The organism is Sinomonas terricola (assembly GCF_034931225.1).
Taxonomy (GTDB): Bacteria; Actinomycetota; Actinomycetes; order Actinomycetales; family Micrococcaceae; genus Sinomonas; species Sinomonas terricola.
Genome location: NZ_JAYGGQ010000006.1, coordinates 1 through 112,118 on the forward strand (window position 1 = coordinate 1; position 112,118 = coordinate 112,118).

Here is a 112,118-nt window from a genome sequence, read left to right on the forward strand (position 1 = left end):
TCGCCCAACGCATGGCCATGTCTCGCCCAACGCATGGCCATGTCTCGCCCAACGCATGGCCATGTCTCGCCCAACGCATGGCCATGTCTCGCCCAACGCGTGGCCGAATCTCGGGGCTCAGCGGATCGCCGAGATCCGCGTCGCGTCCCGGCCCGCGATGAGCGAGTTCATCTCGAACGTGCCCTCGTACGTGTAGACGGCCTCGGCGTCCGCGAAGATCTTGGCCATCCGATAGTCGGTGACGATCCCGTTGCCGCCGAGAATCCCCCGGCCGAGCGACACGGTCTCGCGCGCCCGCGCCGTCGCCCATGCCTTCGCGAGGGCGACGCGCGGCATCGTCGCCTCGCCCGACTCCTGGAGCCGGGCGAGCTGCGCGAGCATGGCCATCGACGCGGTCGCGTTCCCTAGCATGTGCGTGAGCTGGCCCTGCACAAGCTGGAACGACGCAATGGGCCGCCCGAACTGCTCGCGCTCGACGGCGTACTTCCGCGCGACGTCGAACGCCGCGAGCTGGAGCCCGACGGCCTGCCACGCGACGAGGAGGCGCGAGCTCAGGAGCATCGTGCGGGCTTCGTCGAAGGACGAGATGCCCGGGAGCCGGTCCGCTTCGGCGACCCGCACGCCGTCGAACGCGAGAACCGCGTTCTGGACGGTGCGCAGCGCGATCTTGTGCTCGATCCTCGTGCGGGTGAGCCCCGGCGAGTCACCGGCGACGATGAAGCAGCGCACCGCCCCCGGCGTCGCGCCGTCGCCCGGCGCTGCCTCCCGCGCCCACACGAGGATGTGGTCCGCGAAGGTGCCGTTTCCAATCCAGCGCTTCGCGCCGTCGAGCACCCAGACAGCGTCAGCGCCGTGACCCTCGCGGCGCGCCGTGAGGGCGAGCCCGCCCGCGACATCGGAGCCGTGCTCGGGCTCGGTGAGCGCGAACGCGCCGGTCGTGCGCAGGGCCGCGGCGTCCGCGAGGTAGCGCTCGCGCTGCTGAGGCGTGCCGAACTCATGGACGCCCTCGACGAAGAGGCCGTGGTGGACCATGAAGAACGTCGCGATGGACGTGTCGGCGCGCGTGAGCTCCGCGATGACGAGCCCGTGGAAGAGCCGCGAGTAGGCGGGCCGGCCGGGCAGCATGCGGTGCGGCGCCGAGAGCTGGAGGGCGCCGAGCTTGGGCAGGAGGCCGAAGGGGAATTCTTCGCGGTCCCACCAGCCCTGCGCGTTCGGGGCGACCTCTGCCGCGAGGAACTCCCGCAGCTCGGCGAGCTTGGCCCGCTCGCGCGCGTCGAGGAGGGCTTCGACGTCGTAATAGTCGGCGCTGGGCAGCTCCGCGTCGGCACCGGTCATCGCGGCGCCATCCGGATCGCGCCGTCGAGCCGGATCGTCTCGCCGTTGAGCATCGCGTTGTCCACGATGTGGGCCACGAGGTTCGCGTATTCGGCGGGCCTGCCGAGCCGCGCGGGGTGCGGGACCTGCTTGCCGAGTGATTCCTGGGCCTCGGCGGGCAAGCCTGCCAGCATCGGAGTCTCGAACACGCCGGGCGCGATCGTCACGACGCGGACGAGCGAGCGGGCGAGCTCGCGCGCAATCGGCAGGGTCATGGCGTGCACGGCGCCCTTCGACGCCGCGTACGCCGGCTGGCCGATCTGCCCGTCGAACGCCGCGACGGACGCCGTGTTGACGATCACCCCGCGCTCCGGGCCGCCGAGCTCCGTGCTCACCGGCTCAGTCTGCACGATCGCGGCCGCGGCGAGCCGGAGCACGTTGAACGTCCCGATGAGGTTGACGCGGACCACCCGCTCGAACTCCTCGAGCGGCAGCACGCCGTCGCGCCCAAGCACCTTGCCCGGCGTCGCAATGCCCGCGCAGTTCACGACCACGCGCAGCGGCGCGAGCTGGGAAGCGAGGGCGACGGCGGCACTCACCTGCGCCTCGTCCGTCACGTCCGCGGGCGCAAACACGGCGGGGGCACCTCCGGGCCGAGCCGTGAGCTCCGTGACAAGGCGGGGACCCGCCTCCGCGCCGAGGCCCCCGGGGAGATCGACGACGACGACGGCGGCGCCGCCCGCGTGCAGCCGCCGCGCCGTGGCGGCCCCCAACCCTGACGCGCCGCCGGTGACGAGCGCCGTCGCGCCTCTGAGCTCCATCGCACCCTCCAGAACCAGTTAATGACGACTAACTGAGGCCATCCTAGCGGCTCGCGTGACGCCCGTCACCGACCGACTCTCACCGCGTCCGCGACCGCTACGGTGAAACCATGACCGCCGATGAGCCCTCCGACCGGGCAGCCCGCGCCGACTGGGCGGCCCGCGCCGACGCTGCGGCAAAGGCCGTAACGGGCCAGTTCGGCCACCGGCTCCTCGGCATCCCCGGCACGTGGCTCGCGGGGGTCGAGCTCCCGCGCGCGCGGCCCCAGCTCCCGTGGAGCGAGTGGCACTACTGGTGGCAGGCCCACGTGCTCGACTGCCTCGTCGACGCCGCCATCCGCGAGCGCGCCACGCTCCCGCACGCGTCGGGCGCCGAGCCGCCGTCGTTCGCGCTCGCCCGCCGGCTGGTCCACACCATCCGGCTACGGAACTTCGGCGCTTTCGGGAACCTGTTCTTCGACGACATGGCGTGGCTCGCCCTCGCCGCGGGGCGGGTCGACGCGCTCTCGCGCGACGTCCGCGGTGCGGGGTTCGGAGCGGCGCGGCGGGCGTCGGACGCGCTGTGCCGGCGGCTCTCGGGCGGCGACACGCGAGAGCTCGGCGGCGGGATGTGGTGGAGCGCGAAGCGGGACTACAAGAACACGGCGGCGACCGGGCCGGCCGCACTCTGCTTCGCGCGTCGGGCGAAAGACGGCGACCGACGCCGGGCCCAAGCCCTCGTCGACTGGCTCTACGCGGCCCTGTTCGACCCCGCGCAGGGCCTCTTCCTCGACGGGATCCATGCGCACCGCGGCAACCGCCGCCAAGGAAAGCCCGATGAGACCGCGAGCCTCAACCGAGACGTCTGGACCTACAACCAGGGCCCCGTCCTCGGCGCCCTCCTCGAACTCGGCGACGACGACCCGGACAGCGCACTCCAAGCGCAGGGCAATCTCGCGCGGGCCGCCCAGCTCATCGATGCCATCGACCGCGGCCTCGCACAAGACGGCATCCTCCGATCCGACGGAGCCGCCGGGGATCCGGCGCTGTTCCGCGGGATCCTCACGCGGTACCTCGCCCTTGCTGCGCGCGACCGCCGCCTGCCCGAGGACGCCCGCGGCGTCGCGCGGAGGCTCGTCCTCGCGACGGCAGACGCCGCGTGGACCGCATCCGCATGGCGCGAGAGCAGCATCCTCTCGGCCCGGCTCTCCGCCTGGATGACCCTCGAGGCGGCGTGGAGCGCGTCACAGACCCCACCCCGAAGCAATTAGGTAACATCAAAATGGCGTAATTGATGTGATTTACATCACAATTGAGCCGGAATCGACGCATGGTTAGGTGTGGCTAACCTACAGTCGTTCTCGGAGGCCACGCGCCAGCGTCACCGCACGCACTGGCCTCCCTCGACGTCGAAAGCCTCATCGCACCCTCGGGCCAACCATGTTTGGCCCCCGAATGCCACGAAAGGACCTTCCCATGAAGATCCGCTCCCGGGCCCTCGCCGGTGTCGCGCTCGCCGCGGTCGCCGCCCTCGGCCTCTCCGCATGCGGCAGCAGCACCCCGTCAGGCTCGTCGACGTCCTCCGGCGCCTCCGGCGCGAGCGGCGGCGCAAACGACACGATCACGGTCTACAACGCCCAGCACGAAGAACTCACGCAGGCGTGGGTGGACGCGTTCACGAAGGCGACCGGCATCAAGGTCAACCTCCGCAACGGCGAGGACCCCGAGATGGCCCAGCAGATCATCCAAGAGGGCAAGAACTCCCCCGCGGACGTCTTCCTCACCGAGAACTCGCCCGCGATGACCGCCGTCGAGAACGCGGGCCTGTTCGGCGACCCCGGCGCCGACGCCACGAAGAACGTCCCGAATGCGTACCGCCCGTCGTCGAACAAGTGGGTGGGCATCGCGGCCCGGTCGACGGTCTTCGCATACAACAAGGACAAGCTCAAGGAGAGCGACCTCCCGAAGTCGATCCTCGACCTCGCGAAGCCCGAGTGGAAGGGCCGCTGGGCCGCATCGCCGTCGGGCGCCGACTTCCAGGCGATCGTCTCGGCCATGCTCGAGCTCAAGGGCGAGAGTGCCACGCTTGACTGGCTCAAGGCCATGAAGGACAACTCGAAGGCCTACAAGGGCAACAGCACCGCGATGAAGGCCGTCAACGCCGGCGAGATCGACGCTGCCGTGATCTACCACTACTACTGGTTCGGGGACCAGGCGAAGACGGGCGAGAACTCGAACAAGGTTGGCCTGTACTACTTCAAGAACCAGGATCCGGGCGCGTTCGTCTCAGTCTCGGGCGGCGGTGTGCTCGCCTCGAGCAAGCACCAGACGGCGGCCCAGAAGTTCCTCGCGTTCGTCACGGGCCCTGAGGGCCAGAAGGTCCTCCAGACCGGCTCCTCGTTCGAATACCCGGTCGGCTCTGACGTCGCCGCGAACCCGAAGCTCACCCCGCTCGCGGATCTCCAGGCTCCGGCCGTGGACCCGGCGAAGCTCAACTCGCAGAAGGTCACCGACCTCATGACCCAGGCGGGGTTGCTCTAGGCCTTGCTGAAGTCGTTCCAGGCCAACGCCACGTCAGCGCGCGGAACAGCCCCGGCGGGCGGAAGCACTCGCTTCCGCCCGCTGAGGGCTGTCTGGAACCCGCGGGGAATGGCCCGCGGGCGGCTCGGATGGCTCGCGCAGTGGCCGGTCATCGTGCTGAGCCTGCTCGTCGGCGCGCTCTCGCTCGTTCCGCTCGGCTTCGTCGTCGCCATGACGATCGCGACCGGGTGGAACACCGCCCTCGCCCTCGTCGTGCGCCCGCGGGTGCTTGAGCTGCTCGGGAACACGGTGTGGCTCGTGCTCCTCACGGTGCCGCTGTGCCTCGTGCTCGGCGTCGGCGGGGCGTGGCTCGTGGAACGCACCACTCTCAGAGCCCACCGCGTGTGGGCCGTCCTCCTCGCGGCACCGCTCGCGATCCCCGCCTTCGTCAACTCGTACGCGTGGGTCTCGGCGATCCCGTCGATGGAGGGGCTCGGCTCCGGCGTCCTCATCGCGACGCTCTCGTACTACCCGCTCGTCTACATCCCGGCAGCGGCGACCCTCTCGCGCCTCGACCCCGCGATCGAGCAGTCGGCTGCATCGCTCGGCCTCGGCCCCGTGCGCGTCTTCTTCCGGGTTGTGCTCCCCCAGCTGCGCATCGCGATCGCGGGCGGAGCGCTCCTCGTGGGCCTGCACCTCCTGGCCGAATACGGCGCGTTCGCGATGATCCGCTTCGACACGTTCACGACGGCGATCATGGAGCAGTACCGCTCGACGTTCAACGGCTCCGCGGGCAACATGCTCGCGAGCGTCCTCGTGCTTCTGTGCCTCATCATGCTCGTCATCGAGTCGCGGGCGCGCGGCAACCACCGGTATGCGAAGCTCGGCTCGGGTGCCCAGGCCGCGCCGAGCAGGTTCCGCCTCGGCGCGTGGGAGGTCCCGGCCCACCTCGGGCTCCTCGGCGTCGCCGCCCTCGCGCTCGGCGTCCCGGTCTGGATCATCTCCCGCTGGTTCGTGGCCGGCGGTGCCGAGATCTGGGCCGAAGACTCCCTCTCGACCCTCGCGACGGCCCTCGGCCAGAGCCTCTGGCTCGGCCTGCTCGGGGCCCTCGCGACGACGGCCGCGGCGTTCCCCCTCGCGTGGCTCGCGGTGCGCTTCCCCGGATGGCTCAGCAAGTCGCTCGAGCTTGCGAACTACGTCACGAGCTCGATGCCCGGAATCGTCCTCGCCCTCGCGTTCGTCACGGTCGCGCTCCGCTCGGTCCCGGTCCTGTACCAGACCACGCCGCTCCTCGTCCTCGCCTACGTCCTCCTCTTCCTCCCCCGCGCGCTCGTGAGCCTCCGTGCGGGCCTCGCGCAGGCCCCCCACGAGCTCGAGGAGGCAGCGCAGGCCCTCGGCCGCCCGCCCCTCGCGGCGTTCCTCCGTGTGACCCTGCGCCTCGCGGCCCCCGCGGCGGCGGGCGGTGCGGCGCTCGTGTTCCTCGCCGTCGTCAACGAGCTCACGGCCACGCTCCTGCTCTCGCCGACCGGGACCATGACGCTCGCGACCAAGTTCTGGAGCCTCTCGAGCGGCATCGACTACGCGGGTGCCGCCCCGTACGCGCTCCTCATGATCCTGCTCTCCGCACCCATGACCTATCTTTTGTTCCAGCAGTCCAAGAAGGCAGCCGGCCAGTGACCGAACAGAGCCCCACCCCCACGTCCGCGTCGCGGCTCCCCGAGCCGCGCGTCGCACGGTCCATCGCCGACACCGCGGATCATCACCTCGAGATCGAGGACGTCACGAAGACGTTCGGCCGCGGCACGGGCCGGCGTGAACCGAACCAGGTGCTCAAGGGCATCAACCTCCATGTCGCGCGGGGAGGGACGACGGCGATCGTCGGCCCGTCGGGGTCCGGCAAGACGACGCTCCTGCGGGTCATCGCGGGGTTCGAGGCTCCCGACACGGGGCGGATCGTGCTCGACGGGCAGACCGTCGCGGGTGAGGCCTGGGTTCCCGCGCATCGTCGGAGCATCGGCTACGTCGCGCAGGACGGCGGCCTGTTCCCGCACCTCTCGGTCGGGCAGAACGTCGCGTTCGGGCTGGACCGGGCGGCCTTCGGCGGACGGTATCGGAGCCGCCGGGCCGCCGCGGCCCGCGTCGAAGAGCTGCTCGAGATGGTCTCCCTCGACGGCTCGTACACGAAGCGGCGCCCGCACGAGCTCTCGGGCGGGCAGCAGCAGCGCATCGCACTCGCCCGGGCCATGGCCCGGGAGCCCGAGGTCATGCTCCTCGATGAGCCGTTCTCCGCGCTCGACGCGGGGCTCCGGGTCGCGACCCGCCGCGCCGTCGCGTCGGTGCTCGCGAAGGCCGGCGTGACCACGATCCTCGTGACCCACGATCAGGCCGAGGCGCTCAGCTTCGCCGACCAGGTCGCCGTCATGCGCGGCGGCAAGCTCGCGCAGATCGGCAACCCGTTCGTCGTCTACACGCGCCCCGCGGACCGCGCAACGGCGGAATTCCTGGGCGACGCCGTCATCCTCGACGCCTGGCTCGAAGGGAGCCTCGCGATGTGCTCGCTCGGCCCGGTCCCCGTCCGGCACCCCACGACGCAGGGCCATGTGCAGATCATGCTGCGCCCCGAGCAGATCCGGGTCGCGAGCGAATCGCCGATCCACGGGACCGTGTTGGACTGGGACTACTTCGGCCCCGAGTCGTCGGTGCGGATCAAGCTCGCCGAGCGGGTCGGGCCCTTCGATCCCCGCGTCCCCGGCGGCGGCGAGATCATCACGATCCGCCACTGGAACGCCGCGATGGCGCGCCGCGGAATGGACCTCGCGCTCAAGGTCACGGGCGAGGGCGTCGCGTTCCCTGTGGGCGAGCCGTCTTCGAAGCCGAGCACGCTCGCTGAGTAGGCTTGCGGCCATGCTCGTCACCAGCTCCGCGCTCACCCGGTTCCGACTCGCGCCCAATCCGGGGCCCATGAGCCTCGACGGGACGAACTCCTACGTGATCGCGGCACGTGGGCGGAGCCCGCAAAGCACTGCCGTCGTCGTCGACCCCGGCCCGCTCGAGGCGACCCACCTCGGGGAGCTCGCCGCTGCGGGGAACGTCGAGCTCGTCCTCCTCACGCACCACCATCACGACCACACCGAAGGCGCCGCCGAGTTCCACCGGCTCACGGGCGCGCCCGTCCGCGCGCTCGATCCCGCTCTCTGCATCGCGGCCCCCGCCGTCGCGGACGGCGAGGTCATCGAGGCGGCGGGCGTGCGGATCGAGGTGCTCGCGACGCCGGGGCACACCGCGGACTCGATCTCGCTACACCTGCCGGACGACGGCGACGGCGGCTCGGTCCTCACGGGGGACACGATCCTCGGGCGCGGCACGACCGTCATCGTGTACCCGGACGGGCGGCTCGGGGACTACCTTGCGTCGATGCGCCGCTTCGAGGAGCTCGCGCGCGCGGCCGCAGGCCCCGTGACGGTGCTCCCGGCGCACGGTCCCGTCCTGCCGGATCTCGCGGCGGTGGCCAAGGCGTACATCGCGCACCGCGAGGAGCGGCTCGACCAGATCCGCGACGCGCTCGCGCGCCTCGGCCCGGACGCCCCCGTCGGCGCGGTGACGGACCTCGTGTACGCCGACGTCGACGCCTCCGTGCGCGGGGCGGCCGAGGCCTCTGTCTCGGCCCAGCTCGACTATCTGCGCGGCTGGGCCTGAGCGCTCACCAGAGCGAGAAGCGCTTGAACTCCCCCGTCGCGGGGCCGATGCTCGCCTCGACGGCATCGACGCGCCCGGGCGTCTCGCCCGACTGAAGCCAGCGCAGGAGCTGCTCGACGCCTTCGAGGTCGCCCTCCGCGACGATCTCGACCGCGCCGTCGAGCCGGTTGCCCGCGCTCCCGACGAGCCCGAGGCGGGCGGCCTCGCCGCGCGTCCAATAGCGGAAGCCGACGCCCTGCACCATGCCCTTCACGGTCGCATGGAGTCTCGCCTCGGGAACGTGCTCGGACATCGGTCGGCCTTCCTCGCGGCTACGGCTTCTTCTTCTGCGGGTAGATCGTCTCGTGGCGGGCGAGCATCTCCACGAACTCGGCGATCTTGCGGGCCCGCGTCTCGGGCTTCTTGGCCGCCTGCGTGCGGTAGATCAGGGAGTACCGGTTCACGGACGTGAGCACGTCGAACATGGCCTGCGCCTCGGGGTCAGCCGCGATGGCGTCGGCGAGGTCGCCCGGGACCTCGGCAGTCGCCTGGCCCGCGTACGCCGCCTCCCAGCGCCCGTCTGACTTGGCGGAGTCGACGACGGCGCGGCCCGGGTCCGTCATGAGCCCCGCCGCCTCGAGCCGTTCGATGTTCTCGACGTTGCGCTGCGACCACTTGCTCTTCGGCCCGCGCGGGGTGAAGCGCGTCACGTAGCTGCCCTCGTCGCGCCGCCCGATCTGGCCGTCGACCCATCCGAAGCACAGCGCGTGGTCGAGGGCCTGCTCAAAGGTGAGCTCCGTGACCGAGCCGCCCTTCTTGTGCTGCACGAGCCACACGCCGCGGCTCGTCGCATGGTTCTCGGCAAGCCACGCGCGCCACGCGTGCTCGTCGGCCACGAGCAGCTCGGGAAGGTCTGGGGCCATGCGCTTAGGCTACCGCCCGCTCATCACCCGCTCACGGACCGCTCACCGGGATTACACTCGAATCCGACCACCGCTGCCCAAGGAGGCCCCTGTGCTCCGCGCCAGGCCGATCGTCACGACTCCCCGCGTCCCCGAGATGCGGCGCCTGCTCGAGGCCCTCGGACTCGTCCTGACCGACCAGGGCGAGGACGCCCATGGGCCGTGGCTCGTGCTCGACGCCGGGCACGGCCGCGTCGCCCTCAGAGAGGCGCACGAGCCCCGGCACTCAGTCGCGTTCGCCGTCGAGGTCCGGGATGCCGAGACTTTCGCGCGCCGGACCGTGGAAGACGGCGGCGCCGCTGCCTTCGTGGACGACGATGGGCCGCCCTTTGGCGTGGAGGGCGCGGACGGGCCGTTCGTGCGCGTCGAGGGGCCTGACGGCTTCTCGTTCCGCGCCGACGCAACGCCCCACGGCGCGACGTGCGCCGACGCCGATCCGCGCGTCGCCGTCCGCATGGCGTGGCTCACCCCTGATGTCGCGGGCGCGGCGGCGACCCTTGCGGCCATCGGCGCCCGGCCGCGCGGAGGAGCTGCCAGCGGCCACGCCGAGTTCCTCGCGAAGAACGGCGGGGTGCTCGTCGCGATCCGGGCCGAGGCTGCGGCGAGCGGCGGGCTGGCCTTCGAGTACGACGGCGACCTCGCACCCCTCGCCGATCGGCTCGCCGCGACCGGGGCCCGAGTGAGCGCGACGTCGCGCGGCCTCACCGTCACGGCGCCCGACGGCAGCAGCATCGCAGTGGTCGCTACGCAAGAGCCCCATGCGGTAGAACAGTAATCATGGCAGTGCGCACACCCGACCCGTATCCCGGCTGGCTCTCCCCCGAGGACCTCTACGAAGCCCGGAATCGCCTGCCGATGCTCTACGTCGAGGCCGTCCCGGTGCGCCTCGACCCCCTCGGGTACGTCAACGAGGTCGGGCTGCTCCTCCAGGCCGACGACGAGGGCAACATGGTGCGCAGCCTCGTCTCGGGCCGCGTCCTGTACAAGGAGACGATCCGCGCCGCGCTCCTGCGCCACCTCGAGAAGGATCTCGGGCCCCTCGCCCTGCCGCAGCTGCCGGTCAGCCCCGTGCCGTTCACGGTGGTCGAGTACTTCCCGTCGCCCTCGCAGACCGGGTTCACGGACGAGCGGCAGCACGCCGTCGCCCTCGCCTACGTCATCCCGGTCACGGGCGAATGCCAGCCGCGTCAGGACGCCCTCGAGCTCTCGTGGATGTCCCCAGCCGACGTTCTCAGCGAGAGTGTCCAGGCCGAGTTCGCGGGCGGCCGCGGGGAGCTCGTGCGGCAGGCGCTCGCGTTCGCGGGCGTTGCCGCGTCGTAACCAGAGAGAACGGAGCCACCATGGCCGTACGAGTTGACCTCAACATCTCGCTCGACGGATTCGCGACGACCGCGGATCAGACGCCCGAGAACCCGATGGGGGAAGACTGGTCTCGCCTGGTCGCCGCCTACATCGCCACACGCACCTTCCGCGAACGGGTCCTGCACGATGCCTCGGGCGAAGGCACGACCGGGGTAGACGACAGCTATGCGAAGGCGTACTTCGCGGAGGTCGGCGCGGAGATCATGGGTGCGGGGATGTTCGGCCTGCACAGCTTTCCGGACGATCCGGACTGGCGAGGCTGGTGGGGTGACGAGCCGCCCTTCCGGACCCCGGTGTTCGTGCTCACACACACCGCGCCGCGGCCGCCCATCGAGATGGCTGGCGGCACGACGTTCCACTTCCTGTCCGCGACCCCGGAGGAGGCGCTCGATCGCGCTCTCGAAGCCGCTGACGGCAAGGACGTCCGCATCGGCGGCGGGGCCACCGTCGCGCGCGATTTCCTCAAGGCCGGCCTCGTGGACCAGCTCCACGTGGCCATCGCGCCGATCCTGCTCGGGGGCGGCATACGGCTCTGGGACGACCTGCGTGGCCTCGAGTCAGGCTACTCGGTGACCACGGAGGTCGCCGAGAGCGGCATCACGCACGTGACTTTCAGGCGATGACTCCGTGGCGCGCCTCGGCCCGGCCGTTACCGTCCCTTTATAGACTGGGCCGCGGACCGACAGCTACGTGAAGGGTTCCGCGATGCAGTACAGCCCAGAACTCCAGCCCTTGGGGCACACCGCCCACGCGCCCGACCACGTGCGCGAGATCGAGGCAGCCGAGCTGAGCCCCGGGCACCGGCTGCTGCTGCCCGGCGGCGAGACCATGGCGCAGATCCTCGAGGTCGATGAGGTCCTCGATGACTACGGCCGCCCCGCGCTCTACTTCGTCGCGCTCGACAACAGCACGAACCTCCGCGTTGCGCACGGCACGAGCGTGAGCATCGCGGCCCCGAGGCCAAGCCGCCCCGCCGACCTCCTCTTCGCGGGCCCCACGGCGAACGACGTCGCCCCAGGCGAGGCCGGCGCGCAGGACGCCCCCGATTTCGCCTTCGCCGAGCACGGCGCGCCCGAACACGACATGTACGACGCCGACGACGTCACTCCCAGCGAAGGCGCGGAGCCGTCGTGGGACGAGCTCGTACCGCAAGCCCCAAGAGTTCCAGAGGTCCCCGAGCGCAAAGCGACGACGATCACGCTCGACACGGGGGACGTCGTCGTCGTTCCGGGGAAGGCGCGCGCCGACCTGACAGCGCCCGCGGCCGCGCTCCGCCTCATCCCGCGGCCCGAGGGGAATCCCGAAGACCTCATCCGGCACATCGATGCCGTCCACCCGGGCCGGAACACCGTCCATCAGCTCTCGGAGCGGCTCGCAAAGGGCATCAACGTCAAGTCGGGGGCCTGCCTCCAGGACCTGCGCGACCTGGCCTACGAGCTGTTCGTCGGGCAGAACGACGCCGAGAACGCGCTCAAGGTCGCCGACCTCCTCGCGGTCGTCCCGTTCGACGGGAACCCGGGGCGCTGGTCCTCGGTCGAGTCTGGGCTCTCGCTCGCGGCGCATCTGGCCCGCGAGCGCGGGGACGGGGAGCGAGCGGCCGCGTATTCGGAGCTTCTCAGGGCGCCCGAGACGGCGGAGACCGACCCCTTCCGCGCCCAGATGGCCGCACGCGTGCGGCAGCGCACGCTCAACGAGCCCAACCTCTACGACAAGGAAGTCACGCGGGCCGCAGAGGCCGGCGACGACAAGGAGGAGCGCAGCTGGCGCGTCCTGCGCCTCGCGGCCCTCCTCCACCTCCGCGCACATGGCGGCTCCGAGGCGTTCGACGACGCCGAGCTCGACCGCCGCATTCGGATCGAGCTCGACGCCGTCAAGCACTGATCGGGCACGTCAGGCCACTGGGGTCGCACCCCCGGGCCCCGCGAGCCCCTGAGCCTTTTCGAGCTGCGCGACCTTGGGGTCGGTCTCGTCGGCGCCGTAGTCGGAGACGCGCGTCTTGTCCTCGCCCTGCGGCACCTTGAGCGCGCGGAACACAAGCGTCAGGACGACGGCGACCACCAGATTGATGGCGAACGCCGTGACCGCGATGTACACCGTGAAGTCCGTCCCCGGGATCGGCGAGAGCGGCCCGGCGAAGTGGGCCTTCGTGGTCGGGTTGACGACGTTGTACGCGGAGACCGTTCCGAAGATGATGCCCGCGGCCCAGCCGATGAGCAGCGCCCAGCGGTCGAACCAACGCGTGTACAGGCCGGCGACGACTGCGGGGAACGTCTGGAGGATCCAGATGCCGCCGAGGAGCTGGAGGTTGATCGCCGTCGTCTGGTCCATCGCGATGACGAAGATGAGCGCGCCGACCTTGACGAGGAGGGAGACGATCTTCGAGATGTTCGCCTCGGTCTTCGGATCGGCGTCCGGGCGGAAGAAGTCGCGGTAGATGTTGCGCGTGAACATGTTCGCCGCGGCGATGGACATGATGGCGGCGGGCACGAGCGCGCCGATCGCGATGGCCGCGAGCGCGATCCCCGCGAACCACGAGGGGAACGCGTCGAGGAACAGCTGCGGGACCACGAGCTGCGGGTTGGTGGAGCCGTCGAGGTCGATCGGCTTCGTGCCGGCCTTGATCGCGGCGAAGCCGAGCAGCGCGAGGAAGCCCAGCATGAGCGAGTACAGGGGCAGGATCGCGGCGTTGCGCCGGATCGTGTTGCGCCCCTTCGACGCGAGCACGCCCGTGATGGAGTGCGGGTACATGAACAGGGCCATGGCCGAGCCGAGGGCGAGCGTCCAGTAGGCCGAGTAGTTGGTGGGGCTCAGGATGAACACTCCGGGGGCCTTGCCTGTGGCCGGGCTCGGAGTCGTGAGCTTGGCCTGGGCCGCGTTGAAGATCGTGTCCCAGCCGCCGAACTTGATGGGCAGGTAGATGACCGCGACGATGATCGCGAGATAGATCAGGATGTCCTTCACGAACGCGATCATCGCGGGCGCGCGGAGGCCCGACGTGTACGTGTACGCGGCGAGGACGACGAACGCGAGGATGAGCGGGAGGTCGGTCAGGAGCGGATTGCTCGAGCTGCCGAGCCCGAGCACCGTGAGGACGGCCTTGATGCCCACGAGCTGGAGCGCGATGTACGGCATCGTCGCGACGATCCCGGTGAGCGCGACGGCGAGCGAGAGCCACCGGCTGCCGTAGCGCCCGCCCACGAAATCGGCGGCCGTCACGTAGCCGTGGCGGTGGGACACCGACCACAGGCGGCTCATGATGATGAAGATGATCGGGTATAGGACGATCGTGTACGGCACGGCGAAGAAGCCGCTCACGGCGCCCGTGGCGTACATCGCCGCGGGGACCGCGACGAACGTGTAGGCCGTGTAGAGGTCGCCGCCGAGCAGGAACCACGTGATCCACGTTCCGAAGCCGCGGCCGCCGAGGCCCCATTCGTCGAGGCTGTGGAGCCCCACGGCGTCCTTCGAACGCCGCCAGCGAGAAGCCATGAAGCCCATGACCGCGACGACCGCGAACAGCACGATCACGATGACGAGCGCGATCCAGTTGATCTCCCGGGTCATGCCGGCTCACCCCCATTCGCCTCGTCGCCAGTCCCGCCCGCGCTGTGCCGGCCCGTGCGCGGACCGCCAGTTATCTCCCGCGCCGCGTCTCGCGCTGCTTTCCGCCGTCGTCTGTCCTCCGACACCGTGAGCCAATACGCGACGGTGCTCAGGATCGCGGAGATCGGCACCCAGAGCAGCTGGTACCAGTAGAAGAACGGCATCCCGCCGAACCGTGGGGCATCGAACGAATAGATCTGCGGGACGAGCGGGAGCACGATCGCGGCCGCAAGCAGGATTCCGGCCAGGACGTACGGGAGCGGCCGGGCAGGCCCGCGGGTCGGGGTGTCACGGGTTGGTGTGTCGGACATGAGACCTCCTTGTCAGCCCGTCAGGCCGCCGATTTCCGGCACCCGAGTTAGGCGCCAGACAAAGGCGGCCGTGCGGAGGCACCTATATGCCCCGTGGCTTTTGTACCGCAGTTTGACTCGGTCCGGAAGGCTTGGCCCGCAAAGTGCTACGCGAGGGCCTCGAGCGCGCCCTCGAGCTGCTTGAAGAGAACGGCGGGCCCATTGGGATTCGGCAGCTGGGTGTTGATGAGGATCGCGACCGTCATGCCCGTCTTCGGGCTGTACATCGTGAGCGACTCATAGCCGAGGCCCGTGCCCGTGTGGCCCCACCAGCCGTCGATCTCGCCGGCCGCGAGCCCGTAGGCGTCGTAGTCGGGGCTCCCCGGGTCGTCTGCCTGCGGATTCGAGATGGCCGTGAGGCGGGCTTGCTGAAGCGCGGCGGGGAGGAGTTCGCCCGAGCCGAGGGCTCGGCCCCAGCGCAGCAGGTCGCCGATGTTCCCGAAGAAGCCGCCCGAGGCCCCATACAGGGACGGGCTCACCTGCGCGAGGCTCTCGAGGCCCACGCTGCTGTCGAGCTCATACGGCGTCGCGACGAGCTGGGACGGGTCGCTCGCGCCGGGATCGTTCGATCCCGCGTAGGCGACCGACTGCAGGCCGAGCGGCGCAAGGATCCGCGACTGGACCTCGCGGTCCCACGGGCTCCCGGTGACGGCCTCGACGACCTTGCCGAGGAGCACGAAGTTCGTGTTGCTGTACTCGTACTGGCTGCCTGGGGAGAAGTCGAGGGGCTGCGCGAGGGCGTAGCCGAGGAGCTCATCGTCCGTGAACGCGCCTGTGTAGCTCGTGTTGAGCTGGTCCGAGAAGCCCTGCGTCCCGGAGAACTCGGGCACGCCCGTGCGCATCTCGAGGGCCATCCTGACCGTGATCGCGCCGCCTCCCCGGACTGACTCGAGGTCGGGGACGTAGCGGGAGATCGGGTCATCGAGGGCGAGCTTCCCCTCGTTCGCGAGTTCGAGGACCACGGTCCCCACGAAGCTCTTCGTGATGCTCCGATAGGCCGAGCGGGTATCCGCCGACCACGGGACGCCCTGCGCCGCGTCGCCGAGCGTCGCGAGGTAGTCGGTTCCCGCGCCGCCCCCTGCGCCGCCCGTCGAGACGGCCACCGCGAGGCCCGCCGCCCCCTGGTCAGCCAGGAATTGCGACACGATGGCCTTGGCCTGCGGGGGCAGTTCCTGCCACGACGGCGCTGGCGCAGCCGCTGGCGCTGCCGCCGTCGGCGTGACCGTCGGCGTGGGACTGGCTGTCGGAGCGGGAACAGCGGTCGGCGACGGCTTCGCAGGGACCGGGGTCACCGCCGAGGGCGGCGGCGTCGGGCCGCGCCCTACCGAGGACGCGCGGACAGCCCCGGCCCCGAGCGACGTGAAGCCGATCGTCCCGAGAGTCACCACGAGCGCTGCGCCCACGGCAAGGAGGGTGAGGCGCCGCCGTCGTACGCGCACCGAGCGCCCGAGGAGCCGCTCAAGCGGAAGCCGCCTCCGGCGCCGCTGCGCACCGCCCCCAAACCCCATCCTGCCCTCCTGCTGTCCCCACGAGCCTAGATGGCGACGCTGTGTCTGAACTGTGCGGCACACTTGTATCGTGCCTGCCGACCATCCTCGCCAATCCGAGTTCTCTTTCCGTGTCACCACGCGCTTGAGCGGCGCCTCGAAGGCGAGCGACGACGGCGTCCCCGCCCTGGGCAGGACAGGCACCATCACGACTCCGCACGGAGAGATCCAGACTCCCGCGTTCATCGCCGTGGGCACAAAGGCGACAGTCAAGGCGGTACTCCCCGAGTCGGTGCGCGCTCTCGGCGCCCAGGCCGTCCTCGCGAACGCGTACCACCTGTACCTTCAGCCGGGCCCCGAGATCCTCGACGAGGCGGGCGGGCTCGGGAGGTTCATGAACTGGCCCGGCCCTACGTTCACGGACTCAGGCGGGTTCCAGGTGATGAGCCTCGGCTCGGGCTTCAAGAAGGTCATCGAGATGAGCGTCGCTGCAGGCTCCGACCATGCGGGGAAGGACGACGCCGTCGCCCCTGGCAAGGAGCGTCTCGCGCACATCGACGAGGACGGCGTGTGGTTCACGAGCCACCTCAACGGGGACAGGCACCGGTTCTCCCCCGAGATCTCGATGAACGTCCAGCACAGGATCGGCGCGGACATCATGTTCGCGTTCGACGAGCTCACAACGCTCCAGAACTCCCGCGGCTACCAGGAGGAGTCGCTCGAACGCACGCGCCGCTGGGCCGAGCGCTGCGTGGCCGAGCATTTCCGGCTCACCGACGAGCGTGCGGGCAAGCCGTATCAGGCCCTGTTCGGCGTCATCCAGGGCGCCCAGTACGAGGATCTGCGCCGCAAGGCGTGCCGGGACCTAGCGTCCATGCCGTTCGACGGCTTCGGGATCGGCGGGGCGCTCGAGAAGGAGAATCTCGGCACGATCGTGGGCTGGTGCTCCGAGGAGCTCCCCGAGGACAAGCCCCGGCACCTGCTCGGCATCTCCGAGCCGGACGACATCTTCGCCGCGATCGAGGCCGGCGCCGACACGTTCGACTGTGTCTCGCCGACGCGCGTCGCCCGCAACTCCGCGTTCTACACGGCCGAGGGCCGCTTCAACCTCTCGGGCGCAAAATACCGTCGGGATTGGGGGCCCCTCCAGGACGGGTGTGACTGCTACACGTGCCAGAACTACTCCCGCGCGTACATCCGGCACCTCTACAAGGCGAAGGAGCTCCTCTCCCACACGCTCATCTCGATCCACAACGAGCGCTTCGTCGTGCGGATGGTCGACGACGTGCGGCACGCCATCGAGGACGGCACCTTCTGGGAGTTCAAGGCCGAGACGCTCGGGCGGTACTACGCCCGGTCCCGTTCGGCGGTCTGACCCTCGAACGCCGCGCCGAACTCCTCGTCGAGCGGGGTCTTCTTCTTGTTGGGGAGGAAGAAGATGTACACGACGAGCGAGAGCGCGATCGTGATCGTCACGTACGTGAACAGCCACTCCTTGTGCCCCGAGCTCGCGAGCCATTCCCCGATGAACGGCACGGTTCCGCCGAAGAGGGAGTTCGCGACGGCGTAGCCGAGGCCGACGCCGAGCGCGCGCACCGAAGACGGGAAGAGCTCGGCCTTCACGAGCGCGCTGATCGACGTGTAGTTCACGACGATGACGAGGCCCGCGAGCATGAGCATGAAGGCCAGCACGGGGTCTTTCACGCCCGCGAGCGTCGACATGATGGGCCACGTGAAGACGGCGCCGAGGACGCCGAACGCGATGAGCTGGGGCCGGCGTCCAATCTTGTCCGACAGAAGGCCGAACACGGGCTGGAGGAGCATGAACACGAAGAGTGCCCAGAAGTTGATGACCGAGGTCTGCGTCTTCGGGATGTGGGAGACGCTCGTCATGAAGCTCAAGATGTAGGTCGTGTAGAGGTAGAACGCGCACGTCCCGCCCATCGTGAGGAAGACGACGACGAGGAACGCCTTCCAGTGCTTGGTGAAGAGGAGCTTGAGCGACCCGGGCTCGGCGACGTGAGTGTGGGCCTCGGCCGAGCGGACCTGGTCTTTCGAGATGGTCTCGTCCATCGAGCGACGGAGCCACAGGACGACGAGCGAGGCGACGGCGCCGACCGCGAACGGGATGCGCCAGCCCCACGATTTGAGGTCGCCTTCGCTCAAGACGCCTTGGAGGAGGACCAGGGTGAGCAGCGCGAGGACCTGGCCGCCGACGAGGGTCACGTACTGGAAGCTTGAGAAGAAGCCGCGCCGCTTTGCGATCGCGACCTCGCTCATGTAGGTCGCGCTCGTGCCGTATTCGCCGCCCACGGAGAAGCCCTGGAGGAGGCGGGATCCGTACATCAGGACGGTCGACCACACGCCGATCTGGGCGATTCCGGGGAGGATGGCGACGAGGAGCGAGCCGAGGCCCATGAGGGTCACGCTGACGGTCAGCGCCGCACGGCGGCCGCGGCGGTCCGCGAAGCGGCCGAAGAACCAGCTCCCCACAGGCCGCATGAGGAACGTGAGGGCGAAGGTCAGATAGGCGTCGATCTGGGCCTGGACGGGATCTTTGGCGTTGAAGAAATACGTCGCGAAGTAGGAAGAGAAGGCAGCGTAGACGTAGAGGTCGTACCACTCGATGAGGTTTCCGGCCGAGCCTTTGAGCGTGTTCGCGATCGCACGGCGCGTGTGGGCGGCCGTGCTCGGGAGGGTTGTCGTCATGGTGCGCGAGACCTTTCCGCCGCGGCGCGCCGCTGCGCCCCGGCCGCGGGCCACGATACTGGCTGTGGCCCGCGCCGCGGGGGTTTCGGTCATATTGGTCACGCGACCGGTCGGCATCGACTCGGCGTTACGCTGCCGCTGAAGTGCCCCGCCCCAGGCGGGCACTTAGTCGTGGATCGTCAGCGTGCCGGCGAGGTCGAGGTCGGCGCCAGTGCCGTGCGCCCCGGCGTGTGCGAGGAGGGCGGCACCGAGTGCGGCGCTCCAGAAGGTCCGGGCTTCGACGTCGACGGGCCGCCCAAGGCTCCAGCCCCGGCTGTCGACGATCTGGCTCACGAAGCGCTCGGATTGACGGAAGAGCAGTTGGAGGTGCTGGTCGACCACCGGGGCCAGCTCGGCTCTCGCAATGCCGGTCGCGAGCGCTCCCGCCACCGCTGGGAGCGAGGGCAGGGCAAGGACCGCCCGGGAGATGTTTCGTCGGAAGCTCTCTGCGTCGTGGGCCTGGCGACCGATCCGCTCGATCCGCCGCGTGTCGTGCAGCAGGCCGAGGAAGGCGGCGTGCACGAGGAGCGAGTCCTTGGATCCGAAGTAGTAGGTGATCTGGTTGGGGAAGACGCCCGCGGCCTCGGCGATCTCCGCGACGCTCAGCTGGGCTCCGTGCCGCTCCTTGCCGAGCCGCGCCGTGGTCTCGATGAGTCGCCTCCGGGTCGCGCGACCGCGTTCGAGCGCCGAGGTCTGGGGTGCGGGTTCGGTTCGCTTCTGAGCCACGCCCTAATTGTATGTGATACAAAAGTCTAGATAGTTGTATGGCATACAAGAAAGGTGGTCAGGGCATGCAATGGAATGACGTCGTCGTGACAGGACTTGGCGCGATCACGCCGCTCGGAGGAGACGTCGGATCGACCTGGGAGTCGCTGCTGGCCGGCGAGTCCGGCATCCGGGCCCTGGTTCTCCCCGGGCATGAGGACGGCGGGCTCGCCGATGTCGTGGCCGGAGCAATGGCCATCGACCCAGCCGAACGGCTGTCCCCGGTGCAGGCCAGGCGCCTGGACCGCTCGCAGCAGGCCGCACTCGTCGCGGCGGCCGAGGCCTGGGCCGATGCCGGCTCCCCGGAGGTCGACCCGGAGCGGCTCGCCTCCGCGATCGGCACGGGAATCGGCGGCGTACAGACCCTGCTGAAGGAGGACGACGTACTCGAGCTGTCGGGTGTCCGGCGTGTCTCGCCGCGAACCGTCCCGATGCTCATGCCGAACGCCGCTGCCGCGCTGATCAGCATCGCCTACGGTGCGCGCGCCGGCGTGTACACACCCGTCTCGGCCTGCTCCTCCGGTGCCGAGGCGATCGCGCTCGGGGCACGGCTCATCCGCGCCGGCGAGGCGGACGTGGTCATCGCTGGCGGAACGGAGGCTGCGATCAGCCCGATCACGGTCGCGGGCTTCAAGCAGACCCAGGCGCTCTCGCGGCACACCGCCGAGCCGGCCTCAGCGTCACGGCCGTTCGCCGCGGACCGCAGCGGATTCGTGCTCGCAGAAGGTGCCGCGGTCTTGGTGCTCGAGAGCGCGGAACACGCCGCCGCGCGCGGCGCACGGGTCCACGCGGTGCTCGCGGGAGCCGGCATCGCGGCCGACGCGCACCACATCACCGCCCCGGCGCCCGATGGCAGCGGTCAGATTTCGGCCATGCGGAAAGCGCTCGCGCAGGCTGGGCTCGCCCCCGACCAGATCAGCCACATCAATGCCCATGCCACCGGGACTCCGCTGGGAGACGCTGCCGAGGCCCGTGCAATCAGGGAGATCTTCGGCAGCGCGACCGTGACAGCGCCCAAGGCCGCGCTCGGCCATCTCTTCGGGGCTGCCGGGGCGATCGAGGCCCTCATCGCCGTCCTCAGCGTGAAGCACGGCGTCGTTCCGCCGACCCGTAACCTCAGCGCGGCCGACGTCGATCCAGACATCGACCTCGACGTCGCCACTCAGCGGCGGGACGTCCCTCAGCAGGCTGTACTCACCAATTCCTTCGGCTTCGGCGGCCAGAACGTCTCCCTCGTCGTCGCCGCGAGCCACGGCCGGACGACGGCGTAGCTCGGCGAGCCGATCGAGGCAAAGCGGGGCTTGGGGCGCGTTTCCTCGGAACGGGAAGCGGTCTGTTGTTCATCCACCGCACGCGGTTGCCCCGCAGCTGCGGGCCGGACGCGCGGAAATGTCGGACCAGCATGCGAGCGTCGTGGCATGGAACGCGACACCGAGACTTCCGAGGCCTGCCCCATCGACGCGCTCTTCGACTTGGCATCAAGCTCGCCGCGCATTTTGGGGTTCGAGGGGCTGCACCGCGCACATCAAATCGATCAGATCGCCATCCGAGCCGGCCTGCGGCTTCCGCGCGAACTCAGCCTCGAAGAACTCTATGCCCCGGACGCGGGCGGAGATCGCGCCCGGGACGAAGGCCCTGCTGACCCGTGCTTCTGCCCCCTTCCGATGAGCTCAGATCTCGCGCCGGTGAGCCACCTCCGAGAGATCCTCTGCGAAGCGCTCTTCGACGACTTCGGACGTCCCCTCGACGTCGACCGCGACCAGGGGCATCGACTGAACCGCGCGAGAGACGGCCTGACCCAGGCCGCCCTGGACTATGGGCTTTCGCCTGCTCTCACGGCACTAGGCCTCGTCGTCCAGACGACGAGGGAAGACGTCACTGGCCGCGTGGCGTCGAAGCTCATCCCTGCCGCGATGGGCCTCCTCGCCGACGGTCTCATGACGCGAGTGCGCCGCTGCGCTGAACCGTGGTGCCGAGCCCCCTTCTTCGATCACTCCCGCAACGCGAGGGCGCAGTTCTGCTCGCAGCTGTGTGCGGCGCGCGTGCGGAAGCGCCGGGAGCGCGCCGCGGCGTAGCCGGGGCCTCAGGCCCCCGCGTGAGCCTCGAGGAACGCGTAGACCTCAGTCTCGTCGACGCCCGGGAAAGCTCCGGGAGGCATCGCGGCCAGCAGATGGGAGTGGGCGCGGGCGGAGGGCCACGCGCTGCCGGCCCAGTGCTGGCTCAGCTCGGCTGGCGGGCGGCGGCAGCACGCGGGATCGGGGCAGCGGGAGGTTGCGCGCGCCGTCGTCTCTCGCCCGCGGAACCATTTGACGTGCTGGTACGGCACGCCGACGCTCAGGGAGAACTCGCCGCTCGCGCTCCGCTCAGTCCGAGCGGTGCACCAGAAGGTGCCGTTGATCGTGTCGGTGTACTGGCTGTAAGAGCTGAACTTGTCCGGGACATCGAACACGGCGCGGCTCGTCCACGCCTTGCACGCGGGCTGGCCTTCGATCGCGCCGGTGTGGTCCATGGGGAAGTTGACGCCGTCGTTCTCGTAGGCCTTGTAGATGATGCCGCTCTGGTGCGTCTTCTGGAAGTGCGTCGTGATGCCGAGATGCTGCGTCGCGAGGTTCGTGAAACGGTGCGCGGCGGTCTCGTAGCTCACGGCAAAGGCGTCGCGGAGATCCTCGACCGAGATCTCCTTGCGGGCCTTGGCCTGCTGAAGGAACTCGACGGTCGTGTGCTCGGGCAGAAGGAGGGCGGCCGCGAAGTAGTTCGTCGCGACGCGCTGGGAGAGAAAGTCGCCGTAGCTGCCGGGCGTCTCGTGTCCCAAGACGTAATGGCCGAGCGCCTGCAGGAGCACCGAGCGGGGGTCGTGGTCAGAGCGCTGATTGTGGGTGAGATAGATGCGCCGGTTCTTCAGATCGGTCACGGACCGCGTCGAATGCGGCAGATCCCCCACGTGGTGGAGCGTGAAGCCGAGATGGGTGGCGATGTCGGAGATGAGGTGCTGGCTCAGCGGGCCGCCCGCGTAGCCGACCGCCTGGAGCACCTTCAGCGCCTCCGCCTCGTACTCGGGGAAGTAGTTGCCCCGCTCGCGCATCATGCGGCGCAGCTCGCCGTTCGCGCGGCGTGCCTCCTCCGGCGTTGCGATCTGCTCGTTGAGCTTGCGCTCGAGCTCGCGCAGGAGCCCGAGCTGGGACTCGAGCACGTCGAGCGGCGTGCGGGCGCTGATGCGGATCTTCGGCAGATTGAGGGACTCGTAGAGCGGGCTGCGCTGGTACCGCTCAAGCTCGATCTCGAGGGCCGCCCGTCGGCTCGGCGGCTCGGCCCCGAGCAGGGCGTCGATGCCCACCCCCAGCGCGCCGGCGAGCTGCTGGAGCAGGCCGAGCTTGGGCTCGCGCTTGCCGTTCTCGATGAGGCTCAGCTGGCTCGCGGCCGCTCCGACGGCGGCACCGAGCTCGTCAAGGGTGAGGCCCGCCGATTTGCGCAGGTGGCGGACGCGGCGGCCAAGGCTGATGACGTCGACGCCGGCGCCCGGGGCTTTCTCGGCTCGGCGGGCGGCGGCGGTCGGCTCGGCGGGCAGGGCCCAGGAAGACGCAGGCGACATTTCTTGAGGATACGTGAAGAACTGCATTTCTTTCCAGCACTTTCATCTCCCCACCGGGTTGCAGACACGGAAAAGTTGATGTCACGAAGAAGTTCCCGTTCATGAGGTTCAGGTCGAAGGAGACAACGATGAACGCAGCAGCCGAAGCCCTCAAGCTTGAGTGGTCCGCCGACCCCCGCTGGGACGGGATCACGCGCGACTATTCTGCCGAGGACGTCGTCAAGCTCCGCGGTCGCGTCACCGAGGAGCAGACGCTCGCCCGCCGCGGCGCGGAGAAGCTGTGGAAGGCCGTGACGGAGGGCCGCGAGAACGGCACCGGCTACATCAACGCCCTCGGGGCCCTCACCGGCAACCAGGCCGTGCAGCAGGTCAAGGCCGGCCTCAAGGCCATCTACCTCTCCGGCTGGCAGGTCGCCGCGGACGCCAACCTCTCGGGCCATACCTACCCCGACCAGTCCCTGTACCCCGCGAACTCGGTCCCCGCCGTCGTGCGTCGAATCAACAACGCGCTGCTCCGTGCGGACCAGATCGAGTTCTCGGAGGGCAAGCAGTCCGTCGAGGATTGGCTGGTCCCGATCGTCGCGGACGCCGAGGCCGGCTTCGGCGGCCCGCTCAACGCGTACGAACTCATGAAGTCGATGATCCAGGCGGGCGCCGCGGGCGTTCACTGGGAGGACCAGCTCGCCTCGGAGAAGAAGTGCGGCCATCTCGGCGGCAAGGTGCTCATCCCGACGCAGCAGCACATCCGTACTCTCAACGCTGCTCGGCTCGCCGCCGACGTCGCCGGCGTGCCGAGCGTCATCATCGCTCGTACGGACGCCGAGGCGGCCACGCTCATCACGTCCGACGTCGACGAGCGGGACCAGGAGTTCATCCTCACCGAGGATGGAAAGCCCGTGCGGACGCCGGAGGGCTTCTACAAGGTGCGCAACGGCGTCGAGCCCTGCATCGCCCGCGCCAAGGCGTACGCGCCGTACTCGGACCTCATCTGGATGGAGACCGGCACGCCGGACCTCGCCCTCGCGCGGAAGTTCGCGGAAGCCGTCAAGGCAGAGTTCCCGGACCAGATGCTCGCGTACAACTGTTCGCCGTCGTTCAACTGGAAGAAGCACCTCGACGACGCCACGATTGCGAAGTTCCAGCGCGAGCTCGGCGCGATGGGCTTCAAGTTCCAGTTCATCACCCTCGCGGGCTTCCACGCCCTCAACTACTCGATGTTCGACCTTGCCCACGGCTACGCCCGCAACGGCATGAGCGCGTACGTCGAGCTCCAGGAGCGCGAATTCGCCTCCGAGGACCGCGGCTACACCGCGACCAAGCACCAGCGCGAAGTGGGCACCGGCTACTTCGATCTGGTCTCCACGGCGCTGAACCCGAACGCCAGCACCCTTGCCCTGGTGGGATCCACCGAAGAGGGCCAATTCCACTGAGCTACATGGATCACCCAGGAGACCTCACATGAACACCTTTTCGCGCTCTGATGGATTCACCATCAACGGCATCACGCTCACCGCTCAGCCTCTCGCCCGCCAGCACGAGGTCCTCACGTCCGGCGCCCTCGAGTTCGTCGCCAAGCTGCACCGGGCCACCGCCGGCCGTCGTCAGGAGCTGCTCGAGGCGCGGCACGAGCGCCGCGCCTCCATCCGCAAGGGCCAGGATCCCCGGTTCCTGCCCGAGTCCGCTCACATCCGCAACGATCCCTCATGGCGCGTGGCCCCTCCAGCTCCCGGGCTCGAGGATCGGCGCGTCGAGATCACGGGCCCCGTCGAGCGCAAGATGACCATCAACGCGCTCAACTCGGGCGCCAAGGTCTGGCTCGCGGATTTCGAGGATTCCCTCACGCCGTCATGGCGCAACGTGATCCAGGGGCAGATCAACCTCATCGATGCGCTCACGGATCGCATCGACTTCGTCTCCCCCGAGGGCAAGGAGTACCGGCTCCGCCCCGCCGAGGAGCGGCCGACCGTCGTCGTCCGTCCCCGCGCATGGCACCTGCCGGAGAAGAACATGCTCGTCGACGGCAAGCCGATCGCTGGCGGCATCGTGGACTTCGGCCTGTTCTTCTACCACAACGCGCAGCGGCTTATCGCGCAGGGCAAGGGCCCGTACTTCTACCTCCCAAAGGTCGAGAGCCACCTCGAAGCGCGCCTGTGGAACGACGTCTTCGTGCTCGCCCAGGACCTCCTCGGCATCCCTCAGGGCACCATCCGCGCCACGGTCCTGATCGAGACCATCACGGCCGCGTTCGAGATGGAGGAGATCCTCTACGAGCTCCGCGAGCACGCGGCCGGGCTCAACGCGGGCCGCTGGGACTACATCTTCTCGATCATCAAGAACTTCCGGACCCGAGGCCCGCGCTTCGTGCTCCCGGACCGCGGCCAGGTGACCATGACGCAGCCGTTCATGCGCGCGTACACCGAGCAGCTGGTCCGCGCGTGCCACCGGCGCGGCGCGATGGCGATCGGCGGCATGGCCGCCTTCGTGCCGAACCGCAAGGACCCCGAGGCAAACGCGATCGCGTTCGAGAAGGTCCGCGCCGACAAGACGCGCGAAGCGAACGATGGCTTCGACGGCTCGTGGGTCGCGCACCCGGACCTCGTGCCGGTGGCCCGCGAGGTGTTCGACTCGGTGCTCGGCCAGAAGCCCAACCAGCTCGACCGCCTCCGCGAGGACGTGACCCCGGACGACCGCGCCCTCATCGACGTCGCCTCGTGCGCGGGGACCATCACGGAGGCCGGCATCCGCAACAACATCGAGGTCGGCGTCCGCTACATCGAGGCGTGGCTCCGCGGGAGCGGCGCCGTCGCGATCCACAACCTCATGGAGGACGCCGCGACGGCGGAGATCTCCCGCTCGCAGATCTGGCAGTGGATCCACTCGCACGCGATCACCGACCACGGCGAAGTGATCACGCGCGAGTGGGTCAAGGAGCTCTTCGAGGAGGAGTTCGCGAAGCTCGAGCGCTTCGATGGCGACCGATTCCGCGACGCCCACGAGATCTTCGAGGAAATCGCCCTCGCGCCCGAGTTCCCCACCTTCCTGACCCTCCCCGCCTACGCGCGCTACCTGTGCGAGACGGCGGGCAGGGAGGACGAGTACGAGGCGGGCCTGCCGGAGCCCGAGCGCGCCATGTCCGCGGCGTAGCCCCGGGGAAGAGCTTCCCGACGCCGGCAGCGGAATCGCAACACGCGCCCCGAAGGCCGGGGGCCGGCGATCGGGACCAGAGTTGAGGGGTCGGACTGCGTAGTGGTGCTGCGCGGTCCGGCCCCTTGACGTCCCACCCGCCCTAATCCCCTACGAGCATGCGCCCCACGATGAGGCGCATGATCTCGTTCGTGCCCTCGAGGATCTGGTGCACGCGAAGGTCCCGCGCGATCTTCTCGACGCCGTACTCGTGCAGGTACCCGTAGCCGCCATGGAGCTGAATCGCGAGGTTGGCGACCTCGAACCCTGCATCCGTGGCCACGCGCTTCGCCATCGCGCACAGGCGCACCGCGTCCGGGGACTTCCGGTCGAGCGCGTCGGCGGCGCGCATGAGGAGGCTGCGCGCGGCCTCGAGCTTCATGTCCATATCGGCCAGATCGAACAGGAGCGCCTCTTTGTCGGCGAGGCGTCCGCCGAACGCGGTGCGCTCCTTGAGGTACGCGACCGTCTTGTCGAGCGCAGCCTGGCCGCCGCCGATCGAGCACGCGCCGATATTGATGCGCCCGCCGTTGAGGCCCTTCATCGCGATGGCGAACCCCGCGCCCTCCTCCCCGAGGCGGCTCGAAACCGGAACGCGGACGTTTCGGAGGACGACTTGGCCCGTGGGCTGCGCGTTCCAGCCCATCTTCTTCTCGTTGCTCCCGAAGGAGAGGCCGGGGGCGTCCCCCGGGACAAGGAACGCCGTGATGCCGCGGCTTCCGCCCTCGGCCGTGCGCGCCATGACGATGTACAGCGACGAATAGCCCGCCCCCGAGATGAACTGCTTGACCCCGTTGAGGACGTAGTGGTCGCCGTCGAGCGTCGCCCTTGAGGTGAGCGCTGCAGCGTCCGATCCCGCGCCCGGCTCCGTGAGGCAATAGCTTCCGAGCGCCTCCATGGAGGCGAGCCGCGGAACCCATTCCCCGCGCTGGGCCTCGGTGCCGAACGAGTCGACCATCCACACGATCATGTTGTGGATCGAGATGTACGCGGCGATGGTCGGATCCGCCTTGCCGAGCTCCTCGAAGATGAGGGCGGAGTCGGCCCGCAGGAGCCCGGCGCCGCCGTAGTCCTCCGAGACGTACATCCCGCCGAGCCCGAGCTCTCCCGCCTCGCGCAGGACGTCGACGGGGAAGTGCTTCTCGGCGTCCCAGGCCAGGGCGTGGGGGGTCAGCCGCTCCGCCGCGAAATCCCGCACCGTGTCAACGAGGGCCCGCTGGTCCTCCGTGAGTTCGAACGTCACGTTGACAGTCTGTCCCGGGAGGGGCTGCAGGAACAGGGGGAATATCGGCGGGGCGCCAAGAACTTGAAGCTTTTATGAACATCGACATCTGGTCCGATATCGCCTGCCCGTGGTGCTACATCGGGAAGCGCCGCTTCGAGAAGGCCCTCGCGGACTTCCCCCACAAGGACCAGGTGACGGTCACGTGGCACAGCTTCCAGCTCGATCCGAGCCTCCCCGAGCACTACGACGGCACCGAGCTCGACTACCTCAGCAAGCGCAAGGGCATGCGGCCGGACCAGGTCTCGCAGATGTTCGACCACGTTGCCCAGGTCGCCGCCGGCGAAGGCCTCGCATATGACTTCGGCAGCGTCGTCGTCGCCAATTCCTTCCCAGGCCACGAGCTCATCCACCTCGCCAAGGCTGCCGACGCCGGCACGGCAGGGAACAGCACAGCCGACGCCGTCAAGGAGGCGCTGCTTTCGGCTCACTTCGAGCGCGGTCTCGACATCGGGAGCCGCGAGGTTCTGCTCGCGGTCGGGACGGCGGCCGGGCTCGCCGAAGCGCAGATCACCGAAGCGCTCGACGCCGGGACCTACCGCGACGCGGTGCGCGCGGACATCCGCCAGGCCAAGATGCTCGGCATCCAGGGCGTGCCGTTCTTCGTGATCGACGACAAGTACGGCGTCTCCGGCGCGCAGTCGGCTGAGCTGTTCGCGCGGGCGCTTGAGACGGCGTGGCGCGAGTCGAATCCGCTCGTCATGGTGGGCGCGGATGGCCACCCGGCAGACGACGACGGCGACCTCACCGGAGAGGTGTGCGGCCCCGACGGCTGCTGACGCCCACGCCGTCCGGCACCTGAAACGCTGCCGCTCTGCTGCCCCCTCGTCAAGGGCGGCAGCTCATTCGGCGCCTGCTGCCCGCTCGTCAACGGCGGCAGCTCATGAGGCCCCGCCGCTCCCCCGGGCGAGTCGGATTTCGAGCAAGGCGTCCGCGGTCTGCTCAACCTTCTCGGGCGCGCCCGCGGTGCTGAAATGCTCGGCGGCTTCGTGCAGGAGTTCAAGGGCTTGCTCCTCGCGGCCCAGGGCGTTGAGGGCGCGGCCCCAGCACAGCGCGACGTCGCCGGCGGCGTCGTGGCTCAGGAGGTCTTTCTCGGCGTAGATCTCCTCGAGCCGCTCGGCGGCTTCCGACGCGTGACCGCTGAGATAGAGCCAGCGGGCCCGGAGGAAGGCGACTTCGAGCAGTTCGGCCCGCGAGCCGCCGGCGATCGAGAACGCGAGTTCGGTGCGCTCTATTGCCACGAGCGTCTCGGGCTCCACGATGCCGCCCGAGAGCCGCACCGACGCGGTGGCCTTGTTGAACCGCGCCCACATCGCCATGTCATTGGCCGGCGAGAGCAGCTTCGCGGCGCGCTCGTGATGTTCGATTCCCTGCTCGTAGTCGCCGCGCATGAAGGCGACGTTGCCGATCACCCATTCGACCTCGCCTGAGAGATGGCTCATCGCCGCTTCCTCGACGAGGACGCCGAGGGCGCCGCAGCACTCCCATGCCTCATCGACGCGCCCGGCATCGGCAAGCGCACCGATCAGGGCGCGAAGGGCGTCGACGTGGATCGACGCGCCTCCCGGCAGCGTGGCCGCCAGGCGGACGGCCTCGCGGGCGTGACGGACGGCGTCGCTGAGCTCCCCGAGCCGGTGGCACACCATGGCGAGCATCCGGCGCGCGCGCACGGCCAGATCGTCGGAGGGCGGCGCCGCCGAATGCTCCAAGAGCCTTTCGAGGATGGGGCGGCACTCGGCGTTCAGCCCTTCCTTGAAGAGGCATTCGGCTTGGAGGAAGGTCATCGTCCACCAGGCACTGTGATCCTTGCCTTCGAGGGCCAATCGTGCGGCCGCGGCTGCGTAGTCGGCGGCCTCCGCATAGTCGTGCATGTCCCACGCCTGCCTCGCGTGGAGGGCGGCGAGCACCTGCGCTCCGTGCTGGTCCGGCGAGCCATCCTCCGCCGCCCCGGCAGCCCCGGGTGCGATGCCCAGGCGGCGGGCCAGCGCGTCGATGATCTCCGCGGTCGGTTCACGGCGTCCCGATTCAAGAAGGGCAATGTAGCTTGGCGCGTAGTCGCCGCCGCCGAGGCTCTCCTCGGTGAGCCCCCGCGCAAGGCGCTCGGCACGTAGCCAGCTGCCGAAGAAGACCCCCATGCTCCCTCCCCGCAGATTGGCCCGCACCACTGGACGATCCGACGTCTTCCTGCCCGCCGCGCGCGGTCGGGACCGCATAGCTGCACTGCGGTGTCGTCCACGTTAGACGACACCATATCGCGCATGCCAGATCCGGACTCGCGTCCGCTGCGCGACCTCTCCGCGCGGGGAGCCTGCGAGAGCGAGGTGAGCGGCGCCGTCGGTCGCGGCGAGGGCCACAGGCCAGGCCGAGGATGAACTCAACGGCCAGGCCTGCGGCCCCGACGGATGCTGATGTCAGCGGCTGAGCCGCGCTGAGGACGTCGCGTCAGGCCGCCTGCCGCTGCCGACGGACAAAGGCGAGCGTTCCCACGGCCGCGACGGCGAGCGCGAGCGCACCAGTGCCGACCCAGATCAGGAGGAGCGGCAGCGTGGCCGTGGCCGTGGTCAAGCTGGCTGGGACAGCGTTCGCTGCCGAATCCGGCGGCACGACGGTGGTCGCCGCGGTGCCGACGTTGCCGGAACTGACTCCGGTCGCCGTGACCTCCTGGGTGCCGGCGGCGTCGGAGGGAAGTTTCATCGTGACGTTCAGCGAACCGTCGTCGGCGGCCTGCTTCTCGGTGCTCGCGACATCGGCCATCACGGCGCCAAGCGTCACGTGGTGGCCCCCTCCCACAGTCCGATCGCCAACCGTGATCGTCACCTGCTCGCCGGGACGGAATGAGCTGGGACCGAAGATGATGATGATCGTGCCGCCCGGAATCGGCAGTCCGCTGATCGTGATGCTGCCGTGCGGGACATAGCCGCCGTGGCCGTGGTCCTCGCCGCGCCCACGGTCTCCGCCCTGCCCATGGCCATCGTCCTGCCCGCGGTCGGCGATTGGCAGAGGTCCGGCGGCGCTGGCGGCCGAGGGCTGCACCCCCAAGAGGGCGACGACGGCGATGGTCAGGATGGCAAAAGACTTCTTCAACATGCTTGTCCCCATTTCAGGCGATGACAGGAAGCCCAGGCAGGATCAACCTAGCCGACTTAACTGGCATCGGAAAGGGGGAAAAATTAAGTTGTCACAAAGTTTACAAGCTTGTCAGAATCCGGCTGGCTCCCGCGGTGTGTACGCGTCCTCGAGCTCGGCGGCCTCGGCGTCGTCGAGAGTCAGGCCGAGCGCCGCGACGGCGTCCTCGAGGTGCGAGGCCTTCGTGGCCCCGACGATCGGTGCCGTCACGACGGGGTTCCGCAGCACCCAGGCCAGCGCCACCTGAGCGCGCGGGACACCGCGGCGCTCGGCGACCCGGCCGACGGCGTCGACGATCGCCTTGTCGCTCTCGTGGTAGAGCGCGCGGCCGAACGCGTCGCCCTCGGTGCGCGCCGTCGTCGTCCCCCAGTCTCGCGTCAGGCGGCCGCGCGCCAAAGGGCTCCACGGAATGACGCCGACACCCTCGTCCGCGCACAGCGGGTACATCTCGCGCTCTTCCTCGCGATTGAGGAGGTTGTAGTGATCCTGCATCGAGACGAACGGAGTCCAGCCGTTCGCCCGCGCGAGGTGCTGCGCCTTCGAGAACTGCCACGCCCACATCGACGACGCGCCGATGTACCGCGCCTTGCCGGCCTTGACGACGTCATGCAGGGCCTCGAGCGTCTCCTCGATCGGCGTGTGCGGGTCCCAGCGGTGGATCTGGTAGAGGTCCACGTAGTCGGTGCCTAGGCGGCGGAGGCTCGCGTCGATCTCGGTCATGATCGCCTTGCGGGAGAGGCCGCCGCCGTTCGGGCCCTCGTGCATGCGGCCGTGGACCTTCGTCGCGAGCACCACCCAGTCGCGGTCTGCGAAGTCCTTGAGCGCACGGCCGACGATCTCCTCGCTCGTGCCGTCCGAGTAGACATTCGCGGTGTCGAAGAAGTTGATGCCCCCCTCGATCGCCTGTTTGATGAGCGGGCGGCTCTCCTCCTCCGGGAGGCTCCAGGGGTGATTGCCCCGCTGCGGGTCGCCGAAGCTCATGCAGCCTACGGCGAGGCGCGAGACTTCGAGGCCGGTTCGTCCGAGTCGCGTGTACTGCACAGTTCCGAACGTTACCAGCGCAGGAGCGCGGCCGCCGCCTCGCCGCCGTCGAGCGCCCCGAGCGGGAACAGGACGGTGTCCGCGCGCGTGAGGACGGCCGCCCGCAGGAGCGCTGGGGCCGCCGCCGCGGGACCGAGCACGGGTACGCCAAGCGATTCGGACTCGTCCTGCGCGACCCACGGCTCGGCGTCGAGCGCGAGCAGCGTCCGCCCCTCGGCGGCCTCGGGGCTCAGGAGAAGCGTCTCGACCCGCGCCTCTTGCAGCGCGCGCACCGTCTCGGCCCACCCGCCCGCGGCGTAGCTGCCGAGGCCGGCGACGAGCCGTTCGAGTGTCTCCCGCTGCCGCCGCGCCGCGACACCGGCGACGAGGGCGTCCACTTCTTGCTCGAAGCGCGCCCGGTCCGCGCCCGCGACTGCATTGATGCCCACGGTCTGGACGAGCCCCGCCGCACGTTCGCTCAGCGCGTCCTGCACCTTGAGCCGCGCGCGCTCGTCCCCCGCGAGGACCACGAGCTGCACTCCGCCGTCCTCGACAAGCCGGTTCACCTCGGCCGCAACCTCGGCGCCGTTGCGGCGCCAGATCTCCTCGGTGCGGTGCTGGTACTTGCCCTGCGAGTAGCCGCCGAGCGGCACCTTCGTGAGCGTGTCCGTCTCCCCGTGCAGCTCACGCCGGTCCGCGGGCCCGAAGGCCGAAGCGCGGTGCCGCCTGATCTCGGCGTCGGCCCGCTCGGCCTCGACGACGAGATAGTCGACGTCGGCGCCCCGCACCGTCGCGAGCGGGATGAGGTTCGCGATGGGCCCGGCCTCCGCGACGAGCGCCCTCGGAATGCCCGGCACGAGCTCGTTGACCACGACCTCCCCCGCCCGGATGAGGACGAAACGGGAGACTGGCCCGCCGATGCCTTCGGCGGGCCAGTCAAGCCTCTCGGCCGCGCGGACGTCGTCCTGGCTCGCGCCAGCCTGCCCGAGGGCTCGGGACACGTTCTGGCCGAGCACATCGGTCGCCTCGAGGGCCGTGACCGTCCCCGTGCTCACTTCCGCGTGGACGGTGCACCACGGGCCGGGATCGCGCAGCAGTTCCGCAAGGTCTGCGAGCGCCCGCACGATCAGCTGCCTGCTTTCTCCACGACGAAGTCGCCGCCCGGGAAGACCACGGATTCGTGGCCATCGTCGAAGCGGACGAGGTAGGGCGGATCGCCGTTGGCTCCCTTGACTTCGAGGATCTCACCGTGCCGGTCCTGGGACTCGACAGTCCGGCCCCGGATGACGATCCGGTCTCCCTGCACTGCGTTCATGGCGGATCACCTCCTAGCCTTGAGACTACGTAGCCGCGACTCCCCGGGGAAGGGCCGAAGCAGCCCTTGCGCGGGGGCGTCCGCCGTCGAGAGGAGTGCTTCATGGACAGCGAGAACAAGCCTCGGCCGTCCGAGTTCTGGGACGGTTTCTACCGCGAGCGAGAGCGGGTGTGGAGCGGCAAGCCGAATGCCTCGCTCGTGCGAGAGGTCGGAGCGCTCGCTCCCGGCCGCGCGCTCGAGCTCGGGTGCGGCGAGGGGGCGGACGCGATCTGGCTCGCCCAGCGCGGGTGGACAGTCACGGGCATCGACATCTCCGCCGTCGCCCTCGGCCGCGCCGCGCAGCACGCGGAAGATGCCGGTGTCGCCGACCGCGTGACGTGGCTCCACCGGGACCTCGCCGAGTGGGACCCCGAGGCCGAATATGAGCTCGTGTCCGCCCAGTTCCTGCATTCGCCCGTCGAGCTCCCGCGCGCACGGATCCTCCGCTCGGCGGCCGCCGCGGTGGCGCCCGGCGGCCTCCTGTTCGTCGTCGGGCATGCCGCCTTCCCGCCGTGGCACAGCAACGAGGAGGCCCACGGAGAGGGCGCCGAGCTGCCGACGGCGGAGGAGCTCGCGGTCTCGCTCGGGCTGCGGGCGGACGAGTGGTCCATCGAGGCGACGACGGCGGAGGGCCGGGAGGCCGTGGGGCCGGAGGGGGAGCGGGTGGTCCTCACGGACGCGGTGCTCAAGGCGCGGCGGGTGTGAGGCGAAGCCCCACGACGGGCCGACTACGGACCTGTGCCGCTCGCCCTCTTGAGTGCCGCTTCACCGCTAATGGGCCGCTGCCCGCGGCACAATAGCGGGGAAGCGGCACAGCTCCTGAAGAGAAGAATGGACAGCGTCATGAGAGAGAACGAACTCGTCGCGCTCGCCGGCGCGCTCGCGTCGCGGGGCAAGCGGTCGATCCTCGGCATCACGGGCGCCCCTGGGGCTGGCAAGTCCACGCTCGGCGAGCGCATCGTGAGCGAGCTCGGGCCGGGGCGAGCGGTCCTCGTGCCCATGGACGGCTTCCACCTCGCGAACAGCGTCCTGCTCGCGCGCGGGCTGCGGCACGTCAAGGGCGCGATCGAAACGTTCGACGACGCCGGGTATGCAAGCCTGCTCGAACGCCTGCTCGCCCAGAAGGCCGGCGAGGTCGTCTACGCCCCGCACTTCGACCGCGGGCTCGAGGAGCCCATCGCCGGGAGCATCCCCGTGCTGCCGGATATCCCGCTCGTCGTGACCGAGGGGAACTACCTCCTCGCCGAGTCCGGGGCATGGCCTCGCGCGCGGGCGTGTCTCACGGAGTGCTGGTTCCTCGAGATCGATCGGCCGCTGCGGCACACGCGGCTCATCGACCGACACGTCGCTTTCGGCAAGACCCGCGAGGCCGCGACGGCGTGGGCGCTCGGAACAGACGAGGCCAACGCGGCGCTCATCGAGGCGATGTCCCACAGGGCGGACAGGGTGGTCCGTATTCACGTCGACTGAGTCAGCAGCTGGCGCGGGTGGAGCCGCGGCGCACTCGCGTCTGCTGCACGCTCGCGGTCTGACAGCCCCCGCTCACCCCGCCGCGACGAGCGCCGCGAGCGCGGCCTCGATCCCGGCGGGCGAGAGGACGTGCTGCGAGACGAGCTGGCTCGCGCCCATGACGGCGGCCCGCTCCCCCGCGCGGGAAAGGACGATGCGGAGGTTCGTCGTCGCGAGCGGGGGCGAACGGTGGTAGACGACCTCGCGGACGCCCGCCATGACGTGCTCGCCGGCGGCCGCCATGGAGCCCCCGATGACAATGACGCTCGGGTTGAGGAGATTGACGCACGTCGCGAGGACTTCGCCGATGTCCCGCCCGGCCTGCCGGAGGGCCTGGATCGCCGAGATGTTGCCGTGCGAGGCGAGCTCGATGACGTCCCGCCCGCTGCCGGCCGCCACGCCGTTCGCGGCGAGCGAGCGGGCGACGGCGGCACCCGACGCGAGCGCTTCGAGGCACCCGATGTTCCCGCACCGGCACACGATCCCCTCGCCCCGCGCCACGCGGACGTGGCCCAGGTCCCCGGCCGTGCCGTCGGCACCGCGCTGAAGTTCTCCGCTGCTGATGATCCCGGCCCCGATTCCGGTCGCGACCTTGATGAAGAGGAGATCGTCGACGCCGGGCCAGAAGCCCGCGCGCTCGCCGAGGGCCATGATGTTGACGTCGTTGTCGACGAGGACTGGCACGAGAAGCGAGCGCTGGACGAAGCCTACGACGTCGAAGCCGTCCCAGCCGGGCATGATCGGGGGCTTCACGGGACGCCCTGTCGCGTGTTCGACGGGCCCGGGGAGGCCGATGCCAACCCCCGCGAGCAGCCTGTCCGGCCGGTGTGCCTCGGCGAGGAGCCGCTTTCCCGCGGCGACGACGTGGCTGAGCACCGCCTCGGGCCCGGCCGTGACCGGCAGGCCCGCGCGCTCCTCCGCGAGGACGTCGCCGTTGAGGTCGGTCAGGGCGACGCGCACGTGGCTCGCCCCGACGTCGGCTGCGAGGACCGTGCGCGCTTGGGCGTGGAAGGCGAAGCGAGACGGCGGGCGTCCACCGCTCGATGCGGCCTCGCCGACCGAGACGACGAGGCCAGAGTTGAGGAGCAGGTCGACTTTCCCGGCCACGGTCGAGCGCGCGAGCCCGGTCGTGACGGCGAGCTGGGCGCGGGTCCAGGGCTTCCCGTCGCGCAGGAGCTGGAAGAGGTCTCCGGCCCGCGAGACGGCGGCAGATACGGGCTCGCCGGGGGCGGCCTCGACGGCGGCTCGAGCCGCCGCACGTGGGTCATCTGCCATGCACGAAAGTCTCCCACACGGGCTTAATCGAATCCATAGATCAAAAGCCAAGCACGAAGTTAGCAACTTTTGCTTGCTTCTCGTCAAAAGTCCCTCTACGCTCCTAGTGAAACAGCTCACATCGAGCGCGAATGACCCCGACCGAGCCACAGACCACCCCGCGCCACAGAACCCACCGACGTCCAAGCCCGCCCGCCCACCCGAAGGAGCAACGATGCCCCCCACGAGTCACGCCGAGGAGCGCTCGTCGATCATCGGCGTCGGCTTCCTCGGCGCGGGCCCCGTGACGCAGGCCATCCACCTTCCGAGCCTCGCCCGGCTCACGGATCTCTTCGACGTCGCGCATGTCATGGACGTCGATGGCGACGTCGCCGCGGAGGTCGCCCGTCGCGTGGATGCCCGCCACTCGACCTCCCTCGAGGAACTGCTCGCCGACCCGCGCGTCGACGTCGTCGCGATCTGCAGCCCCCACAAGTTCCATGCGTCGCAGGTCATCGCCGCATGCCGGGCAGGCAAGAAAGCCGTCCTGTGCGAGAAGCCGTTAGCGGTCTCGGGCGAAGAGGCCACCGAGATCGCTGCTGTCTCCGCCGAGACGGGCGTGCCGATCATCGTGGGCGCGATGCACACCTTCGATCCGGGCTGGCTCGCTGCCGAGCGGCTCATGGGGTCCCTGCCCGAGACCGCGCACACGCTGCGTTCCTCGATCGTGCTGCCGCCGAACGCGCGGTTCGAAGACTTCGCCACGGAGGTCATCGCGCGGCCGAGCTTCCCGAAGCCAGATTTCAGCGATCCCGCCGTTGTCGCCGCGACGCTCGAGGGCGGCATCCTCGGCCTCGCAATCCACGATCTCCCGCTCGTGCGCAGGTTCGTGCCGCGCTTCGACGACCTTGAGATGCTGCGCGCAGAGGTTGTCGAGCCGTTCGGCTACGTCTTCCTCCTTCGCACGGGCGGACGCACGATCGAGCTGACTGCCGCGATGAACGCGACCTGGAAACCCGAGTGGACGTTCGAGGCTATCGGCCCGGACTCCCAGCTCACGGTGACCTTCACGCCGTCGTACGTGCAGGCGGGCAGCGCGATCGCGGAGTTCACGGCCTCGGGTGCCACGAGCGTCGCAGGCCCGTTCGGGCACAACGGCTACGAGGGCGAATGGCGGCGCATCGCCGGGATCGTCCGTGGAACCGATGACGCCCCGGACGCCGCCACGCTCATCGACGACCTCCGCTTCGCCCTCGCGATCGTCGACGGCGCCCGTTCGCGCGTTCTGGGGGTAGCCGCATGACCGCGTACACAGTGGACCCGAGCCAGGCGGAAGGCCTCGCGGAGATCGCCGCGTCGCTGCCGCTTTCCCTTGGACCGACGGGTGACCGCGCACCGCAGCTCGTCGCCGTCGAGGGCTCGTCCGGGTGGGAACAGCGCGCCCGGGAAGCAGCCGACGGCGGGGCGCTCGCCGTCGTCGTCGGCTCGCCTTCGCTCGATGAGACCGCGGGCGACGACGCCGCGCGGCTCGACGGGGATCATGCGGCGCGCGTCGTGCTCGCGTGGGACTTCGCCGCCAACCCCGGCGTCCTCGCCGCCGCAGCCCTCCTCGACGGCACCGGCACCCACCCGCGCGAACGCGCCCGCCTCGCCGAGGCCGTCGTGCGGGTGCCGCCCGGCACGGACCTCGACGCCGCACTGCTCGACGCGCTCGTCGCGGTCGGCCGCGTGGCCGGCGAACCCGCATCCGTGCGTTCGCTGCACCGGAGCGCGAGCAGCTGGCACCTCGCCGGGGAAGCCCGCTCGGGAGCCCCGCTCGCCCTCTCACTTCTCGTCACGAACGCCGCACCCGCAAGCCTGCGGCTGCGGATCCTGACCGACGACGGCGGGCTCACCGCCGTCGTGCCCAGTCCGGAGACGGCCGCCCCAGCGGAAGTCCGGATCATCGGGCGGGATGGCGAACGCCTCCTCCCGACCCTCTGGGAAACGTCCCGCCGCGCAAGCTGGCGGCGGGCAGTCGCGATCGCCGCCGGAGGCACCCTCTCCGCCGACGTCGCCGAGCTCCACCGCATCATCCACCTGATACCCGCCCGCTTGGGCTGAGTCAGACCGCTCCATCACCGTTCAAGACCCTCAACGACGAAGGACCAACCATGACCTCTTCGCGTACGACCTTCTCGCGCCAGCAGTTCTCCCGCAGGGGCTTCCTCGGCCTTGCAGCAGCCGCTGCGGCCGTGCCCGCCCTCGCTGCCTGCGGCGGCGGCTCCGCCTCAAAGAGCGGCGGCGGAGACGCCATCAAATTCTGGGACATGCCGTGGGGCACGCCGGCCTACAACGATGCCGCGAAGAAGATCGTCGAGGGCTACGCGCCGTCGGGCTCCAACCTCAAGGCGAGCTACCAGATCATCCAGTGGAACAACTTCTACCAGACGTTCTCCTCGGCGATCGCGTCCAAGACCGGCCCCGCCGTCTCGACGGGTGGCGGCTTCCAGGCGTTCCAGTTCGAGCAGCAGGGCGCGATCGCGTACGCAGACGGCGTCATCGACGCGCTCAAGAAGAACGGCCAGTACGACGATTTCCTCCCGGGCGTGCTCGACCCGTTCAAGTCGGACAAGGGCTACATCGCCGTCCCGTGGCAGCTCGACATGCGCGTCATGTGGTACCGCAAGTCGCTCTTCGACAAGGCCGGCGTCGCGGTTCCGACCGACTGGAAGGGGATCCTCGAGGCCGGCAAGGCCCTCAAGAAGATCGGCGCAGGCGGCTTTGTGACCGGCGCGGGCGCGGGCAACTTCATGGGCAACCACCTCGTGGTCCAGACGATGGTCAACAACGGCGGTGGCGTGTGGGACGAGAACGGCCAGATCGACGTCCTCAACGACCGCAACGTCGAGGCCATCGAGTTCCTGTACGAGCTCTACTCGAACGGCATCGTCGATCCAGCCGCGGTGAGCTACACGCAGGACAACCATGACGCCCAGTGGAAGGACAAGTCGAAGGGCGCCTACGGTCTGCACGTGGCCGGCCTCACGAACCGCGTCGGCGACACCTCGGGTGACCTGCAGGTCGCCCCCGTCGTGTCCGGCCCGCATGGCGACAAGGGCACGCTCGTGTTCCCGAACAACATCATGATGTACAAGAACACCCCGTCGCAGGAGTCCTCCGAGGCGTTCCTCGTCGCGTACCTCGGCCAGATCAAGCAGCTCTGGCAGCAGAAGCTGATGAACTCGCTCCCGGTCTTCAAGTCGATCACAGATCTGCCCGAGTTCACGTCGGACCCGAACAACGTCAAGGTCGTCAAGGAGTGGCAGCCGATCGCGAAGACGTTCGCAGCCCGCGGGAAGAAGCTGTCCGCGAACACGGCCGTGCTCGACGGCGGACAGGCCCTCACGCAGTTCGCCCAGACGGTCCTCTCCGGCAAGGGCGACGCGAAGACCGCGCTCAAGGCCCTCGAAGACGGCCTCAAGTCCGTCGTCAAGTCCTAGCCGGAGGTCCTCCCGTGACCGCATCGACTGACACGGGGCTCGCCCGAGCCCGCCGGGGCCTTGCCCCCAGCGGGCCGGGCCGCCCGGCCCCCAACCGCGCGAGCAAGCTCTCCTCGCAGACCACCAGGACCTACTTCTGGCTCATCCTGCCCTCGGTCCTGCTCCTGCTGCTCATCAACGGCTACCCCCTTATCTACGCCGCCATCCAGGCCACCCACAACGGCTCCCTCATCGACGCCGGCGACTTCGTCGGCTTCGCGAACTTCACCGACGTCCTGGGCTCGGCCGCGTTCTGGAAGGCCGTCCAGTTCACGATCGTCTTCACGATCGTGGGCGTCTTCGGGTCGTGGGCGGTCGGCCTCGGCCTCGCGCTCCTGCTGCGCACCAAGATCCCGGCCGGTGGCACGTTCAAAGTCCTCCTGCTCCTGCCCTGGGTCGTGCCGATCGTCGTGTCCTCGACGTCGTGGAACTGGCTCGTTGCCTCCCCGGGGAGTCCCACGAGCGCCCTGTTCAAGGCATTCGGCCTCGGAACGCCGCTGTTCCTGGCCGACCCCACGCTCGCCGCCGTCACGGTATGCCTCTTCAAGGTGTGGGTCAGCTTCCCGTTCATGATGATGATGTCCGCCGGCGCCCTCACGTCGGTCGACAACACCGTCTACGAGGCGGCGAGCATGGACGGCGCCACCCGCTGGCAGCAGTTCACGGGCATCACCCTGCCCCTCACGGCCCGCTCGACCTATATCTCGTGGATCCTCATGACGATCTTCTGCGTCAACGACTTCCCCACGATCTACCTCCTCACCGGCGGCGGGCCGGTGGATGCCACGACGTCGCTCGTCGTCTACGCGTACCGCAAGGTCTTCCAGGACTTCCAGACCGGCCCCGGCGTCGCCATCGCGTTCCTCATGACCCTCACCCTCGTGGTCATCTCCGCCGCCCTGTACCGCCAGATCCGAAAGTCGAGCGTCGAATGAGCACCGTCCTGCACACCCACCCCGCTCCCGCTGCGCCCTCCGTTGGCACCGGCCGCAAGCGGCGACTCGTCTCCGAAGCCGATCTCCGCGGGCGCTGGTGGCGCTTCGCCCTCATCCTCGCGGTCACCGCCATCGTGCTCGTGCCGATCTTCGCCGTCGTCGTCCTCGCCTTCACGCCAGGCGCGGCCAGCACCACGACGGGACTGACCTTCGAGAACTTCGCGGGCGTCTTCGACAAGACCCTCGCCTCGACGTGGCTCGGCAACAGCCTCATGGTCACGCTCGCGACCGTCGTGGTCTCAGTCGCGGTCGCCGCACCCGCGGGGTACGTCCTCTCCCGCGGCCGTTCCAAGGCCGTCTCGAGCTACTCGCTCCTGCTGTTCGTCATGCAGTCGCTGCCGATCATCACGTCCGTGGTGCCGCTCTTCATCCTCTTCGCGAACCTCGGCCTCGCGGACAACCTGCTCGGCATCACGATCGTCTACGTCGCCTCGACCATGGCCGTCGCAACCTGGATGATGGCCGCCTACTTCGATTCCATCCCGGCCAGCCTCGAAGAGGCCTCGTGGATCGACGGTTGCTCCGTCTTCGGCTCCTTCACGAAGGTCGTGCTGCGCAACAGCCTTCCCGGCGTCCTCTCGACCGCGATCTTCGCCTTCCTGCTCGCGTGGAACGACTACCTCGTCGCCATCGTGTTCCTGCGCTCCAACGAGGTCTTCACCCTCCCCGTGGGCGTGCAGTCCTTCTTCCAGCAGAACGCGACCGACTGGGGGTCCGTCATGGCCCTCGCCGTCGTCATGATGCTCCCGCCCATCATCGTCTTCGCCGGCCTCAACAAGTACTTCAGCGTCGGCGGCATCGGAGGCTCCCTCGCCGGCCGCTGACCTAATCTGAACCCACCCCTTGACTAACCCACCCCGCCGCCCAGAAAGGAAGCTGTACCCCATGGCCTATTCAGTCCAGCTCTACACCGTCCGCGACGCGATCGAGGCGGACCTGCCGGGGACGATCGCCCGGCTCGCCGAGATCGGCTTCACGCAGGTCGAGCCCTACAACTTCGCGGCCCGCGCCGACGAGCTCGCGCAGGCCTTCGCCGAGAACGGCGTCACGGCCCCGACCGGCCACGCACCCCTCCTCTCGGCGGACCAGGACGAGATCTTCGCCGCCGCGAAGCGCCTCGGCATCGGCACCGTGATCGACCCCTTCGTCCCCGCCGAGCAGTGGCAGGACGCGGCTTCGGTGCGGGGCATCGCCGCGCGCCTCAACGACGCCGCGAAGAAGGCCACCGAATACGGCCTCCGCGTCGGCTACCACAACCACTACTGGGAGATCACGTCGAAGATCGAGGGCACCACGGCGCTCGAGTTCTTCGCCTCCCTCCTCGACCCCGAGCTCGTGCTCGAGGTCGACACCTACTGGGTCGCCATGGGCGGCGAGGACCCGGCCGCGCTGCTCGAACGGCTCGGCGAGCGGGTCATCGCGATCCACATCAAGGACGGGCCGGTCCGTGATCTCGGCAGCATCTCCCTCGAAGAGCTCGACTACGACGCGCTCAAGGCAACCCAGCTTCCCGCAGGGCAGGGCGAGGTTGACGTGTGGGGCGTCATCGCTACGGCAAAGTCGCTCGAGGTCGGCGTCGTCGAGTTCGACGGCTACGCTGGCGACATCTTCGACGGCGTCGCGGGCTCGCTGCGCTACCTCGAGGCTGGCGCTCCGGCAGTTCAGGGGGCTGCGCGATGAGCGGGCCCGTCGGCGTCGCCGTCATCGGCGCGGGCAACATCAGCAAGCAGTACCTCGACAACCTCACGGTCTTCCCGGACCTCAAGGTCCACGTCATCGCGGACCTCTTCCCCGAGGCCGCCAAGGCGCGCGCCGAGGAGTACGGGATCGCCGAGCACGGAACCCCGGAGCTCGCGCTCAACCACCCGGACGTGGACATCATCGTGAACCTCACGATTCCCGCGGCGCACGTCGAGGTCGCCACCGCCGCGGTGCGCGCGGGGAAGCACGTGTGGAGCGAGAAGCCGTTCTCGCTCGACCGGGAAAGCGGGCTTGCGCTCCTGAAGGAGGCGGGCGACGCCGGCATCCGGCTCGGGTGCGCACCGGACACCTTCCTGGGCGCGGGCCTGCAGACGGCCCGGCGGGTCATCGAGCGCGGAGACATCGGCGTGCCGCTCACCGCGCAGACCGTGTTCCAGGTGCCGGGGCCGGACCGCTGGCACCCGAACCCCGCCTTCCTGTTCCAGCGCGGCGCCGGCCCGCTCTTCGACATGGGCCCGTACTACCTCACGGGCCTCGTCCAGACCTTCGGCAGCGTACGCCGCGTCGCGGCCCTCGGCTCGAAGGCCCGCACGACCCGCGTGATCGGCTCGGGCCCCAAGGCCGGCGAGGAGTTCGAGGTCGAGGTGCCCACGCACGTGAGTGCCATGGCCCAGTTCGAGTCGGGCGCGTCCTCGCACAGCGTGTTCAGCTTCGACTCCCCGCGGATGCGCATGGGGTTCTTCGAGATCACCGGCACGGAGGCAACGCTTTCTATTCCGGACCCGAACATGTTCGACGGCGAGCTGCAGATCTGCCGCACGGGCGAGGCCGACTGGACCGCGATCCCGACGACCGGACCCGCCAACGGTCGAGGGATGGGCGTGCTCGACATGGCGCGCTCGATCCGCGCCGGCGAGCCGCACCGCGCGACGGGACAGCTCGCATACCACGTCCTCGACGCGATGGCCTCGATCGCCGAGTCCATCGACTCAGGCGCGTTCGTCGACGTCGCGAGCTCGGCGCCGTCGTCCGACCCCGTCCCTGAGGACTGGGCACCCGAGGAAGCGACGCTCAACGGGGTGCCCGCATGAGCGGTGCGCACGAGCAGAAGGCGCCGCTCGGCGTCGCGGCGATCGGGTACGCGTTCATGGGCAAGGCCCATTCGCAGGCGTGGCGGAACGTCGCTGCGTACTTCGACGTCCCGGCCGTCGAGCAGCGCGTGCTCGTGGGCCGGGACTCCGAGCAGGTCGCCGAGGCCGCGGCCCGGTACGGGTGGGCGGAGTCCGCGACGGACTGGCGCGAAGTCATCGCGCGGGACGACGTGCAGATCGTGGACATCTGCGCGCCCGGCTGGCTGCACGCGGAGATCGCGATCGCGGCGCTCGAGGCGGGCAAGCACGTGCTCGTCGAGAAGCCGCTCGCGAACTCAATGGCCGAATCCGAGCGCATGGTCGCTGCTGCGCAGGCCGCCCGCGCCCGCGGAGTGCAGTCGATGGTCGGGTTCAACTACCGGCGCGTGCCCGCCCTCGCGTTCGCGAAGCAGCTCATCGCGGACGGGAGGCTCGGCGCCGTCCGCGAGGTCCGCGCGTCGTACCTGCAGGACTGGCTCGCGGACGAAGACTCGCCCATGACGTGGCGGCTCCGCAAGGAGACCGCCGGGTCCGGCGCGCTCGGGGACATCGCCTCGCACGCGATCGACCAGGTCCAGTTCCTGCTCGGCGACACCGTGACCGAGGTTTCGGGGCGGCTGCACACCTTCGTGGGGCAGCGCCCGGGGCCGTCGGGCGTCGAGGACGTCACGGTTGACGACGCCGCGTGGGCCACGCTCTCCCTCGCCGGGGGCGCGGTGGCCTCGGTCGAGGTCTCGCGGGTGGCCCTGGGCCGGAAGAACTCGCTGCGGATCGAGGTGTACGGCTCGGCCGGGGCGCTCACGTTCGACCTCGAGCGGCTCAACGAACTCGAGTTCCTCGACGGGGCCGTTCCCGTGGCCGAGCAGGGCTTCCGCCGGATCGTCGTGACCGAGCCCGAACACCCGTACGTGGGCGCGTGGTGGCCGCAGGGCCACGTGATCGGCTGGGAGCACACGTTCACCCACCAGATCCGCGACTTCCTCCTTGCGATCCGCGACGGTGCTGCGCCGTCGCCGTCGTTCGAGGAGGGCCTGCAGGTTCAGCGGGTGCTCGCCGCCGTCGAGGAATCCGCCGCCGCGAAGTCCACGATCGTGCAGCTCTAACCAAACCCCACCGGAACTGTCGGGTTTTCGTGGATGCCGAGCTCTCGCACCCACGAAAACCCGACAATTGCCGAATCCGAAAGGAACACTGATGCCTCGCCCTTTCACCCTGTTCACCGGCCAGTGGGCCGACCTGACTCTCGAGGAGGTGGCCCGCTACGCTGCCGAGTGGGGGTACGACGGGCTCGAGATCGCCGTCTCCGGGGAGCACCTGGACGCCTGGCGCTGGGACGACGAGGCCTACATCGCCGAGCGCCTCGGCATCCTCGAACGCTACGGGCTGAAGGTCTGGGCGATCTCGAACCACCTCAAGGGCCAGGCCGTGTGCGACGACCCGATCGATTTCCGCCACCAGGCCATCGTCGGCTCCAGGGTATGGGGCGACGGCGAGCCCGAGGGCGTCCGGACCCGCGCCGCGGAGGAGCTGAAGAACACCGCCCGCCTGGCACGCGCCCTTGGCGTGGACACCGTGGTCGGGTTCACCGGCTCGAAGATCTGGCAATACGTCGCGATGTTCCCGCCCGTGCCCGCCGAGGTCATCGAGGCCGGGTACCGGGACTTCGCCGAGCGGTGGAACCCGATCCTGGACGTCTTCGACGAATGCGAGGTCCGCTTCGCCCACGAGGTCCACCCCTCCGAGATCGCCTACGACTACTGGTCCACCAAGCGCGCCCTCGACGCGATCGGGAACCGCCCAGCCTTCGGGCTGAACTGGGACCCGTCCCACATGATGTGGCAGGGCATCGACCCCGTGGGGTTCATCACCGACTTCGCCGAGCGGATCTACCACGTGGACTGCAAGGACACCCGGATGCGCATGGGCAACGGCCGCGCCGGGATCCTCTCCTCCCACCTGCCCTGGGGCGACCCGCACCGCGGCTGGGACTTCGTCTCCGCCGGGCGCGGGGACGTGCCCTGGGAGGACTCGTTCCGGGCCCTGACCGCGATCGGCTACGACGGCCCGATCAGCATCGAATGGGAGGACGCGGGCATGGACCGCCTCACCGGCGCCCCCCAGGCCCTGGCGGCGCTGAAGAAGTTCGACTTCGCCCCCTCCACCGCCTCCTTCGACGCCGCCTTCAGCAACCAAGGCTGAGGACCCGCGGCCCGAGAAACGGACAAGACCCACCGATGCGAGCGTTTGGTGACACCTTGACCTAAAATGTGGGTATGCCCCGCATCCAGGCTGAGTCGAATGCCGCCCAGCGCGCCCTCACCCAGCGCCGTATCCTCGACGCGTTCGGCGAGCTCCTCTTCACGCGTGGCCTGCCCGGCCTCACGATGACCGACGTCGCGCGGCAGGCAGGCATCGGCCGCACCGCGGTCTACAACTACTACGCCGACCTCGAAGAGCTGCTCATCGGCTACGCCCTGGACGAGACCGGCCGCTTCCTTACCGAGCTCAAGGACCAGCTCGCCGCGGCCGAGAACCCCGTGGAAAAGCTCGCGATCTACGTACGGGCGCAGGTCGAGGACCTCTCGCGGCGCCACCTCCCGCCGGGGCCTGCGATGCGCGCGGTGCTTTCGCCGTCGTCGTTCGCGAAGCTCGGGGACCACGTCGGCGAGCTCAACACGGTGCTCCGCAGCATCCTGCGCGAGTGCATGGACGAGGGCTACATCCCCCAGGCCGATCTCGAGGAGCTCGCCCAGCTCGTCCTCGGCTCGCTCGCCGCGAGCGCGAACCGCGGGCAGAGGGACGGCGAGGCAGACGCGGCGCGGGAGCCGGAACCGGCCCATCCGGATCGGCACACGGATGCGACGGTGCGGTTCATCCAGCTCGGCGTCGGCGCGCGGTTCGACGGCGAGCGGCGGCCCGTGAGGGCCTGACCGCTACTTCCCCGGGGTGGCCGTGGGGCTCGCGGACGCGAGCGAACACACGAGCGGGCCGGGTGTCTGGTCCACGAGCCCCGGGTCCCGAAGCTCCTTGAAGGCAGGCAGCAGCACGAGGTCGACAGTCGCGTCTCCGCGCCCATCCTGCATGAAGACGCTGCCCGGGACGTTGCGCTGGAGCGTGAACGCGCCGCTTTCCCCCGCCGGGCCCGCGACGATGATGGCCGCCGCCGATCCCGCCGCCTTCGAATTGTCAACACCGCCCACGGTGAATTTCCTCTGGGTCAGGGCGTCCCCAACGTCTTTCGCGAGGCCCTCTTTGCCGGTCGCGTTGAGGACGCGGACGCGCACCGCGTCCGGCCCGGAGTAATCGAAGGGCCCAATGGGGCAGGTCGCCGTGGGCGACGGCGCTGAGCCCGGCTGCGGGATCTTGAGATAGCCGCCCAGCACGGCGAAGGCACCGCCCGCGCCGACGACGACGAGCGCGACGAGCAGGATCAGGAAAATCCCGTGCCGGACGCGCCGGAACGTCCACGAGCCTCGCGCGCCGTCGTCCGCCTGGAACTGCGCGCGAAGCTCCTCGCCGTCGATGACGTGATGCCCGTGGTACTCGGAAGGGTCCTTGGGCTGGCGGCTCATGGTCGCAACCCCGGCTCAGGAATCGAGATCCAAGACGCGCGCGTGGATCGCCGTGCGCTGGTGGAGGGCGGTGCGGAGCGCGCGGTGCAGGCCGTCCTCGAGGTAGAGGACGCCCTTGTACTGCACGACGTGCGGGAAGAGATCGCCGAAGAAGGTCGAGTCCTCGGCGAGAAGCGCCTCGAGGTCGAGCGTCCGCTTCGTGGTGACGAGCTCGTCGAGCCGCACGGGGCGCGGCGGGAGGGCAGCCCAGTCCTTGGGCGTATGGTACCCATGGTCCGGATAGGGGCGCCCCTCCCCCACTGCTTTGAAGATCACGCGACCAGCGTAGACAACCGCGCGGCGAGCCGTCATTCCGCCCCGGGGCGTCCTGCGGATTGTGGCCGAACGGTTACCGAGACCCCCGGCCTGACAGAATAGGCGCATGGAGACCCGACCCCCGTTTGCCCTGCTCCTCGACGTCGACGGCCCCATCGCGAGCCCCGTCACGCGCGCGGTGAGGCCCGAGATCATCACGCTGCTCCTCGAGCTGGGGGCGTCCGGGATTCCGGTCGTCTTCAACACGGGCCGCTCGGACGCGTTCATCGCGCAGCAGGTCATGGAGCCGATGATCGCCGCCGGGATGCCAGACGGGCTGCGGATCCACGCGATCTGCGAGAAGGGCGCCACGTGGTTCACGTTCACGGGGGCGGGAGCGGGTCCAGTGCACGTGGACCGGGAGCTGGCCGTTCCGGGCGAGTTCTCGGACGCGATCCGGGCTCTCGTCTCGAGCGAGTACGCCGACCACATGTTCTTCGACGAGACGAAGCGCGCCATGGTCTCCGTCGAGCAGCACATCGAGGTTTCGAACGACGTATATCGGGGGCTCCAGGAGGATTTCGATGCCGAGGCGATGTCCGTCATGACCCGCCTCGGGCTCGGCGCGGTCCGCCTCGACCACCACGTGCCGGGGCAGGACGACACGGTGGACTACCGCATCGACCCGACCATCATCTCGACGGACATCGAGTCCGTCCGGCTCGGCAAGGACCTCGGCGCGAGCCGCGCGTGCGAGCTCCTGCGGCACGATGGCATCGTGCCGCAGGCCTGGTTCACGATGGGCGATTCGCGCACCGACTACGCGATGGCGGACTGGCTGCACCACAACGACCACGAGGTCTCGCACGTCGACGTCCGGCCCGAGGACGGCGTCCCGGAGAAGCCCTACGAGATCCTCACGGCCGGGTACCTCGGGCTCGGCCCCGAGGTGATTCACGACGACGCCGGGCTCGCCTTCCTGCGCGAGTGGCGGAAGGCGTCGCTCGCCCCGCGCTGACCCGCACAGCTCACGCGCGGCCCGCGGGGTTCGCATGCGCCCAGCGCTGCCGCGCCGTGTTGAGGCCATGCTGCACGGGCACGTGCGCGGTGGCCTTCGCGAGCCCAAAGGCGGGCATGCCGTTGTAGACCGCCTCGACGCCAGCAGCCGGGACGGAATATGTCTCGTGCCACACTCCGACGTCGCCCGTTCCGGCGACGGTCTTCATGAAGTCGCGCCAGGGCGCGAGATGCGGTGCATCGCGGTCGGCCGCGAAGCGCATGAGGTGCTCGGGACTGCGCCAATAGCTCACGAGGATCGTTGTGCGCCCGAGCCACTGGTGGAAGCCGAGCATCCCCGACTCGGGGGTGCTGGCAAGGTAGCGGAGCATGCGCGGCATCGCCGCGGCGACGCGCATGACGGTGCCGAGCTTCCACCAGCGATTGGCCCGCATGCCGATGAGGAACACCGTCACATCGCCCTCGGGCTGGGCGGTGAAGCGGCCGGGAAAGGCTTCGAGCGCCATGGGATTCTCCCTCGTGGGTGGCCGGCGAGTTTTGAAACGCCGTTATGTAACGACGTTACGATAGACTGGACCGCATGGCAAGACCTGTTGTGCACGACGATTCCGTGCGAACCCGGCTCCTCGACGTCACCCTCGAACTCGTGGACCGCGAGGGCCCCGCGCGCGTGACGCTCCGCGAGGTCGCATCCGCCGCGGGAACGTCGACGACGGCGGTCTACTCGCTCTTCGGAGGCAAGGCCGAACTGCTCCAGGCCGTCGTCGACGGCGGCTTCGCCTCGTTCGCGCAGTCGCAACGAGAAGCGGCCGACGGCGGCCTCCGCACCTTGGGCTCGGCCTACCGGGATTGGGCGCTCGGGCACCCGGCGCTGTATCGGCTCATGTTCGGCTCGTCCGCGCGCCCGGTCGGGAGCGTCGCGCCGTCGGCCACCGTAGGGGAAGCCGCGATGGCACCGCTCCGCGACGCCGTCGCCGCCGGGCAGCGGACGGGCGAGCTGCGGGCCGCGCCCGTCGAGGTCGCCGTCTTCGCGATCTGGGGCCAGGTCCACGGGCTCGTGAGCCTCGAGCTCGCGTGCGTCGAGCCCGGCGCGGACTGGGCCGGAATCTACGCCGAGGCGCTCGAGGCCGTGGCACGCGCCTGGGCGCCGTAGCCGATCCGCGCCCGGCTCAATGCCCCGTCGTCGAGGAACTCGTGGGTGAGGGCGACGGGCTCGTCGACGTCGACTGGGTTGCCGTCGGCGTGGGGGTGGGCGCGGGAGTCGGTGTGGGGGTGGGCGACGACGACAAGAGGGTGCTCGAGCTAGCCGTCGGTGTAGGCGTCGGCGTTGGGGAATCACTTGGCGACGGCGTGGGAGACGGCGACGTCGGCGTCGGGCTCGGCGTGGGCGAGCTGGACGGCGATGGCGTCGGCGTGGGGGGCGGGCTGCTCGGGGCCGAGGGCGGAGGCGTCGGGGCGGGGGCCGGAGCCGGCGCCTTCCGGACCGTCTCGCCGGGCGCGGGCTCGCTGACCAAACCGGGAATGTCCCAGTTCTGTCCGGACGGGGCCTTGCCGTCGGACGGCGTGTAGTCGGTGAGGGTCAGATCCGTCACGGGGTTGCGCTGGGCGATCGGAATGAAGCTCCACTGCATCGGGTCCTTGTAGACGCCGTTGAGGATCGTCTCGAAATGCAGGTGGCAGCCCGTCGAATCCCCCGTGGAGCCCACGAGCCCGACCACCTGGCCAACAGCCACGGTGTCTCCGACCTTGACGGCCGCATCCAGCATGTGGTTGTACGTCGTGACGAGCCCGTTGCCGTGGTCGATCTCCACACGGTTCCCGCCACCCCACGGATGCCAGCCAGCGGCCCGTACCACGCCGGCGTCGGCCGCATAGACGCGAGTGCCGCACGCGGCCGCGAAATCCTGGCCCCAGTGGAACTCGCCAGGCTGCCCGGTGAGGGGATCGATGCGGTAGCCGAAGGGCGACGACGGCACGAGGCTTTCGAGCGGCGCGTACAGCTTGCCCTGGGGCGGGCGAGGAAGGTCGGTCGACGCCGTCAGCACGACACCCGAGTGCGTGCCCGCCGGAATCGAGCTGACGTCGGCGTGCTCGAAGACGATGACGGCGTTCGGATCGGCCCTCACAGAGTCGGTGCCGACTCCCGCGTCGGCAAACGCCGGAGCGACGCTGACAGCGAGCGAACTCACCGCTGCCACGGCTGCAAACAAGAATCGGTGCCATCTGGGCCGGGCGGCCCGGGCAAGGCCCTCCCTTATGCGCTCCACGGGCATCCCCCAGTTTGGTTCGTGTGCGACGTTACGCACCGTACCATTGTTGGCCGACGGGCGTCGATGCGGGGAGGCCCCCGGGGAGAACTCCCGGGGACCACACAGGCGCCGCACAGCCGCACCAACACTGGGCCGGACGCCCGACCGCAGTTCTCTTCTCGCACACAAGTCCTCTTGAGGGGGACTCGGAGGCGAGACGGGGACTGTGCAAAAGGAGAGTGTGCAAGTCGAATCAGGCGAGTCCGCGACGCGCCAGAAGCAGAACGCCCCCGATCCGAGGACCGAGGGCGTTCACAACGCGGAGGATGGGGGATTTGAACCCCCGAGGGCGTGAACCCAACACGCGTTCCAGGCGTGCGCCATAGGCCGCTAGGCGAATCCTCCATTGCCCGCCGGAGCTGGCCGCGGGGTCTGAACAACCCCGGCCCAAGCTCGTGCAGAGCAGACTCTAGGATACCCGAGGTTCGCGGAAGCTCCGAATCGGGAGGGCGGCGTCAGCCGCCTCGAGCAGCCGGGAGCCTGAGCGCGAAGCTCGCGCCTCCCTCGGGGGCCCGGCCCGCGGTCAGCTCCGCGCCGAGCCGGGCGGCGAGCCGGTGCGCGATCGAGAGCCCGAGGCCCGTGCCGACCTTGCGCTCCCCGTGATATCGGGCGCGCAGGGCGCCGCGGTCGAAGGCGCGGGCAAGGTCTTCGTCGCTCAGCCCAGGCCCGCCGTCGCGCACTTCGAGGACGACGGCGCTACCCTCCTCGCGCCCGGCCAGCACCACGGGCGCGCCCGCGGGAGTGATCCGGAGCGCGTTCTCGACGAGCCCGTCGAGGAGCTGCCTCAGCCTGCGCGCGTCGGTCACGACAGGCAGCGGCCCCGCCACGTCAGCGCGCACCACGACCCCCGAGGGCTCCCAAACGCCCCGCCACGCCTCGACGACGACGGGGAGGAGCCCCGCGGCGTCAAACGGTTGGGCGTCCACGCGGAAATCGTCGGCCTCGAGGCGGGCGAGCTCGAGCAGGTCCCGCACGAAGTGGTCGAGCCGCTCGGTCTCGGCACTCAGGGTCCGCCCGACGCGCGGCACGTCCTCACCCGGAATCACGCCGTCTGCGAGCGCCTCGGCGTAACCGTGCAACGCCGTAAGCGGAGTGCGGAGTTCGTGGGAGATGGAGAGGAGGAACTCGCGCTGACGCCCTTCACTCGTCGCAAGCGAGGCGTCGAGGGCTTCGAGCGCATGCGAGACCTCGCGCACTTCGGTGGGCCCGCCGCCGTCGACCGCGACGCCCCGCTCGCCGCCCGCGAGCCGGCGAGCCGCCCGCGAAACCCGCACGAGCGGCCTCGCCACCCAGCGCGCCACGAGCGCGCCTCCCCCGACAGCAAACGCGAACCCAAGCGCGAGAGCCCACAAGAGCCGGGCCACGAGCGCCCCGGAGGCCTGATTGACGGCGGAGACCGGCTCGACGAGCACGAGCCCGCCACCGGCCGCGAGGGGCCGCGCCTCGACGACAACGGGCGTCCCGCTGACCGTCTCGGTCTGCGAGAACGGCTGCCCCGAGAGGACCTTCTTGACCACGGCTTGGCTCACGAGGCGCCGCCCCGCGCCGGAAACCGTCCCGTCGGGCTGGACGAGCGCGATCCTGCCCTCCTCCCCGAACGCGAGTTCGCGGAGCGATGCGAGGTCCGTCACCGACCCCGAGACGCTGAGCGCCTGGGCCTCGCGGGCGAGGCTCAGGCGAGCCTGGTCGACGGTGGCGGCGCGGATGAGCTGCGCCCCGACGAGGCCCGTGATGAGCGTCGCAATGGCTGCGACGGCGGCCGTCACGAGGGTCACGCGCGCGTAGAGGGAGCGGAACCACGCCATCATCGGGGATCCGATGCGGCGCTGTAGCCGACGCCGCGCGTCGTCCGGATCGGGCTCGCGTCGCCGAGCTTCGCGCGGAGCTGGGCGACGTGGACATCCACCGTGCGCCCGCCCGCATAGTCGGCCTGGCCCCACACCGCGGCGAGGAGCTGCTCGCGGCTGAAGACCCGGCCCGGCTGGGACATGAGGTGGGCAAGGAGGTCGAACTCCATCGCGGTGAGCTGCACCGCCCCGCCGTCGGCCTCGGCCGCGCGTCGCCCGAGGTCGAGCCGCACTCGCCCCACGCTCAGCACGCGCGGCGACTGGGGCCCCGCCGCGCGCCGGAGCACGCTCCTGACGCGGGCCACGAGCTCGCGCGGCGAGAAGGGCTTGGTGAGGTAGTCGTCGGCGCCGAGTTCGAGGCCGAGGACGCGGTCCACCTCGTCGTCGCGTGCGGTGACGAAGATCACGGGGGTCCAGTCGTCCGCCTCGCGGAGGCGGCGGCAGATCTCGACGCCGTCGAGGCCCGGGAGCCCAACGTCGAGGACGATCGCAACCGGCCGGAGCTGCCGGATCCGTGCGAGCGCCGCGGCGCCGTCGCGCTCAACGTGCACGCCGAAGCCCGCGCGGGAAAGATACAGGCGCTCGAGATCGGCGATCGCCTGTTCGTCCTCGACCACGAGCACGAGTCCGCGCCCCTCGCCCGAGTTCTCCACGGCACCATTCAAGCGCACGACGCCGAGACTCGCCTGCGGTTCCCGGGCACTCCTTACATTCCCCGAACATTGGCCGAACACAGCCCTTGCCGGGCGCTGCCAGCATCGAAGGGACCCGATGAAGCATCGGGCAGGAGGCTTACGAAAGGACAGGCCATGGACCCGAAGTTCCCGACGACGGCGGGGATCCCCACCCAGCGCAGCCGCACCGCGCGGCGCTGGGCGGCGGGAATCGCGTCAACCCTCGCGGCCACGCTCCTCGCGGGAGGCGGCATCGCCGTCGCCCTGCAGGCCCAGGGCGCAGCCCAGGGAACGCAGCAGGCAGCGGCCGACACAGGAGCGGACGAATCGCTCGACAGCCTCACGTCACTCGACTCGCTTGCCGCCGACATCACGGACGACGGCGTGCAGGCGCCCGCCGTCGCCGAGCCCGCGGCGCTCGTGGTGCCGGCCGCCGGGACGACGCCGTCGCCCTCGTCCTCCGTGCCCGCCAAGCACCCGGCGCGTGCCGCACTGCGGCGCGTCCTCGCCGTCATCATCCGCCAGGACGGCCAGCCCACGTACGGCCAGCATGCACAGACGGCGGCGCGGGCACTCATCAACCGCTACCCCGCAGCGTTCCGGCGTCTCCCCGAGCAGCTCCGCCAGGATCTCTGGACGCTCGCGGGCGCGCCCGCGGACCAGACGGTCGCCGACGCCCACACCGTGCGGGACCGCGCCCTCGACGGCACGTATGGCGCGGCCGTGCAGAAGCTCGCCGAGGCCATGAAGAACGCGCCCGCGAAGCCGAAGCCGACCTCCCCCGCGCCGAGTGCGACACCGGGGGCAACGTCCGGAAGCTGACCTCGCCTGGCGGTGGCCGGTTCGAGGCTGCCGCCAAAAACGGCTAGTATGGAACCCAGCCCCTCATGTGGCGTCATCCTGCTGAACTCCCCCAGGACCGGAAGGTAGCAAGGGTAGGTGGGCTCTGGCGGGTGCATGAGGGGCCTTTCCGTACCTGTGGATAACCGGGTCTCAGTGTCGGCGCCGATTGGTAGGGTTTTCTCTGTGAGTTCTCCGACTGCCCTGTATCGCCGGTATCGGCCGGACACGTTCCAGGACGTGATCGGGCAGGAGCACGTCACCGAGCCGCTCATGACCGCGCTCCGCAAGGACCGCGTCAACCACGCCTACCTCTTCTCCGGCCCCCGCGGGTGCGGCAAGACGACGTCGGCCCGCATCCTCGCCCGCTGCCTCAACTGCGAAAAGGGCCCGACGCCGGAGCCGTGCGGCGTGTGCCCGAGCTGCGTCGAGCTCGCGCGCGGCGGGTCCGGCTCGCTCGACGTCATCGAGATCGACGCCGCGAGCCACGGAGGCGTGGACGACGCGCGGGACCTCCGCGAGCGCGCGACGTTCGCCCCTGTGCGGGACCGCTACAAGATCTTCATCATCGACGAGGCCCACATGGTCACGTCGGCCGGCTTCAACGCGCTCCTCAAGATCGTCGAGGAGCCGCCGGAGCACATCAAGTTCATCTTTGCGACGACCGAGCCGGACAAGGTCATCGGCACGATCCGCTCCCGGACGCACCACTACCCGTTCCGCCTCGTGCCGCCCGAGCCGCTCATGGCGTATCTCGAGCAGCTGTGCGCGGCCGAGCATGTGCCCGTGCAGCCCGGCGTGCTGTCCCTCGTGGTGCGCGCCGGTGGCGGGTCCGTACGCGACTCGCTCTCGGTGCTGGACCAGCTCATGGCCGGCGCGGGGACCGGCGGGATCGACTACGAGCTCGCCGTCGCCCTTCTCGGGTACACGCACGCCGCGCTGCTCGACGACGTCGTGGACGCCGTCGCGGCGGCCGATTCGGGCACGGTGTTCCGGGCCGTGGACCGCGTCATCCAGACTGGGCACGACCCGCGGCGGTTCGTCGAGGACCTGCTCGAGCGGTTCCGCGACCTCATCATCGTGCGCGCGCTGCCCGACGCCGCGGAGTCGATCCTGCGGGGCGTGCCCGCGGACCAGCTCGCCCGCATGCGCGCGCAGGCGCAGTCCATCGGTGCGGCCGAGCTCTCCCGCGCGGCCGACGTCACGAGCGCTGCCTTCAACGAGATGACTGGGGCGACGTCGCCGCGACTTCATCTCGAGCTCCTGTGCGCGCGGCTCATGCTTCCCGCGGCCGACGGCGACCACGGCCTGGCCGCGCGGCTCGACCGCCTCGAGCGGCGGCTCTCGTTCGAAGGCGGGGCGCCCGGGCCCGTCGCTGTGGTCCCCGAGCCGGCGGCTGCACCCACCGTCGCCACCGCAGCCCCGGCGCCGTCGGCCGCTCGGGCTTCCGTGGCTCTCTCCCCCGGCGCGCCCTCCGTCCTCGAGCCGGCGGCTCGGGTCGAGGCTCAGCCCACGGCGGCCCTCGCGGATCAGCCCGCCGCAGCGCAACCCGCAACTGCGCAGCCCGCCGTGGCTGAATCCGCGGCTCAGCCCGCCGCCGCTCAGCCCGCGGCTGTCCCGGCGAAATCCACCTCCGCCACGCCCGCCACGGCCCCGGCCGCTGATGTCCCGCCTCCGGGCGCCTCGACAAGCGGCGGCTCCGGCAGTGTCGAAATGTTCCGCCGGGCGTGGCCCGAGATCCTCGAGAACCTCACGGCCATCAAACGCCTCACGTGGATCCTCGTCAGCCAGAACGCCACGGTCGCTGGATTCGACGGCCGCACGCTCACGCTCGCGTTCGCGAACTCCGGTTCGGCCGGTTCCTTCACGCGCGGCGACCACTCCGACAACGTCCGTCAGGCGATCCACAAGGTGCTCGGCGTCGAGGTCCAGATCGACGCCACGACCGGCGGCAACGGCCCCTCGCCATCCGCCGCGCCCGCGACCCCGAGAGGGGCTGAGCGCAGCCCAAAAGCCCCGGCTGATCCGCCGCCGAGCCCTCGCGCGCCTGAAACCGCCGCGGCAGACCGCTCGGCAGCCGAGGGCGTCGCTTCAGCCGACTACGCGACCGAACAGACGGGGGCCCCGGCACAGCCCGGCATTTCCGCCGTCGCCAACGTCCCCAGCGCGCCACGGGACCACGGCATCGGCTCCGCGACGCCGGAACCTGCCGCGCAGCCGTCGGCCCCGTCCGCAGCAGACGTCGCGTGGGGCCTAGCCCCCGCACCTGCCCCTGCGCCCGAGCAGGGCTCACCGGAGCAGGCTCGCCCTGCGAAGGCCCAGCCCCAGACCGCGCCCGCCGAGACCCCGGCCGCGCCAGTCCGGCCCACGGCTGCCTCCTCAGCTCAGGCCACGGCCGCCGCGCCAGTCCGGCACAGCCAGTCGGGCTTTGCCGAGCAGATGCCGACGCCCAGCTCCGGACCCGCTGTCCAGCCAAGTCCGCCGTCGTCGGCTCAGACTGAGCAGCCTCAATCGGCTGCCGACTCGTCGTCGGCTCCCGCGGCTTCCGAGCCGACGACCTCGGGGCCAACTCCCGCCCCCGAAGCTCGAGAATCCCGGCCTGCCCCGGCGACGACAACGTCGGTCCCACGCTCCGACGACCCTTACGCGGACATCCCGTACGCGGACGACGAGCCTCCGGCCGAGTGGGACGAGCCGCTCCCCGAAGACGAAGGCTGGCGTCGGCCGTCGGCAGGCGGTCGACCGTCGATACCAAGTGCCGCCTCCGCGGAGACACGGGCTACTCCAGCTCCCGTGGCGGCTCCGGTGCCGTTGGGGCAGACACCACGGTCCGGGGGCAGGGCGACCGCAGGAGACACGTCCAGCGCGAGCGCACGCGGGGGCGAAGCGCGGGGAACTGGATCGGCCGAGTCCGGCCAGGACCCTTGGTCGTATGCGCGCGAGTCGGCGCCAGGGGTTTGGACTGTCGGAGCGGAATCGAACGTCGGATCGGCGCCATCTGCTCCCGCGCAGCCAGCGGAGGCGGGCCCCGCTGAGGCCCAGACCCCGCGCGAGGCCGCATCGCCGTCGTACGCTCCGGCCGCCGCCCAGCCGCCCGCGCAGCCCTCCCGCCCCGCGCCGGGCCCGGCAGCCCAAGAGCGCCCGTCGCCGCAGCCGCCGGCCAACGGCGGCAGGCCCCTGAGCATGTACCAGCGTCTCTCGCAGAAGGCGGCGCAGGATCGCGAGAACGACGTCGTGGTGCAGGCACCGCGCGGTCCCGCGCCGAGCCAGCCCGTCGTCGAGGACATTCCGAGCGCCGACGACGAGACGATCGAAGCGTCGGGAGTCTTCGGACGCGCGGCCGTCGAACGGATCCTCGGTGGGAAGCTCATCGAGGAGCGCGCGCACGACGGCACCGTGATCCCGCCGCGCTGACGGATCGTTGACGACGGCGCGGCGCACGCGCACGCGGTGAGGGCGCCGCAAGCGGTAGCGTAGTGGGGTGTATGAAGGCGCAGTCCAGGATCTGATCGACGAGCTCGGAAGGCTCCCCGGCATCGGACCGAAATCCGCTCAGCGGCTCGCCTTCCATATCCTCGAAGCCGACGCCGACGACATGAAGCGGCTCGTCGCCGCGATCACGACGGTGAAAGAGCGCGTCAAGTTCTGCCAGATCTGCGGCAACGTGTCCGAGCAGGAAACGTGTTCAATTTGCCGCGATACCCGGCGCGATCCGAGTGTCATTTGCGTTGTCGAAGAATCCAAGGACGTGATCGCCGTCGAGCGCACGCGCGCGTTCCGGGGCCGCTATCACGTGCTCGGCGGAGCCATCAATCCGATCGCCGGAATCGGCCCGGATCAGCTGCGCATCCGCGAACTGCTCGCACGGCTCAATGACGACGCCGTCACCGAGATCATCATCGCGACGAATCCGAACCTCGAGGGCGAGGCGACGTCGACGTATCTCGCGCGCATGCTCCAGAGCATCGGCATCAAGGTCACGCGCCTCGCGTCCGGGCTCCCTGTGGGCGGCGACCTCGAGTACGCGGACGAAATCACCCTCGGACGCGCCTTCGAGGGACGCCGCAGCGCGATCGGGTAGTCCCGATGGCACCAGCCCGGAAGTACCCCACCATTCGGACTTCGTCCGCCGCCGAAGCGCGGGGCGAAGCCCGAAAGGCGAGGCATATCGGAGCGAACGCGCATTCTCGTCACAAATCGCGTCGGCACTCAGCGCATTTGTGACGCCCGCGCAGTAGCATCAATTTAATTTCGGTCCCGGCGTTGACGAATTGCGCCAGATAGGCCACGATTGTTTGACGGGGACCTTCGCACCAGCGGGGCTCGAGCAGTCGAGAACACCCCGCACTATGGTCGGGGGGCCATGATGAAACTGCGAATTCTCGCGTCAGCCCCAATTGCCATTGGAATGCTGCTGTCCACCGTGGTGCCTGCGCAGGCGGCAGACGACAACCAATCCACGCGAGCAGCGCTCGAGCGAGTCACGAAACACGCACAAAGCGCCGCGACGAAAGTACTGTCCGACGTCGCATCGATTCCGACGACCGAATCCGGAACCCATGCCGTGGACGGCTCTGCAAACGGAGTCAAGGTCAAGATTCCTGCCAATGCCAGTGATTCCGTCTCCCTTGAGTCCAGCATGCATGGTGGTGGGCCGGGTTCCATTGGGATCTCGAACGCTGGCGGTGGGACTATCCCAACTGGCTTGGAGCGGCCGGGATCCACAAATGCAACTGGGGTTCTTAGGGTTAACTACCAATGAAACGACCAATATTTATCGGTCTGATCACGGCACTCATCGTCATCCATGCAGCCATCATCGGCGCGGCGATCTACGCAATTGCTTATGTGACGTTCCACGACTCGCGACAAGATCTCCCTTTGTCCAATTTTGTACCGAATCCGTCTAATCCCGGAGCCTCAGATTATGCTTTCGAGGGGCTCCGGGACGCCACCGGGACACTGTGCGGTCCAGGGAAGATCAACTGCAGTGAGGCCTACCGCGGTGAACGGCTGACGCTCCTTCGCTTCGACTCGAAGAACAAGGCCCAGAACTACGCCGTCTCGCTGGGCGAGGACGGCCACCAATCGGACTGGATCGTGGCCGATTTCTCCCGGGCGCCCCTCAGTGATTTCGACCGGCTCATGGTTCGCCAGTCGCTCGACGGAACGTGGTCAACTTCGCCCGATTAAGCCGACGTCGCCCCCTTGGGCCGCATTTGAAGAGGAGGCACAATGAAGCGCCCCATACTCGTCACTTGGATGACCACGCTGGCGCTGATCCACGTCGGCCTTATCAGCTACATGATTTTCGAGTCGTTCAATGACCCGTACGAGGACGTGAGGCTATCGGCATTTGTCCCGCGTTCCTCGGACGGAGCATCGGACTGGGGTTACGCCTTTCACGGTCTCCACAACGAGACCTCAGCTCTGTGCGGACCGCCAACTGGCTGCAAGGAAGGCTACAGCGGGGACCGGCTGACGCTGCTCCGGTTTGAATACAAGGACAAGGCTCGAGCCTATGCCGGGTCGCTGGGCAGCGATGGGTATCAGTCGGGCTGGATCGTGGCCGACTTCTCCCGGGCGCCGCTCGATGAATACTATCGCCGCGTCGTCAGGAGGAGGTCGAAAGGACGGTGCGGTTCTCGAATGACTAAGGTCATCCGACCAGCGTTGTGATGACGGACCGTTACGTGCCTGCCGCGAGCAGGAGCATGCTTGGAGGCATGAGCACACCACGCACATCCGTGCCGGTTCTCGACCTCGCCACCGCGAGGGACGCGAACGGCCACTTCACCTCCGAGTTCCTCGATGCCCTCCGCGACGCCGCCCACAATGTCGGCTTCTTCCAGGTCACGGGCTACGGAGGGCGGCCCGGCCAGGACCAAGAACTCCTCGACACCGTCGCCGAGTTCTTCCGCCTCCCGCTCGAAGACCGCCTCGCCCTAGACAACCGAACCTCAGCCCAGTTCCGCGGCTACACGCGTCTCGGCAAGGAAATCACGCAGGGCCGAGCGGACTCCCGCGAGCAGATCGACTACGGGCCAGACCGCGCACCGCTTGAATATGTGCCCGCCGACCAGCCCTACCTCGGGCTTCAGGGCCACAACCAGTGGCCCGCGGGCTTCCCGGAGCTCGAGAAGGCCGCGATGGAATGGGCCGAGCTCATGTCCCACGTCGGAGCCGAACTCCTTTCCGCGATCTCGGTCGCGATCGGGCTCCCCGAGGACCATTTCGACGAGGCGTTTGCGGGCACGCCCGCGTGGATGGGCAAGCTCGTGCACTACGTGGGCGGCGGGGTGGTGCCCGAGGCCGGGACGCAGGGCGTCGGTTCCCACGCAGACTACGGCTTCGTGACGCTCCTGCTCCAGGACTCCGTGGGAGGCCTCGAGGTCAAACCGTACGGGCAGGACGAGTGGATTGATGTCCCTCCGACGCCCGGCGCGCTCGTCGTCAACCTCGGCGAGATGCTCGAGGTCGCGACGGACGGCTACCTCATGGCGACCATCCACCGGGTCACGGCCCCGCCGGCCGGCGTCGACCGGTATTCGGTGCCGTTCTTCTGGTCGCCGCGCTTGGACGCCGTCATCGACAAGGTCGAGCTGCCCGCCAGCCTCGCCGCCGATGCGCGCGGCGTCTCCGACGACCCGAGCAACCCGATGCTCGCTTCCTACGGCCAGAACGTGCTCAAGGGGTGGCTGCGCGCCCATCCGGAGACGGCGCGGCGCCACTACCCCGAGCTAGTGCGGTGACGCAAAGGCCCGCTGAAGAGACAGGCGACGGCGCCGGGCCACGCGCCCCGCTCACGCCACGCGGGTTCCCCGGGCGAGGCGGCGGGCGGGCGTGACGAGGGCCCGCCGAGCTCCCCACAGCAGGCCGCCCGCGAGGAGAAGCTGGAGCCCGAGGCCGAGCGGCCAGAGCGGCGTCCGCTGGACGAGATACGCGGGCTTGACCTTCCCGTTCGCGCACGGCGTCGTCGCCTCGGGCCCGGCGATGGCCGCTCGCGCGGCTTGGCTCATCGTCTCGATCGCGCCCTGCGGATACGGCGCAGCCGAGACGGATCGGTCAGGGTAGGGAATCGCGTCGGCCACGACGAGGAACGGGTTCATCGACAGGACCCACGCGACCCGTTCGGTGCGCACCGTGGGCTGGTCCATGAGGCTTCCGACGCACGTGTACGACGGCGGCCCCTCCGTCGGGGTCACCTTGAGATTGCTCGAGTAGGCGCCGGACGACGGCGTCAGCGTGGGGACCCCAGAGGGCGCGGGCGAAGAGCCTGGCGACACCGGGGACGGGGCGGGCGACGGCGAGAAGGATGGCCCCGGCACGGCTGGGTGCGACACCGTCGTATAGATCGGCGTATTCGCCTCGACGGTCCCGCGAGACAGGGCAACGCCGAACCCGAAGGCGATAAGCGTCCCGATCCACAGCATGGCGACGACGAGGTACGTCACGACGATCGAGAAGAGCGGCCTGCCCGCGAGCGCCGAGAGAGCGGTCCCGATCGCGCTCACGACCCCGAGCTCGACGGCGAGCATGAGGAGCGAAACGGCGATGTAGCCGGGCGAGAGACCGCCCGCGACCACGCCGATGACGAGGAAGGGCGAGGCCGCGACGAGGAACGCGAGCGCCGCGAGCCACGCCGCGACGAGCTTCCCCGCGAGGATCTGGCCGGGGCGCAGGAGCGATGCCTGGAGGATCGCGAGCGTGCCCTGGGCGCGGTCGCCGTTGACGGCGTTGGCCGAGAGCGCGGGAGTGACGACAAGCGCGAGGAACATGACGAACGCGAGCACGGCCTCGAAGATCATGCTCCCGGGGCCAGCGCTGGGAAGCGGTCCGGAAGGCCCGTAGTCGGCGTATTGCCGGCTCACGGCATGCTGCGCTTCCCATGCGGCCCACGTCAGCCACGTGACGATCGCGATGAGCGCGAACCAGATCACGAGCATGATGTACCAGCCGCGCGAGCGGAGCCGCTGCTTCGCCTCGAGGACCACGACGTCCCAGGCCCCGCGCGCCCACACGCGCACCGCCGTTGCCCCTTCCCGCGCCGACCGCCGTCGGCGAGGCGGAGTAGCAGGTCCCGGCTCGAGAACCTCGTGGACACCGCTCATCGTTCGTCAGCCCCCAATCCGAGATAGGTCTCCTCGATCACGCCGCCCGCGGGTGCGAACGCTGTGACCGCGACCCCCGCGGTGACGAGCTCGCGCAGGAGGCGCGCGGCGTCGTCGTCCGTCGCCACGATGAAACTCAGGCGGGGCCTCCGCCCGTCCTCCTCGCCGAACTCGACGCCGAGCTCCCCCAGCCGCGCGCGGGCGGGGGCAAGGTCCAAGGCTTCGAGCGCGTACCGCCGTCCTCCCGGCGGCGCGTCGACGAGCTGGGAGCGAACGGTCCGCCCGCCGCTCACGAAGACGACGGCGTCCGCGATCTCGTCGAGCTCGCTCAGAACGTGCGACGAGACGACGACGGTGCAGCCGTCCCCCGCGAGCCGACGGAGAGTGCCGCGCAGCTCGACCCGGGACGCTGGGTCGAGGCCCGCGGCAGGCTCGTCGAGGAGCAGGGTCGTGGGGCGGTGGATGAGCGCCCGCGCGAGGCTGAGGCGCTGCTGCTGGCCCCGTGAGAGCACGCGCGCGGCCTGGCTCGCGAAGGATCCGAGATGAACGAGCTCGAGGAGCTCGTCGGCGCGGCTCGCGGCCTCCGCGCCGCTGAGCCGATAGAAGCGCCCCATCTGTACGAGGATCTCGCGGGCCGTGAGCGACTCCCACACCCCGAGGGTGTCCGGCATCCACCCGACTCGCCGCCGTACCTCGTCGCGGTCCACGGCGGGATCGAACCCGTCGATGCGGATCGTTCCGGCGTCGGGGGCCAAGAGGGAGGCGAGCATGAGGAGAAGGGTCGTCTTGCCCGCGCCGTTGGGCCCGACGAGCGCCGTGACCTGCCCCGCCCGAGCGTCGAAATCCATGCCGGCGACGGCGTGCACCGCGCCGAAGCTCCGCGCGAGCCCCCGCGACGCGATGCCCCTGACGTCCCCCATGACAGTCTCCCCCCACGCCGCGCGGCGCAGGCCGCTGCCGGATGCTCTGTCAGGACAGCGTAACCGTCACACAATGCGCCACGTCGAGAGCGTGCCGATAGAATGTTGGGCGAATCTGTCGCGTTCCCTACCTCTTGAGTGAGTGTGCCCGCATGTCGCTTCCGCCTGTGCTGCCCGCCAAGCAACTCGTCGTCCAGAAGTTCGGCGGTTCCTCCGTCGCGGACGCCGCGGGCATCAAGCGGGTCGCGGAGCGCATTGTGGACTACCGCAAAGCTGGCCACGAGGTTGTCGCAGTTGTGTCCGCGATGGGCGACACGACCGACGAGCTCCTCGACCTCGCCGCGCAGATCACGGACGACGCCCCCGCACGCGAGATGGACATGCTCCTCTCCGCCGGCGAGCGCATGTCCATGGCACTCCTCGCGATGGCGATCAACACCCTCGGCCACAAGGCCCAGTCCTTCACGGGCTCCCAGGCCGGCATGATCACGGACGGGACGCACGGCAAGGCGCGCATCATCGAGGTCGACCCGCACCGCATCCGCACGTCCCTCGACAAGGGCAACATCGCGATCGTCGCGGGATTCCAGGGCGTGAGCCACGAGAGCCACGACATCACGACGCTCGGCCGCGGCGGCTCGGACACGACGGCCGTGGCCCTCGCCGCCGCCCTCGACGCTGACGTATGCGAGATCTACACCGACGTGGACGGCGTGTTCACGGCCGATCCGCGCGTCGTGCCGGCCGCGAAGAAGATCGACACGATCTCGAGCGAGGAGATGCTCGAGCTCGCCGCCTCGGGCGCGAAGATCCTCCACCTGCGCTGCGTCGAATACGCGCGCCGCTTCGGGGTTCCGCTCCACGTGCGGTCCTCGTTCAGCCACAACGAAGGGACGTGGGTGCTGCCCGCCCCGGAAGACAAGATCACGATCAACGAGGGAGTCGCCTTGGAACAGCCCATCATCTCCGGCGTCGCGCACGACCGGTCCGAGGCCAAGGTCACCGTGGTCGGCGTCCCGGACATCCCCGGCAAGGCTGCCGCGATCTTCCAGGTCATCGCGAAGGCGAACTCGAACATCGACATGATCGTGCAGAACGTCTCGACGTTCGGCCGCGGCAAGACGGACATCTCCTTCACGCTCCCGATCGTCGAGGGCGCCACCGCCCTGCACGCGCTCAAGGCCGCGCAGGAGGAGATCGGCTTCGAGGACATCGAGTACAACGCCGAGATCGGCAAGCTCTCCCTCATCGGCGCGGGCATGCGCTCGCACCCGGGCGTCTCCGCGACCTTCTTCAAGGCGCTCTCCGACGCGGGCATCAACATCGACATGATCTCGACGTCGGAGATCCGCATCTCCGTCGTGACGCGCGCCGACCTGCTCGACGCCGCCGTCCGCGCGATCCACACAGCGTTCGGCCTCGACGCCGAGGTCGAGGCGACCGTCTACGGCGGCACGGGCCGCTGACCCTCCGGGCCGCCCACCTTCGCGGCGGCCGCCGGGTGTGCCAAGCGCCCGGAACAATGAACGACGGCGGGTGGGCACCCGCCGTCGTGCGTTTTCGGGACGCCGCGCGTGCGGCGCCGGGTCCTAGGGCTTCGTGTCCTTCCGGACCGCGTAGTGGTGGCCTTCGGAATCCGTCTCCACTTCGAAGGTCCGCAGTTCGTCCTCGGACGCCTGTTCGAAGTCGTCGTGCTTGTGCACCACGGGGGCGCTCGGGTCCCCGCGCTGTGGCGCCACGATCACTTTGGCCATGCGATCGGTCGCGTTCATGAACTTCTCGAGCACGTGGTGCTTGTGCTCTTCGGGCTCCTCGTGCGGCTTCTGCGAATCGGGCATGTCATCACCCCCTCCCGCTTGGGCCATTTTACGCCCGGTGTGATCTGGGCCTCAGGGGCGGCGCGGCCAGGATCAGCGCAGCGAGCGGTCGTCCGGGTCCTTCGGGACGACGTAGGTGCTGCCGTCGGGCCGCGTCACGGTCTCCCACTGCTGGGCCTCGGCCTCGCGCTGCGCGAGGAGGGCCTTGTTCGCGTCGGTCATCTCGCCCTCGGTCGTGCCGCGATGGGCAGGGCCGAAGACGGCGCGCAGCTTTCCGGTTGCCCGCATGAAGCGCTGCGTGAAATTCTCCTGGGCCATGTCCCCGCCTTTCGTCCGGTCAATCCATAGTACCCTGATTGTTAGTGCACTAACACATGGAGGCTTCCGATGACGGACCCAGACTCGGGCGCGGCGCTCGGCTCCGACGACGACCTGCTGCTCGAACGCCAGCTCTGCTTCGCCCTGGCCGTCGCAAGCCGAAGCGTCATCGCGTCCTACCGCCCTGTGCTCGAGCCGATGGGCCTCACGCATCCGCAATACCTCGTAATGCTCGCCCTGTGGGAGCGAAGCCCCCGCACCGTCCGGGATGTGAGCGACGCACTCCTCCTCGAGCCGGCCACGATGACGCCGCTGCTCAAGCGCCTCGAGGAGGCCGGCCTCGTCACGCGCACGCGCCAGCCCGGGAACGAGCGCGCGCTCGACGTCTCGCTCACGGCGGCCGGACGGGCCCTGCGCGAGAAGGCGCTCGCCGTGCCAGTCACGATGATGGCCCGTCTGGGAATCACCCGCGCCGAGGCCGACGAGCTGCACCGGTCGATGATGAAGCTCATCGCCGCGGCCCACGCGAGCCGGGAGGCGGACGGGGCACGGACATGACCGTCCGCTTGAGGGACGGTGATGTGCTGAAAGGACGGTTGTGCGGGCGGGGCGCCGGACGGAGGATCGAGTCGTGCGGATGAAGGTCGCGGTCCTGTCGCTCGGGTTCCTGCCGCTCGCGGCGGCGGCACTGCTCGCGGGCTGCGGAGGCGCGAGTGGTTCCGGGCCGGGAGCCACGTCGAGCGCGCCCACGGCCCCGGCAGCCTCCGGAACGGCGGCAGCGGAACTCAGCATCGTCGTCGTCCATGCGCCCGGGCAGCCCGAACAGCGGTGGACGCTGCGGTGCGCGGGCGCGACGCCGGCGCCCGGGTCGAGCCACCCCACTGCAGCCGCGGCGTGTGCGCTGGTCGCGGCCCATCGCGAGATCCTGTTCCCGCCGTCACCGCCGCCCGACCGGGCGTGCACGATGCTCTACGGCGGCCCAGACGTCGCGACGGTTACGGGAACGTACGACGGCGCGCCCGTCGCCCGCCGCTTCTCCCGCACGAACGGCTGCGAGACGGAGGACTGGAACGCAGCGACCCCGCTCATCGGCCCACCCGGCAACCAGTGACAGCCGGGGATAATGGACCGATGCCTTCGCCCGCCCCTGCCGCTGCCCCCCACACCGTGCTCGACGAGCACGAATGGCTCGCGCGCGCCCGGGCCCACGCGGAGCGGGCGGCCCGGTTCGCCGAGACGTTCGTCGGGCGCCGGAACGCGGGGAAGAAGCACCCGGTCGAGGACTTCCTGTTCACGTACTACACGCTCAAGCCCGCACAGCTCAGCCGCTGGCACCCGGGAACGGGGGTCGCGCTCACCGGGGAGGCCGCCGCCGAGCGAGTCGGCTGGAAGTACTACCGGCCGCTCACGGTCACCGAACGCGTGGCCGCGGGCGTGCGCGAGGGGAGCCCCGCCGTCGTCCTCGATGCCGCCGCCTACCTCGCCGAACGCGAGGAGACCGTGCGCTTCTGCGGCGTCATCCTCAGCGGGACAGCGCAGCGACCCGCCCAGTTCGGGTGCTTCGGGCTGCACGAGTGGGCCATGGTGTACCGCTCGGAGAAGTTCGGGATCCGGCACGAATACCTCCCGCTGCGGCTCGGGGCCGATGGCACGGACCGCGTGGTCGAGGAACACCGGATCCGCTGCACGCATTTCGACGCGTTCCGCTTCTACACCCCCGACGCCGCGCCGCTCAACGAGCTCCAGCCCACGCGCGCGACGCAGCGCCACCTCGAGCAGCCCGGCTGCCTCCACGCGAACATGGACCTCTACAAGTGGGCGTACAAGCTCGGCCCCGCGGTGCCCGGCGAGCTGCTCATGGACTGCTTCGAGCTCGCGTGGCGCGTCCGCGAGATGGACATGCAGGCCTCGCCCTACGACCTCTCCGGCTGGGGCTACCAGCCGATCCGGATCGAGACGCCCACGGGGAAGGCCGAATACGTCGAGGCGCAGCGGGCCTTCGCCGCCGAGGCGGCGGTGCTCCGGGAGCGGCTGACGACGGCGATCGAGCCCTTGGCGGCAGCGGTCGCCTGAGCTGGCCACGCGTCGGCGAGGGGTGGCCACGCGTCGGCGAGAGCTGGCCACGCGTCGGCGAGAGGTGGCCACGCGTCGGCGAGCCACTCAGTGGCCCGGGACCGCGTCCGCCTCGGCTAGAGCGGGAGCGCCCGCGGGGCTTGCCCCGGCCGCCGCGCCGGCCGAGCCGATCGTCACGTCGACCCAGCTGCGGATCCCGCTCGTGCCGAACGATAGCCGCCCGAGGTAGGCGCCCGGCGCGAGCCCCGTCCACGCGAGCGTCTCGGTGGCCTGGGTTCCGTTGGCCGCGACGATCGGATTCGGCATCACGGCCAGATTGCCCGCGTCGCCGGACCACGACGCGGCGAGGACCGTCGCGTCGGAGGCTCCGCCGTCGGGCGTCGCAAAGAGGTTAGCGACGATGTAGTAGGTGCCCGGGAGCGGGTCCGCGACGTCGAGGTATTCGCTCGCGTTCGCCGTCGCGACGGTCGTCAGTGCGAGGCCGCCCTTGCCGTTCGGCCCAAACACGTACATGTCCCAGTCGGCGGACGGGTTCGCGGCCTTGACGCCGAGGCGCGCGAACTTCTGCCCGGCCGGGACGGTCACCGCGACAACCTCGTTGTGGGCGTCCGTGCGGTTCGCAACCGCGCCGGGCGTCTTCGTGATCGCCTTCTGGGCCATGGGCACGAGCCCCTCGACGCCCACCGGGATCGGAGCGTCAGTGCCCGAGGTAAGCAGGAACGTGCCCGAGCCGTCGCCTCCCGCCGAGGAGAAGCTGTAGCTGGGCTCGACCTTGGCCTCGACCGGGCGCACCGCGATCGGCGAGACCACGGTCCGCGGGCCGCCCCACGTGAGCGTGCCCGTGGTGAACTGCCCCGACGGCGCGCTCGCGTTCTTGATCCGGAGCGTGACCTCGCGGGTCTGCCCGGCCTTCACGAAGTTGAGCACGTTGGGGGTGACCTCGACCGTGACCCCGGGCAGGTTCACCTGCGGGCGGTACACGCCGGGAACGACGGCCGTGAGCTGCCGCTTGACCACGGCCTCCCCCACGAGCGAGCCGAGGGCGATCGATGGCACGTTGACGTCCTTCGCGGCGAGCGTCCCGAGCTTCTTGGAGCTGCTCGTCGTGACGCCCTGGCCATTGAGGAACGCGTTCCACTGCTGGGGCCCCGAGTCGTAGACCAGTCCGGGGTCGAGGACCTTCGCCGTGTCGACGTGGCCCGCGCCGCCGTCGAACGGGTTCGTGTTCGGCGCGCCGTCCGCCCCGACGAGCGGGTACGCCGTCGTCATCATCGCCGACTTGACGGCGGCCGGCGACCACGCGGGCTGCTTGGCGAGCACGAGCGCGCCGACGCCCGCGATATGCGGCGCGGCCATCGACGTGCCGGACATGAAGCCGAACTGCTCGCCGTGGTTCCCCACGGTCGAGACGCCCGCGAGGACGTTGACGCCCGGCGCCGAGACATCCGGCTTGAGGAGGTCGCCGCCCGAGGCGAGCGACGGGCCGCGCGACGAGAAGCCAGCGATCTGCGGGGTCGGCGTCGGGGGCAGGCCCGTGAAGTCGCCGCGCTGCATCGTGACCGTGAGCGCGGGGTTCGCCGCGAGCTTGGCCTTGAGCTCGGGGCCGGCGGGGGCGTTGACGTGGATGGTCGGGACCGAATGCAGATCGGAGTCCTCGGAGCTCGGCGAGAGGTTCACGAGGATCATGCCGATACCGCCGGCGCGCTTGACCTCGGCGCTCTTGTCGACGCGGGCGACGACGCCGCGATCGCACACGACGACCTTGCCCGCCGCCTTGGCCGGGTCGAGCGTATTGGGCCCGCACAGGTTCGGGCTCGCGGCGCCCGCGGCCGCGGCGTCCGCTGCGAGGACGGGCGTCGCGTCCTTGATCTCCCCGGTCATGACGGACGCGCCGCGGTACTTCGTGCCGTCGGAGACCGTGATCGTGCCGAGGAGATCGCCGGGGAACGTGCTCGCTGCGACGGTCGTGAGCCACGGCGAGGCGTGGTTGACGGTCGAGGCCGTGGGCCCGGAGTTGCCGGCCGAGGCCGCGACGAACACGCCCGCCGAGGCCGCGTTGAGGAACGCGAGTGCGACCGGATCGGTCGTCGAGTTGGTGTTTCCCGAGATCGAGTAGTTGAGCACGTCGACGCCGTCCTTGACCGCGGCGTCGATCGCCGCGACCGACGACGACGTGTAGCACCCGCCCGTGTTCGGGTCGTCGTCTTCCCAGCAGACCTTGTAGACCGCGATCGTCGCGGCGGGTGCGACGCCCGAGCTCGTGCCGAAGTCGGTGCCGGCGACGGTCAGGTGGACGCCCGTGTTGCCCGCAGCAGTCGACGCCGTGTGCGAACCGTGGCTCGCGATGTCCACCGGGGAGATGACCTCCTCGGGAGCCCGGTGCTCGGGCGCGACGTACTGGAGGAACGCGTCCGCGAAGTAACGCGCGCTGATGATCTTCGAGTTGCAGGCCGAGCCGTCGAACGAGGCACCCGTGCCCCGACCGGGCTCGCACTCGCCCGTGAACGTCGTGCCGTCCGCCTTGAGCATCGCGATCTTGCCGTCCGCGTCGCGGTACGGGACTCCGACCTGCGCCGGGCCGCTCAGCGGCTGGACCGGATCTCCCGCGAAGAATGGGTTGTCCGGCGCGTAGCCCGTGTCGATGACGCCGACGACGACGCCCTTGCCCGCGTTGCCCTTGCCGCCGAACTGGGTGGCCCAGCTTCCGCTGGGGCCCGTGAGCTTCATGAAGTCGTTGCTCGTGTAGTCGGGGGCGTTCTCGACGTCGCGCGAGACCGCCACGACCGCGGGGTCCTTCGCGAGCGCGACGGCCTGGTCCGTGGTGAGCTGGGCGGTGAAGCCGTTGAGCGCCGTCGTGAACTGCTGGCCGACGCGGACCCCGTGCCTCGCGGCGACGTCGCGCTGTGCGCCGCGCAGGTGCGCGTCATAGGCGCGGTAGGCGGCGCTGCCGGCGTCGACCTTGCGGCCCTTCTCGGGCTTGGTCGCCGCGTAGCCGGGGGTGTCGCCGTCGTACGCGGCAGCCGCGGCTTCGGCGAGGACCACGACGTAGCGGCCCGGCGGGTAGGCACCTGGGTCGACTGAGGCGGCCTCTGCGGCGGTGCGCGGCTGGTCTGGTGCTGCATGGACTGGACCGGCGAGGGTGCCGATCGCGAGCGGAAGGGCGACGGCGAGGGCAGCGAGCCTTCGGAGGGATCGTGGTGCTGGGCGCGAGTGAGCTGTCATCACAGGGGTGCAACCTTTCGGCGAGTGTGACTTCCGCCACTGGGCGGATTGTGTCAAAGTACCCGAAAGAACCGCTTCATACTAGGGATAATGACAGCCGTGTCCCAGACTTTTCCCAGCGAAGGGCGGTATAAGCCTAGTCCGCGTCGAGGTAGAGCCAGCGCCCGCCCTCGCGCACAAAACGGGACGTCTCGCGCATGACTCCGCGCCCGTCGTCGTCCGCATATCTCGCCTCGAATTCGACGACGCCGCGGTCGTCGAAGGGGCCGCCCGCCTCGATGCGGACGACGTCGAGCCGCCGCCACTGCGTTCGATCGTCGAGTTCGAGCACGGCAGGGCGAGTCGACGGATGCCACGTCGCGAGGAGGTAGCTCCGATCCCCCACCGCGAACGCGCTGTACCGCGAGCGCATGAGCGCCTCGGCCGTCGGGGCGGTCTCGCCCGCGTGGAAGCGGCCGCAGCACGCTCCGTAGGTTTCGCCCGAGCCGCACGGGCACCGGGCGCCGGGATCAAGGGCCATGCGCCCAGAGTAGCCGCGATTCCGGCGGTGACGGGCCCCTCCGGTAGAATCAGGTTGCAAGCTCGCGGAGCGCTCTGTCTTCAAGGCAAGAGAGGTGAGACGGGCACTTCTGTGGCTTGCCCACTCACCCCCAAGCACAGGAGCCTGCTCGATGCCCCGGATCGTTGTCGATGTCATGCCGAAGCCCGAGATTCTCGACCCCCAGGGGAAGGCGATCGTCGGGGCCTTGCCGCGGCTCGGTTTCACCGCCTTCAGCGGCGTGCGCCAGGGCAAGCGCTTCGAGCTCACGGTCGACGGCGAAGTCACGGAGGAGATCCTCGAGCAGGCCCGCAACGCCGCCTCGACGATGCTCTCGAACCCGGTCATCGAAGACGTCGTGAACGTGGAAGTCCTCGCAGAGGACACCGAGGCGGAGCGAGCATGAGCGAGACGCCCCTCATTGCGGACCTCGGGGCTCCCGAGAACGCGCCGCTCAGCGACGCCCGCATCGGCGTCGTGACCTTCCCCGGCACGCTCGACGACCGCGACGCCGCGCGCGCAGTGCGCCTCGCGGGCGCGACCCCCGTTCCCCTGTGGCACGGCGACGCCGATCCCGCGGCCCTTCGCGGCGTGGACGCCGTCGTGATCCCCGGCGGGTTCTCCTACGGGGACTACCTCCGAGCGGGCGCGATCGCGCGCTTCGCGCCGCTCATGGCGAAGATCGTCGACGCCGCGAACTCGATCGACAAGCTGCCGGTGCTCGGCATCTGCAACGGCTTCCAGATCCTCACGGAATCGCATCTGCTGCCCGGCTCGATGATCAAGAACGACCACCTCAAGTTCATCTGCCGCGACCAGACCCTCCGCGTCGAGAACAACCAGACGGCCTGGACCAACCAGTACGACAATGGCCAGGAAATCACGATCGTCCTCAAGAACCAGGACGGCCAGTACGTCGCGGACGAGAAGACGCTCGACGAGCTCGAGGGCGAGGGCCGCGTCGCGTTCCGCTACGTCGGCTGGAACCCGAACGGCTCGCGCCGCGGGATCGCCGGCATCACCAACACCGCGGGCAACGTCGTGGGCCTCATGCCGCACCCCGAGCACGCCGTCGAACCCGGCTTCGGCCCGCTCGCCGCCAACGGTACGTACAGCACTGACGGCCTCGGGTTCTTCGCGTCCGTCCTGAGCACGCTCGTGGGAGAGGCAAAGTGAGCACGCAGACCGCCCCCAAGTTCAACATCGACACCGTCGAGCACGCCGCCGAGACGCCGGACGTCGAGCTGCCGTGGGCCGAGCTCGGCCTCAAGCAGAACGAGTTCGAGGAGATCGTCAAGCTCCTGGGCCGCCGTCCCACCGCCGCCGAGCTCGCCATGTACTCGGTCATGTGGAGCGAGCACTGCTCGTACAAGTCCTCCAAGGTGCACCTCCGCCAGTTCGGCGAGAAGCTCACCGACGAGATGAAGAAGGACATGATGGTGGGCATCGGCGAGAACGCCGGTGTGACCAACCTCGGCGACGGCTGGGCCGTCACGTTCAAGGTCGAGTCCCACAACCACCCCTCGTTCGTCGAGCCGTACCAGGGCGCGGCGACGGGCATCGGCGGGATCGTGCGCGACATCATCTCGATGGGCGCGCGGCCCGTGGCGGTCATGGACCCGCTGCGCTTCGGCGCGATCGACCACCCTGACACGGCGCGCCTCGTGCACGGCATCGTGTCAGGCATCGGCGGCTACGGGAACTCGCTCGGCCTGCCGAACATCGGCGGCGAGGTCGTCTTCGACTCCGTCTACCAGGCCAACCCGCTCGTGAACGCGCTCGCCGTCGGCGTCCTGCGCCACGAGGACCTGCGCCTCGCCAACGCCTCGGGCGTGGGCAACCGCGTCGTGCTGTTCGGCGCCCGGACGGGCGGCGACGGCATCGGCGGGGCCTCTGTTCTGGCTTCGGAATCCTTCGATGACACCAAGCCCTCGAAGCGCCCCGCCGTCCAGGTCGGCGACCCGTTCGCCGAGAAGGTGCTCATCGAGTGCTGCCTCGAGCTCTTCAAGCACTCGCTCGTCGAGGGCATCCAGGACCTCGGCGCGGCCGGCATCTCGTGCGCGACGTCGGAGCTCGCCTCGAACGGTGAGGGCGGCATGCGCGTCGAACTGACGAACGTCCTCCTCCGCGACCCCACCCTGACGCCGGGTGAGATCCTCATGTCCGAGTCGCAAGAGCGCATGATGGCGGTTGTGACTCCCGAGCACGTGGCCGAGTTCGAGAAGGTCATGGAGAAGTGGAACGTCGAGTTCTCGTGGCTCGGCGAGGTCACCGACACGGGCCGGCTCGTCATCACGTGGGACGGCGAGACGATCGTCGACGTCGATCCCCGCACCGTCGCGCACGAGGGCCCGGTCTACAACCGCCCGTTCAACCGGCCGGAGTGGCTCGACGGCGTGCAGAAGGACACCTTCCGCGCTTCGGAGGCGGCGAAGGGTCTGCCAGCGACCGGCGACGAACTCAAGGCGGCCGTGCTCGAGCTCATGGCCTCGCCGAACATGTGCGACAAGTCGTGGGTCACGAAGCAGTACGACCACTACGTGGGCGGCAACACCGCGCTCGCCTCTCCCGACGACTCCGGCGTGATCCGCGTCGACGAGGAGACCGGCCTCGGCGTCGCCATCTCGACCGACGCGAACGGCCGCTACGCCTACCTCGACCCGTACACGGGCGCGCAGCTTGCCCTCGCGGAGTCGTACCGGAACGTCGCGACCACGGGCGCCGTGCCGATGGCCGTCACCGACTGCCTCAACTTCGGCTCCCCGGAGGACCCCGAGGTCATGTGGCAGTTCGCCGAGGCCGTGCGCGGCCTCGCCGACGCATGCCAGACGCTCGGCATCCCCGTCACCGGCGGCAACGTCTCGCTCTACAACCAGACGGGCACGACGGCGATCCACCCCACCCCGGTGGTCGGCGTCCTCGGCAAGTTCGACGACGTCGCCCGCCGCACGCCGTCGGGCTGGCAGCAGAACGCGGACGGCCAGGCGATCTATCTCCTCGGCACGACGCGCGACGAGCTCGACGGCTCGGAGTTCGCGAACCTCCGCGGGCACCTCGGCGGGCTCCCGCCGAAGCTCGACCTCGAGGCGGAGAAGACGCTCGGCTCGCTCCTCATCAACGCCTCGCGCGACGGCATGGTCGATTCGGCGCACGATCTCTCCGAGGGTGGCCTCGCCGCGGCCCTGTCCGAGATGGTGCTGCGCTTCGGCGTCGGCGCCCGCGTAGCGCTCGACGACCTGTGCGAGCGCGACGGCGTCGACGCCTTCACGGCGCTGTTCTCGGAGTCGCAGGCGCGCGCCGTCGTCGCCGTCCCCCGCTCCGAGGAGGTGCGCTTCAACGACATGGCCGCCGCACGCCAGTTCCCGGTGGTGCGCCTCGGCGTCGTCGACGTTCTCGCGACCTCCCTCGAGGTCCAGGGGCTCTTCGACCTCCCGATCGCCGAGCTCCGCGAGGCCCACGAGGGGACGCTGCCGAAGTACTTCGGCTGAGGCTCACTTTCGGACGCATCGACTGCTCCGTAACTGTCGTTTTGAACCCTCAGAACGACAGTTACGGAGCAGTCGTTTTCCGCCCGGGGCGCCAACCCCTCTGCGCCAACGCAGTTCGGACTTTCGCGACAGCGGATTTCGCGTCGTTGGCCATGTGACGCTTCGAAATGCGAACCTCGAGCCAGCCCGCCTCGGCGTAGAGCTCGGATCGCGTGATGTCACGCACCACTTGGTCCTGCGAACCGTGATGCTCGCCCTCGTACTCGACACCGACGCGGAACTCCACGAAGGCGATGTCCGGCTTCGGGCCGCGGCGCCCGTCGGGCGTTGCGATCTGGAGGTTGAGCTGTGGCTCGGGAAGCTCGGCTTCCATGCACGCGAGCCGTAGGCGCGTCTCCGGGGGCGAATCCGCACCGATCCTGATGAGCTCGAGAGCCAGCCGGGCCTTCCGAATTCCGCGTTTTCCTTTGTGCCGATCTACGACACTGCGCAGTTCCTCGATCGTGGCGTAGGGCTCCGACCGGCCCTCGAGCTCGAGGTACGGGACGCGCACGCACGCGTCACCCATCACCACGATGTCGTCGACCGGGAGCATCTCCGCGAGGTCGAGCCAGGTCCGCGCGGGAGTGGTCACCCACATCCCCTCCACAGCCGTCACTTCATCGGCGGAGAGCTTGGCCCGATGGACCACGATGTGCGGGCGGACCAGGTGCGCCGCCCCCTCGGGACGGATCACGTGATAGCCCTCGGCACGCCCTCTCGAGAGGTCCGGCAGGCCAAACAACGCCGCAGCTGTCCAGTGCGACGCCGCGCACTGGACGTTGACCTCGACGAAAGGCCGGACCCTTGCGCTCAAGGGGAGTTCCGCCGTCGTCCGCGCGGTTCGGATTCCGCGCCCCAAGGCACGCAGCGAGGGGTGACGCAGGCGTCTTGGCGTGACCCCAGACGAGACGGCTTCCGCGAGGGTAAACGGTCGCGATTCCAGATGTGTCGGAAGCGGTCTGGGAGTCTTCATGGCTCCATCCGATCAGATGAGCCCCGGAGGGAGCCCGGCGTTATCCACAGCCTCGCATCGACTGCTCCATAACTGTCGTTTTGAGCCCCCAAAACGACAGTTATGGAGCAGTCGATGCGGTGTGAAGGGCTAGTCCTCGCTGCGGACCTCGCGGCGGCGGGCGCTCAGCAGGTCGAGCTCGGGGCGCCCCGCGAGGAAGCGTTCGACGGCGTCGAGCACCTCGACCGCGTGCGCCCGGTCCGCGGAGACGAGCACCGCGCCGAGCTGGGCGCGGCGATGGAGGTCCTGGTCTCCGACCTCGGCCGCCGAGACGTCGAACCGCCGCCGCAGCTCACCGACAAGGGGCCGGACAATCGCCCGCTTCTCCTTGAGCGAATGCACATCCCCGAGCAGGATGTCGACCTCGATCCACGCGATCCACATGGGCCTATTGTTCATCGACTGCTCCGTAACTGTCGTTTTGAGTCCTCACAACGACAGTTACGGAGCAGTCGATGGGGGTGGGGGCGGCGCCCCGAGGCGGGCTAGGCGGCGGCGGGCGGCCTGCTCGCTCGGCCCGGGGCTGCCGAGCGCGAGGCCGACGACGGCGAGGGTCAGGGACGCGGCAGGCCTTGGCGGAAGCAGGCCCCGCCCGAGCGAGGACTTGTCGAGGCCGAGCAGCGAGACGTGCCGGTCGGACATCGAGTCGACGGCCGCGGCGAACAGCGTCCGATACCCCGGCACGAGCATGGGGTCTAGCGGGAGGTTCCGCAGGAAGCCGACCGCCTCGTCGACGCGCGGCGAATGCGCGAGGCGCGCGCCGTCGTCGTACGCGTCGAGCCGCTCCCGCAGCGCGGCGACCGAGCGCGGCGGCGAGGCGACGCCCATGAGCTCCCCCGCCACAGCCCACTCCCGCACGTACTGGTCTGCGCGGCCGGCGGGAAGCGGGCCGCGGACGTATTCGTACGCGCCGAGGAACGCATCCGTGAACGCGATGTGGACCCATTCGAGGAGTTCGGGATCGTTCGCCGAGTACTCCCGCTCGGCGCCGCGCCCGTCCGCGTAGCGGCCGACAACCGGCCCATGGCGCCGCCGGACGTGCTCGCACGCGGCGCGCGCGGCCTCGGTGTCGCCGAACGTCACGGTGAAGACCCAGCGGATCGTCCGGGCGAGGCGGGCGAGGGGATCCTCCTGATAGTACGAATGGTCGAGGACCCCAGCGAGGACGCCAGGGTGCAGGGCCTGCGTGAGGAGCGCTCGGATCCCGCCGACGATCGGCGTCATCCCGCCGTGCACGCGCCACGTGACGGAATCCGCGGCGAAGTACCCCGCGTCGTCGCCGTCCTCGAGCGCGAGCTCCCACGCGGGGATCCCCTCGGACTGGCCCGCGAACGTCAGGCTCAGCCGTCGGCGCAGAGGCTCGAGGACACCGATGCTCACCTTCCAAGCGTCGCGCAGCGGGGCGCCGGCGGGCAACGGCCCCGCGCGAACGCCGTCACACTGACACCACGTTGTGCACCCGCAGCCAGCGCCTCACCGCGCCGTTGAACGCCTCAGGGGCCTCGACGAAGCTCATGTGGCCCACGTCGGGAAGGACCATGAGCTCGGAGCCGGTGATCTGCCGGTGCAGCTCCTCGCCGACGGCGACGGGCGAGCGCACGTCCTCGGATCCGTACAGCAGCAGCGTGGGCACGGTGATGGTCGGGAGCACCGGGCGGTAGTCTGCGCGGCCGGCGGCGGCGAGCAGCGCCCGCATCCCCGCGGGGCGGAAGTCCTCGAACAGCCGCGCGACCTTCGCCCTCATCGCGTCCGTGGCCCGCGGGGTCAGGAGAGTCGGCAGCCAGGCCGGGATGATCTCCGACGGCGGCTTCTCGAGCTCGGCGGTCGCCTGGCGGTAGCGCCGCTCGACCTCCTCGGGCGGAAGCGAGCCTGCCCAGCCCGCGTAGGCCGAAGCCAAGATGAGGGTCCTCGGGATCTCGGGATGCGTCCGCCACAGGTCCAGCGCGACGACCGACCCGAAGGAAAGGCCGAGCACGTGCGGCCGCCGGCCCGCGAGGCCGGTCACCCCGAGGAATCCGGCGAGGAGCTCGCCGAGCGAGCCAGCGCTCAGGGCGAGGTCGTCCGAGCCTCCGCAGCCTGGCGTGTCCCACGCGACGACGGTGAACTCGTCTGAGAGCTCCTCCAGCTGGTCTTCCCAGACTCGGCTGTCTTCGTACGCGCCGTGCAGGAGGACGAGCGGCGGCCCGCTGCCCGCCCTCCGGTAGGTGATCCGCAGGCCCTCGACGGTGACGCTTTCCATGCGAATCAGCGTCCGGCGGGCGGCGCCGACGGTCAAGGATCCGCTCAGAGGATCCGCGCCGGCCATGCTCCGGATCGGGACAGGCGGGCGGCGTCCTCGTCGCGGCGGGCGGAGAGCCTGGCGTCGATGTCGCGGGCTTCGCGCGCTCGCTCGGCGAGCCAGGCCCACACGCGGGCCGCCACGCGGCGCACGACGGACGACGGCGAGGCTCCCCTCGCGCGGGAAACGGGGCCATGGGCGGGGCGAACCACGCGGCGAGGAGCAGGCCGGAAGGAGCGGACGGTGGGCTCTGCGGTGCAGGTGTTCGTGGTCATGGCAAGCAGTCTGGCGCGGTCCGATCGCGGGCGAAACGATTCGGCCCTGCTCGAATCCTCGACCTCGCGCGCCCGTGTTCCTAGGCTGTTTCCATGCTCATCCGACTCACGAGCGAAGACCTCACGAGGGTCCGCTTCGAGGCCTCGCCGATCTGGGAGACCGTCACGAGCCTCCGCGCGCTCCAACAGGGCACGGCCCTGCACAAGCCGTGGATCGACGAGGCCAAGAAGCGCCTCGCGGACTCCCCCGACCCGAAGGCGCGGGAACACCTCCGCCTCCTCACGACCCTCGTGCAGGCGAAGGGCCCCATCCCCGACGCCCTCACCCCGACCCCGGACCGGCAGGACACCCTCGCGGACGCGCTCGCAGCGTTCGCCGACATCCCCGCCGAGCTGTGGCTCCGCGACGTGAAGTACCTCGAGCGCGGCAAGCTCCCCGACTACTCGGCCCGGATTCTCGCAGAATTCCGCGAGGACGTCCCGCGCGGTGTGGCCCGCGTGACCGCCGCCCTCGAGTGGTACTGGGGCACCGCCGTCGAACCCTATTGGCCGCGCCTGCGCTCGGTGCTGCTCGCAGACATCGACTCGCGGCTCGAAGAGCTCGCGCGCCACGGCATCCAGGAGGTCTTCAAGACGCTCCACCCGAGCGTCCGGCCCACGCCGGACGGCCTCGAGATCACTCGCGGCTGTGACGTGACGGACCTGCCCACGCCCGGGCGCGGGCTCATCCTCGTCCCGAACGCGTTCGTGTGGCCCAACACGCTGGTCCTCAACACGGCCCCGTTCGTTCCGACGATCACGTACGCGCCGCGCGGCGTCGGGCGGCTGTGGGAGAAGGTGCGCGAGACGAACGAAAGCCCGATTTCTCGGCTCCTCGGGCGCACGCGCGCCCAGATCCTCGCCCAGCTCGACGTCCCGATGACGACGACGCAGCTAGCGTGCGCGCTCGACCTCGCCGCCGGGACGGTCAGCAGCCACCTCAAGGTCCTCGCCGAGTCCGGGCTCACGGAGCCGCTGCGCTCGGGGCGCGAGGTGTTCTACCAGCGCGGGCGCGTGGGCGAGGAGCTGCTCGCGCGGGCGTAGCGCCCACCAGCTGCTTAACCACCTGCCGCGCGGCTCGCCTCGATGCCCTCCCGGGCCCACGCGGCCTGCGAAGGGGTGCCGGCGCGCGCCGCCCACTGCTCGGCGAGCTGGAATTCGACGAGAGCCCGGTGGGCCGCACCGGCGCCGAGGAGGTGCCAGCCGAGGTTGCCGTGGAGCGAGACGCACCAGCGCTGGACGCGGGGCGTGTGGGCCGTCGACGCGTACTCGATGCCGGCGCGGGACCAGGATTCGGCGTGGCCGTCGTCGGCGAGGGCGAGCATGTGGAACGCGTCCGCGGCCAGGAATTCCTCGCCGAGGTGCTCGCCGAGCTCGGCGGCCTGCTCGAAGAGGGGCACCGACATGGCGGCGTGGCCCGCGGAGTGGAGCACGCGGCCGCGCTCGAGGAGGACGCGGACGGCGACGGTCGGATCCTGCTCGGCGTCGATCTCGTCGAGCACGGCGTCGGCCTCCTCGAACCGGCCCTGCAGACCAATGGCCCGCCCGAGCTGCGTGGTCAGCTCGGCGCGTTCGACGTCGTCGTACGCCGAATCGTCGAGCGCGTTGCGGAAGGCGGCCTCGGAGGCCGCGGGATCGCTGAAGTCCCAGAGCTCGTCGAGCGCGGACTGGTCGAGCGTCACTGCGCGAGCCTCGACCATCCGAGCGCCTCGCGCTGGCCCCGCGGCAGCGACGCGACGACGAGGTCGTAGGAGTCCTCGACGAGGTCGCGGATCGCGTCGCGCGCGAGGTCCCCGTCGAGTCGGACGCCGTTCCAGTGCTTCTTGTTCATGTGGTAAGCCCCTGTGATCTCGGGGTGTGCCGCGCGGAGCTGGACCGCGAGCGCGGGATCGCACTTGAGCGAGAGCGAGAGTGGGCTCGCCTCGGGACGGATCGCCGCGAACATCTTGCCGTCGACGGCGGAGCCCGCCGAGGCCGGCGGCCGCACCTTGTAGACGGCGACGTCGGGCCCGAAAGGATAGTCCTCGTAGGCTCCGGGGAAGGACAGGCAGAGCTCTCTCACCGCATCGGCATCCATAGCCTCAGCCTAACCGCGCCCGGGTTTCCTCCGGGCGAGGACTGGGTGACTAATCTGGGCAAGGGGTCCGCACACGCGACGCGAACGAAGGAATCGATGATGGGCTACGCCGCCGCCGACAACCGCTACGACCACATGGAGTACCGCTTCACAGGAAAGAGCGGGCTCAAGCTGCCGGCACTCTCGCTCGGCCTGTGGCAGAACTTCGGAACCGACCGGTCCGAAGAGACCCAGCGCGCCATCCTGCGGCGCGCCTTCGACCGCGGCGTGACGCATTTCGACCTCGCGAACAACTACGGCCCGCCGTACGGCCGCGCCGAGGAGAACTTCGGCCGCTACCTCAGCGACGACTTCGCACCGTACCGCGACGAGCTCATCATCTCGACGAAGGCCGGCTGGGACATGTGGCCGGGCCCGTACGGGCAGGGCGGCGGCTCGCGGAAGTACGTGCTCGCGAGCCTTGACCAGTCGCTCAAGCGGCTCGGCCTCGACTACGTCGACATCTTCTACAGCCACCGCTTCGACGCGGACACGCCGATCGAGGAGACCATGATGGCCCTCGACACGGCCGTGCGCTCGGGCCGTGCGCTCTACGCGGGCATCTCGTCCTACTCCGCCGCGAAGACCCGCGAGGCCGCGACGATCGCGCGCGAGCTCGGCACGCCCCTGCTCATCCACCAGCCCTCGTACTCGATGCTCAACCGATGGATCGAGGGCGGCCTCCTCGAGGAGCTCGGCGCGCAGGGCATGGGCTGCATCGTCTTCACGGCGCTCGCTCAGGGCCTCCTGACCGACAGGTACCTCAACGGTGTCCCCGCGGATTCCCGCGCGGCCCGCTCCGGATCGTCGATCCCGAGCGAACACCTCGACGAGCGCGTGCTCGCCCACGTGCGGCGGCTCAACGAGCTCGCGGCCGCCCGAGGGCAGAAGCTCGCGCAGCTCGCGCTCCAATGGGTCCTGCGGGATCCGCGGATCACATCGGCGGTCATCGGGGCGTCCTCCGTCGAGCAGCTCGACACGAACCTCGACGCGCTCAACGGCCCGGCCCTGACCGACGAAGAGCTCGCCGTCATCGACTCCGACGCCGTCGATTCCGGCATCAACCTGTGGGCGAAGGTGACGGCGGACTGAGCCTCAGTCCGCCTCGACCTGGACGGTGACGTCCTCGACGTTGGGGAGGGCGTGGCCGAGCCGGTGGCGGATCTCCCACCGGACGGCGTCGGCCTCGCCGACCGTCGTTTCGCGGGCGACGGCGACGACGGCGGTCCCGTGCAGGCGGTGCCCGATCCAGCGGAGCTGGAGGCGACGCACGTCGAGAACCCCGGGGGCGCCGTCGAGCGCGTGCTCCGCGCGGTGGACGAGGTCGGGGTCGACGCCGTCGAGCAGACGCCGTCCGAGGCTGCGGACAGTGCCCCACAGGAGGACGAAGATCGCGATGCTGATGGCGAGGCCGACGATCGGGTCAGCGAGTGGGAAGCCGAGCATGACTCCGACCGCACCGACAACGACGGCGAGCGACGTGAAGCCGTCCGTGCGCGCGTGGATGCCGTCCGCGACGAGCGCTGCCGAGCCGATCCGCCGGCCGACCCGGATGCGATACACCGCGACGGCCTCGTTCCCGAGGAAGCCGATGACGCCTGCCGCGGCGACCCACCACAAATTGCCGAGCGGATGCGGGTTGAGGAGCCGCTCAATCGACTGCCACGCCGCGACAATTGCCGAGAGGGCGACGACCGCGATGATGAACAGGCCCGCGAGATCCTCGGCGCGCCCGTAGCCGTAGGTGTAGCGCTTCGTCGCGGGGCGGCGGGCGAGGATGAACGCGATCCACAGCGGGAGGGCGGTCAGCGCGTCCGAGAAGTTGTGGACCGTGTCCGCGAGCAGCGCGACCGAGCCGCTCACAAGGACGACGGCGAACTGCAGCGACGTCGTCGCGAGGAGCGCGAAGAGGCTGATCTTGAGCGCCCGGACGCCTTCCTGGCTGGCCTCGAGGGCGTCGTCGATCGAGTCGGCGGCGTCGTGGGTGTGCGGCACGAAGAACTCGTAGAGGGCGGCTTTCCAGCCGGTGCCGTGATGGTGATCGTGGTCGTGCCCATGGTCATGATCGTGATCATGGTGATGCCCGTGCGCGTGGTCGTGATCGCGCGCGTGGTCGTGATCGCGGACCTCGTCAGGGTGCGTGTGCGCTCCGTGCTCTGCGCTCATGCGGAAGCTTCCTTCACCGAATCAACGTGGGCGTGGTGGTGGCGCGGCACGCCTCCAAGGGAGTGCTCCGCCTGGAAGATCGCGTCGGAGACCATCTGGGAGGCGTGCTCGTTCGCGAGCCGGTAGAACGCGCGCGTGCCGTCTTGCCGGGCGGTGACGATCCTCGCGAGCCGAAGCTTGGCCAGATGCTGTGAGACGGCCGCAGGAGCCTTGTCCACGATGTCTGCGAGGTGGTTCACCGAGAGTTCGCCGTGCTCGCGCAGGGCGAGGATGATCCGCACGCGCGTCGCGTCGGCGAGCATCGAGAAGACCTCGACCGCGAGGTCGACGTACTGCGAATCGGGGTCACGACCGTATATCCGCTTATCTGCATCCATACGCAGATAGTTTCACAGCCTGACGCCCAACACCAAGCGCGGCCGGATCAGTGCGCTGTCGGGTGGCCCTCCGCAGCGCGGTACGCGGCGATGAGCGACGGCGCGTCGCCGCGCCACGGGGCCCCGTGACCGGGGATCACCCACTCGACGTCCAAGCCAGCGAGCCTCTCGATCGATGCCGATGATCCCGCCTGGTCGTCGGTGAACGGCGCCGGCTGTGGACCGGAGACGCCCGTCAGCACGTGGCGGGTCGTGAGCTCGTCTCCGACGAACACCGCTCTCACCGCGGGCACGTGGACCGCGATGCTTCCCGGCGAGTGGCCGGGCATGGCGATGACCTCCGGGGATCCCGGCAGGGGCAGGACGTCGCCGTCGTGGACCGGGGTCACGTCCCGCAGCGGCGGGATGCGGAGCGCGCCCTTGGCGATCGCGTACGCGAAGAAGCGGACGGTGGGGCCGATCCTTCGCGGATCCTTCGGCGTCGCCGGCGGCTTGGCCCCCTTGGCACGGTCCGCATCCTCGGCACCGATGAAGACGGGAATGCCGAGCTCGCTCCGGAGGCGTTCGGCGAAGCCGATGTGGTCGCTGTCTCCGTGCGTCAGCACGATGCCCTTGACGTCGGAAAGCGGACGCCCGAGGACCCCGAGCTCCCGCACGACGTCGCGATAGTGCCCGGGCAGGCCGGCGTCGACGAGGGTGATTCCGTCGTCCGCGACGATGAGGTGGGCGGCGACGATGTCGTTGCCGATCCGGTGAAGGTGCGGGGCGAGTTCCATGGCGAGCGCGGCTCCCGTCAGCCGATCTGCTCGGCCAGGGCCACGATGATGCCCGCGGGGCGGCGGAGGTAGCAGAGCCGATAGACGTCCTCGTACTGCACGACGTCGCCGAGGAGTTCGGCGCCGTGTGCGCGCAGGCGGTCGATCGTGTCGCTTCTGATGCCGTCGAGCCCTACGGTCCGATCCGCCCAGACACCTTCGATTGGCGCCCTTCCTTCGACCGCCATGCCGAGCTCGGCGAAGAACGCGGCAGCCTCATCCAAGTCGTCGACGACGATGCCGACGTTGTCCATCCGCTGAATAGCCAAGGGCCCTCCCTCTCGCACGCACCTGAACCACCCCCAAGTCTCGTGCGCGCCTCCATCGTGGACAACCCATGGTGCAGTCCGCGGCGTCGGAGTTAGGGTGCGGGCATGGCAGGCATCCTCGCGTGGATCACGCAATCCGGCGTCGTGCAAGGCGTGATCATCGGCGCCACTCTCGCGTTCTTGACGGCCGTCCTCGTCATGGACGCCGTAGGCAGGGCCGTGACGACGACTGCCAATGGGTGGAGCAGCATCCGCGAGTGCGGCCAGCCTGGAAATGGAATCCTCGTGCGCGCTGCGTGCGCGAAGGCCCTGCCCGTCGTCAACGTCTTCGACGAGGCCGCCTATTGGACGACGGCGCGGGACGGCTCAGGGCAATCGCTCAACGGCAGCCACGAGTACGTCCTGCGTTTTCCGGCCGGACAGCTCCCGCCGCATGACGCCTTCTGGTCACTCACCGTGACCGACGTGGTCGGCTACATGGTGGACAACCCGATCAACCGCTCAAGCCTTGACGACCGTTCGGAGCTCCTGAAGAACGCTGACGGCTCGGTCGACATCTATTTCCAGCAGAGCGCTCCGGCCGGCCGCGAACAGAACTGGCTGCCGACGCCTTCCGGGAAATTCAAGCTCATGCTCCGCGTCTACCTTCCCGGCGCGGACATCCTCAACGGCACGTACCAGGTGCCCGAAGTCGTCAGGGTGCGGTGAGATGAATCGCCTTATTCTGAAATACGCATATCCCATCACCGCTGTGATCCTTGTGATTTTCGCGTGGGTCATCTATCAGCGACTTTCACGCGGATGGAGCGAAATCATTCCTCTCGCCGTGGCGGCGGGCATCGTGTGGGTGATCGGCACGCCGGCTTTCATCTACTTCTGGCCGCGACTTACGGTCGGGGGCTACAAGAGGGCCATTCTCAAGCACGGGCTCGGCGGCGGCCCGGTCCCCGTCAACACGCTGTACGCCGCGCCCGGCACCCCGTCTCCGTCCGCGTCGCGCGCGAGTCTCATGGCGACCGGAACGGACGATCTGCTCTACATCGGCGGCTGGCTCGACCTGAGGGAGGCGCCTCAAATCCTGCACGTGCCCGACACGGCGGGCCGGTATTACAGCGTGCAGCTCACCGATCCTTCGACGAGCGCCAATTTCGCCTACGTCGGCAAGCGCACCACGGGAACCGAGGCCGGCGACTACGTCCTGACCGGGCCCGGCTGGACGGGAGCGATTCCGGACGGCATGACCCAGATTTCATCGCCCAGCCATTCCGTGCTCGTCGTCGGCCGCGTGTTCGTCGCAAGCGAGGCCGATCTTCCCGCCGCCTGCGGGCTCGCCCAGCAAATACAGCTCAGCCCGCTCCGCGGGTAGCCTCTTCGATCGAGAATCCCGGCGGGGACGCTACTCGACCCCGAGGAAGTGCTCGAGGTTCACGACCGTGAGGCCCGCCGCGAGGTGCGCGGCACGGAAGGCCGCGAGGTCCGCGGCGAACTCGGGGCGGAAGTGCATGAGCACGATGTCGCCGGGCCGCAGCGAGTTCCCATACTGGTAGTCCATGTGGCCGGCGTTCGCCTTCGTCTCCCAGTCGATGATCGCGCGGAGGCCCGCGTCCGCGCAGGCCTTGCGCATCGTCGCGGAGTAGGCGCCGCCGGGCGGGCGGAAGAGCGTGGGACGGCGTCCGAAGGTCGCCTGGGCGAACTCTTGCATTCCCTTGATCTCCGCGAGCTGATATGGGTACGACTTCGTCGACATGCTCACGTCGTGGCTCACGGTATGGTTCTCGACGAAGTCGCCGTCGCGCATGAGCTGCCTGAAGTACTCGGGATCCTCCTGCACGAAGTTCTTCGTCAGGAACATCGTCACGGGGTAGCCGTACTTCCTGAGAAGCTCGATCGCCTCCGGCTTCTTTGTCACGCCGTCGTCGATCGTCAGGAAGACAATCGGATTCTTGGTCGTGACCCGCGTGATGACCGGCACGAGCCCGCCCTGGATCGGCGGGACCTGGAAGTCTCGCGCGAACGTCGGCACCGCGGGGGTCTCCGGCGCCGCGGGGACCTCCGGCGCCTCGGCGACCGTCTCCGCCGTCACCGGCGCGTCCGCCGTCGGGGCGCCCGTGCCCGGCTGCGAGCACGAGGCGAGAGTCCCTGCGACGGCGGCGGCACCCAGCAGCCCCAACGCGGCACGACGCGTCGGAGCGAGGCGATCGAAATCTGACATGTAGTCCTGTCAACGGCGGGGCTGATCAGCTCAATCGTAGGCCCAGCACATTAACGAGCGGAAAACAAGTCAATTGCGACGTGCCCGGGCGCGTCGCCAGTCTTCCTGTGCGGGGCAGGCGTTCATGACGACGTCGAGACCGGCCGCCTTCGCGCGTTCGGCAGCGGCTTCGTCGATCACTCCGAGCTGGAGCCACACGGCCTTGGCGCCCACCGCGATCGCCTGGTCGACGACGTCGCCGACCCGCTGGGAGTTGACGAAGCAGTCGACGACGTCGATCGGGTGCAGCTCCGCCGGGATGTCGGCGAGCGTCGCGTAGCCCTTCTCGCCGTGGACATCCTCGCCCCGCGGATTGACGGGGATGATCTGCTGCCCGAGCTCGTCGCGGATGAACTCGGCGACCGAGTACGCGGACCTCCACTGGTTCTGGCTCAGCCCGACGATCGCCCAGCGGCCGGGGGTCTCCATGAGGCGCTCGATGACCTCGGGATCGTTGACGTGTCCCATATCCCCACTCTACGCCGCAGAGCTGCCGTCACCGGGAGGAAAGCCGCGGCGCCGGTTCCGCCCTGAGGGAACGCGATAGCGTTCCGCCACGGGAGAACCGGCGCCGCGAGCGCTGAGTCAGGCGCCGAGCTTCGAGGGCTCAGGAGCTGCTTCCTTCTCGACGTAGCCGTACACCTCGGGGAGGAGGAACTTGGCCGAGAGGAAGCCGATAAGGGACAGGACCGAGACCGCGAGGGTCGCGCCCACTGGGCCCCAGCTCTTGGTCATGATCGGGAAGACGAACGCGCCGAAGAACGAGGCCCCCTTGACGAAGATATAGCCGAAGCCGGAGGCGGTGGCCTTGAACCGAGCCGGGGCGACCATCGACGCGATCGTCATGCCGTTGGAGGCATCCCAGTAGTGGCCCCACATGAGCACGGCCGCGGCGAGGACGATGAGCCACTGGATGTTGTTCCCGAGCGCGAACGCGCCCGCGACGAGCCCGACGAACGCGAGGCCATAACCCCACATCGCGACGCCCCTGTGCCCGGTCTTGGCAATCATGGCCGGGGCGAGGAAGCCCGAGATGGTCGCGAGGACGTAGATCGCGGCGGTGACGACGTTGGTGCCCGTCAGGTTCGCGTTGGACGCGACGCCGACCCCGGCGGTGATCAGGATGACCGGGAGGTAGAAGCCGAACGCGGTGAACTCGGCGCCCTGGCACGCATTGGAGATCCAGGCGAAGATCGAGGCCTTGCGCTTGATCGGGTCGGCCCAGATGACCTTGAGGAAGTCCCCGACCTTGGCCTTGTCGATGTGCACGTCCTGGTTCGGGAGCATGTCCAGGGGCTCGTTGAAGAGCTTGAGCGAGACTTCCTTGGCCTTGACGAACTTCCCGCGCTGGATGAGGTAGAGCGGGGTCTCGGGCAGGTCGAGGCGGGCCAGGAGAAGGAACACCGCCGGCAGCGCCCCGATGGCCAGCGCGACGCGCCAGAGGATCGCGTGGTCGATGCCGGTGGCGTACATGATCGTGATGATGACGATCGAGATGACCTCGCCGATGCCGAACATGCCCTGCCAGCGGGAACCCATCTTCTCCCGGGCGCCCTTGGACATCGACTCCATGATGTACGCGTAGCCGTTGGAGATGTCAGAGCCGAGCGGAATGCCGATGAGGATGCGCATGATGATCAGGTCCCACACGCTGTGCGAGAAGCCCTGGGCCAGGGCCAGGGCGATGAACAGGATCATCGTCAGGACGAAGACCCGTTTGCGCCCCAGCCTGTCCGCGATGTAGCCGCCGAGGATCGCCCCGATCAGCGCCCCGCCCTGAACACCGGCGGTGAGGAACCCGAGCTCGAAATCGGTCGGCTTGTACTCGGCCTTGATGAACACGAGCACGAAGGAGAGGGCATAGAGGTCCCAAGCTTCGATGAGGATGGTCGCGATCATCATCCAGCCGCCGCGGCGGCTGGATGCTGTTCCGTTCCTGTTGAGCAGGACGTCGGTCGCTTGGTCGGACAATCGCCTGATAGTCGCCTGATCCATCATGGCCTTTCTCGCGGAGAGCCGGCGTGCGCGGCACCTGCCAGCGAGGCGGGGTGGGTTGACGCCATAGTCACTCCAAGATGGTGGGTTAAATCTGTTCTCATTCCCCCATGTGAGGTTTAGATCATACCTAAAACCTTCGCGAGTGCAACAGCTATGATGTAAAGACCCCCGGTCACCGCCGATCCTCAGGAGTCGTCATGGCGCACGCAGCCCCGCTCTCCGCGACGGGCGCTCCCCACCCGACCGGACTCCATGCGAAGCTGCTCGAGGAAGTCGGATCGGCCATCGCCGAGGGGACGCTGCGCGCCGGGGCCGTCATCCAGATCGAGTCGCTCGAGGAACGCTACGCCGTCTCCCGCTCGGTGGTGCGCGAGGCCGTGCGGGTGCTCGCCTCGATGGGGCTCGTCGCCCCGCGCCGGCGGCTCGGAATCCAGATCCTCCCCGCAAGCGAATGGAACGTCTACGACCCCCAGGTGATCCGCTGGCGGCTCGCCTCGTCGAAGAGATTCGCCCAGCTCAAGTCCCTCACCGAGCTGCGCAGCGCCGTCGAGCCCGAAGCGGCGCGCCTCGCCGCGATCCGCTCCGTCGCGGGCCAGACCGCAGAGCTGCTCGACCTCGCAGGGGAGCTCTGGGCCGCGGGCCAGGAGACGAACCCGGAGCGCTTCCTCCGCGTGGACATCGAATTCCACCGCTTCATCCTCGCCGCCTCCGGCAACGAGATGTTCGCAGCGCTGCACCCCCTCGTCGCCGAAGTCCTGTCCGGGCGCACCCACCTCGGGCTCATGCCCGCGCGTCCCCACCCGGATGCCCTCCAGCTGCATATGGACGTGGCTGCGGCGATCCAGCGCTCGAGCCCCGATGAAGCGCACAGCGCGATGCGCGCCATCATGACCCGGACCATGTCCGAGGTGAGCGAGCTCTTCGCGAGCTTCGAGGTGCCCGCCGAGGGTCGCCCGGCCTAGCGGTGCTTGCCCCCGGACTTCGCCGTGGGCGTGCGGGGGCCCTGCGACGTCGTCGCCGCGTGGCGCCCCGTCAGAAGCGGGCGCACGAGGGCGGCATCGACGCTCGCGAGGTCCACCCTCGGGAGCGTCGCCTCGACGATGCCCTCGACATTCGCATCGACCGTGGTTGGCTGAGCGGCCGACCCCTGCAGCGCGAGCTCGGCGGGTGCCAGGACTACCTCGGCCTCGTGATGCCCCGAACCGTGCGGCTCGTCGTGCCGCGCGCTGTGCGCCGCGCGACTGCCCGCCGAGGGCGCCGCGTCACGGCTCGGCGCGGCGGTTCGCACCTGGAGGGCCGGAGCCACGAAGGAGACGGGCTCGATGGCGGCGGGCTGCCCGCCCGTGCCGCCGCCCGCCGTCGTCCGCGCCTCGCCGGCCACGGGCTGGGCCTGCGCCGCCGCGGGAGAGGCGGGCGCGCTCGCCGCGTGCGAGTCGGCCCGAGGAGTCCCGGTCACGTAGTCGATGCCGCCCTGCGCGGCGACGCCCGAGGCGCTCAGCCCGACGCCCGCCACCACGACGGCGCTGATCATCGCCCCGCGGTGCCGCTTGCGGGGGGCGAAGCGGACGACGACGGCATCCGCCGAGCCGGTGAGCTTGCCGAGCGCTTCGTCGGCCGCGCGGTGCGCCGCCCGAGTTGAGGCCACCAGGCGGGGCGCGTCGCCCTGGCCTGGGGCGAGGAGCTCGGCGAGGAGGCCAGTCGGCGCGGGAGCCTCGGGCGGGCACAGCCCGCGGAGGGATTCGAGCGCACGGCCCAGGGCGTCGTCGTGCGCCATCCCGGCCTCGGCGAGGAAGCTTGCGACCGCATCCCGTGTCGATTCGCTGCTCACTATGCCATCACCCCTTCCGAGACCAATTCGCGCAAGGCCTTGAGGCCTCGCCGCTGAAGCTGTTTGACGGCGCCCGGCGTCTTGCCGAGGACCGTCGCGACATCCTCGACGCTCAGTTCGCCCACGATGCGGAGCATGAGCACGTCCCGCTGCTCGGGCTTGAGCGCCTCGATGAGGAGGTGCGCGTCCGTCTGGCCGTTGCGCACGAGGGCTTCGGCCTCGGCAGAGGGGACGGCGCGCGTGTCCAGGAGCGGGTCGTAGTCGACGTTGCGCGGACGGCGTTCGATCCGGCGGTAGTAGTCGACGGCGCGCGCGTGGGCGACCGAGAAGACGAAGGTGCGGAGCCCGGCGACGCCGCCGGTGATCCCGCCGACGCGCGGAAGGACGCTCAAGAACACGTCCTGCATGAGGGCCTCCGGATCATCGACCCCGCGAGCAGTGAAGTATCCGAGAACGGCCGGGGCGAGGGCGCTGTAGATACGGGCGAAGAGCTCGGACTCCGGATGCGCTCCGGGCACGAGGTCTTCGTCCGTGAGCGCTTCCCGCACGTCTCCCCCGCTCCGTCGAGTCTTCCCCATAGCTGTCCCAGTGTAAGGGCACTCTCCCGCTCGCGTCGCGGGGGCACTCTCGGGCCGAGACATAGGCGAAGCCGGGCTGGAACATGATGGGGGACAGATTCCAGCCCGGCTTCACTCACGTCATCGCGCGAGGATCCCGAAAGGTTACGCGGTGGCGGAAGTTTTTCTTTTCGTCATTCGATGAGGTCGCGGACCACGATTGTCTGCTCGCGGTCCGGGCCCACGCCGATCGCCGAGAACCGAGTCCCGGAGAGCTTCTCGAGGGCGAGGACATAGTCGCGGGCGTTGGCGGGGAGCTCGTCGAGCGTCGTGGCGCCCGTGATGTCCTCGGCCCAGCCGTCGAAGTACTCGAAGATCGGCTTCGCGTGGTGGAACTCGGTCTGCGTCATGGGCATCTCGTCGTGCCGGACGCCGTCGACGTCGTACGCGACGCACACGGGGATCTTCTCGATGCCGGTGAGGACGTCGAGCTTCGTGAGGAAGTAGTCCGTGAAGCCGTTCACGCGGGACGCGTGGCGCGCGAGGACCGAGTCGTACCAGCCGCAGCGGCGTGGGCGCCCCGTGTTGACGCCGAACTCGCCGCCGGTCTTCTGGAGGTAGGCGCCCATCTCGTCGAACAGCTCTGTCGGGAACGGGCCCGCGCCGACGCGCGTCGTGTAGGCCTTGATGATGCCGATCGACCGCGAGATGCGCGTCGGGCCGATGCCGGAGCCCACGGACGCGCCGCCCGCCGTCGGGTTCGAGGACGTCACAAACGGGTAGGTTCCGTGGTCGACGTCGAGGAACGTCGCCTGGCCGCCCTCCATGAGGACGACCTTGCCGTCGTCGAGCGCCCTGTTGAGCTCGTACGTCGAGTCGATCACGAGCGGCCGCAGGCGCTCCGCGAAGCTCAGGAAATAGTCCACGGTCTCGTCGACGCTCACGGCACGGCGATTGTAGATCTTGACGAGGAGCTCGTTCTTCTGGCGCAGCGAGCCCTCGACCTTCTGGCGCAGGATCGACTCGTCGAAGACGTCCTGGACGCGGATGCCGAGGCGCGCGACCTTGTCCATGTACGCGGGGCCGATGCCGCGGCCGGTCGTGCCGATCGCGCGCTTGCCGAGGAAGCGCTCCGTCACCTTGTCGAGCGTCTGGTGGTACGGGGCCACGAGGTGGGCGTTCGCGGAGACGCGCAGGCGCGACGTGTCGCCGCCGCGGGCCTCGAGCCCGTCGACCTCCTCGAAGAGCGCCTCGAGGTTCACGACGCAGCCGTTGCCGATGATCGGGATCGCGTTGGGGCTCAGGATGCCGGCGGGAAGGAGCTTGAGCTCGTACTTCTGGCCGCCTACGACGACGGTGTGCCCGGCATTGTTGCCGCCGTTCGGCTTGACCACATAGTCCACGCGGCCGCCAAGCAGGTCCGTCGCCTTGCCCTTGCCCTCATCGCCCCACTGGGCTCCGACGATCACGATTGCTGGCATGGGTTCCTCCCCCGGCTACCGCCTCCGGCCCGGCTGGCCGACGGCTTACATGGGAAAGCCCCGCCTCTCTCGCGCGGCCGCCTCCGTGTATCGGATCCCAGACTCTCGTCGGGGAATCGGAACAGCTGCACGGCAAGAGTGCCGGGGCTCTTGCGACCCAAGTCTACCGAAGGGCGGGATGTGTTGCCCTGTCGGCTCCCGCAGGTGCATTTCGTTGCACTGCCAGGCCCCGCGACGCCGGCCGTGAACAACGAGGCTCCACGCTAACCGGCCCACCCAGTCGAGAGATAGCCCGAGCCCCAAATGGCCGACGACGGCGGAAGTCGCCTTCCGCCGTCGTCCGCCCTTTCAGCGGTTCACTCGGTTTCCAGCAAATCCTTCAAATTGGCGAGGACCAACTGCCAAGTCTTTTCGGACTCAGTCACTTCTGCCTCGTTGCTGTTGTTGCCCTGGGTGATGGTCACTTTCGATGCATCACCCTCTTGCTCGATCCGGTACTCGACCGTGTGGTAGTTCTCCGGGATATCCGGCTTGCCGCTGAGCGGACTGTAGTGGCTGATCCGAAGAAGCCCCGGCGGCTCGGCATCGAGGATTACGCCATGGTCCTGATACTGCTTTCCCTGCCATTCGCCGGCAAAGGTGATCGGGCCTCCCACCTCCCACGTGGACTGGACGTCGGAGCCGAAGAGGTACTTCTTGATCTGCTCTGGCGTGGTCAACGCCTCCCACACAGACTCACGCGTTGCCGCGACGGTCGTTGACGCCACGGCATCCCTCACGATGTTGGTCATGCCATCCTCCTCGGGCCACAACGTACCCCTGCAGGCAGGGCAAGCCAACGGTGCGGGAAGGAAGACCTCCGCGGGCGCTACGCCCCGAGCACCCGGTCGAGGTACGCATTGCCGAACTTGCGCTCGGGGTCACGCTTCGCGACGAGCTCGCGGAAGTCCTCGAAGCGCGGATACAGTGCCGCGAGCTCGACGGCGGGCACCGCGAAGAGCTTCCCCCAGTGCGGCCGGGCGTCGAACGGGGCGAGCGCGGACTCGAGCTCGGGCAAGAACGCCTCGACCGGTGCCTGCAGCGGCCGCCACGTGAAGTGCAGCGCGATGCTGTCCTGCCGATAGGAAGGGCTGAGCCAGAACTGGTCCGCCGCGACCGTCCGGACTTCGGACACGAACAGGAGCGGCGCGAGCTTGACGGCGAGGCCCCGCACGGCCTGCAGGGCCTCGGCGGCGCGGGCGCGCGGGAGCAGATACTCGGTCTGGAGTTCGTCGCCCGCGCTGGGCGTGAATTCGTGGCGGAAGTGCGGGAGCCGGTCGAGCCACGGTCCGGGAACGTCGAGCTGCTGCGTGCAGTTCTGGGCGTCCATGTCTGGCAGCGGGTGCCGCTGCCGGCTTGCGGGCACGGCCCCGAAGAACGACGACGGCGCGGGGCCGGCCTCCGCGCTGACCCGCACCTTGCGCCACACCTGTGGAACCGCGTCGCCCAAGTAATCCGTGAAGAGCGAGACGCTGTACCCATCGCCGGCAACGGCGTCATAATCGGCGAGCACCGTCTCCCACGGAAGCCGCTCGAACACCTGCTGCCGCACCGCATAGCTCGGCTCGATCGCGAGCTCGAGCGCCGTCACGATCCCCAGCGCGCCGAGGCCCACGACGCTCCCGAGGAACTCGTCGCCGTCGCCCTCCTCGAGCCGCTCGAGCTCGCCCGACGCGCGGACAAACTCGACGGCCTTCACGGCCGAAGCCAGCGCAGGGCTCGAGATCCCTGAGCCGTGCGTGCCAGTCTGCACGGCGCCTGCCACCGAGATGTGCGGAAGGGAGGCCAGGTTGTGAAGCGCCCAGCCCTGGGCCTCGAGCGCGCGGCCGAGGTCGCCGTAGGTGAGCCCGCCGGCCACTCGCGCGATCCGCCGGGCCGAGTCCACCTCGACACCGCCCGGCAGCCCGTCCAGCACGACCTGCACGCCGTCCGTGTCCGCGACGTCGTTGAAGCAGTGCCGCGACCCCAACGCCTTCACGCGTTCCGCGCCGGCGACGAGCTCCGCGAGCTCCTCAACCGACCCCGGCCGCACGAGCGAAGCCGCCGAGTATTCGAGGTTTCCAGCCCAGTTCTTCATTGTCTCGCTTTCGAAAGTCGGTTGCGGTCAGGAAGCGGTCGTGACGACACGGAATCGCTCGACGAGCTCGTCCAAGAGCCGGTCATGGCGCGCGTCGACAGTCCGACGCGCCGGGTCCTCATCATGCCAGGCGACGATCTCCCGCGCGCCCTGCTCGTAGGGAATGCTCGCCACGAAATCCGGCACCACGCTGCGCAGCTTCGAGTTGTCGAAGACTGCGGAATGGGTCTTGTCGCCCAGGAGCGAGGCGCCCCATTCGGGGTCGGCCGCCGCGATGGCATCCGAGGGCACATGGACGATCCGGGCCTCCACGCCGGCGGCACGGGCGAGGATATGGGCAATCTGATCCCACGTCAGGACGTCGTCGGACGTGATGTTGAAGGCCTCCCCGAGCGTCCGGGAATGCCCCAGCAGAGGGACGAAGCCGCGGGCGAAATCCTCGTGGTGGGTCAGCGTCCACAGCGAGGAGCCATCGCCATGCACCACGATCTCCTTGCCGCGCCGCATCCTCTCGACGACCGTCCAGCCACCGTTGAACGGAGGCCGAGTCCTGTCGTAGGTGTGCGAAGGCCGGATGATCGTTGCGGGGAAGCCGCGGTCCCGGTAGGCCTCAGTGAGGACGTCCTCGCAGGCGATCTTGTCCTGGCTGTACTTCCAGTACGGGTTGCGCAGGGGCGTCGATTCGCGGATGGGGAGCCGAGCCGGCGGGGTCTGGTAGGCCGAGGCGGAGCTGATGAACACGTACTGGCCGGTGCGTCCCTCGAATAGCTCGAGGTCCGTCCGCACGTGATCGGGGGTGAACGCCACCCAATCGACCACGGCGTCGAACTCCCGGCCGGCCAACGCCTCGCGCACCGAGCCCGGCTCGCGGATGTCGGCCACGAGCTGCTCGGCCTCGGCGGGAACTTCATGCCTCGCCGTGCCGCGGTTGAGCACCGTGAGCTCGATGCCCCGCTCGACGGCGAGGCGCGCGCACGCCGAGCTGATGGTGCCGCTGCCTCCGATGAAGAGGACCCGGAGTGAACTCACGAGCCTGACCTGCCTTTCGCCGATGCTTCGCTGCGGTAGCGCTCGAGCACGCTGGGCGCCGCCTCAGCGGTGACCGTCGTCGTACCCGCAGTCTCCCACTCGGGCAACGCGCCCAAGAGGATGCCCGCCGCTTGGCGCGCGGCGCCGTCGGCCACGTACTCCCCCGGCTCCGGCACGAGCACGGGCAACCCGAAGATCGCGGCGGCCGCCTCCTGGACGGCCTCCGAGCGCGCGCCGCCGCCGACCAGGATGATTCGCTCCGCCACGACGCCCTGCGCGGTGAGCGCCGCGAGGCCGTCCGCGAGCGAGCACACGATGCCCTCGACGGCGGCCCGCGCGAGGTTCGCGGGCGTGAAGTTCCGCAGTGTGAGGCCGTGCAGGGAGCCCGTCGCGTCGGGCAGATTCGGCGTGCGCTCACCCTCGAAGTACGGGACGAGCGTGAGGCCATCTGCCCCGACTGGTGCCGAGAGCGCCAGGTCCGTGAGCTCGGGCAGCGACACCCCGAGCAGCGCTGCCGTCGCGTCGAGGACGCGCGACGCGTTGAGCGTGCACGCGAGCGGGAGGTAGTGGCCGGTCGCGTCGGCGAAGCCCGCGACGAGGCCGGAGGCGTCCGACGTCGGCCGGTCGGCGACCGCGAAGACCGTCCCCGAGGTGCCGATCGAGACGACGACGTCGCCCACTGAGGCGCCGACGCCGAGGCCGGCCCCGGCGTTGTCGCCGGCGCCGGGGCCGATCAAGGCACCGGCGGGGGTTGAACCGGCCGTCTCGAGCGGGCCGACGACGCGCGGCAGGATCGGCACGTGGCCGAGGGTCCGCTCGAGAACGTCCGGCAGATACTCGCCCGTGGCGGGCGAGAAGTATCCCGTGCCGGACGCGTCGGAGCGGTCCGTGACCAAAGAATCGAGCGCTGCGCGGAGTCCGCTGCCGCTTGGCCCGTGCCCCGCGAGGCGCCACGAGAGCCAGTCGTGCGGGAGGCACACGGCTGCCGTCCGCGCCGCGTTCTCTGGCTCGCTCTCGGCGAGCCACCGCAGCTTGGTCGCGGTGATCGAGGCGACCGGGACGGTCCCGGTCGCCTCGGCCCACCAGCGGGCGCCGGCGGCAGCATCGCCGTCGCCCGACTCCTTGATAAGGGCGACGGCGGCGCCTGCCGAGCGCGTGTCGTTCCACAGGAGCGCCGGCCGGACCACCTCCCCGTCCGCGTCGAGGCAGACCATGCCGTGCTGCTGGCCCGCGACGGAGATCGCGGCGACGTCATCCAGCCCGCCCGCCGCCGCGATCGCGGCCTGGAGCGCGTCCCACCACGCGTTCGGGTGCACTTCGGTGCCCTCCGGGTGGCGGGACGAGCCCGAACGGACGAGCGCCCCGGTCTCGGCGTCGCGGATCACGACCTTGCAGGACTGGGTGGAGCTGTCGACTCCGGCAACGAGCGGCATGTCAGTTCCTCTTGGCGGGCTAAGCGCGGTGGGTTAGAGCGGGCGGGCGGGTTAGCAAAGTCAGCGTGCGCCGAGCAGGTGCTCGATGGCCAGCTGGTTGAGGCGGATGAACGCGAAGGAGCGCTCGGCGGCCTTGTCGGCGTCGAACGCCTCGAACGCGGACGCATCGGCGAGCAGCTCCGCCGTCGTCTCCCCCGCGGCGAGCGTCGGCTCGGACAGCTCGTACACGCCCGAGGTGCGCAGGGCCTCCTGAACCTCGGCGTCGGCGCGGAAGGCCGCCGCGCGCTCCTTGAGGAGCAGGTACATGCGCATGTTCGCGGCTGCAGACGCCCACACGCCGTCGTACCCGTCGGTGCGGGAGGGCTTGTAGTCGAAGTGGCGCGGGCCCTCGTAGCGGGGGCCGCCGCCCGGGAAGCCGTTCTCGAGCAGGTCCACGGTGAAGAACGCGCTCGTGAGGTCGCCGTGGCCGAAGACGAGGTCCTGGTCGTACTTGATGCCGCGCTGGCCGTTGAGGTCGATGTGGAAGAGCTTGCCCGCCCACAGCGCCTGCGCGATGCCGTGCGTGAAGTTCAGCCCGGCCATCTGCTCGTGGCCCGTCTCGGGGTTGAGCCCCACGATGTCGCCGTGCTCGAGCTGCGCGATGAACGCGAGGCCGTGGCCGACCGTCGGGAGGAGGATGTCGCCGCGGGGCTCGTTCGGCTTGGGCTCGAGCGCGATCCGAAGGCCGTAGCCCTTCTCCTTGATGTACGCGGCGGCGGTGTCGACGCCCTCGCGGTAGCGGTCCAGCGCGGCGTTGAGGTCCTTCGAGCCGTCGTACTCGGAGCCCTCGCGGCCGCCCCACATGACGAACGTCTCGGCGCCGAGCTCGGCGGCGAGGTCGATGTTGCGCAGGACCTTCGCGAGGCCGAAGCGGCGCACGGAGCGGTCGTTGGACGTGAAGCCGCCGTCCTTGAAGACCGGGTGGCTGAACAGGTTCGTGGTGACCATCGGGACCTTGAGGCCCGTCTCCTCGAGCGCGGCGCGGAAGCGCTTGAGGATGAGCTCGCGCTCACTCGCCGAGGCGCCGAACGGCACGAGATCGTTGTCGTGGAACGTCAGGCCGTACGCGCCGAGCTCAGAAAGCCTGTGCACGGCCTCGACGGGATCGAGGGCGGCCCGGGTCGGGACGCCGAACGGGTCGTTGCCGGTCCAGCCGACGGTCCAGAGGCCGAAGGTGAACTTGTCCGCAGGAGTGGGGGTCAGAGTCATGTGAGCACCTCATTGGGCTAGGTTCCGAGGGGAAGACGAATTAGTATGTGTTCTGAACTATATGGGTCGTGGTGAACTTGGTCAATGGTCTTCCGGAATCGCCGGACGACGGCGAGGGTCGCCAGACACGAAGCAGGAGGAGCCAGCGTGCGCGAGCAAGGAGCGGCGAGCACGGCCCCGGGCCGCGTGGGCGACGTGCGCCGCCGGAACCTCGCGCTTGTCCTGGCCAACATCGGCCCGAACACGCGCGTGACGCGCGCGGACATCGCCGCCGCCACTGGCCTCACGAAGGCTTCGGTCTCGAGCCTCGTCGCCGAGCTGCTGGAAACGGGCCTCGTCGAGGAACTCGGCGTCACGCGCGACGGCGAGCGCGGCCGACCCGGCGTCGGGCTCGCGCTCGATGCCCGGCGCGGAGCGCTCGGCGCCGAGATCAACGTGGACTATCTCGCGGTCGGAGTCGTCGACCTGCACGGGACCCTGCGCAGCCACGAGGTCGCCGAAGCCGTGAACCATGGCCGACGCCCGGAGGACGTGCTCGCCGAGCTGTCCGCCCTCGCACACCGGTGCGTAGACGCCGCCACGGCGTCGGGGCTGACGCTCCTCGGCGGTGGCCTCGCGGTCCCCGGCCTCGTCGACCCTGCTCGCGGAATCGTGCTCACTGCGCCGAACCTCAGGTGGCACGACACCGACGTGTCCGCAGTCCTCGAGACCCTCGCACCCGAGGTTCCCTTCGGCGTCGTCCTCTCTAACGAAGCCAACAGCGCCGCCCTCGCCGAGCTCTGGTATGGCCATGGGGCCTTCTTCAGGAACTACCTGTTCATCTCCGGCGAGGTCGGCGTGGGTGGCGGGCTCGTGATCGGGTCCGAGCTGTTCTCCGGGCCGCGGGGCTACGCCGGCGAGGTGGGGCATGTCGTCGTCGAGCCCGGCGGCCGCCGGTGCAGCTGCGGCGGCCGAGGCTGCCTTGAAACCGTGGCGGGGCAAGAGGCAATCCTCGCCGCCGCGGGGATCACCGACGGCGGAAGCACGACGGCGGCGCGCATGGCCTCGCTGCAGGCCGCCCTGGAGGCTGGGGACGCCCAGGCGGTGACCGCCGTCGAACGTGCGGGGCACTATCTCGGCATCGCCGTCGTCTCCGCAGCGCGCCTCGTGGACCTCTCCGCGGTCGTGCTCGGCGGGCATTTCGCTGTGCTGCGGCAGTGGATCGGGCCGGCCCTCACGAGCAGCCTCGACGGCTTCGCCCCGGGACTTGTGCCCGAAGGTGGCGTGGCCTTCTCGGAGCTCGAAACGACGGCGGCCCTCCGGGGCGCGGCAGGCGCGGCACTGCGGAGGGCGCTGGCGGCGCCGTACGAACTGCTCGGTTGACCGTCCTGGGGACGCCTCAATGGCTTGTGGATCCTGTTGAGCGAGTGGCTCGGCAACGATTGCGGGCCGAGCCCTGACCCCCGGATGCGTCCCTTCCTGCTCGCGTAGGAACGCGGGACACCTAGGCCGCGCGCCTGCACACCTCGGCGTTTCCGGCCGTTCCAGGGCCTATCTGAGCAGGAAGGAACGCGTTAGGGCGCTACCAGCGCGGGTGAATGGCCCCGCGGAAGAACGTGTCGTGGATCCGCCGCACCCCGGCGTCGAACTCAGGCCCGAGGGATCACCGTCGTGACCCCGGATTGGGAGATGATCCACGCCAGAGCCGCCTGCGCTGTCGTCAGCCCCTCCGGCACCAGTTCCTGGAACTCGGCCACGGCGTCGAGCCCCCGCTCGAAGTCCACGCCCGAGAACGTCTCGCCCACGTCGAAGGCGGACACCTTCCGGCCGGTCCGGCCGAGCACACGCTCTTCCATGGTTTCCGACTATAGGAGCCGAGGCCGATGAGACGGAACATTCCAAGGTTCTGCGACTGCGATCGCCAAAATATTTCGGAAACTTTCTATCCGTGGCTCAGACCGATTGACAGCGGATAGTTCCAGACATCGGCCCAAATTCTCAGCAGCGCGAATCAATCCGCAGCATCCAAGCACGTCGAAAGTTGTGGTCGGCGAGCTATTGATCTTGCCTAAACGTTACGATACTTTCCTTGCCATGTGATCCGCGTCGCATGGCTCCGGCCGAGGCGCTCCCCGAACGAAGGACGAAGATGACCGACGATCCACAGGAGCAGCCCGCGGCGGAACACCGCCTCGAGCTCCTCCACAGACGACTCGGAGGAATCGCCTACGGCGGTGACTACAACCCCGAACAATGGCCGCGGGACGTGTGGCTCAAGGACGCCCGGCTCATGCAGGAGGCGGGCGTGAACATGGTCACCCTTGCGGTCTTCGCGTGGAGTCGGCTGGAGGTGGCGGACGGAATCTACGACTTCGGCTGGCTGGACGGTGTCATGGGCATCCTCGACGAGCACGGCATCGGCGTCGACCTCGCTATCCCGGACGCCGTCCCGCCGGCGTGGCTCGTCCAACAGCACCCAGACATCCTCCCGGAGCTCGCCGATGGCGGCGTAGCCCCTCTGCTCGAGGCGCCGCGGGGCGTCCAAGTCAGGCAGCGGAGCGGGCGAGGCAAGGACTCCCTCCTGCTGCTGAACCACAACGACGCCCCGGCCTCCGTCGACGTTCCCTCCAGCGGGACGGACGTTCTGGCCGGGTCGGCAGTGCACGGTCGCGTGGAACTCCCTGCTTGCGGGGTGCTCGTCGTCGAGCGCGCATTCGAGGAGGCCTGACAATGGCGCTCAAGCTCGATACGCCCACCGCAGCCCCAGCCGCGAAACCGACCACTCGGCCCGAGAAGCCGCGGAGGCCCCGCCTGACATGGCGCGCGGCATTCAAGCGCGATTGGCGCCTCTACACGCTCATCCTGCTTCCGCTCGTATATTTCCTCGTCTTCCGCTACCTGCCGATGATCGGAAACATCATCGCGTTTCGCAGGTTCCGGCCGGGCGGGAGCGTCTTCGGCGACACGTGGGTGGGCCTCCAGTACTTCCAGCTGTTCATCAATGACCCCAGCTTCTGGGCGGCATTTCAGAACACTATCGTCCTGGGAATCGTGACGCTCGTCTTCACTTTCCCCATGCCGATCATCTTCGCGCTGCTGCTCAACGAAGTGAAATCCCAGCGTTTCAAGAAGTTCGCGCAGACCGCCGCGTACCTCCCGCACTTCATGTCGGTCGTGATCATCGCCGGCATGATCCTGCAGATCTTCTCGCTCAACGGCACCGTCAACCAGCTTGTCGATGCCGTCTTCGGCACGTCTGTCAACTTCACCCAGGACGCCAACTGGTTTCGGCCGATGTATGTGAGCTCCGAGGTTTGGCAGACCATGGGGTGGGGCGCCATCCTGTATCTCGCGGCCCTCACGCGCGTGGACGAGTCGCTCTACGAGGCCGCCCGGATCGACGGCGCCAATCGCTGGCAGCAGACCTGGCACGTAACCCTCCCCGCGATCCGACCCACGATCATCACGCTGCTCATCCTCAACATCGGGACCTTCATGGCCGTCGGCTTCGAGAAGATCCTCCTCATCTACAACCCGCTGAACTACGCCACCTCTGATGTGATCAGCACGTACCTGTACCGGGTGGGTCTCGAGTCGAGCAATTTCAGCTATGCGGCCGCGATCGGCATCTTCGAGTCGGTCATCGGCGTGACGCTCGTGCTGTCTGCCAATGCGCTCTCGCGGCGCCTTGCCGGAACGAGCCTGTGGTGAAGGGGACCGCGGTGAAAGAATCCCGCGGGGCCAGGGCTTTCCAGGTTTTCAACATCCTGTTCCTCTGCGCCGTCGTGTTCCTGACGCTGTACCCGTTCCTCAACATCATTGCGCAGTCGTTCTCGAGCGAGGGCTACATCAATTCCGGGCAGGTCAATCTCGTTCCCCGCGGGTTCAACGTGGATACCTACAAGGTCATCCTCGGGGACGCGTCATTCTGGCGGAATTATGCGAATACCGTGCTCTACACGGTCGTCGCCACGGCGATCTCCATCGTGCTCACGACGACCTTCGCCTACGCGATCGCCAAGCGTGACCTCAAGGGCAGGAAGCTGTTCATCGGCCTCGCCGTGTTCACGATGTTCTTCAACGGCGGCCTCATTCCCAACTACGTGCTCATCACGTCTCTGGGAATGCGGGACACGATCTGGGCGATCGTCCTGCCGAACGCCCTCAGCGTCTTCAACCTGCTCATCATGAAGTCATTCTTCGAGAACATGCCGCGTGAGCTCGAAGAGGCCGCGGCCATCGACGGCCTGACCCAGTACGGCGTGCTGTTCCGAATTGTCCTTCCGCTGAGCAAGGCCATTGTCGCCACCATGGTGCTCTTCTACGCCGTCGCCAGCTGGAATTCCTGGTTCTCTGCCTTCCTGTATCTCGACAGGCCCGACCTTTTCCCGGTGACCATCTACCTGCGCAACATGATCGCGGGCGTTACCACGGCAACCTCCACGGGTGCCTCCGCGACGGACGCCAGCCAAATCGCCTCCAATATCCAGTCCGTGACGATCGTCCTGACGGTCCTGCCCGTCCTCTGCATCTATCCATTCGTCCAAAAGCACTTCGTCTCGGGCGTCATGCTCGGGTCCGTCAAGGAATAGCACTCTGTCCGTACACCTAGCGTAAGGAACAACCATGATCCGCCGCCGCGATTTTCTCGGCCTCGTCTCCCTGGCTGCCTTCGGGGCCGCCCTCGCTGGATGCGCCCCCGCGGGCAGCGCCGTCGACACGGCCAAAGCACGCGCTGGCGCCATGGACGGCTTCGGCCTCGGAACCACATTCAAGGCGACGACGCCTTTGAACTACACCTTCCTGTTCAACGACAATCCGGCCTACGCCTACAAGAAGGACTGGATGTTCTGGCAGAAGCTGACCTCAATGACCAATGTCACGCTCAACCCGACCATCGTTCCCTTGAGCGACTTCGAGCAGAAGCGGAGCCTCCTCCTGAGCTCCGGCAACGCGCCGCAGATCATCGCGAAGACCTACCCAGGCCAGGAGACGCCGTACGTATCGTCCGGCGCCGTCCTCCCAGTCAGCGACTACGTCAACCTCATGCCGAACTTCCAGGACAAGGTGAAGAAGTGGAAGCTCGAGCCGGAGATCGAAGGCCTGCGCCAACAGGACGGGAAGTACTACGTCCTGCCCGGCCTGCACGAGGAGCTCTGGCCGGACTACACCGTGGCCGTCCGGAAGGACATCCTGGACCAGCACGGCATTACGGTCCCCACCACGTGGGACGGCTTCCGGGACATGCTGCGCCAGCTTAAGCAGGCCTACCCGAACTCGATCCCGTTCTCGGACCGGTTCAATGGCAACAGCATCCTCAACATCGCCGCGACCGCCTTCGGGACGGTGGCGGGCTGGGGTCTGGTCAACGGACTCGTATTCGACCAGAGCGGCAAGAAATTCCGGTTCGGGCCGGCATCGGACAACTTCAAGGCCCTCCTCGAGTACTTCCATTCACTCGTTTCCGAGGGACTCATGGACAAGGAGAGCTTCACGCAGTCAGACGACCAGGCGGTCCAGAAATTCGTGTCAGGGAAGTCCTTCGTCATCAGCACGAATTCGCAGACGATCGTCACCTACCGCCAGTCCATGAACCAGTCCCTCGGGACGGGTAAATTCGCCATCTCCAAGATCACGGTGCCCGGCGGCCCCGCCGGCAACGTCATCGGCGGCTCTCGGCTCGAGAACGGCATCATGCTCAACGCCTCCGTTGCAAAGAACGACGATTTCGTCGCGCTCATCCAATTCATCGACTGGCTCTTCTACAGCGACGAGGGGCTCGAATTCAGCAAATGGGGCGTCAAGGGAACCACCTATGAAAAGGGCGCGGACGGGAAGCGGACGCTCGAGCCGGGAATCAACTACCTCGGGCTCAACCCCAAGGGCACGAAAGACCTCCGCGTGGACTACGGCTTCTCCCAGGGCAACTTCGCCTACGGCGGGACCACCGAACTGCTCCAGTCGATGATGAGCGACGAGGAGCTGACGTTCCAACGGAACATGAAGTCGAAGACCCCCACAGCGACCGCTCCACCCATCCCCTACAGCGACGCGGACCGCGAACAGGCCACACTCACCCTGACGCCGCTCAAAGACACGGCCAGCCAGAACGCCCTCAAGTTCATCACTGGCCAGCGCAGTCTCGACGAATTCTCCGCCTTCGTCTCGGAACTCCAAGCCAAGGGCCTCTCAAAGTACGAGGATCTGGCGAACAAGGCCTATTCCGACTACGCCAAGTCGCACAGCTGAATCAGCAGCCAGCGGGCGTGGCGGCCGGGACCTTCCCGGCCACCACGCCCCCTTCCCCTGTCCGCTCCCATGGCTCTCTCAGGAAGTCCTCTCATGGCACGCACTCACGAATTCGGATCAGGGCCACTTTTCACGGCAGCCGCGAGGATCTATGGCACTGCCGTGTGCGGCTTCCTACTCGTCGCGGCCAATCTGCCGCTTGTCCTCTCACCCCTATTCCTGTCGGCACCCGGCGGCATGCTCTGGCTGGCGCTCACGGCGATCCCCGTCGGACCGGCTGTCGTGGCCGGGGCCTCCGCGTACCGGCGCCTGCTGGCGGGGACGAGCAGATCGGTGAGCAGAGACTTCCTCCGGGCGCTGAGGTCGAGTGCCGCAGACGCGACAGCGGTATGGCTTCCGTTCCTCGGGCTCCTGACGATGGCTGGCGTCAACCTACTCCACCTCGGAGACCTGTCTCCGCAGCTTCAGTCACCCCTGCGCGCGGGACTCGTCCTGTTCTCGGTGCTCGTCTGCACGACGGCGATCAACGCCCTCATGATCGTGTCCCGGTTCCGCTTCCGGACGCGGGACGCTGTGCGGCTCGCCTTCTGGTGCTTGGGTGCGAGGAAGCGCGCCTCGCTGGCGATCGCCGCCGTCGTCGTTCTTTCGGCCTGGGTGCTGACCCAGACGACCGTCTTCCTCCTACCGTTCCTGAGCGGCCCGCTTGTATGCGTGGTGACGGCGATCTCCCGCCCCGTCCTGAGCCTCGTCGAGGAGCGGTTCACGGTCGCCGCGTGACCCGCACCGCCGTCAGAAGCTCTCGTTCTATGCCCACCTGGCGCCGCGGCCCCTCCACGGTGAGCGTGTGGATATGTTCGGAAACGTCGCTCGACCGCGCCATATGCAGCCGCACCTCGCCGGGAACGACAACCCTCGCAAGATCGAGGCCCGTGAACGAGAACCGATCCGCATGGACCGCGAACTCCACGCGAGACGACTCCCCGACCGCGAGTTCCACCCGCGCATAGCCGATCAGCTCGCGAAGCGGTCGCGTCACTTCGGCGACAGGCATCTCCGCGTAGAGCTGGACGACTTCGGCCCCGTCGAACGGCCCTGCATTCGTGACCGTCAGGGCGACGGTAGCCGCACCCGATGTCGAGATGGCCGCTGCGCTGCACGCATGGTCCCCGAACTCGAAGCGGCTGTACCCGAGGCCGTGCCCGAACGGATAGAGCGGCGTCGGGTCGAGGGCGCTGACCCCGGTCTTCCCCGCGAGTTGGGTGTGGAGGTAGGTGCCAGGCTGTCCGCCGGAGGAGCGCGGAATCGAGACCGGGAGGCGGCCCGAGGGGTTGGCCTGACCCAGAAGCACGTCCCAGAGTGCCTCGGCGCCCTCCTCGCCCGGGAAGAATCCTTGGATGATGGCGTCGGCCTGGCCTTCCACGGCGCCGAGGGCGTAGGGCCGACCGCTCAGGACCACGACAACCGTGGCGCTGCCCGCATCCTTGGCTGCGGCGAGCACCGCGTCGAGAAGTTGCTGCTGCCGCCCCGGGAGCGTGAGGTCCGCGGCATCGTTGCCCTCGCCGGACGTGCCGCGGCCGAACAGCCCCGCCGTGTCGCCGACCACCACGACACAGGTGTCCACAGAACGAGCGACGGCGCAGGCCTGGTCGATTTCGTCGTCGTCAATCTGCTCGCAGGTCCCGGTGGGCACAGTACGCGCCTGGCCTAGGCGTTCGACGGCGACGCCGCCCACGGTGGGGATGCGGACGCCCAGGGGCACGTCGGGGTGGGTAGCGCCCACATGGGCGTCGAACGAATAGCAGCCGAGCATGGCGAAGGAGTCGACTGCGAGAGGGCCGACGATCCCCACGGTCCCGTGCCCGGTCAGCGGGAGGACTGGCGCCTCCCCGCGCGGGCCGTTCTTGAGCAGGACGAGCGACTGCGCTGCCAGCTCACGCGCGAGGGCGCGGTTCTCGACGGGATCCAGTTCGATCGGGTTGCCCCGCAAGCAAGGCGGCTCCGGATCGAAGGTCGGGTCGAGCAGTCCGAGCTGTTGCTTTTGGGTCAGCACGCGCCGCAGTGCTCGGTCCACGAGTTCCTCGGGCACGCTCCCGTCGAGCACGGCCTGCCGGAGCGGCTCGCCGTAGCAGTTCACCGTGGGGAGTTCGACGTCGACTCCCGCCCGGAGCGCGAGGCCGGCTGCTGCCGCGGGGCCGCCCGCGACACGGTGGGTCAGGTGCAGGAACGCGATGCCGAAGTAGTCGGCCACCACGGTGCCGTCGAAGCCCCACGCGTCCCGAAGCAGCGAAGTCAGGAGGGCCGTGTTGGCGGCCGAGGGAACACCATCGATCTCGGTGTACGCGTGCATCACGGACCGCGCGCCACCGCGGCGCAGGGCCATCTCGAAAGGAGGCAGCATGACATCGGCGAGTTCCCGCTGCCCCATCGAGACCGGAGCGTGATTGCGGCCGGCCCTCGAGGCGGAGTAGCCCACGAAGTGCTTGAGGGTCGCCACGATGCCGGCCGCCTCAAGGCCCTGAACGTACGCCGCCCCGATGGTTCCCACGAGGTACGGGTCCTCGCCGATGGTCTCCTCGACGCGCCCCCAGCGGAGGTCCCGCACGACGTCGAGCACCGGAGCGAGGCCCTGGTGCACGCCGAGCGAACGCATTGTGGACCCGATGCGTCCGGCCATGCGACGCACGATCTCAGGGTTGAAGCTCGCCCCCCACGCCAAGGGGACTGGGAACGCCGTCGCCTTCCAGGCGGCAAGACCGGCGAGGCACTCCTCATGCACTTGCGCGGGGATGCCGAATCGGGAGGCCGCAGTGATCTGCCGCTGCGCTGCTGCCAGCGCGCGGGCCCCGGCCTCGGGCTCGAGGGGCTTCGTGCCATACATCCTGGTGATCTGCCCCAGCCCGTGGGCGACGATCTCCTCCCAGGTCCGCGCCTCCCCGACGAGCTGGCTCTGCAAGGGAGCGACGTCGTTGCCGTCCGTCGACGCATTGACCCACACGCCCACGAGCTGGGCGAGCTTCTCCTCGAACGTCATCTCCCGGACAAGGCGCTCGACGACGTCGTCTGTCGCCTCCGATAGGGATGCGTTCGTAGTCATCGCGTCACTAGTCACTGGTTTCTCCCAACGTGGAGGGGCTGGCCCAACATAGGGGGCTCGCCCGAGGTGGAGGGGCAGAAGTTTCTTAGAAACTATCAGAACTGATCGTGAACTTTCTAGGCAAGACTTTCGTTGACTTTCCCCGATAAGATCCGATAATGCTGGAAGCCAGCGGCCGAAGGCCTCGCAGGAGTGGGAGCCAATTCGGCAGATTCGGTTAAGAAACTTTCCGGTAATCTGAACAAAGGCGTTGAAGCATTCGGACCTACACAGTTGCCATCGTCGGCACGGGAGGCATCGCCCGCGTGCACGCGGACAATGGGGGCATCACGCGCGACGGCGGCCAAGGACGCCTTGGCGGAGTGGGGCCCACGCTCGTGAAACCGAGCACGACGTTCCCCGGCGCTACAGCCGTCTCGCGGGTCAGCGTCTACGGCTGGCTCGGCCGTGACGGGGCTCGCGGCGGCACACCCCATCTGCATACCGCTTCTCGTGAACCCCGTCGCCTACGGGCGGGCGGCGGCCCTGCCACATGCTGACCCAGACCGCAGGGAGCCAGCTGCCGAAGAAGCGGGGCGCCGCCGTTTCTTGCTCGCGCTCGAGGGCTACCTTCGACTCAAGGAAACCACGCTGCGGCATGGCCCATCCGCTCTGGACGACTTCCACGCTGCGGCCGCCAACCTCGTTGCGGCGAAGGCGACTGCATGGGAAAGACTCGTGGAGGGCGGCGCCGTCGTGCAGGCCGAGGCCACCAAACGCCACCTGGAGAGCCTGCGGGAATCGGAAAGTATCTTCCTATCTGCCGCCGAAACTACAATCGGAAGCAGAGCCTCGAGCCGAAAATACGGCATGTGCGGCCGCATCGAGACGTGGAACGTTTCCGAGGCCGAGCCGGACAGGGGCGAATCGTCACGCTAGAGGATGGGAGCGCGGTGGCAGCCAAGGGGACGACCCGGGCCACGATGGGGGAGATTGCGCAGGAAGCTGGCGTCTCTGTCCCAACGGTGTCGAAGGTGCTCAACGGTCACGCTCACGTGGCCGCAGAAACCCGTCAGCGGGTCGAAGAGATCATCGCCCGCCGCGGCTATGCTCGCCGTCCTGCCCGCCGCAGCAAGAAGGCTGGCCTGATCGACCTTGTCTTCCCAGGTCTCGGCTCCGAGTGGGCCCGGGAGATCATCGAGGGGGTCGAGAACGTCGCGCAGGAAGCCGGCTACGGGACCGTGGTCAGCAGCCTGTCCATCGATGGGTCGCGCACGCGCGCCTGGCTGGCCAATCTGGCGGAGCGCAAGTCGGACGGCCTCTTGGTCGCTGTGTATGAGCTGGACGCCAAGCAGATCCGGCGAATTAAGTCTCTCGGCATTCCCGTGGTCCTCATCGACCCTGTCGGCCAGCCCGGCCCGGACCTGACCACGATCGGCGCGACCAACTGGAAGGGCGCCTACTCGGCCACCGAGTACCTCTTGTCTCTCGGCCACCGTCGCATCGGCATGATCGGCGGCCGGCCGGACCTGCAATGCAGCAGCGCCCGCGAAGACGGCTACGTCGCGGCGCTGCGTCGCGCGGGGATCGAGGCAGATCGCTCGATCATGGTGCCTGGCGACTTCTCCACGGAGGCCGGCGAGGCCGAAACCGAGCGGCTGCTGGCGGCGGACAACCGCCCCACGGCCATCTTCGCTGGCAACGACGCGCAGGCCTTCGGCGCGTACCGCGCTGCACGCAAAGCAGGGCTCAACATCCCGGCGGATCTCAGCATCGTCGGATTCGACGACATCCCCGCAGCTGAATGGATGGAGCCGGGTCTCACGACGATCCGCCAGCCGGTGGTGCAGATGGCCGAGACAGCCATGCGCACACTGCTTCGGCAGATGGACGGCGAGGAGGGCCTCCCTGGGCGCATCGAGCTCGCCACCGAACTCGTGGTGCGAGGGTCGACGGCGCGGCCAGCCTGAGCGTCGCTGACTGACGCTGTTTTGGCGAGCGCGTCGCCCCACGAGACGCGAAAAACCCGGGGCGGGGAACGCCGTCGGCCGCGCTCCCCACCCAAAACAAGTTCGGGACGGAATCGCTTTTCAAGGGTCTTTAGGCCCTAGCTCGAGATGGTCCAGAGACGCATCCTAAGAGTGGCCTGCGAGACGGGCGAGGGAGCCGAGAGGCTGAGAGGCCAGAAAGTCGAAAGGTTGACTGGCGACCCCAACTACCTGATCCGGACAATACCGGCGAAGGGAAATCGCCTCGCAGGTCTCGTCATGTCTGCCGACTGGCGGCTGGCGGGCTGACGCCGAGATCGGGTCCCCCACCCGACCTCGGCGAGTGCTAGGAGCCGGTCACCCCTGCACGTGCGATGTCAGCCAGCGGGACGGCGACAGGGCGCTCGGCCCGGCTCGTCGTCGCGACGGCCTTGCCGCTGTGCGCCGAGTCGAGGAGCGACTCCATGACGTCGAGCACGTGATACGCCAACGTCCCACTCGCTCGCGGCTCCTCCCCCTGGGGCGTGCGGGCGAGGTCCGCGATGCCGTAGCCGCGGCCCGAGTCGATGTAGCCCGCCGAGACGGGAAGGGTTTCCCACTCCGAGCCGCCGAGGCGGAAGAGCCGCGTGTCGCCGTCGAAATGATTCGGGTCCGGGACGGCGAGCGTCCCCAGGGACCCGTGCACTTCGATGTTGGCCGAGTGCGTCGCGACCGCGTCGAAGCTCATCACGAGCGTCGAGAGCGCCCCGGACTCGTGGACGAGGACGCCCGTGACGTGAGTGTCCGTCGTGACGGGAATCGTCTCGCCCGTGCGCGGCCCGGAGCCAATCACGCGCTCGGAGCGCGTGTGGCTCGCCGCCCCGATCACCGAGACAACGGGCCCGAGGAGCGTCACGAGCGCCGTGACGTAATACGGCCCCATGTCCAGCAGAGGCCCTCCGCCCGGCACGTAATAGAAGTCCGGGTTCGGGTGCCAGCGCTCATGCCCCGGCGTGACCATGGTGGCGGTCGCGGCAACCGGCGCGCCGATGAGGCCGTCGTCGATCGCTTTGCGCGCGGTCTGGACGCCGGTGCCGAGCACGGTGTCCGGCGCGCAGCCGACGACGACGCCCGCCTCCTTCGCGGCGTCCAGCACCTTCCGGGCCTCCGCCGTCGTGGCCGCAAGCGGCTTCTCGCCGTACACAGCCTTCCCGGCTGCGATGGCCGCAAGCGCGATTTCGGCGTGGGCGGCGGGGATCGTGAGGTTCAGGACGAGGTCGACGTCGGGCGCGGCCAGGAGCTCATCGACGCTCAGCGCGCGCACGCCCTGACCGTACTCGTCGGCAACGGTCCGCGCCCGCTCCATGTCGATGTCCGCGACGGCCGCAAGCCGCACGTCGTCGAGCTTGCGGAAGTTCTCGAGGTACTGGCCCACGATCTTCCCACAGCCCACGATGCCGACGCGCAGGGGATTCTCGGTCAACGGCTTGCCCACAGCAGGCCCCTTTCAATGATCGTGCGGACATTCGCGTCCTGAAGAACCTCGACCCGGTGCCCAGGCGTGCAGACGAAGATCCGGCCCTTGCCCCACTCCCGCGTCCAGATGGCAGGCGAAGTCACCTCGCGGTGCCACGGGTCCCACTCGCGGACCTTCTGGGTCGTGGTGGCCAGCACGTCGATGTAGTCGTCGGCCAAGACCCAATACTGCTCGGTGACAAGGTCGAAATCCGCAATGCCCTCGGTGATGGGATGCGACGCGGCGGCCGGGAGCATATTCACGGTGTACGGGACGTAATTGTCCGACTGCTCGCCGGTGCGCTCGTCCGGGTGCTTGCCTGGGTGGCACGCGAACTGTCCGCCGATGAGGTGCAGGTAGTCCGAGGTGTTGCGGTACGAGTCGGCGATTCCGCCGTGCCAGCCGGCGAGCCCGGTCCCGTTCTCGACGGCCGCGCGCAGCCCCTCGAACTCGTCTTTCTCGATCGTGGACATCGTCATGCACTGCATCACGAGGTCCACCCCGGCCATGTACTCGGCGTCAGCGTAGATCTTGGGCGATTCCTCGCTCCGCACCTCGTAGCCGTTGGCCCTGAGGTGCGGGATGAACAGGTCCGTGGCCTGGATGGGCTGATGCCCGTCCCAGCCCCCGCGCACCACGAGCGCGTTCTTGGTGGTTGTCACAGCTTTCCTTTGCTGGTTGTTAAGTACGACGGCGTTTGGTCACCGGCTGCTGAACGCGGCGTCGAAGGCCGCAGCCGGAGGTGAGATCTTGGCGAGCCCGCGCACCAGCTCGAGCGCCTGAGGGGCCCCCACGAGCCGGTCCATGCCCGCGTCCTCCCATTCGATGCTCGTGGGCCCCTCGTACCCGATCGCGTTGAGCGTTCGGAAGATCGGCTCCCATTGCACGTGCCCGTGCCCGGCGGTCACAAAGTCCCAGCCGCGGCGCGGGTCCGCCCACGCGAGGTGCGAGCCAAGCCGTCCGTTGCGCCCGTTGAGCTGGCGGATGGACTCCTTGACGTGCACGTGGAAGATGCTCTCGGCGAAGTCCTGCAGGAACATGACGGGGTCGAGGTCCTGCCAGATGAAGTGCGAGGGGTCGAAGTTCAGCCCGAACGACTCCCGGTACCCGATCGCCTCAAGGGTGCGCTTCGCGGTCCAGTAGTCGTACGCGATCTCAGACGGGTGGACTTCCAAAGCGAACCGCACCCCGACCTCGTCGAAGACGTCCAGGATCGGATTCCAGCGGTCCGCGAAGTCGCGGTAACCCGCCTCGATCATTCCGTCCGGCACCGGCGGGAACATCGCGACGGCCTTCCAGATCGAGGACCCTGTGAACCCCGTGACGGTCCGCACCCCCAGCCGCGCCGCGGCCCGGGCGGTGGCCTTCATGACCTCCGCAGCCCGGGTACGCACGCCCTCGGGGTCGCCGTCGCCCCACACCTCGTGGGAGAGGATTCCGCGGTGGCGCTCGTCGATCGGGTCGTCGCACACGGCCTGACCGGTGAGGTGGTTCGCGATCGCGAAGACCTGAAGCCCGTTCCGCTCGAGGATCGCGAGCCGGTCGCGGACGTATCCGTCGTCCTCAGCCGCGCGAACCGGGTCGAGGTGGTCACCCCAGCAGGCGATCTCCAGCCCGTCGAAGCCCCACTCCCCTGCGAGCCGCGCGACCTCCTCGAACGGCAGGTCCGCCCACTGGCCCGTAAACAAGCTAATAGGTCGTCCCGCCATCAGGC

General features: G+C 69.3%; 111 protein-coding genes, 1 tRNA gene, 1 other RNA gene and 2 pseudogenes (1 of these 115 running past the window's edge). 57 read left to right on the plus strand and 58 right to left on the minus strand.

The features are described from left to right. Positions 1-117: 117 nt before the first annotated feature. Both SPF06_RS09345 and SPF06_RS09350 read right to left on the minus strand, forming a co-directional pair. Positions 118-1,335 (minus strand): acyl-CoA dehydrogenase family protein, encoded by a 1,218-nt coding sequence (locus SPF06_RS09345; protein ID WP_323278778.1) that lies wholly within the window; start codon positions 1,333-1,335, stop codon positions 118-120. Then, on the minus strand, positions 1,332-2,135 hold the full coding sequence (locus SPF06_RS09350) for an SDR family NAD(P)-dependent oxidoreductase (protein ID WP_323278779.1): 804 nt from the start codon (positions 2,133-2,135) through the stop codon (positions 1,332-1,334). Before SPF06_RS09350 ends, SPF06_RS09345 begins: the two co-directional genes overlap by 4 nt. Positions 2,136-2,245: 110 nt before the next feature. On the opposite strand from SPF06_RS09350, the gene SPF06_RS09355 reads away from it, so the two are divergent. The 5 genes from SPF06_RS09355 to SPF06_RS09375 all read left to right on the plus strand — a co-directional run bounded on the left by SPF06_RS09355 (position 2,246) and on the right by SPF06_RS09375 (position 8,330). Next, on the plus strand, positions 2,246-3,385 hold the full coding sequence (locus tag SPF06_RS09355; protein WP_323278780.1) for a glycoside hydrolase family 76 protein: 1,140 nt from the start codon (positions 2,246-2,248) through the stop codon (positions 3,383-3,385). Positions 3,386-3,590: 205 nt separating this feature from the next. Continuing rightward, entirely contained in the window at positions 3,591-4,655 is a 1,065-nt protein-coding gene (locus SPF06_RS09360; protein ID WP_323278781.1) for an iron ABC transporter substrate-binding protein, read from the plus strand. Positions 4,656-4,763: 108 nt separating this feature from the next. Next, positions 4,764-6,311 carry an ABC transporter permease gene (locus SPF06_RS09365; RefSeq protein WP_323278782.1) on the plus strand — a complete coding sequence of 516 codons (1,548 nt, stop codon included), beginning with the start codon at positions 4,764-4,766 and terminating at the stop codon, positions 6,309-6,311. Continuing rightward, positions 6,308-7,528, plus strand: a complete 1,221-nt coding sequence (locus tag SPF06_RS09370; RefSeq protein WP_323278783.1) for an ABC transporter ATP-binding protein — start codon at positions 6,308-6,310, stop codon at positions 7,526-7,528. The genes SPF06_RS09365 and SPF06_RS09370 overlap by 4 nt, the downstream gene beginning before the upstream one ends. A gap of 10 nt (positions 7,529-7,538) precedes the next feature. Continuing rightward, positions 7,539-8,330, plus strand: coding sequence for an MBL fold metallo-hydrolase (locus tag SPF06_RS09375; RefSeq protein WP_323278784.1), 792 nt, complete (start codon positions 7,539-7,541; stop codon positions 8,328-8,330). A gap of 4 nt (positions 8,331-8,334) precedes the next feature. Here the strand turns inward: SPF06_RS09375 and SPF06_RS09380 are convergent, their stop codons facing one another. Further along, positions 8,335-8,622 carry an acylphosphatase gene (locus SPF06_RS09380; RefSeq protein ID WP_323278785.1) on the minus strand — a complete coding sequence of 96 codons (288 nt, stop codon included), beginning with the start codon at positions 8,620-8,622 and terminating at the stop codon, positions 8,335-8,337. A gap of 19 nt (positions 8,623-8,641) precedes the next feature. Then, complete coding sequence (locus SPF06_RS09385) at positions 8,642-9,232, minus strand: YdeI/OmpD-associated family protein (RefSeq protein WP_323278786.1); 591 nt, start codon at positions 9,230-9,232, stop codon at positions 8,642-8,644. Between the two features lie 91 nt (positions 9,233-9,323). Between SPF06_RS09385 and SPF06_RS09390 the strand changes: the two genes are divergently transcribed. From SPF06_RS09390 to SPF06_RS09405, 4 genes are all read left to right on the plus strand, one after another. After that, positions 9,324-10,046: a VOC family protein gene (locus SPF06_RS09390; RefSeq protein WP_323278787.1), complete on the plus strand. Its 723-nt coding sequence runs from the start codon at positions 9,324-9,326 to the stop codon at positions 10,044-10,046. A gap of 2 nt (positions 10,047-10,048) precedes the next feature. Further along, positions 10,049-10,591 (plus strand): NUDIX hydrolase family protein, encoded by a 543-nt coding sequence (locus SPF06_RS09395; protein WP_323278788.1) that lies wholly within the window; start codon positions 10,049-10,051, stop codon positions 10,589-10,591. 20 nt (positions 10,592-10,611) lie between these two features. Further along, positions 10,612-11,256, plus strand: coding sequence for a dihydrofolate reductase family protein (locus tag SPF06_RS09400; protein WP_323278789.1), 645 nt, complete (start codon positions 10,612-10,614; stop codon positions 11,254-11,256). Between the two features lie 82 nt (positions 11,257-11,338). Continuing rightward, a complete protein-coding gene (locus SPF06_RS09405) occupies positions 11,339-12,514 on the plus strand; it encodes a DUF6707 family protein (protein WP_323278790.1) in 1,176 nt (391 codons plus the stop codon). A gap of 9 nt (positions 12,515-12,523) precedes the next feature. Here the strand turns inward: SPF06_RS09405 and mctP are convergent, their stop codons facing one another. The 3 genes from mctP to SPF06_RS09420 form a co-directional block, all read right to left on the minus strand. After that, positions 12,524-14,197, minus strand: a complete 1,674-nt coding sequence (gene mctP / locus SPF06_RS09410) for a monocarboxylate uptake permease MctP (protein ID WP_323278791.1) — start codon at positions 14,195-14,197, stop codon at positions 12,524-12,526. Then, positions 14,194-14,547, minus strand: a complete 354-nt coding sequence (locus tag SPF06_RS09415; protein WP_323278792.1) for a DUF3311 domain-containing protein — start codon at positions 14,545-14,547, stop codon at positions 14,194-14,196. The genes mctP and SPF06_RS09415 overlap by 4 nt, the downstream gene beginning before the upstream one ends. Positions 14,548-14,693: 146 nt before the next feature. Further along, on the minus strand, positions 14,694-16,094 hold the full coding sequence (locus tag SPF06_RS09420; RefSeq protein ID WP_323278793.1) for a serine hydrolase domain-containing protein: 1,401 nt from the start codon (positions 16,092-16,094) through the stop codon (positions 14,694-14,696). A gap of 70 nt (positions 16,095-16,164) precedes the next feature. On the opposite strand from SPF06_RS09420, the gene tgt reads away from it, so the two are divergent. Then, positions 16,165-17,448, plus strand: a complete 1,284-nt coding sequence (gene tgt, locus SPF06_RS09425; RefSeq protein WP_323278794.1) for a tRNA guanosine(34) transglycosylase Tgt — start codon at positions 16,165-16,167, stop codon at positions 17,446-17,448. Here the strand turns inward: tgt and SPF06_RS09430 are convergent. Both SPF06_RS09430 and SPF06_RS09435 read right to left on the minus strand, forming a co-directional pair. After that, positions 17,421-18,782 carry an MFS transporter gene (locus tag SPF06_RS09430; protein ID WP_323278989.1) on the minus strand — a complete coding sequence of 454 codons (1,362 nt, stop codon included), beginning with the start codon at positions 18,780-18,782 and terminating at the stop codon, positions 17,421-17,423. The genes tgt and SPF06_RS09430 overlap by 28 nt on opposite strands. 165 nt (positions 18,783-18,947) lie before the next feature. Then, positions 18,948-19,547, minus strand: a complete 600-nt coding sequence (locus SPF06_RS09435) for a TetR/AcrR family transcriptional regulator (RefSeq protein ID WP_323278795.1) — start codon at positions 19,545-19,547, stop codon at positions 18,948-18,950. A 65-nt stretch (positions 19,548-19,612) separates the two neighbouring features. On the opposite strand from SPF06_RS09435, the gene SPF06_RS09440 reads away from it, so the two are divergent. Together SPF06_RS09440 and SPF06_RS09445 are read left to right on the plus strand one after the other, a co-directional pair. Continuing rightward, complete coding sequence (locus SPF06_RS09440; protein WP_323278796.1) at positions 19,613-20,857, plus strand: beta-ketoacyl-[acyl-carrier-protein] synthase family protein; 1,245 nt, start codon at positions 19,613-19,615, stop codon at positions 20,855-20,857. Between the two features lie 147 nt (positions 20,858-21,004). Continuing rightward, complete coding sequence (locus SPF06_RS09445) at positions 21,005-21,661, plus strand: CGNR zinc finger domain-containing protein (protein ID WP_323278797.1); 657 nt, start codon at positions 21,005-21,007, stop codon at positions 21,659-21,661. A gap of 8 nt (positions 21,662-21,669) precedes the next feature. Here SPF06_RS09445 and SPF06_RS09450 read toward each other — a convergent pair whose 3' ends face one another. Further along, positions 21,670-23,202 carry a helix-turn-helix domain-containing protein gene (locus tag SPF06_RS09450; protein WP_323278798.1) on the minus strand — a complete coding sequence of 511 codons (1,533 nt, stop codon included), beginning with the start codon at positions 23,200-23,202 and terminating at the stop codon, positions 21,670-21,672. Between the two features lie 101 nt (positions 23,203-23,303). Between SPF06_RS09450 and aceA the strand changes: the two genes are divergently transcribed. Together aceA and aceB are read left to right on the plus strand one after the other, a co-directional pair. Beyond that, a complete protein-coding gene (aceA, locus tag SPF06_RS09455; RefSeq protein WP_323278799.1) occupies positions 23,304-24,605 on the plus strand; it encodes an isocitrate lyase in 1,302 nt (433 codons plus the stop codon). Positions 24,606-24,633: 28 nt separating this feature from the next. Further along, on the plus strand, positions 24,634-26,319 hold the full coding sequence (gene aceB, locus SPF06_RS09460; protein WP_323278800.1) for a malate synthase A: 1,686 nt from the start codon (positions 24,634-24,636) through the stop codon (positions 26,317-26,319). 142 nt (positions 26,320-26,461) lie between these two features. Here aceB and SPF06_RS09465 read toward each other — a convergent pair whose 3' ends face one another. Then, complete coding sequence (locus SPF06_RS09465; protein ID WP_323278801.1) at positions 26,462-27,601, minus strand: acyl-CoA dehydrogenase family protein; 1,140 nt, start codon at positions 27,599-27,601, stop codon at positions 26,462-26,464. A 74-nt stretch (positions 27,602-27,675) separates the two neighbouring features. On the opposite strand from SPF06_RS09465, the gene SPF06_RS09470 reads away from it, so the two are divergent. After that, positions 27,676-28,419 carry a DsbA family oxidoreductase gene (locus SPF06_RS09470; RefSeq protein WP_323278802.1) on the plus strand — a complete coding sequence of 248 codons (744 nt, stop codon included), beginning with the start codon at positions 27,676-27,678 and terminating at the stop codon, positions 28,417-28,419. A 102-nt stretch (positions 28,420-28,521) separates the two neighbouring features. On the opposite strand, the gene SPF06_RS09475 is transcribed toward SPF06_RS09470, so the two are convergent. The 5 genes from SPF06_RS09475 to SPF06_RS09495 all read right to left on the minus strand — a co-directional run bounded on the left by SPF06_RS09475 (position 28,522) and on the right by SPF06_RS09495 (position 33,101). Then, positions 28,522-29,775: a helix-turn-helix domain-containing protein gene (locus tag SPF06_RS09475; protein WP_323278803.1), complete on the minus strand. Its 1,254-nt coding sequence runs from the start codon at positions 29,773-29,775 to the stop codon at positions 28,522-28,524. 307 nt (positions 29,776-30,082) lie between these two features. Continuing rightward, on the minus strand, positions 30,083-30,727 hold the full coding sequence (locus SPF06_RS09480; protein ID WP_323278804.1) for a hypothetical protein: 645 nt from the start codon (positions 30,725-30,727) through the stop codon (positions 30,083-30,085). Between the two features lie 111 nt (positions 30,728-30,838). After that, complete coding sequence (locus SPF06_RS09485) at positions 30,839-31,807, minus strand: aldo/keto reductase (RefSeq protein ID WP_323278805.1); 969 nt, start codon at positions 31,805-31,807, stop codon at positions 30,839-30,841. A gap of 11 nt (positions 31,808-31,818) precedes the next feature. Then, entirely contained in the window at positions 31,819-32,910 is a 1,092-nt protein-coding gene (locus tag SPF06_RS09490) for a baeRF2 domain-containing protein (protein WP_323278806.1), read from the minus strand. Positions 32,911-32,912: 2 nt separating this feature from the next. Further along, positions 32,913-33,101, minus strand: coding sequence for a DUF1918 domain-containing protein (locus tag SPF06_RS09495; protein WP_307966276.1), 189 nt, complete (start codon positions 33,099-33,101; stop codon positions 32,913-32,915). Positions 33,102-33,203: 102 nt separating this feature from the next. Here SPF06_RS09495 and SPF06_RS09500 point away from each other — a divergent pair, with 102 nt between their 5' ends. Both SPF06_RS09500 and SPF06_RS09505 read left to right on the plus strand, forming a co-directional pair. Then, positions 33,204-33,845 carry an SAM-dependent methyltransferase gene (locus SPF06_RS09500; protein ID WP_323278807.1) on the plus strand — a complete coding sequence of 214 codons (642 nt, stop codon included), beginning with the start codon at positions 33,204-33,206 and terminating at the stop codon, positions 33,843-33,845. A gap of 126 nt (positions 33,846-33,971) precedes the next feature. Continuing rightward, the gene (locus SPF06_RS09505; RefSeq protein ID WP_323278808.1) at positions 33,972-34,610 is read left to right on the plus strand and encodes a nucleoside/nucleotide kinase family protein; all 639 of its coding nucleotides are present in this window, start codon (positions 33,972-33,974) and stop codon (positions 34,608-34,610) included. 72 nt (positions 34,611-34,682) lie between these two features. Here SPF06_RS09505 and SPF06_RS09510 read toward each other — a convergent pair whose 3' ends face one another. After that, positions 34,683-35,924, minus strand: a complete 1,242-nt coding sequence (locus SPF06_RS09510) for an ROK family transcriptional regulator (RefSeq protein ID WP_323278809.1) — start codon at positions 35,922-35,924, stop codon at positions 34,683-34,685. Between the two features lie 214 nt (positions 35,925-36,138). Between SPF06_RS09510 and SPF06_RS09515 the strand changes: the two genes are divergently transcribed. From SPF06_RS09515 to SPF06_RS09560, 10 genes are all read left to right on the plus strand, one after another. Beyond that, a complete protein-coding gene (locus SPF06_RS09515) occupies positions 36,139-37,206 on the plus strand; it encodes a Gfo/Idh/MocA family protein (protein WP_323278810.1) in 1,068 nt (355 codons plus the stop codon). Further along, the gene (locus tag SPF06_RS09520; RefSeq protein WP_323278811.1) at positions 37,203-38,006 is read left to right on the plus strand and encodes a hypothetical protein; all 804 of its coding nucleotides are present in this window, start codon (positions 37,203-37,205) and stop codon (positions 38,004-38,006) included. Before SPF06_RS09515 ends, SPF06_RS09520 begins: the two co-directional genes overlap by 4 nt. A gap of 50 nt (positions 38,007-38,056) precedes the next feature. Further along, entirely contained in the window at positions 38,057-39,385 is a 1,329-nt protein-coding gene (locus SPF06_RS09525; RefSeq protein ID WP_323278812.1) for an ABC transporter substrate-binding protein, read from the plus strand. Between the two features lie 14 nt (positions 39,386-39,399). After that, the gene (locus SPF06_RS09530; RefSeq protein WP_323278813.1) at positions 39,400-40,359 is read left to right on the plus strand and encodes a carbohydrate ABC transporter permease; all 960 of its coding nucleotides are present in this window, start codon (positions 39,400-39,402) and stop codon (positions 40,357-40,359) included. After that, positions 40,356-41,243, plus strand: a complete 888-nt coding sequence (locus tag SPF06_RS09535) for a carbohydrate ABC transporter permease (RefSeq protein WP_323278815.1) — start codon at positions 40,356-40,358, stop codon at positions 41,241-41,243. The genes SPF06_RS09530 and SPF06_RS09535 overlap by 4 nt, the downstream gene beginning before the upstream one ends. A 61-nt stretch (positions 41,244-41,304) precedes the next feature. Next, positions 41,305-42,099 carry a sugar phosphate isomerase/epimerase family protein gene (locus SPF06_RS09540; protein ID WP_323278816.1) on the plus strand — a complete coding sequence of 265 codons (795 nt, stop codon included), beginning with the start codon at positions 41,305-41,307 and terminating at the stop codon, positions 42,097-42,099. Next, a complete protein-coding gene (locus tag SPF06_RS09545) occupies positions 42,096-43,211 on the plus strand; it encodes a Gfo/Idh/MocA family protein (RefSeq protein ID WP_323278817.1) in 1,116 nt (371 codons plus the stop codon). The genes SPF06_RS09540 and SPF06_RS09545 overlap by 4 nt, the downstream gene beginning before the upstream one ends. Beyond that, complete coding sequence (locus SPF06_RS09550; protein WP_323278818.1) at positions 43,208-44,353, plus strand: Gfo/Idh/MocA family protein; 1,146 nt, start codon at positions 43,208-43,210, stop codon at positions 44,351-44,353. The genes SPF06_RS09545 and SPF06_RS09550 overlap by 4 nt, the downstream gene beginning before the upstream one ends. A gap of 91 nt (positions 44,354-44,444) precedes the next feature. After that, positions 44,445-45,449 carry a sugar phosphate isomerase/epimerase family protein gene (locus tag SPF06_RS09555; RefSeq protein ID WP_323278819.1) on the plus strand — a complete coding sequence of 335 codons (1,005 nt, stop codon included), beginning with the start codon at positions 44,445-44,447 and terminating at the stop codon, positions 45,447-45,449. A 74-nt stretch (positions 45,450-45,523) separates the two neighbouring features. Further along, positions 45,524-46,180 carry a TetR/AcrR family transcriptional regulator gene (locus SPF06_RS09560; protein ID WP_323278820.1) on the plus strand — a complete coding sequence of 219 codons (657 nt, stop codon included), beginning with the start codon at positions 45,524-45,526 and terminating at the stop codon, positions 46,178-46,180. Positions 46,181-46,183: 3 nt separating this feature from the next. On the opposite strand, the gene SPF06_RS09565 is transcribed toward SPF06_RS09560, so the two are convergent. Next, the gene (locus SPF06_RS09565; protein WP_323278821.1) at positions 46,184-46,822 is read right to left on the minus strand and encodes a LytR C-terminal domain-containing protein; all 639 of its coding nucleotides are present in this window, start codon (positions 46,820-46,822) and stop codon (positions 46,184-46,186) included. Positions 46,823-46,837: 15 nt separating this feature from the next. Next, complete coding sequence (locus SPF06_RS09570) at positions 46,838-47,137, minus strand: type II toxin-antitoxin system VapB family antitoxin (RefSeq protein WP_307966262.1); 300 nt, start codon at positions 47,135-47,137, stop codon at positions 46,838-46,840. A gap of 106 nt (positions 47,138-47,243) precedes the next feature. Between SPF06_RS09570 and SPF06_RS09575 the strand changes: the two genes are divergently transcribed. Further along, a complete protein-coding gene (locus SPF06_RS09575) occupies positions 47,244-48,134 on the plus strand; it encodes a Cof-type HAD-IIB family hydrolase (RefSeq protein ID WP_323278822.1) in 891 nt (296 codons plus the stop codon). Between the two features lie 10 nt (positions 48,135-48,144). Here SPF06_RS09575 and SPF06_RS09580 read toward each other — a convergent pair whose 3' ends face one another. Then, entirely contained in the window at positions 48,145-48,639 is a 495-nt protein-coding gene (locus SPF06_RS09580) for a DUF4188 domain-containing protein (RefSeq protein ID WP_323278823.1), read from the minus strand. A 74-nt stretch (positions 48,640-48,713) separates the two neighbouring features. On the opposite strand from SPF06_RS09580, the gene SPF06_RS09585 reads away from it, so the two are divergent. After that, the gene (locus SPF06_RS09585) at positions 48,714-49,286 is read left to right on the plus strand and encodes a TetR/AcrR family transcriptional regulator (protein ID WP_323278824.1); all 573 of its coding nucleotides are present in this window, start codon (positions 48,714-48,716) and stop codon (positions 49,284-49,286) included. 16 nt (positions 49,287-49,302) lie between these two features. Here SPF06_RS09585 and SPF06_RS09590 read toward each other — a convergent pair whose 3' ends face one another. The 4 genes from SPF06_RS09590 to SPF06_RS09605 all read right to left on the minus strand — a co-directional run bounded on the left by SPF06_RS09590 (position 49,303) and on the right by SPF06_RS09605 (position 52,942). After that, positions 49,303-50,331, minus strand: coding sequence for a M23 family metallopeptidase (locus tag SPF06_RS09590; RefSeq protein ID WP_323278825.1), 1,029 nt, complete (start codon positions 50,329-50,331; stop codon positions 49,303-49,305). A 371-nt stretch (positions 50,332-50,702) separates the two neighbouring features. Then, a tRNA-Ser gene (locus SPF06_RS09595) sits at positions 50,703-50,787 on the minus strand. A gap of 110 nt (positions 50,788-50,897) precedes the next feature. Continuing rightward, a complete protein-coding gene (locus SPF06_RS09600) occupies positions 50,898-52,250 on the minus strand; it encodes a sensor histidine kinase (RefSeq protein ID WP_323278826.1) in 1,353 nt (450 codons plus the stop codon). Beyond that, entirely contained in the window at positions 52,247-52,942 is a 696-nt protein-coding gene (locus SPF06_RS09605; protein ID WP_323278827.1) for a response regulator transcription factor, read from the minus strand. Before SPF06_RS09605 ends, SPF06_RS09600 begins: the two co-directional genes overlap by 4 nt. Positions 52,943-53,098: 156 nt before the next feature. On the opposite strand from SPF06_RS09605, the gene SPF06_RS09610 reads away from it, so the two are divergent. The 7 genes from SPF06_RS09610 (at position 53,099) to SPF06_RS09640 (ending at position 60,555) form a co-directional block, all read left to right on the plus strand. Beyond that, positions 53,099-53,785, plus strand: coding sequence for a hypothetical protein (locus tag SPF06_RS09610; RefSeq protein ID WP_323278829.1), 687 nt, complete (start codon positions 53,099-53,101; stop codon positions 53,783-53,785). A gap of 55 nt (positions 53,786-53,840) precedes the next feature. Next, an RNA gene (ffs, locus tag SPF06_RS09615) (signal recognition particle sRNA small type) lies at positions 53,841-53,935 on the plus strand. A gap of 54 nt (positions 53,936-53,989) precedes the next feature. Further along, positions 53,990-57,217 (plus strand): DNA polymerase III subunit gamma and tau, encoded by a 3,228-nt coding sequence (locus SPF06_RS09620; RefSeq protein WP_323278830.1) that lies wholly within the window; start codon positions 53,990-53,992, stop codon positions 57,215-57,217. A 67-nt stretch (positions 57,218-57,284) separates the two neighbouring features. After that, on the plus strand, positions 57,285-57,884 hold the full coding sequence (recR, locus tag SPF06_RS09625) for a recombination mediator RecR (protein WP_323278831.1): 600 nt from the start codon (positions 57,285-57,287) through the stop codon (positions 57,882-57,884). Positions 57,885-58,561: 677 nt separating this feature from the next. Beyond that, the gene (locus tag SPF06_RS09630; protein ID WP_323278832.1) at positions 58,562-58,996 is read left to right on the plus strand and encodes a hypothetical protein; all 435 of its coding nucleotides are present in this window, start codon (positions 58,562-58,564) and stop codon (positions 58,994-58,996) included. A 42-nt stretch (positions 58,997-59,038) separates the two neighbouring features. Next, complete coding sequence (locus tag SPF06_RS09635; RefSeq protein ID WP_323278833.1) at positions 59,039-59,482, plus strand: hypothetical protein; 444 nt, start codon at positions 59,039-59,041, stop codon at positions 59,480-59,482. Between the two features lie 47 nt (positions 59,483-59,529). Continuing rightward, a complete protein-coding gene (locus SPF06_RS09640; RefSeq protein ID WP_323278834.1) occupies positions 59,530-60,555 on the plus strand; it encodes an isopenicillin N synthase family dioxygenase in 1,026 nt (341 codons plus the stop codon). Between the two features lie 51 nt (positions 60,556-60,606). On the opposite strand, the gene SPF06_RS09645 is transcribed toward SPF06_RS09640, so the two are convergent. Further along, a complete protein-coding gene (locus tag SPF06_RS09645) occupies positions 60,607-61,830 on the minus strand; it encodes an ABC transporter permease (RefSeq protein WP_323278835.1) in 1,224 nt (407 codons plus the stop codon). An 80-nt stretch (positions 61,831-61,910) separates the two neighbouring features. After that, positions 61,911-62,834, minus strand: coding sequence for an ABC transporter ATP-binding protein (locus tag SPF06_RS09650; RefSeq protein WP_323278836.1), 924 nt, complete (start codon positions 62,832-62,834; stop codon positions 61,911-61,913). Positions 62,835-62,986: 152 nt separating this feature from the next. Here SPF06_RS09650 and SPF06_RS09655 point away from each other — a divergent pair, with 152 nt between their 5' ends. Next, positions 62,987-64,300: an aspartate kinase gene (locus SPF06_RS09655; RefSeq protein ID WP_323278837.1), complete on the plus strand. Its 1,314-nt coding sequence runs from the start codon at positions 62,987-62,989 to the stop codon at positions 64,298-64,300. 123 nt (positions 64,301-64,423) lie between these two features. Here SPF06_RS09655 and SPF06_RS09660 read toward each other — a convergent pair whose 3' ends face one another. Together SPF06_RS09660 and SPF06_RS09665 are read right to left on the minus strand one after the other, a co-directional pair. Continuing rightward, a complete protein-coding gene (locus SPF06_RS09660) occupies positions 64,424-64,672 on the minus strand; it encodes a hypothetical protein (RefSeq protein WP_323278838.1) in 249 nt (82 codons plus the stop codon). Positions 64,673-64,744: 72 nt separating this feature from the next. Next, on the minus strand, positions 64,745-64,969 hold the full coding sequence (locus SPF06_RS09665) for a hypothetical protein (protein ID WP_323278840.1): 225 nt from the start codon (positions 64,967-64,969) through the stop codon (positions 64,745-64,747). Between the two features lie 69 nt (positions 64,970-65,038). On the opposite strand from SPF06_RS09665, the gene SPF06_RS09670 reads away from it, so the two are divergent. From SPF06_RS09670 to SPF06_RS09680, 3 genes are all read left to right on the plus strand, one after another. Further along, on the plus strand, positions 65,039-65,527 hold the full coding sequence (locus tag SPF06_RS09670) for a MarR family winged helix-turn-helix transcriptional regulator (protein WP_323278841.1): 489 nt from the start codon (positions 65,039-65,041) through the stop codon (positions 65,525-65,527). Between the two features lie 79 nt (positions 65,528-65,606). Next, complete coding sequence (locus SPF06_RS09675; protein WP_323278990.1) at positions 65,607-66,080, plus strand: SSI family serine proteinase inhibitor; 474 nt, start codon at positions 65,607-65,609, stop codon at positions 66,078-66,080. 20 nt (positions 66,081-66,100) lie between these two features. Continuing rightward, positions 66,101-67,042 carry a 3-methyladenine DNA glycosylase gene (locus tag SPF06_RS09680; RefSeq protein ID WP_323278842.1) on the plus strand — a complete coding sequence of 314 codons (942 nt, stop codon included), beginning with the start codon at positions 66,101-66,103 and terminating at the stop codon, positions 67,040-67,042. An 87-nt stretch (positions 67,043-67,129) separates the two neighbouring features. Here SPF06_RS09680 and SPF06_RS09685 read toward each other — a convergent pair whose 3' ends face one another. Next, the gene (locus SPF06_RS09685) at positions 67,130-70,264 is read right to left on the minus strand and encodes a S8 family serine peptidase (RefSeq protein ID WP_323278843.1); all 3,135 of its coding nucleotides are present in this window, start codon (positions 70,262-70,264) and stop codon (positions 67,130-67,132) included. A 136-nt stretch (positions 70,265-70,400) separates the two neighbouring features. Next, positions 70,401-70,784: a YchJ family protein gene (locus SPF06_RS09690; RefSeq protein ID WP_323278844.1), complete on the minus strand. Its 384-nt coding sequence runs from the start codon at positions 70,782-70,784 to the stop codon at positions 70,401-70,403. Positions 70,785-70,935: 151 nt separating this feature from the next. Between SPF06_RS09690 and purS the strand changes: the two genes are divergently transcribed. Genes purS through purL form a run of 3 tightly spaced genes read left to right on the plus strand, consistent with a single transcriptional unit; the run spans position 70,936 to position 74,290 of the window. Next, complete coding sequence (purS, locus tag SPF06_RS09695) at positions 70,936-71,208, plus strand: phosphoribosylformylglycinamidine synthase subunit PurS (protein ID WP_323278845.1); 273 nt, start codon at positions 70,936-70,938, stop codon at positions 71,206-71,208. Next, positions 71,205-71,978, plus strand: coding sequence for a phosphoribosylformylglycinamidine synthase subunit PurQ (gene purQ / locus SPF06_RS09700; RefSeq protein ID WP_323278846.1), 774 nt, complete (start codon positions 71,205-71,207; stop codon positions 71,976-71,978). The genes purS and purQ overlap by 4 nt, the downstream gene beginning before the upstream one ends. After that, positions 71,975-74,290, plus strand: coding sequence for a phosphoribosylformylglycinamidine synthase subunit PurL (purL, locus tag SPF06_RS09705; RefSeq protein ID WP_323278847.1), 2,316 nt, complete (start codon positions 71,975-71,977; stop codon positions 74,288-74,290). Before purQ ends, purL begins: the two co-directional genes overlap by 4 nt. Before the next feature lie 61 nt (positions 74,291-74,351). On the opposite strand, the gene SPF06_RS09710 is transcribed toward purL, so the two are convergent. The 5 genes from SPF06_RS09710 to SPF06_RS09730 all read right to left on the minus strand — a co-directional run bounded on the left by SPF06_RS09710 (position 74,352) and on the right by SPF06_RS09730 (position 77,897). Then, positions 74,352-75,146, minus strand: coding sequence for a type IV toxin-antitoxin system AbiEi family antitoxin (locus SPF06_RS09710; protein WP_323278848.1), 795 nt, complete (start codon positions 75,144-75,146; stop codon positions 74,352-74,354). A gap of 288 nt (positions 75,147-75,434) precedes the next feature. After that, the gene (locus SPF06_RS09715) at positions 75,435-75,728 is read right to left on the minus strand and encodes a DUF503 domain-containing protein (RefSeq protein WP_323278991.1); all 294 of its coding nucleotides are present in this window, start codon (positions 75,726-75,728) and stop codon (positions 75,435-75,437) included. Between the two features lie 57 nt (positions 75,729-75,785). Further along, a complete protein-coding gene (locus SPF06_RS09720) occupies positions 75,786-76,724 on the minus strand; it encodes an oxygenase MpaB family protein (RefSeq protein ID WP_323278850.1) in 939 nt (312 codons plus the stop codon). 55 nt (positions 76,725-76,779) lie between these two features. Next, a complete protein-coding gene (locus tag SPF06_RS09725) occupies positions 76,780-77,583 on the minus strand; it encodes an alpha/beta fold hydrolase (protein ID WP_323278851.1) in 804 nt (267 codons plus the stop codon). 44 nt (positions 77,584-77,627) lie between these two features. Then, positions 77,628-77,897, minus strand: coding sequence for a hypothetical protein (locus SPF06_RS09730; protein ID WP_323278852.1), 270 nt, complete (start codon positions 77,895-77,897; stop codon positions 77,628-77,630). A 93-nt stretch (positions 77,898-77,990) separates the two neighbouring features. Between SPF06_RS09730 and SPF06_RS09735 the strand changes: the two genes are divergently transcribed. Next, on the plus strand, positions 77,991-78,980 hold the full coding sequence (locus tag SPF06_RS09735) for an ArsR/SmtB family transcription factor (RefSeq protein ID WP_323278853.1): 990 nt from the start codon (positions 77,991-77,993) through the stop codon (positions 78,978-78,980). Between the two features lie 14 nt (positions 78,981-78,994). Here SPF06_RS09735 and SPF06_RS09740 read toward each other — a convergent pair whose 3' ends face one another. Together SPF06_RS09740 and SPF06_RS09745 are read right to left on the minus strand one after the other, a co-directional pair. Further along, positions 78,995-79,618: a hypothetical protein gene (locus tag SPF06_RS09740; protein ID WP_323278854.1), complete on the minus strand. Its 624-nt coding sequence runs from the start codon at positions 79,616-79,618 to the stop codon at positions 78,995-78,997. Continuing rightward, positions 79,615-80,013: an MmcQ/YjbR family DNA-binding protein gene (locus tag SPF06_RS09745; protein WP_323278855.1), complete on the minus strand. Its 399-nt coding sequence runs from the start codon at positions 80,011-80,013 to the stop codon at positions 79,615-79,617. Before SPF06_RS09745 ends, SPF06_RS09740 begins: the two co-directional genes overlap by 4 nt. A gap of 99 nt (positions 80,014-80,112) precedes the next feature. Between SPF06_RS09745 and mgrA the strand changes: the two genes are divergently transcribed. Then, positions 80,113-81,144, plus strand: a complete 1,032-nt coding sequence (mgrA, locus tag SPF06_RS09750) for an L-glyceraldehyde 3-phosphate reductase (RefSeq protein ID WP_323278856.1) — start codon at positions 80,113-80,115, stop codon at positions 81,142-81,144. Between the two features lie 3 nt (positions 81,145-81,147). On the opposite strand, the gene SPF06_RS09755 is transcribed toward mgrA, so the two are convergent. Genes SPF06_RS09755 through SPF06_RS09770 form a run of 4 tightly spaced genes read right to left on the minus strand, consistent with a single transcriptional unit; the run spans position 81,148 to position 83,679 of the window. After that, positions 81,148-82,218 (minus strand): cation diffusion facilitator family transporter, encoded by a 1,071-nt coding sequence (locus tag SPF06_RS09755; RefSeq protein ID WP_323278857.1) that lies wholly within the window; start codon positions 82,216-82,218, stop codon positions 81,148-81,150. Then, the gene (locus SPF06_RS09760) at positions 82,215-82,595 is read right to left on the minus strand and encodes an ArsR/SmtB family transcription factor (RefSeq protein WP_323278858.1); all 381 of its coding nucleotides are present in this window, start codon (positions 82,593-82,595) and stop codon (positions 82,215-82,217) included. Before SPF06_RS09760 ends, SPF06_RS09755 begins: the two co-directional genes overlap by 4 nt. A gap of 47 nt (positions 82,596-82,642) precedes the next feature. Next, on the minus strand, positions 82,643-83,371 hold the full coding sequence (locus tag SPF06_RS09765; RefSeq protein ID WP_323278859.1) for an MBL fold metallo-hydrolase: 729 nt from the start codon (positions 83,369-83,371) through the stop codon (positions 82,643-82,645). A 17-nt stretch (positions 83,372-83,388) separates the two neighbouring features. After that, a complete protein-coding gene (locus SPF06_RS09770) occupies positions 83,389-83,679 on the minus strand; it encodes a VOC family protein (protein WP_323278860.1) in 291 nt (96 codons plus the stop codon). A gap of 105 nt (positions 83,680-83,784) precedes the next feature. Here SPF06_RS09770 and SPF06_RS09775 point away from each other — a divergent pair, with 105 nt between their 5' ends. Both SPF06_RS09775 and SPF06_RS09780 read left to right on the plus strand, forming a co-directional pair. Next, positions 83,785-84,387, plus strand: a complete 603-nt coding sequence (locus tag SPF06_RS09775) for a DUF1214 domain-containing protein (protein ID WP_323278861.1) — start codon at positions 83,785-83,787, stop codon at positions 84,385-84,387. Between the two features lie 43 nt (positions 84,388-84,430). Continuing rightward, positions 84,431-85,045, plus strand: a complete 615-nt coding sequence (locus tag SPF06_RS09780; RefSeq protein ID WP_323278862.1) for a DUF1254 domain-containing protein — start codon at positions 84,431-84,433, stop codon at positions 85,043-85,045. 30 nt (positions 85,046-85,075) lie between these two features. On the opposite strand, the gene SPF06_RS09785 is transcribed toward SPF06_RS09780, so the two are convergent. The 3 genes from SPF06_RS09785 to SPF06_RS09795 form a co-directional block, all read right to left on the minus strand. After that, positions 85,076-85,891, minus strand: coding sequence for a polysaccharide deacetylase family protein (locus tag SPF06_RS09785; protein WP_323278863.1), 816 nt, complete (start codon positions 85,889-85,891; stop codon positions 85,076-85,078). Positions 85,892-85,960: 69 nt separating this feature from the next. Beyond that, entirely contained in the window at positions 85,961-86,398 is a 438-nt protein-coding gene (locus tag SPF06_RS09790) for a CoA-binding protein (RefSeq protein WP_323278864.1), read from the minus strand. A gap of 117 nt (positions 86,399-86,515) precedes the next feature. After that, positions 86,516-87,901, minus strand: a complete 1,386-nt coding sequence (locus SPF06_RS09795; RefSeq protein WP_323278865.1) for an MFS transporter — start codon at positions 87,899-87,901, stop codon at positions 86,516-86,518. Positions 87,902-88,125: 224 nt separating this feature from the next. Between SPF06_RS09795 and SPF06_RS09800 the strand changes: the two genes are divergently transcribed. After that, positions 88,126-88,890, plus strand: a complete 765-nt coding sequence (locus SPF06_RS09800) for a FadR/GntR family transcriptional regulator (protein WP_323278866.1) — start codon at positions 88,126-88,128, stop codon at positions 88,888-88,890. Here the strand turns inward: SPF06_RS09800 and SPF06_RS09805 are convergent. The 8 genes from SPF06_RS09805 to xylA form a co-directional block, all read right to left on the minus strand. After that, positions 88,887-89,756: a hypothetical protein gene (locus SPF06_RS09805; RefSeq protein ID WP_323278867.1), complete on the minus strand. Its 870-nt coding sequence runs from the start codon at positions 89,754-89,756 to the stop codon at positions 88,887-88,889. The genes SPF06_RS09800 and SPF06_RS09805 overlap by 4 nt on opposite strands. Beyond that, positions 89,756-90,334 (minus strand): RNA polymerase sigma factor, encoded by a 579-nt coding sequence (locus SPF06_RS09810; RefSeq protein WP_323278868.1) that lies wholly within the window; start codon positions 90,332-90,334, stop codon positions 89,756-89,758. Before SPF06_RS09810 ends, SPF06_RS09805 begins: the two co-directional genes overlap by 1 nt. A gap of 173 nt (positions 90,335-90,507) precedes the next feature. Beyond that, positions 90,508-91,794: an adenylosuccinate synthase gene (locus tag SPF06_RS09815; RefSeq protein WP_323278869.1), complete on the minus strand. Its 1,287-nt coding sequence runs from the start codon at positions 91,792-91,794 to the stop codon at positions 90,508-90,510. A gap of 356 nt (positions 91,795-92,150) precedes the next feature. After that, positions 92,151-92,585, minus strand: a complete 435-nt coding sequence (locus SPF06_RS09820) for an SRPBCC domain-containing protein (RefSeq protein ID WP_323278870.1) — start codon at positions 92,583-92,585, stop codon at positions 92,151-92,153. 77 nt (positions 92,586-92,662) lie between these two features. Then, complete coding sequence (locus tag SPF06_RS09825; RefSeq protein WP_323278871.1) at positions 92,663-93,910, minus strand: D-arabinono-1,4-lactone oxidase; 1,248 nt, start codon at positions 93,908-93,910, stop codon at positions 92,663-92,665. 27 nt (positions 93,911-93,937) lie between these two features. After that, a complete protein-coding gene (locus tag SPF06_RS09830; protein WP_323278873.1) occupies positions 93,938-94,939 on the minus strand; it encodes an SDR family oxidoreductase in 1,002 nt (333 codons plus the stop codon). Next, positions 94,936-96,372, minus strand: coding sequence for a xylulokinase (locus SPF06_RS09835; protein WP_323278874.1), 1,437 nt, complete (start codon positions 96,370-96,372; stop codon positions 94,936-94,938). The genes SPF06_RS09830 and SPF06_RS09835 overlap by 4 nt, the downstream gene beginning before the upstream one ends. Before the next feature lie 60 nt (positions 96,373-96,432). Then, positions 96,433-97,620 (minus strand): xylose isomerase, encoded by a 1,188-nt coding sequence (gene xylA, locus SPF06_RS09840; RefSeq protein WP_323278875.1) that lies wholly within the window; start codon positions 97,618-97,620, stop codon positions 96,433-96,435. A 147-nt stretch (positions 97,621-97,767) separates the two neighbouring features. Between xylA and SPF06_RS09845 the strand changes: the two genes are divergently transcribed. After that, positions 97,768-98,982, plus strand: coding sequence for an ROK family transcriptional regulator (locus SPF06_RS09845; RefSeq protein ID WP_323278876.1), 1,215 nt, complete (start codon positions 97,768-97,770; stop codon positions 98,980-98,982). A gap of 199 nt (positions 98,983-99,181) precedes the next feature. On the opposite strand, the pseudogene SPF06_RS09850 reads toward SPF06_RS09845, so the two are convergent. Continuing rightward, positions 99,182-99,425, minus strand: a pseudogene (locus SPF06_RS09850) (aldo/keto reductase); the annotation flags it as partial. A 323-nt stretch (positions 99,426-99,748) separates the two neighbouring features. Here SPF06_RS09850 and SPF06_RS09855 point away from each other — a divergent pair. The 6 genes and pseudogenes from SPF06_RS09855 to SPF06_RS09880 all read left to right on the plus strand — a co-directional run. Continuing rightward, a pseudogene (locus tag SPF06_RS09855) lies at positions 99,749-100,111 on the plus strand (beta-galactosidase); the annotation flags it as partial. A gap of 6 nt (positions 100,112-100,117) precedes the next feature. Beyond that, a complete protein-coding gene (locus SPF06_RS09860) occupies positions 100,118-100,327 on the plus strand; it encodes a Beta-galactosidase C-terminal domain (protein ID WP_323278992.1) in 210 nt (69 codons plus the stop codon). Between the two features lie 2 nt (positions 100,328-100,329). Beyond that, the gene (locus tag SPF06_RS09865; protein WP_323278877.1) at positions 100,330-101,310 is read left to right on the plus strand and encodes an ABC transporter permease; all 981 of its coding nucleotides are present in this window, start codon (positions 100,330-100,332) and stop codon (positions 101,308-101,310) included. Between the two features lie 11 nt (positions 101,311-101,321). Further along, the gene (locus SPF06_RS09870; protein WP_323278878.1) at positions 101,322-102,191 is read left to right on the plus strand and encodes a carbohydrate ABC transporter permease; all 870 of its coding nucleotides are present in this window, start codon (positions 101,322-101,324) and stop codon (positions 102,189-102,191) included. 34 nt (positions 102,192-102,225) lie between these two features. Continuing rightward, positions 102,226-103,848, plus strand: a complete 1,623-nt coding sequence (locus SPF06_RS09875) for an ABC transporter substrate-binding protein (protein WP_323278879.1) — start codon at positions 102,226-102,228, stop codon at positions 103,846-103,848. Positions 103,849-103,941: 93 nt separating this feature from the next. Next, positions 103,942-104,625 carry a hypothetical protein gene (locus SPF06_RS09880; RefSeq protein ID WP_323278880.1) on the plus strand — a complete coding sequence of 228 codons (684 nt, stop codon included), beginning with the start codon at positions 103,942-103,944 and terminating at the stop codon, positions 104,623-104,625. On the opposite strand, the gene SPF06_RS09885 is transcribed toward SPF06_RS09880, so the two are convergent. Further along, a complete protein-coding gene (locus SPF06_RS09885) occupies positions 104,609-106,942 on the minus strand; it encodes a glycoside hydrolase family 3 N-terminal domain-containing protein (protein ID WP_323278881.1) in 2,334 nt (777 codons plus the stop codon). The genes SPF06_RS09880 and SPF06_RS09885 overlap by 17 nt on opposite strands. Positions 106,943-107,434: 492 nt before the next feature. On the opposite strand from SPF06_RS09885, the gene SPF06_RS09890 reads away from it, so the two are divergent. Continuing rightward, on the plus strand, positions 107,435-107,860 hold the full coding sequence (locus SPF06_RS09890) for a hypothetical protein (protein ID WP_323278882.1): 426 nt from the start codon (positions 107,435-107,437) through the stop codon (positions 107,858-107,860). Positions 107,861-107,904: 44 nt separating this feature from the next. After that, a complete protein-coding gene (locus SPF06_RS09895) occupies positions 107,905-108,891 on the plus strand; it encodes a LacI family DNA-binding transcriptional regulator (protein WP_323278993.1) in 987 nt (328 codons plus the stop codon). 364 nt (positions 108,892-109,255) lie between these two features. Here SPF06_RS09895 and SPF06_RS09900 read toward each other — a convergent pair whose 3' ends face one another. The 4 genes in view from SPF06_RS09900 to SPF06_RS09915 are tightly spaced (at most 39 nt apart) and all read right to left on the minus strand, a layout consistent with a single transcriptional unit that may run on beyond the window. Then, positions 109,256-110,383, minus strand: a complete 1,128-nt coding sequence (locus SPF06_RS09900) for a Gfo/Idh/MocA family protein (RefSeq protein WP_323278883.1) — start codon at positions 110,381-110,383, stop codon at positions 109,256-109,258. Beyond that, on the minus strand, positions 110,368-111,066 hold the full coding sequence (locus SPF06_RS09905) for a ThuA domain-containing protein (RefSeq protein WP_323278884.1): 699 nt from the start codon (positions 111,064-111,066) through the stop codon (positions 110,368-110,370). The genes SPF06_RS09900 and SPF06_RS09905 overlap by 16 nt, the downstream gene beginning before the upstream one ends. A gap of 39 nt (positions 111,067-111,105) precedes the next feature. Beyond that, positions 111,106-112,113, minus strand: a complete 1,008-nt coding sequence (locus SPF06_RS09910) for a sugar phosphate isomerase/epimerase family protein (RefSeq protein ID WP_323278885.1) — start codon at positions 112,111-112,113, stop codon at positions 111,106-111,108. Further along, a protein-coding gene (locus SPF06_RS09915; RefSeq protein WP_323278886.1) for a Gfo/Idh/MocA family protein crosses the window boundary here: on the minus strand, positions 112,113-112,118 show its end. 1,191 nt of this gene lie beyond the right edge of the window; the window shows 6 of its 1,197 coding nt (coding positions 1,192-1,197); its start codon lies beyond the right edge, outside the window — the gene reads right to left on this strand; its stop codon occupies positions 112,113-112,115. The genes SPF06_RS09910 and SPF06_RS09915 overlap by 1 nt, the downstream gene beginning before the upstream one ends.

Bases quoted from the DNA above. Each gene is read 5' to 3' on its own strand.
- SPF06_RS09835 (WP_323278874.1), bottom strand. From the start codon at position 96,372: ATGCCGCTCGTTGCCGGAGTCGACAGCTCCACCCAGTCCTGCAAGGTC.
- SPF06_RS09430 (WP_323278989.1), bottom strand. From the start codon at position 18,782: ATGACGACAACCCTCCCGAGCACGGCCGCCCACACGCGCCGTGCGATC.
- SPF06_RS09745 (WP_323278855.1), bottom strand. From the start codon at position 80,013: ATGGATGCCGATGCGGTGAGAGAGCTCTGCCTGTCCTTCCCCGGAGCC.
- SPF06_RS09360 (WP_323278781.1), top strand. From the start codon at position 3,591: ATGAAGATCCGCTCCCGGGCCCTCGCCGGTGTCGCGCTCGCCGCGGTC.
- SPF06_RS09385 (WP_323278786.1), bottom strand. From the start codon at position 9,232: ATGGCCCCAGACCTTCCCGAGCTGCTCGTGGCCGACGAGCACGCGTGG.
- SPF06_RS09545 (WP_323278817.1), top strand. From the start codon at position 42,096: ATGAGCGGGCCCGTCGGCGTCGCCGTCATCGGCGCGGGCAACATCAGC.
- SPF06_RS09650 (WP_323278836.1), bottom strand. From the start codon at position 62,834: ATGGGGGACGTCAGGGGCATCGCGTCGCGGGGGCTCGCGCGGAGCTTC.
- SPF06_RS09345 (WP_323278778.1), bottom strand. From the start codon at position 1,335: ATGACCGGTGCCGACGCGGAGCTGCCCAGCGCCGACTATTACGACGTC.
- SPF06_RS09420 (WP_323278793.1), bottom strand. From the start codon at position 16,094: ATGGGGTTTGGGGGCGGTGCGCAGCGGCGCCGGAGGCGGCTTCCGCTT.
- SPF06_RS09505 (WP_323278808.1), top strand. From the start codon at position 33,972: ATGGACAGCGTCATGAGAGAGAACGAACTCGTCGCGCTCGCCGGCGCG.
- mctP (WP_323278791.1), bottom strand. From the start codon at position 14,197: ATGACCCGGGAGATCAACTGGATCGCGCTCGTCATCGTGATCGTGCTG.
- SPF06_RS09880 (WP_323278880.1), top strand. From the start codon at position 103,942: ATGGCACGCACTCACGAATTCGGATCAGGGCCACTTTTCACGGCAGCC.
- SPF06_RS09550 (WP_323278818.1), top strand. From the start codon at position 43,208: ATGAGCGGTGCGCACGAGCAGAAGGCGCCGCTCGGCGTCGCGGCGATC.
- purS (WP_323278845.1), top strand. From the start codon at position 70,936: ATGCCCCGGATCGTTGTCGATGTCATGCCGAAGCCCGAGATTCTCGAC.
- SPF06_RS09670 (WP_323278841.1), top strand. From the start codon at position 65,039: ATGACGGACCCAGACTCGGGCGCGGCGCTCGGCTCCGACGACGACCTG.
- xylA (WP_323278875.1), bottom strand. From the start codon at position 97,620: ATGACTCTGACCCCCACTCCTGCGGACAAGTTCACCTTCGGCCTCTGG.
- SPF06_RS09690 (WP_323278844.1), bottom strand. From the start codon at position 70,784: ATGGCCCTTGATCCCGGCGCCCGGTGCCCGTGCGGCTCGGGCGAAACC.
- SPF06_RS09445 (WP_323278797.1), top strand. From the start codon at position 21,005: ATGGAACGCGACACCGAGACTTCCGAGGCCTGCCCCATCGACGCGCTC.
- SPF06_RS09730 (WP_323278852.1), bottom strand. From the start codon at position 77,897: ATGACCACGAACACCTGCACCGCAGAGCCCACCGTCCGCTCCTTCCGG.
- SPF06_RS09885 (WP_323278881.1), bottom strand. From the start codon at position 106,942: ATGACTACGAACGCATCCCTATCGGAGGCGACAGACGACGTCGTCGAG.
- SPF06_RS09450 (WP_323278798.1), bottom strand. From the start codon at position 23,202: ATGCAGTTCTTCACGTATCCTCAAGAAATGTCGCCTGCGTCTTCCTGG.
- purQ (WP_323278846.1), top strand. From the start codon at position 71,205: ATGAGCGAGACGCCCCTCATTGCGGACCTCGGGGCTCCCGAGAACGCG.
- SPF06_RS09815 (WP_323278869.1), bottom strand. From the start codon at position 91,794: ATGCCAGCAATCGTGATCGTCGGAGCCCAGTGGGGCGATGAGGGCAAG.
- SPF06_RS09515 (WP_323278810.1), top strand. From the start codon at position 36,139: ATGCCCCCCACGAGTCACGCCGAGGAGCGCTCGTCGATCATCGGCGTC.
- SPF06_RS09365 (WP_323278782.1), top strand. From the start codon at position 4,764: ATGGCCCGCGGGCGGCTCGGATGGCTCGCGCAGTGGCCGGTCATCGTG.
- SPF06_RS09765 (WP_323278859.1), bottom strand. From the start codon at position 83,371: ATGGAACTCGCCCCGCACCTTCACCGGATCGGCAACGACATCGTCGCC.
- SPF06_RS09480 (WP_323278804.1), bottom strand. From the start codon at position 30,727: ATGTTGAAGAAGTCTTTTGCCATCCTGACCATCGCCGTCGTCGCCCTC.
- SPF06_RS09380 (WP_323278785.1), bottom strand. From the start codon at position 8,622: ATGTCCGAGCACGTTCCCGAGGCGAGACTCCATGCGACCGTGAAGGGC.
- SPF06_RS09580 (WP_323278823.1), bottom strand. From the start codon at position 48,639: ATGGCGCTCGAAGCCTTTCCCGGCCGCTTCACCGCCCAGCCCGAGGGC.
- SPF06_RS09500 (WP_323278807.1), top strand. From the start codon at position 33,204: ATGGACAGCGAGAACAAGCCTCGGCCGTCCGAGTTCTGGGACGGTTTC.
- SPF06_RS09440 (WP_323278796.1), top strand. From the start codon at position 19,613: ATGCAATGGAATGACGTCGTCGTGACAGGACTTGGCGCGATCACGCCG.
- SPF06_RS09755 (WP_323278857.1), bottom strand. From the start codon at position 82,218: ATGAGCGCAGAGCACGGAGCGCACACGCACCCTGACGAGGTCCGCGAT.
- SPF06_RS09810 (WP_323278868.1), bottom strand. From the start codon at position 90,334: ATGGGGAAGACTCGACGGAGCGGGGGAGACGTGCGGGAAGCGCTCACG.
- aceB (WP_323278800.1), top strand. From the start codon at position 24,634: ATGAACACCTTTTCGCGCTCTGATGGATTCACCATCAACGGCATCACG.
- SPF06_RS09540 (WP_323278816.1), top strand. From the start codon at position 41,305: ATGGCCTATTCAGTCCAGCTCTACACCGTCCGCGACGCGATCGAGGCG.
- SPF06_RS09875 (WP_323278879.1), top strand. From the start codon at position 102,226: ATGATCCGCCGCCGCGATTTTCTCGGCCTCGTCTCCCTGGCTGCCTTC.
- SPF06_RS09685 (WP_323278843.1), bottom strand. From the start codon at position 70,264: ATGACAGCTCACTCGCGCCCAGCACCACGATCCCTCCGAAGGCTCGCT.
- SPF06_RS09800 (WP_323278866.1), top strand. From the start codon at position 88,126: ATGGCGCACGCAGCCCCGCTCTCCGCGACGGGCGCTCCCCACCCGACC.
- SPF06_RS09660 (WP_323278838.1), bottom strand. From the start codon at position 64,672: ATGCCCGATTCGCAGAAGCCGCACGAGGAGCCCGAAGAGCACAAGCAC.
- SPF06_RS09375 (WP_323278784.1), top strand. From the start codon at position 7,539: ATGCTCGTCACCAGCTCCGCGCTCACCCGGTTCCGACTCGCGCCCAAT.
- SPF06_RS09910 (WP_323278885.1), bottom strand. From the start codon at position 112,113: ATGGCGGGACGACCTATTAGCTTGTTTACGGGCCAGTGGGCGGACCTG.
- SPF06_RS09470 (WP_323278802.1), top strand. From the start codon at position 27,676: ATGAACATCGACATCTGGTCCGATATCGCCTGCCCGTGGTGCTACATC.
- SPF06_RS09635 (WP_323278833.1), top strand. From the start codon at position 59,039: ATGAAGCGCCCCATACTCGTCACTTGGATGACCACGCTGGCGCTGATC.
- SPF06_RS09510 (WP_323278809.1), bottom strand. From the start codon at position 35,924: ATGGCAGATGACCCACGTGCGGCGGCTCGAGCCGCCGTCGAGGCCGCC.
- SPF06_RS09405 (WP_323278790.1), top strand. From the start codon at position 11,339: ATGCAGTACAGCCCAGAACTCCAGCCCTTGGGGCACACCGCCCACGCG.
- SPF06_RS09675 (WP_323278990.1), top strand. From the start codon at position 65,607: ATGAAGGTCGCGGTCCTGTCGCTCGGGTTCCTGCCGCTCGCGGCGGCG.
- SPF06_RS09865 (WP_323278877.1), top strand. From the start codon at position 100,330: ATGGCGCTCAAGCTCGATACGCCCACCGCAGCCCCAGCCGCGAAACCG.
- SPF06_RS09820 (WP_323278870.1), bottom strand. From the start codon at position 92,585: ATGACCAACATCGTGAGGGATGCCGTGGCGTCAACGACCGTCGCGGCA.
- SPF06_RS09535 (WP_323278815.1), top strand. From the start codon at position 40,356: ATGAGCACCGTCCTGCACACCCACCCCGCTCCCGCTGCGCCCTCCGTT.
- SPF06_RS09725 (WP_323278851.1), bottom strand. From the start codon at position 77,583: ATGGAAAGCGTCACCGTCGAGGGCCTGCGGATCACCTACCGGAGGGCG.
- SPF06_RS09715 (WP_323278991.1), bottom strand. From the start codon at position 75,728: ATGTGGATCGCGTGGATCGAGGTCGACATCCTGCTCGGGGATGTGCAT.
- SPF06_RS09895 (WP_323278993.1), top strand. From the start codon at position 107,905: ATGGGGGAGATTGCGCAGGAAGCTGGCGTCTCTGTCCCAACGGTGTCG.
- SPF06_RS09655 (WP_323278837.1), top strand. From the start codon at position 62,987: ATGTCGCTTCCGCCTGTGCTGCCCGCCAAGCAACTCGTCGTCCAGAAG.
- aceA (WP_323278799.1), top strand. From the start codon at position 23,304: ATGAACGCAGCAGCCGAAGCCCTCAAGCTTGAGTGGTCCGCCGACCCC.
- SPF06_RS09400 (WP_323278789.1), top strand. From the start codon at position 10,612: ATGGCCGTACGAGTTGACCTCAACATCTCGCTCGACGGATTCGCGACG.
- SPF06_RS09640 (WP_323278834.1), top strand. From the start codon at position 59,530: ATGAGCACACCACGCACATCCGTGCCGGTTCTCGACCTCGCCACCGCG.
- SPF06_RS09760 (WP_323278858.1), bottom strand. From the start codon at position 82,595: ATGGATGCAGATAAGCGGATATACGGTCGTGACCCCGATTCGCAGTAC.
- SPF06_RS09560 (WP_323278820.1), top strand. From the start codon at position 45,524: ATGCCCCGCATCCAGGCTGAGTCGAATGCCGCCCAGCGCGCCCTCACC.
- SPF06_RS09735 (WP_323278853.1), top strand. From the start codon at position 77,991: ATGCTCATCCGACTCACGAGCGAAGACCTCACGAGGGTCCGCTTCGAG.
- SPF06_RS09585 (WP_323278824.1), top strand. From the start codon at position 48,714: ATGGCAAGACCTGTTGTGCACGACGATTCCGTGCGAACCCGGCTCCTC.
- mgrA (WP_323278856.1), top strand. From the start codon at position 80,113: ATGGGCTACGCCGCCGCCGACAACCGCTACGACCACATGGAGTACCGC.
- SPF06_RS09575 (WP_323278822.1), top strand. From the start codon at position 47,244: ATGGAGACCCGACCCCCGTTTGCCCTGCTCCTCGACGTCGACGGCCCC.
- SPF06_RS09475 (WP_323278803.1), bottom strand. From the start codon at position 29,775: ATGGGGGTCTTCTTCGGCAGCTGGCTACGTGCCGAGCGCCTTGCGCGG.
- SPF06_RS09495 (WP_307966276.1), bottom strand. From the start codon at position 33,101: ATGAACGCAGTGCAGGGAGACCGGATCGTCATCCGGGGCCGGACTGTC.
- SPF06_RS09555 (WP_323278819.1), top strand. From the start codon at position 44,445: ATGCCTCGCCCTTTCACCCTGTTCACCGGCCAGTGGGCCGACCTGACT.
- SPF06_RS09520 (WP_323278811.1), top strand. From the start codon at position 37,203: ATGACCGCGTACACAGTGGACCCGAGCCAGGCGGAAGGCCTCGCGGAG.
- SPF06_RS09680 (WP_323278842.1), top strand. From the start codon at position 66,101: ATGCCTTCGCCCGCCCCTGCCGCTGCCCCCCACACCGTGCTCGACGAG.
- SPF06_RS09565 (WP_323278821.1), bottom strand. From the start codon at position 46,822: ATGAGCCGCCAGCCCAAGGACCCTTCCGAGTACCACGGGCATCACGTC.
- SPF06_RS09665 (WP_323278840.1), bottom strand. From the start codon at position 64,969: ATGGCCCAGGAGAATTTCACGCAGCGCTTCATGCGGGCAACCGGAAAG.
- SPF06_RS09355 (WP_323278780.1), top strand. From the start codon at position 2,246: ATGACCGCCGATGAGCCCTCCGACCGGGCAGCCCGCGCCGACTGGGCG.
- SPF06_RS09790 (WP_323278864.1), bottom strand. From the start codon at position 86,398: ATGGGACACGTCAACGATCCCGAGGTCATCGAGCGCCTCATGGAGACC.
- SPF06_RS09350 (WP_323278779.1), bottom strand. From the start codon at position 2,135: ATGGAGCTCAGAGGCGCGACGGCGCTCGTCACCGGCGGCGCGTCAGGG.
- SPF06_RS09785 (WP_323278863.1), bottom strand. From the start codon at position 85,891: ATGTCAGATTTCGATCGCCTCGCTCCGACGCGTCGTGCCGCGTTGGGG.
- SPF06_RS09525 (WP_323278812.1), top strand. From the start codon at position 38,057: ATGACCTCTTCGCGTACGACCTTCTCGCGCCAGCAGTTCTCCCGCAGG.
- SPF06_RS09630 (WP_323278832.1), top strand. From the start codon at position 58,562: ATGAAACGACCAATATTTATCGGTCTGATCACGGCACTCATCGTCATC.
- SPF06_RS09600 (WP_323278826.1), bottom strand. From the start codon at position 52,250: ATGATGGCGTGGTTCCGCTCCCTCTACGCGCGCGTGACCCTCGTGACG.
- SPF06_RS09395 (WP_323278788.1), top strand. From the start codon at position 10,049: ATGGCAGTGCGCACACCCGACCCGTATCCCGGCTGGCTCTCCCCCGAG.
- SPF06_RS09610 (WP_323278829.1), top strand. From the start codon at position 53,099: ATGGACCCGAAGTTCCCGACGACGGCGGGGATCCCCACCCAGCGCAGC.
- SPF06_RS09415 (WP_323278792.1), bottom strand. From the start codon at position 14,547: ATGTCCGACACACCAACCCGTGACACCCCGACCCGCGGGCCTGCCCGG.
- SPF06_RS09825 (WP_323278871.1), bottom strand. From the start codon at position 93,910: ATGAAGAACTGGGCTGGAAACCTCGAATACTCGGCGGCTTCGCTCGTG.
- SPF06_RS09775 (WP_323278861.1), top strand. From the start codon at position 83,785: ATGGCAGGCATCCTCGCGTGGATCACGCAATCCGGCGTCGTGCAAGGC.